Origin of the sequence: Wolbachia endosymbiont (group B) of Sphaerophoria taeniata (assembly GCF_947179355.1) — a bacterium.
In the GTDB taxonomy this organism is placed as follows: Bacteria; Pseudomonadota; Alphaproteobacteria; order Rickettsiales; family Anaplasmataceae; genus Wolbachia.
Genome location: NZ_CAMXAW010000002.1, coordinates 461,374 through 576,716, shown reverse-complemented (window position 1 = coordinate 576,716; position 115,343 = coordinate 461,374). Strand labels below are relative to the sequence as shown.

Annotated in this window: 84 protein-coding genes, 1 tRNA gene, 1 other RNA gene and 3 pseudogenes (2 of these 89 only partly in view); 50 read left to right on the top strand and 39 right to left on the bottom strand. The window is 34.4% G+C overall.

What is annotated here, in order from left to right; translation table 11 throughout:
* The 6 genes from ONG75_RS03780 to ONG75_RS03755 form a co-directional block, all read right to left on the bottom strand.
* Positions 1–3,068, bottom strand: the 5' portion of a protein-coding gene (locus tag ONG75_RS03780; RefSeq protein ID WP_264375817.1) for a TrbL/VirB6 family protein. Its footprint begins 427 nt before the window's first position; the window shows 3,068 of its 3,495 coding nt (coding positions 1–3,068); its start codon is at positions 3,066–3,068; the stop codon falls past the left edge of the window.
* 81 nt (positions 3,069–3,149) lie between these two features.
* The gene (locus ONG75_RS03775; protein WP_264375816.1) at positions 3,150–6,056 is read right to left on the bottom strand and encodes a TrbL/VirB6 family protein; all 2,907 of its coding nucleotides are present in this window, start codon (positions 6,054–6,056) and stop codon (positions 3,150–3,152) included.
* Positions 6,053–8,557, bottom strand: coding sequence for a TrbL/VirB6 family protein (locus ONG75_RS03770; protein WP_264375815.1), 2,505 nt, complete (start codon positions 8,555–8,557; stop codon positions 6,053–6,055). The genes ONG75_RS03775 and ONG75_RS03770 overlap by 4 nt, the downstream gene beginning before the upstream one ends.
* A 17-nt stretch (positions 8,558–8,574) precedes the next feature.
* Complete coding sequence (locus ONG75_RS03765) at positions 8,575–11,148, bottom strand: TrbL/VirB6 family protein (protein ID WP_264375814.1); 2,574 nt, start codon at positions 11,146–11,148, stop codon at positions 8,575–8,577.
* Positions 11,141–13,546: a VirB4 family type IV secretion/conjugal transfer ATPase gene (locus ONG75_RS03760; protein ID WP_010402460.1), complete on the bottom strand. Its 2,406-nt coding sequence runs from the start codon at positions 13,544–13,546 to the stop codon at positions 11,141–11,143. The genes ONG75_RS03765 and ONG75_RS03760 overlap by 8 nt, the downstream gene beginning before the upstream one ends.
* 9 nt (positions 13,547–13,555) lie before the next feature.
* The gene (locus tag ONG75_RS03755; protein ID WP_006015054.1) at positions 13,556–13,852 is read right to left on the bottom strand and encodes a type IV secretion system protein VirB3; all 297 of its coding nucleotides are present in this window, start codon (positions 13,850–13,852) and stop codon (positions 13,556–13,558) included.
* Positions 13,853–13,916: 64 nt separating this feature from the next.
* On the opposite strand from ONG75_RS03755, the gene ONG75_RS03750 reads away from it, so the two are divergent.
* Together ONG75_RS03750 and tnpC (ONG75_RS03745) are read left to right on the top strand one after the other, a co-directional pair.
* Positions 13,917–15,494 carry a lysine--tRNA ligase gene (locus ONG75_RS03750; RefSeq protein WP_264375813.1) on the top strand — a complete coding sequence of 526 codons (1,578 nt, stop codon included), beginning with the start codon at positions 13,917–13,919 and terminating at the stop codon, positions 15,492–15,494.
* Between the two features lie 448 nt (positions 15,495–15,942).
* On the top strand, positions 15,943–17,325 hold the full coding sequence (tnpC, locus tag ONG75_RS03745; protein ID WP_264375454.1) for an IS66 family transposase: 1,383 nt from the start codon (positions 15,943–15,945) through the stop codon (positions 17,323–17,325).
* A gap of 188 nt (positions 17,326–17,513) precedes the next feature.
* On the opposite strand, the gene ONG75_RS03740 is transcribed toward tnpC (ONG75_RS03745), so the two are convergent.
* The 4 genes from ONG75_RS03740 to ONG75_RS03725 form a co-directional block, all read right to left on the bottom strand.
* Complete coding sequence (locus ONG75_RS03740; protein WP_264375812.1) at positions 17,514–18,788, bottom strand: ankyrin repeat domain-containing protein; 1,275 nt, start codon at positions 18,786–18,788, stop codon at positions 17,514–17,516.
* Positions 18,789–18,957: 169 nt separating this feature from the next.
* Positions 18,958–19,536 (bottom strand): RlmE family RNA methyltransferase, encoded by a 579-nt coding sequence (locus tag ONG75_RS03735; protein WP_064085440.1) that lies wholly within the window; start codon positions 19,534–19,536, stop codon positions 18,958–18,960.
* A gap of 75 nt (positions 19,537–19,611) precedes the next feature.
* The gene (locus ONG75_RS03730) at positions 19,612–20,127 is read right to left on the bottom strand and encodes a PopZ family protein (RefSeq protein ID WP_010402496.1); all 516 of its coding nucleotides are present in this window, start codon (positions 20,125–20,127) and stop codon (positions 19,612–19,614) included.
* A gap of 10 nt (positions 20,128–20,137) precedes the next feature.
* Positions 20,138–21,361: a TolC family protein gene (locus tag ONG75_RS03725; protein WP_264375843.1), complete on the bottom strand. Its 1,224-nt coding sequence runs from the start codon at positions 21,359–21,361 to the stop codon at positions 20,138–20,140.
* 119 nt (positions 21,362–21,480) lie between these two features.
* Here ONG75_RS03725 and rplM point away from each other — a divergent pair, with 119 nt between their 5' ends.
* From rplM to ONG75_RS03710, 3 genes are all read left to right on the top strand, one after another.
* A complete protein-coding gene (gene rplM, locus ONG75_RS03720; RefSeq protein WP_006014941.1) occupies positions 21,481–21,939 on the top strand; it encodes a 50S ribosomal protein L13 in 459 nt (152 codons plus the stop codon).
* A complete protein-coding gene (gene rpsI / locus ONG75_RS03715) occupies positions 21,939–22,388 on the top strand; it encodes a 30S ribosomal protein S9 (RefSeq protein ID WP_264375811.1) in 450 nt (149 codons plus the stop codon). The genes rplM and rpsI overlap by 1 nt, the downstream gene beginning before the upstream one ends.
* A 145-nt stretch (positions 22,389–22,533) precedes the next feature.
* On the top strand, positions 22,534–22,836 hold the full coding sequence (locus ONG75_RS03710; RefSeq protein WP_019236673.1) for an HU family DNA-binding protein: 303 nt from the start codon (positions 22,534–22,536) through the stop codon (positions 22,834–22,836).
* 1 nt (position 22,837) lies between these two features.
* On the opposite strand, the gene ONG75_RS03705 is transcribed toward ONG75_RS03710, so the two are convergent.
* Positions 22,838–23,545, bottom strand: a complete 708-nt coding sequence (locus tag ONG75_RS03705; RefSeq protein ID WP_264375810.1) for a pyridoxine 5'-phosphate synthase — start codon at positions 23,543–23,545, stop codon at positions 22,838–22,840.
* A gap of 372 nt (positions 23,546–23,917) precedes the next feature.
* Here ONG75_RS03705 and ONG75_RS03700 point away from each other — a divergent pair, with 372 nt between their 5' ends.
* From ONG75_RS03700 to ONG75_RS03690, 3 genes are all read left to right on the top strand, one after another.
* Complete coding sequence (locus ONG75_RS03700) at positions 23,918–24,373, top strand: Hsp20/alpha crystallin family protein (protein WP_017532141.1); 456 nt, start codon at positions 23,918–23,920, stop codon at positions 24,371–24,373.
* A 624-nt stretch (positions 24,374–24,997) separates the two neighbouring features.
* On the top strand, positions 24,998–26,380 hold the full coding sequence (gene tnpC, locus ONG75_RS03695; protein WP_264375454.1) for an IS66 family transposase: 1,383 nt from the start codon (positions 24,998–25,000) through the stop codon (positions 26,378–26,380).
* 338 nt (positions 26,381–26,718) lie between these two features.
* The gene (locus ONG75_RS03690) at positions 26,719–27,828 is read left to right on the top strand and encodes a hypothetical protein (protein WP_264375557.1); all 1,110 of its coding nucleotides are present in this window, start codon (positions 26,719–26,721) and stop codon (positions 27,826–27,828) included.
* 12 nt (positions 27,829–27,840) lie between these two features.
* On the opposite strand, the gene ONG75_RS03685 is transcribed toward ONG75_RS03690, so the two are convergent.
* From ONG75_RS03685 to ONG75_RS03665, 5 genes are read right to left on the bottom strand one after another with little or no spacing between them, the layout of a single operon-like run.
* On the bottom strand, positions 27,841–29,856 hold the full coding sequence (locus ONG75_RS03685) for an AAA family ATPase (RefSeq protein WP_264375809.1): 2,016 nt from the start codon (positions 29,854–29,856) through the stop codon (positions 27,841–27,843).
* A gap of 23 nt (positions 29,857–29,879) precedes the next feature.
* Positions 29,880–31,094 (bottom strand): AAA family ATPase, encoded by a 1,215-nt coding sequence (locus ONG75_RS03680; protein WP_264375808.1) that lies wholly within the window; start codon positions 31,092–31,094, stop codon positions 29,880–29,882.
* Positions 31,091–31,579 carry a hypothetical protein gene (locus tag ONG75_RS03675; protein ID WP_264375552.1) on the bottom strand — a complete coding sequence of 163 codons (489 nt, stop codon included), beginning with the start codon at positions 31,577–31,579 and terminating at the stop codon, positions 31,091–31,093. The genes ONG75_RS03680 and ONG75_RS03675 overlap by 4 nt, the downstream gene beginning before the upstream one ends.
* 23 nt (positions 31,580–31,602) lie before the next feature.
* Entirely contained in the window at positions 31,603–32,400 is a 798-nt protein-coding gene (locus tag ONG75_RS03670; protein WP_264375551.1) for an ATP-binding protein, read from the bottom strand.
* A 51-nt stretch (positions 32,401–32,451) separates the two neighbouring features.
* The gene (locus tag ONG75_RS03665; protein ID WP_264375550.1) at positions 32,452–32,943 is read right to left on the bottom strand and encodes a sigma-70 family RNA polymerase sigma factor; all 492 of its coding nucleotides are present in this window, start codon (positions 32,941–32,943) and stop codon (positions 32,452–32,454) included.
* A gap of 870 nt (positions 32,944–33,813) precedes the next feature.
* Here ONG75_RS03665 and ONG75_RS03660 point away from each other — a divergent pair.
* The 4 genes and pseudogenes from ONG75_RS03660 to ONG75_RS03645 form a co-directional block, all read left to right on the top strand.
* A pseudogene (locus ONG75_RS03660) lies at positions 33,814–33,951 on the top strand (Holliday junction resolvase); the annotation flags it as partial.
* Between the two features lie 448 nt (positions 33,952–34,399).
* The gene (ltrA, locus tag ONG75_RS03655; protein ID WP_264375419.1) at positions 34,400–35,869 is read left to right on the top strand and encodes a group II intron reverse transcriptase/maturase; all 1,470 of its coding nucleotides are present in this window, start codon (positions 34,400–34,402) and stop codon (positions 35,867–35,869) included.
* 62 nt (positions 35,870–35,931) lie between these two features.
* Positions 35,932–36,711 (top strand): annotated as a pseudogene (locus ONG75_RS03650) (phage portal protein); the annotation flags it as partial.
* A 53-nt stretch (positions 36,712–36,764) separates the two neighbouring features.
* Positions 36,765–37,214 carry an ankyrin repeat domain-containing protein gene (locus tag ONG75_RS03645; protein ID WP_064085664.1) on the top strand — a complete coding sequence of 150 codons (450 nt, stop codon included), beginning with the start codon at positions 36,765–36,767 and terminating at the stop codon, positions 37,212–37,214.
* Positions 37,215–37,283: 69 nt separating this feature from the next.
* Here the strand turns inward: ONG75_RS03645 and ONG75_RS03640 are convergent, their stop codons facing one another.
* The gene (locus tag ONG75_RS03640) at positions 37,284–39,764 is read right to left on the bottom strand and encodes an AsmA-like C-terminal region-containing protein (protein WP_264375807.1); all 2,481 of its coding nucleotides are present in this window, start codon (positions 39,762–39,764) and stop codon (positions 37,284–37,286) included.
* Positions 39,765–40,160: 396 nt separating this feature from the next.
* Positions 40,161–41,657, bottom strand: a complete 1,497-nt coding sequence (murJ, locus tag ONG75_RS03635) for a murein biosynthesis integral membrane protein MurJ (protein WP_026092648.1) — start codon at positions 41,655–41,657, stop codon at positions 40,161–40,163.
* A 144-nt stretch (positions 41,658–41,801) separates the two neighbouring features.
* Between murJ and ONG75_RS03630 the strand changes: the two genes are divergently transcribed.
* From ONG75_RS03630 to tnpC (ONG75_RS03590), 9 genes are all read left to right on the top strand, one after another.
* Positions 41,802–41,877 (top strand) — tRNA-His (locus ONG75_RS03630).
* 147 nt (positions 41,878–42,024) lie between these two features.
* Positions 42,025–42,585, top strand: a complete 561-nt coding sequence (locus ONG75_RS03625) for a hypothetical protein (protein WP_264375806.1) — start codon at positions 42,025–42,027, stop codon at positions 42,583–42,585.
* 89 nt (positions 42,586–42,674) lie between these two features.
* Entirely contained in the window at positions 42,675–44,723 is a 2,049-nt protein-coding gene (gene mnmG / locus ONG75_RS03620; RefSeq protein WP_264375805.1) for a tRNA uridine-5-carboxymethylaminomethyl(34) synthesis enzyme MnmG, read from the top strand.
* 1 nt (position 44,724) lies between these two features.
* Positions 44,725–46,521, top strand: coding sequence for an aminopeptidase P family protein (locus tag ONG75_RS03615; protein WP_264375804.1), 1,797 nt, complete (start codon positions 44,725–44,727; stop codon positions 46,519–46,521).
* 94 nt (positions 46,522–46,615) lie between these two features.
* On the top strand, positions 46,616–46,996 hold the full coding sequence (locus tag ONG75_RS03610; protein WP_264375803.1) for a hypothetical protein: 381 nt from the start codon (positions 46,616–46,618) through the stop codon (positions 46,994–46,996).
* Positions 46,997–47,104: 108 nt separating this feature from the next.
* Positions 47,105–47,749, top strand: a complete 645-nt coding sequence (locus ONG75_RS03605; RefSeq protein WP_064085659.1) for an alpha/beta hydrolase — start codon at positions 47,105–47,107, stop codon at positions 47,747–47,749.
* Between the two features lie 5 nt (positions 47,750–47,754).
* Complete coding sequence (locus tag ONG75_RS03600) at positions 47,755–48,534, top strand: SDR family oxidoreductase (protein ID WP_007302062.1); 780 nt, start codon at positions 47,755–47,757, stop codon at positions 48,532–48,534.
* A 90-nt stretch (positions 48,535–48,624) separates the two neighbouring features.
* Complete coding sequence (locus ONG75_RS03595) at positions 48,625–49,653, top strand: ankyrin repeat domain-containing protein (RefSeq protein WP_264375802.1); 1,029 nt, start codon at positions 48,625–48,627, stop codon at positions 49,651–49,653.
* Positions 49,654–49,914: 261 nt separating this feature from the next.
* Entirely contained in the window at positions 49,915–51,297 is a 1,383-nt protein-coding gene (tnpC, locus tag ONG75_RS03590; RefSeq protein ID WP_264375454.1) for an IS66 family transposase, read from the top strand.
* Positions 51,298–51,436: 139 nt separating this feature from the next.
* On the opposite strand, the gene ONG75_RS03585 is transcribed toward tnpC (ONG75_RS03590), so the two are convergent.
* The 6 genes from ONG75_RS03585 to ONG75_RS03560 all read right to left on the bottom strand — a co-directional run bounded on the left by ONG75_RS03585 (position 51,437) and on the right by ONG75_RS03560 (position 60,294).
* On the bottom strand, positions 51,437–54,334 hold the full coding sequence (locus ONG75_RS03585; protein WP_264375801.1) for a hypothetical protein: 2,898 nt from the start codon (positions 54,332–54,334) through the stop codon (positions 51,437–51,439).
* On the bottom strand, positions 54,315–56,669 hold the full coding sequence (locus ONG75_RS03580) for a VirB4 family type IV secretion/conjugal transfer ATPase (RefSeq protein WP_264375800.1): 2,355 nt from the start codon (positions 56,667–56,669) through the stop codon (positions 54,315–54,317). The genes ONG75_RS03585 and ONG75_RS03580 overlap by 20 nt, the downstream gene beginning before the upstream one ends.
* Positions 56,670–56,723: 54 nt before the next feature.
* Positions 56,724–57,089, bottom strand: coding sequence for a hypothetical protein (locus ONG75_RS03575; protein WP_010402638.1), 366 nt, complete (start codon positions 57,087–57,089; stop codon positions 56,724–56,726).
* Positions 57,090–57,193: 104 nt separating this feature from the next.
* On the bottom strand, positions 57,194–58,639 hold the full coding sequence (locus ONG75_RS03570; RefSeq protein WP_264375799.1) for a DUF350 domain-containing protein: 1,446 nt from the start codon (positions 58,637–58,639) through the stop codon (positions 57,194–57,196).
* A gap of 132 nt (positions 58,640–58,771) precedes the next feature.
* Positions 58,772–59,767 (bottom strand): NAD(P)H-dependent flavin oxidoreductase, encoded by a 996-nt coding sequence (locus ONG75_RS03565; RefSeq protein ID WP_264375798.1) that lies wholly within the window; start codon positions 59,765–59,767, stop codon positions 58,772–58,774.
* 5 nt (positions 59,768–59,772) lie between these two features.
* On the bottom strand, positions 59,773–60,294 hold the full coding sequence (locus tag ONG75_RS03560; RefSeq protein WP_264375797.1) for a cytochrome b: 522 nt from the start codon (positions 60,292–60,294) through the stop codon (positions 59,773–59,775).
* A 265-nt stretch (positions 60,295–60,559) separates the two neighbouring features.
* Between ONG75_RS03560 and ONG75_RS03555 the strand changes: the two genes are divergently transcribed.
* Complete coding sequence (locus ONG75_RS03555) at positions 60,560–61,732, top strand: NADH-quinone oxidoreductase subunit D (protein WP_019236681.1); 1,173 nt, start codon at positions 60,560–60,562, stop codon at positions 61,730–61,732.
* A gap of 18 nt (positions 61,733–61,750) precedes the next feature.
* On the opposite strand, the gene recJ is transcribed toward ONG75_RS03555, so the two are convergent.
* Complete coding sequence (recJ, locus tag ONG75_RS03550; protein WP_064085866.1) at positions 61,751–63,490, bottom strand: single-stranded-DNA-specific exonuclease RecJ; 1,740 nt, start codon at positions 63,488–63,490, stop codon at positions 61,751–61,753.
* A gap of 666 nt (positions 63,491–64,156) precedes the next feature.
* On the opposite strand from recJ, the gene miaB reads away from it, so the two are divergent.
* From miaB to ONG75_RS03535, 3 genes are all read left to right on the top strand, one after another.
* On the top strand, positions 64,157–65,479 hold the full coding sequence (miaB, locus tag ONG75_RS03545) for a tRNA (N6-isopentenyl adenosine(37)-C2)-methylthiotransferase MiaB (RefSeq protein ID WP_264375796.1): 1,323 nt from the start codon (positions 64,157–64,159) through the stop codon (positions 65,477–65,479).
* A 436-nt stretch (positions 65,480–65,915) separates the two neighbouring features.
* Positions 65,916–69,086: an isoleucine--tRNA ligase gene (ileS, locus tag ONG75_RS03540; protein WP_264375795.1), complete on the top strand. Its 3,171-nt coding sequence runs from the start codon at positions 65,916–65,918 to the stop codon at positions 69,084–69,086.
* Between the two features lie 44 nt (positions 69,087–69,130).
* The gene (locus tag ONG75_RS03535; RefSeq protein WP_264375794.1) at positions 69,131–71,971 is read left to right on the top strand and encodes a hypothetical protein; all 2,841 of its coding nucleotides are present in this window, start codon (positions 69,131–69,133) and stop codon (positions 71,969–71,971) included.
* Here ONG75_RS03535 and pheT read toward each other — a convergent pair.
* Positions 71,968–74,307 carry a phenylalanine--tRNA ligase subunit beta gene (gene pheT / locus ONG75_RS03530; protein WP_264375793.1) on the bottom strand — a complete coding sequence of 780 codons (2,340 nt, stop codon included), beginning with the start codon at positions 74,305–74,307 and terminating at the stop codon, positions 71,968–71,970. The genes ONG75_RS03535 and pheT overlap by 4 nt on opposite strands.
* Positions 74,308–74,417: 110 nt before the next feature.
* Positions 74,418–74,687: a hypothetical protein gene (locus ONG75_RS03525; RefSeq protein ID WP_010402566.1), complete on the bottom strand. Its 270-nt coding sequence runs from the start codon at positions 74,685–74,687 to the stop codon at positions 74,418–74,420.
* Positions 74,688–74,903: 216 nt separating this feature from the next.
* On the opposite strand from ONG75_RS03525, the gene ONG75_RS03520 reads away from it, so the two are divergent.
* From ONG75_RS03520 to ONG75_RS03495, 6 genes are read left to right on the top strand one after another with little or no spacing between them, the layout of a single operon-like run.
* On the top strand, positions 74,904–75,629 hold the full coding sequence (locus tag ONG75_RS03520) for a F0F1 ATP synthase subunit A (RefSeq protein ID WP_007302047.1): 726 nt from the start codon (positions 74,904–74,906) through the stop codon (positions 75,627–75,629).
* 59 nt (positions 75,630–75,688) lie between these two features.
* Positions 75,689–75,916, top strand: coding sequence for a F0F1 ATP synthase subunit C (locus ONG75_RS03515; protein WP_006014985.1), 228 nt, complete (start codon positions 75,689–75,691; stop codon positions 75,914–75,916).
* A 3-nt stretch (positions 75,917–75,919) separates the two neighbouring features.
* A complete protein-coding gene (locus ONG75_RS03510; protein WP_007302046.1) occupies positions 75,920–76,399 on the top strand; it encodes a F0F1 ATP synthase subunit B family protein in 480 nt (159 codons plus the stop codon).
* 7 nt (positions 76,400–76,406) lie between these two features.
* Positions 76,407–76,883 (top strand): F0F1 ATP synthase subunit B family protein, encoded by a 477-nt coding sequence (locus ONG75_RS03505; protein WP_052264897.1) that lies wholly within the window; start codon positions 76,407–76,409, stop codon positions 76,881–76,883.
* Positions 76,884–76,888: 5 nt separating this feature from the next.
* Positions 76,889–78,478 (top strand): glycosyltransferase family 2 protein, encoded by a 1,590-nt coding sequence (locus tag ONG75_RS03500; RefSeq protein ID WP_264375792.1) that lies wholly within the window; start codon positions 76,889–76,891, stop codon positions 78,476–78,478.
* Positions 78,460–79,449: a COX15/CtaA family protein gene (locus ONG75_RS03495; protein WP_264375791.1), complete on the top strand. Its 990-nt coding sequence runs from the start codon at positions 78,460–78,462 to the stop codon at positions 79,447–79,449. The genes ONG75_RS03500 and ONG75_RS03495 overlap by 19 nt, the downstream gene beginning before the upstream one ends.
* Here the strand turns inward: ONG75_RS03495 and ONG75_RS03490 are convergent.
* The gene (locus ONG75_RS03490) at positions 79,432–81,411 is read right to left on the bottom strand and encodes an acetyl-CoA carboxylase biotin carboxylase subunit (RefSeq protein WP_264375790.1); all 1,980 of its coding nucleotides are present in this window, start codon (positions 81,409–81,411) and stop codon (positions 79,432–79,434) included. The genes ONG75_RS03495 and ONG75_RS03490 overlap by 18 nt on opposite strands.
* A gap of 61 nt (positions 81,412–81,472) precedes the next feature.
* A complete protein-coding gene (locus tag ONG75_RS03485) occupies positions 81,473–82,132 on the bottom strand; it encodes an ankyrin repeat domain-containing protein (protein WP_264375789.1) in 660 nt (219 codons plus the stop codon).
* A 151-nt stretch (positions 82,133–82,283) separates the two neighbouring features.
* Here ONG75_RS03485 and gltX point away from each other — a divergent pair, with 151 nt between their 5' ends.
* On the top strand, positions 82,284–83,636 hold the full coding sequence (gltX, locus tag ONG75_RS03480; RefSeq protein ID WP_264375788.1) for a glutamate--tRNA ligase: 1,353 nt from the start codon (positions 82,284–82,286) through the stop codon (positions 83,634–83,636).
* A 115-nt stretch (positions 83,637–83,751) separates the two neighbouring features.
* On the opposite strand, the gene tnpC (ONG75_RS03475) is transcribed toward gltX, so the two are convergent.
* Both tnpC (ONG75_RS03475) and ONG75_RS03470 read right to left on the bottom strand, forming a co-directional pair.
* Positions 83,752–85,134 (bottom strand): IS66 family transposase, encoded by a 1,383-nt coding sequence (gene tnpC / locus ONG75_RS03475; RefSeq protein ID WP_264375454.1) that lies wholly within the window; start codon positions 85,132–85,134, stop codon positions 83,752–83,754.
* A 31-nt stretch (positions 85,135–85,165) separates the two neighbouring features.
* Positions 85,166–86,065 carry a hypothetical protein gene (locus tag ONG75_RS03470; protein ID WP_264375787.1) on the bottom strand — a complete coding sequence of 300 codons (900 nt, stop codon included), beginning with the start codon at positions 86,063–86,065 and terminating at the stop codon, positions 85,166–85,168.
* A gap of 304 nt (positions 86,066–86,369) precedes the next feature.
* On the opposite strand from ONG75_RS03470, the gene ONG75_RS03465 reads away from it, so the two are divergent.
* From ONG75_RS03465 to ONG75_RS03430, 7 genes are all read left to right on the top strand, one after another.
* Positions 86,370–87,986 (top strand): recombinase family protein, encoded by a 1,617-nt coding sequence (locus ONG75_RS03465; RefSeq protein WP_264375786.1) that lies wholly within the window; start codon positions 86,370–86,372, stop codon positions 87,984–87,986.
* Positions 87,916–89,382 (top strand): YifB family Mg chelatase-like AAA ATPase, encoded by a 1,467-nt coding sequence (locus ONG75_RS03460; RefSeq protein WP_264375785.1) that lies wholly within the window; start codon positions 87,916–87,918, stop codon positions 89,380–89,382. Before ONG75_RS03465 ends, ONG75_RS03460 begins: the two co-directional genes overlap by 71 nt.
* A 76-nt stretch (positions 89,383–89,458) precedes the next feature.
* Positions 89,459–89,974: a hypothetical protein gene (locus ONG75_RS03455; RefSeq protein ID WP_264375784.1), complete on the top strand. Its 516-nt coding sequence runs from the start codon at positions 89,459–89,461 to the stop codon at positions 89,972–89,974.
* Positions 89,975–90,184: 210 nt separating this feature from the next.
* Positions 90,185–91,369: a cell division protein FtsZ gene (ftsZ, locus tag ONG75_RS03450; protein WP_264375783.1), complete on the top strand. Its 1,185-nt coding sequence runs from the start codon at positions 90,185–90,187 to the stop codon at positions 91,367–91,369.
* On the top strand, positions 91,369–91,767 hold the full coding sequence (locus ONG75_RS03445) for an EVE domain-containing protein (protein WP_064085650.1): 399 nt from the start codon (positions 91,369–91,371) through the stop codon (positions 91,765–91,767). Before ftsZ ends, ONG75_RS03445 begins: the two co-directional genes overlap by 1 nt.
* 339 nt (positions 91,768–92,106) lie before the next feature.
* A complete protein-coding gene (gene ybeY / locus ONG75_RS03435; RefSeq protein ID WP_015587883.1) occupies positions 92,107–92,565 on the top strand; it encodes an rRNA maturation RNase YbeY in 459 nt (152 codons plus the stop codon).
* A gap of 54 nt (positions 92,566–92,619) precedes the next feature.
* Positions 92,620–93,408 carry a succinate dehydrogenase iron-sulfur subunit gene (locus ONG75_RS03430; protein WP_064085649.1) on the top strand — a complete coding sequence of 263 codons (789 nt, stop codon included), beginning with the start codon at positions 92,620–92,622 and terminating at the stop codon, positions 93,406–93,408.
* Positions 93,409–93,411: 3 nt separating this feature from the next.
* On the opposite strand, the gene ONG75_RS03425 is transcribed toward ONG75_RS03430, so the two are convergent.
* Genes ONG75_RS03425 through ONG75_RS03410 form a run of 4 tightly spaced genes read right to left on the bottom strand, consistent with a single transcriptional unit; the run spans position 93,412 to position 96,844 of the window.
* Positions 93,412–94,548, bottom strand: coding sequence for a hypothetical protein (locus tag ONG75_RS03425; protein ID WP_019236658.1), 1,137 nt, complete (start codon positions 94,546–94,548; stop codon positions 93,412–93,414).
* 35 nt (positions 94,549–94,583) lie between these two features.
* Positions 94,584–95,375: a GNAT family N-acetyltransferase gene (locus tag ONG75_RS03420; RefSeq protein ID WP_264375782.1), complete on the bottom strand. Its 792-nt coding sequence runs from the start codon at positions 95,373–95,375 to the stop codon at positions 94,584–94,586.
* Positions 95,365–95,847: a phosphatidylglycerophosphatase A family protein gene (locus tag ONG75_RS03415; protein ID WP_029237689.1), complete on the bottom strand. Its 483-nt coding sequence runs from the start codon at positions 95,845–95,847 to the stop codon at positions 95,365–95,367. Before ONG75_RS03415 ends, ONG75_RS03420 begins: the two co-directional genes overlap by 11 nt.
* 19 nt (positions 95,848–95,866) lie before the next feature.
* Positions 95,867–96,844: an NAD(P)H-dependent glycerol-3-phosphate dehydrogenase gene (locus ONG75_RS03410; RefSeq protein WP_064085646.1), complete on the bottom strand. Its 978-nt coding sequence runs from the start codon at positions 96,842–96,844 to the stop codon at positions 95,867–95,869.
* A 323-nt stretch (positions 96,845–97,167) separates the two neighbouring features.
* Between ONG75_RS03410 and ONG75_RS03405 the strand changes: the two genes are divergently transcribed.
* Positions 97,168–97,938 (top strand): response regulator transcription factor, encoded by a 771-nt coding sequence (locus tag ONG75_RS03405; protein WP_010406882.1) that lies wholly within the window; start codon positions 97,168–97,170, stop codon positions 97,936–97,938.
* Positions 97,939–98,293: 355 nt separating this feature from the next.
* Here the strand turns inward: ONG75_RS03405 and rnpB are convergent.
* The 4 genes and pseudogenes from rnpB to ONG75_RS03385 form a co-directional block, all read right to left on the bottom strand.
* Positions 98,294–98,643: RNase P RNA component class A (rnpB, locus tag ONG75_RS03400), an RNA gene on the bottom strand.
* A gap of 157 nt (positions 98,644–98,800) precedes the next feature.
* Positions 98,801–100,123 (bottom strand): annotated as a pseudogene (locus tag ONG75_RS03395) (hypothetical protein); the annotation flags it as partial.
* A 6-nt stretch (positions 100,124–100,129) separates the two neighbouring features.
* Positions 100,130–100,922 (bottom strand): IS5 family transposase gene (locus ONG75_RS03390; RefSeq protein ID WP_264375461.1). Its coding sequence is split into 2 segments (ribosomal slippage): positions 100,130–100,657 and positions 100,659–100,922, totalling 792 coding nucleotides; the frame shifts between segments, so codons are not numbered across the junction.
* A 30-nt stretch (positions 100,923–100,952) separates the two neighbouring features.
* On the bottom strand, positions 100,953–101,906 hold the full coding sequence (locus tag ONG75_RS03385; protein ID WP_264375780.1) for a hypothetical protein: 954 nt from the start codon (positions 101,904–101,906) through the stop codon (positions 100,953–100,955).
* A gap of 589 nt (positions 101,907–102,495) precedes the next feature.
* Between ONG75_RS03385 and ONG75_RS03380 the strand changes: the two genes are divergently transcribed.
* The 10 genes from ONG75_RS03380 to ONG75_RS03335 all read left to right on the top strand — a co-directional run.
* Positions 102,496–103,353, top strand: a complete 858-nt coding sequence (locus ONG75_RS03380; protein ID WP_264375779.1) for an ankyrin repeat domain-containing protein — start codon at positions 102,496–102,498, stop codon at positions 103,351–103,353.
* Positions 103,337–104,560, top strand: a complete 1,224-nt coding sequence (locus ONG75_RS03375; RefSeq protein WP_264375778.1) for a hypothetical protein — start codon at positions 103,337–103,339, stop codon at positions 104,558–104,560. Before ONG75_RS03380 ends, ONG75_RS03375 begins: the two co-directional genes overlap by 17 nt.
* A 97-nt stretch (positions 104,561–104,657) precedes the next feature.
* Positions 104,658–105,158 carry an NADH-quinone oxidoreductase subunit NuoE gene (gene nuoE, locus ONG75_RS03370; RefSeq protein WP_064085503.1) on the top strand — a complete coding sequence of 167 codons (501 nt, stop codon included), beginning with the start codon at positions 104,658–104,660 and terminating at the stop codon, positions 105,156–105,158.
* The gene (gene tgt, locus ONG75_RS03365; RefSeq protein ID WP_254229541.1) at positions 105,159–106,370 is read left to right on the top strand and encodes a tRNA guanosine(34) transglycosylase Tgt; all 1,212 of its coding nucleotides are present in this window, start codon (positions 105,159–105,161) and stop codon (positions 106,368–106,370) included.
* A gap of 104 nt (positions 106,371–106,474) precedes the next feature.
* On the top strand, positions 106,475–106,819 hold the full coding sequence (locus tag ONG75_RS03360) for a WD_0736 family protein (protein ID WP_264375777.1): 345 nt from the start codon (positions 106,475–106,477) through the stop codon (positions 106,817–106,819).
* A gap of 31 nt (positions 106,820–106,850) precedes the next feature.
* Positions 106,851–108,233, top strand: a complete 1,383-nt coding sequence (gene tnpC / locus ONG75_RS03355) for an IS66 family transposase (protein WP_264375454.1) — start codon at positions 106,851–106,853, stop codon at positions 108,231–108,233.
* Between the two features lie 138 nt (positions 108,234–108,371).
* The gene (locus ONG75_RS03350; RefSeq protein WP_264375776.1) at positions 108,372–110,960 is read left to right on the top strand and encodes a hypothetical protein; all 2,589 of its coding nucleotides are present in this window, start codon (positions 108,372–108,374) and stop codon (positions 110,958–110,960) included.
* A 272-nt stretch (positions 110,961–111,232) separates the two neighbouring features.
* The gene (locus tag ONG75_RS03345; RefSeq protein WP_264375775.1) at positions 111,233–111,424 is read left to right on the top strand and encodes a hypothetical protein; all 192 of its coding nucleotides are present in this window, start codon (positions 111,233–111,235) and stop codon (positions 111,422–111,424) included.
* 704 nt (positions 111,425–112,128) lie between these two features.
* Positions 112,129–113,568 (top strand): hypothetical protein, encoded by a 1,440-nt coding sequence (locus ONG75_RS03340; RefSeq protein ID WP_264375774.1) that lies wholly within the window; start codon positions 112,129–112,131, stop codon positions 113,566–113,568.
* A gap of 148 nt (positions 113,569–113,716) precedes the next feature.
* Positions 113,717–115,343: the 5' portion of an ankyrin repeat domain-containing protein gene (locus ONG75_RS03335; protein WP_264375773.1), read on the top strand. Its footprint extends 332 nt past the window's final position; only the first 1,627 of its 1,959 coding nucleotides appear in the window; the start codon lies at positions 113,717–113,719; its stop codon lies beyond the right edge, outside the window.

The window sequence follows — 115,343 nt, the reverse complement described above, 5'->3', positions numbered from 1 at the left end:
TTGCGGCCAATAGTGTAGTCATGAAGCTTCTCAAGAAATTCCCGTCTATATGTTTTTGCTCTATAGAGTAGATTATGCTGGTAACCATCCTTTTCTCCTGTAGCAGGGTTAATTCCTATAGAGTCGAGACCATGTTCCCAAGTAAACTTCATAGCATCTTCTATTGTATAGCCCAAATGTGATCCTACATATCCTTTATAATATTCTAAATATTTATCAATTCTTCTATGTGCAATATCTTCTTTATCAATTCCAAACGCCCTGTAGATTTTTTCCTCAAGCTTATCAACATCATTTTTAGGTGATGTTGCAAATTTTGTTGCTTCAATAGTAGCACCTACAAGCTTACGTGGCACATTAATAGCATATTTCAGCACACCCCCAACTCCTGGTATTCTACCTAGCAAATTAGCTGTACCTCCAGCTAATCTGTCCGGTACATGAGTAGCCCAATTACCTAAAGACTCTAGCCCTCCACCAATTTTATCTTGCATCTGTTGTTTTAATCCCTGCATTAAACCAGTCACAGGTGATGCTTGATACATACTAGATATATTGTAAACACCAAACCCACCACCGGCAATGCTTGAGCCCATCTGTTGTACAAACTCCTTCAAAGAAAATATCAAAAACGAAAGCAAGAACAATACAAAGATCTCTCCTGCGTTGATTAAATAACCTCTCTGTATGTCTTGCACCCTTTGGTAATCACTATTTTCTTTATAATTTTTGCAATCCTCACAATCTTTACATTTCTGACAGTATTCACTGTTGGGATCCTTATATAAATCATGAAGTTTCAGTATTCTACAACCTTGTTTTTTTATCGCACTCCGCACTAAAGATCTTATTTCATTAATTATTTCCCTATAACTATTGCATTTATTTATATCTTGACAGTAGCGTTTTATTATTTCACTAACATCACCTATCCTTTTCTCTATATTGTTGATCAGTAATATAATGTCAGCCCTCTCTGATGCATGAGATAAACTATTTGTTAAGCGTACTAGATCTTTTGCACTACAGCCATTACTAACTATCATATCACTTTCCGCAATATAGTGGTCTGCTGGATTATCTTTAGTTCCAGGAATTGGATTAAAGAAAGGATAATCTATATAACGAAAACCTTTATTAATGTAATCTGGTGGAAGAGGGATATATCCAGCGCCACCAGTAAACTTTACTGTACCACCTATTCTGCTTAGTTTTTCTATACCTTCTATATTCTTATCTACGTTCAATGGAGAAGCCTCTCCAATAGCATAAGGTACAAAAATTTGCCCTGGAGTCCAGCTAAAGTATTCTTTATCAATTATACAAAAACCACCAAATACCCATTTTGGAGCACATAACTTTATTTCAAGCCATTTATTATAGCACACAGTAAAGCCTAACTGTTTATAAAAGGTATTCATTATCATCGCAGCAAGTAATGACAGCAGGGTAAATATCATAATTGATTGCAAACAGAAACTAATACAGAATTTTATCCAACCCTCAAATAGACTTTTCAGTGGTGAAAATAAAATAGAGATTAGGAATAGCGGCATTATAGCTACAAGAAAAGCTATACCCATAAAACCAGAAAGGAATATTATGTAAGCATACATACACAGCAGGAAATATAAGACAATCCCTACAAAAATTGCCGGTATCATAAGGAGACTTGCCCACATTTGATAATGTAAAAATGCTGCAAACTTTTTCCAAACAGAGTAAGCAAAAAACTTATTAAACATATCCTCCATGAAGCTAAACAATTTAGCTTCATTTCCTTGAGCAACGTTTGAATTACCTCCGGTGTTCATGTTGGGAGCAAAATTAGTAATTATGCTTATCAATTGTTCAAGACCTTTAACAAATAAAACAAGAAAATGATCATAGAAAAATCTAAAACTTCCAGGAGATATAAGCACTATTACTAGAGTGATTTTCATCATTCTGATGAGCATATCATGCTTAGTTTCTCTTATCATTCCAAAAAGATAAAGAAGCGATGAAATCACTATAAATAGAACAAGCAAGGAAAGAACAAAATTGTGAAAGCTCGTACTTTTTTCAGCTATATTTTGAAATATCGCTTGTGCAGCTGCAGGATCATTGCTATCAAAATGCTTTTTACAATTTTCGTTAATCAATAATACACATTTTAGATAGTTATAAACGTAATCAAAAAATCCAAAGTTACTTGGTTTCTGCACTCCGCTCAAAAATTCAAAAGAGTAGCCACCTGCATTATCTAGATAATATCTATCTAATATCTTTACATATATTTTCCATCCTTTTTCTAACCTCACCGTATTACAATTCCTGTCCTGTAATATGGTGTTATCTCTGTCTAAAGTAAAAAGACCGCTCCCATTTTCTGCCATGGAGTTGTAACCTAGATGTACAGTAGGATATTGAGGATCGCGCATTAACTTTAGATTTTCGTTAGGATCACCTTTCCCCGTTTTAAACAAAAGATAAGCACCATGACCGTTGGTAAACCAACATGGAGCACCACGTGATACTGTATTTGCGCTATCATCTTCATTAATGCACTTGCACTTTACAGTGCAACTTGCTTTAGGCTTACTTGAAAATTTTTGTATGCTAGATTTATAATCATTACAAACTAAGTGAAAGTCAGGCAGACTGTTGTCACCTTCCCCTCTTTCAAATTTGGTTGCATATTTTAACTGCTCCAAACTTTCCAAACTATAACTACTTTGAGATTTCTTCTTATTACTATTGCTCCAAGATGTCCATGCACCATTTACTCGTACTACTAAACTATCTCCATTGGTTTCAAATCCAGTATCTTTCCACTTCACCACTTGATTAGAGTGAAAACCATAATTAATTTCTCCAGTATTAGGATCAATAATTTCTCTATCTTCTGGAACAAAAGCATCATGATCTCTTGAAAAATGAGCACCAATTGCAATGGGTTCAGGACCAAAATAATCAGCAGATATACATCTTGGAAAAGGCATATCATTCTTACTACAACCTGTAACCAGAACACAGATTACCAAAATTAATAACCTAAACCAACATTTGCCTAAGCGTGATTGCATACCTAAACTTTTTCCAATACAGAATAAATTTCTAAAACCTTACTTCAAATATCTTTTTAATTAGTTACTCCATATATCTCATCAATCTTCCTTGACTTGTCCTTTTGTTTTATCAGAATCCTTTTGCTTATCTGGCTGGCTTAGTGTTTCAGATTTGCTCATTTCTCTGCCAGCACTCCCTTTCCCATCTGCTTGCTTTGGTGTATCAGGCAATTTAGCTTCAATTTTGCTACGATCTTTACTCATTCCCTGCTTGATGTTATGTATCATATTTTGGGTTCTATCATCAAGGCCAACAGTTGACAGCATAGCTTGTGATGCGCTCCTAGAAATATGACTAACACTTTGAGCAACTCCATAACCAGAGCTGAACAACGCCTGCGCCATAGTTTCTGATATAGAAACAAAAGCTTCCATTGCACTAGCAATGATGAGATATATAAATGCCTGGATTAGATCTATAGGTAATGCTGCAAAGTGCCCACCAGCCCTTTCTCCAGTACTGAACGCAACATCAACACTAGTACCAGGACTATACCCAAGAGGTAATATTGATTTCATAAGACACAGATCATACGATAAAAAATTTACACTAATTAAGCATTGATAGCATGCAGAAAAATTTGTGAGGTTGTATAGAACTGAATACATTAACTGGTTTAAAAGAGACAAGGATGAAAATAAAATGACTGGTTGCAATGAAACATGAGCCAGCGTTTTTATCCAATTATCAAATAATGTTTTAGTTTGTTGAAATAGAATAAATACGATAAATAAAGGTGCTAATGACAATAAAAATGCCACTAAAACAGTAGATATTACATACTTAAACGTAGCACTAATAATGCATCTTAAAAACACAAAAGTAGCATAAAGTATTGCCAAAAATGCAATAAAGCCAAAAGGTCCTGATAGCATTAAAGACAAAAATTTCAGCCATGTTTCTCCTGTAAATAATACTCCCGCTGTTAAATCTAAGAATGCAAATTTTTTACCTCCTTCTCCTATATAGCCAGAAAAACTATCAACTAAATAAATGCTACCATCAACAAAAAGCCCAGACAAAGTTGTACCAAAGAATTCCCAACTTCTATCACTAAAAGCAAAAGCTATAAATGCTATTTTGAATATTCTTATAATAAAATCGAATTTACTTAATTGTATTGTTCCAAGCATATAGCCAACAACAGTAAATATAACGTATAGAATAAGCAAAGCTCTTATTCCTTGTAGAAGCCCCTTTCTATATACTTCATATGGAATTTTAATTCCGTCTTCACCCCCGTCTGTTATGAAATCAAAAATCTTGTTTACAGTTGATGAAATAAAATCGTTTATTTTTCTTTTTAAAAATAAATTTACTGTGTATTTGTTATCTTCATAATATTTGCCTTCTTTGTCCGTAATATCATCTTTCTTTACGTTTTCTACATTAATACCAAAGTATATCTTTTTAGACTCTTTATCCTTTAAATGACTTCCATCTATTATGTAATAGTCTACATTATCCTCTGTTATTTTATCTAATTTCTTTACTTTTTTGAAATTATTAGTCTTTCGAGCAGATGGATCTTCTGGCGGGCTATCACCCAAGTACATATACAGTTTTTCACCACTATCGAAGTTACATGATCTAGTCACTGCAACATGATATCCACCTCTATGAAGAAAGTAATTGCCATTGCTTGCTATAGCAAGCATCACACTACTACCAGGTATTATATCTTTTTCATCTATTTTATAATCATGATTTAATTTCAAAGAAAAATGTTCAAAATTATCACCAATTTGCGAACACACATTATCCCCTTTTGCACCCTTTCTCTCTGGAAAACATTGAATACCTTTAGCAGTATTCTGATTATTAAGATCACCAACTTTTGCAACAAGAGCCTCAGCCCAAGAAATATCTTCTCTGTCCTCTTTGAAGTTTAATTTAGAATTTGATATTAAATTAATGTCAATCTGCTTAGAATCCCTCTTATTTTCTTCAATCTCTTTTAGTTCATCCTCAATACGTTTAAGGTGAGAATACATGTCACATGTATTTCTTTTATCATACTTCTCATACCTTATAGAAGAGACGCAATTCTCCCCTATACCTTTTGCGTTGTAACATATATTTTGATAGTAACAATTAAGCTCATAAGAGCTGTACTTGCTTATCTCATTAAAATCACATTTTTTCCCATTACATAATTTATCCAGTCCTATTTTAGTTCGTCGTAAATCTAACAATGCACCATTTATCCATGAATTTTGAATATAATCCTTATTAAAATGTACCTTATTATCATATGGAGTGTAGCCATTACCAACTAGCACTCTTCTTTCTTCTATGTTCTCTTTATTAATCTTAGGAAATTCTACTTTAGTCCTCTTACCACTTTCTCCACAAAAGAACGTTCCTCCATTGAGCATGTCTTTTATTGTAGCTTTGTCTTTTTTATCATTTTCTTCAGCTCTATAGCAATTGTCATCAAAGCTGATACCTTTCCCTTCCGGATTGTCATAATTAATCGTTATCTCTCTGGGAACTAAGCTAAAGCTTAACTTATCACCAAGATTTGCTTTAATTCCAGTATCTACATAACGTCTATTGCTATAGAATTCATTATTTCCAAAGCCTATATCCCCACATATTTCTCGTTCATCAAGACTAGCATTATCAATTAACTTATTACTGTAATTTGGTATTAAATCATTAGCACAAAATACAGCGGGCACAAGTACTCTCTTTGGATTTTTCCCTTCTTTAAGAGGACAAAAATTTACTGACCCACCAAGAGTAAATTTGATTTTCTCATCCTTGCTAATTACTTGACCAGAATCAACCCAATGAATTTTAACTCCTTCGCCAGCTTCACGAACTGGAACATCTATACTGACACTAGTATTTCTGCTCTGCAGCCCAGGTTCAACACAATCCATTGTGCAGCCAGTAATTACAAGACATAGTATCAATAATAATGATTTTCTGCTCATCATTGATTTCCTGTGTTTGTCGGTATTTTAGGTGCTGATCTTTGAGCTGATTGTGGTATTTGAGGTCTTCGACTTGGTGTACCAGATTGCTGACCTGCTCTTCTTTGGATACTTTGTTCATCTAAACCTACTGCTCCCATTAAGCTTTGCTGATATTGCCTTCCTGGTTCGCTTGCCACATAAACACCAAACAACGAATCAGATATTGTTGAAGATGCCTCAACTAAAGCTTTCATAGCATGTCCCAAAATCACAAAAGCCATCATAGCGGTGATATTAGGTGCATGTTTGGAAGCATAACCATAAATAATACAAGGATTAAAAATCTTTAAGTTAAGATTAAGTATACATGTAGGGCAGACCTCAAAATTAAAGACCGAATACACAATATAATCCATAACCTGGCTTATTAATGATATAAAAATTAAAAGCACTACCGGATGAATTGCAAATCTTGCTAAATTTTTGACCCAATTGTGAAACATCTGTCTAGTATATCCAAATAGAAGGCAAATAATAAAAAGAGGCGCCAAGGAAAGCAATAATGCAACTATTGCTATAGATGTGATAAAAGAAAATAAGGCGTTAAACATCGATAAGCTCACTGTTATCAAACCCCAAATCACCAAGCAAAACGATACAATACCCAAAGGACCAGAGAATATAAGAGATACTATTAGTAACACTGAGTGTGCTGATAAAAACCTATTGAGCGGTAAATCAAGAAATTCAAAAACATTTGATGTTGTACCTCTGAAATTTGCTATTTCTATTAACTGTTTTGGAGCATTAACAAAAATAGAAAATGCATTGTTATAAAAAAAACTCCAACTGTTATCGTTCAGCAATTGGGTAATAACTCCTATCTTTACACATATAATTAAAAATTCATATGTAGAAGCATGAGACAATCCAAAAAAGTAATAAAGGGTATATAAAGTTATATATAACACTAATAACGACACTATTGTGGATCTGATAGTCTTTGTTCTATTTGACGCTACAAAACTTTGATAAAGAGACTTCACGGGACTAGATTCAGAGTGATTCCATTCTGAATTTTTATAACTGGAACCAAAAAATGCAATTTTTACTTTTTCATCAAAAAAATTATATATCGCACTAAAAGTTCTTACAGGTGGCTCTTTAGTTGTGAGGTTAATGCTAAACTGACCTTCATTTTTGTAATCGCAACCATGGTCTCTTATTCCGTAATATATGGTGCCTATTTTGTCTTTTAGCTTTTCTTTTAAGCCTTCCATATATTGAGTATTATAAACTTTGCTAATGTCTATAGGTATATCTCCCTGAGTTTCACCAGGGTTATACTCAGGAGATTTACCAGAAACGCTTATATATAAGTTGTTTTTTAGACTATGGTTCTTCGTTACTCTTATATTGAAACCACCCTTGCCTTTAGTATTAAAGGTGAAAGTTAATTTCTCACCTTGGGGGTGATTTTTCTTTATTTCATAATCATAATTAGTACGTATATTGCCTCGCTCATGTTCAAGTTCTTCTTTCTCCATTGACACTACTAACGATGGAATATAAGTCTTTATCCTCTTCATTTTCTTTTTTCTTATATCATCCACAGCTCCCTTGGTATTTTTTTCTGTATTTACTTTATCCTTTTCACCATCTGAACTATCGCTGTGTCCTTTAGCTATGTTGCTATCATCTAACACTCCCATTATACCATCTACAGCCTTCTTGATAGCTTCTTCCTTACTTACTTTTCCAACAGCTAGTTCGTTGGCAAGATTTTTAGCTACATTACGTTTATTGCCATCTATAGTATTAGATTCAATTTGCACACAATCTTGACTGGCATAATAACATGTATTCTCACACGCAAGATTTAAAAGGTACGTATCTATCTCAACTTTCTGACTGCTTGAAAGCCTCCTGCAGTCTATATTTTCTCCTTGTTTTATAGAATTAATGATATTTTCAATCTCCTTTTCATCTTGATCAGATTTTACAAAACTTGGATTCCAGTATTCTTTTCCATTCAACCATTTTGCGTTACCTATGATATATTTATTAGGGCATATTTCACCTTGACAATTCTCTTGATTTAAAACATGTGCAAAATACTCCGTCTCTCCTTCACCGCAACTCTCGTCAATTTTTTTATAGGTGACCGTGCCATTATCGTTTTTACACATTTTACTTCCAACAACACTAAAGCTTATCGCATCGCCATCTTTAAGCGCAAACGGTAATGTAACGTTTCCTACTCCAGGTTCAATTGCAAAATCTTTATACTGCGAACAAAAATTAACCTTATTAGGTACTATATTAATCTCTGTTACTTTTATTTTATCCGAAATATAAACTCCAGAATCAACCCATTTCTGCTCTGTTGACACTATATCCAATTTCTCACGCAAGCCTGATGAATCTTCTGGCTTAATACACCCGCACCCAGATAATAAAAAGAGTATCACAAAACTTATGCATAGCTTAACCAAGTTTTGGTTGCTCAAATGTTCAAACATCTGTTACTCACCTGCGCTCACTCTCCACCTGGTTTTATAGATTCACTAGAAGAAGATCCCGATCCCTTATTATCATCTCCACCTCCTCCAATAGCCCCTCTTGCCTTATTTACAGCCGCAGCAGCAACTTGACCAGCACCTCCAGCAGCAGCTTTGGCAGCAGATAAAGCTTTATTCACCATTTGTGCAGGAGTGCTACCTGAACCAAGTGCTGCCCTGTGATTACCAGCAAGCTCAGCAGCCATGCCGGGAAGAACGTTTAAAAAGTGGTAAAAGAGGAATAATACTAAACACAATTTTAATAATTCTCCGATTAGAGAGCTGCCAAACTCCATGTATGTAAAGTCGAATAGACCAAGTATGCTGCTCTTTTTAAAGCTATAATTTTGCATCATACATGCGAGAGTAGTTTCATTTTTATCACATTCCCCATCTTTCAATTTAAACCACTGTTTTTTCTTACTATATGAGATTTCTGCTTGTTTCTTTTCATATGACTTGTCTGGTTGTTCATTTTTATATGACTCGTCCAGTTTAAAATTTAAATTTTTAAAATAGATTTTATCACATGCTATGAACATAAAGGATAAAAACGCAAAAAGGATAACCGGGTATAAGCTATAGGTAATCAACTCTTTCACCCAGCCGTCAAAATATCCTTTGGTGTGTTGGAATAAAACCATAGGAATAAACAAAGGTGATAGAATAACAATTACACTTAAAGCAACTAGAGATAAAATAAATACATAGCACATCCACAAAATAACCATCATCAGCAAAATGGCCATAAATATACAGACAAGAGCTACTAAAATTTGTCCACCAGCGAAAATAATACCAATCACCGAACCTGCAACTAACAAGACAGGAGCAGCGCCAAGCAAAACCGCTAACGTTGCAACACCTCCAGTACCAATTTTGCCACCAATTCCATCTAAAGGGGCACCTAAATAAAATAAAATTCTGCAATCAAGCCTATCCCAAGGTGCAAGATAACTGTAGGATACCTTCTGCCCTGCACGATCGTATTCATAATCTTTACCTGCCTCATAATTACATATATTTTTACTCTCAGATGAAGCTTTAAGCACTATTTCTGATAAGCCGTTCGAAAGTTTTGTTAATTCCCCGTAATAATGAGACATAGTGCTACCTGTCGTAAAGTAAATCACTAAAGCGAATTTAATGATCAACATGTACATTTCTTGTGGACTACGCATTCCACCAGACATGGCTTTTATAGAGAACAATATCAAAGCTAAAATTAAGATAGCAGTAACAGTGTTCTTCAGTCTTTTTTGTGCTACAGACAAAAAACTACCCTTAGCATGTCCATTTTTGTCTGTAAGTAAGTTACCACTTGAATCAATACCTGCCACTAAATTATCTAACGATTCCTTAATGCATTGCACTATCATAGAAGTTATAGGAATAGGAGATAATGACTTACTTCCCGCTTGATTGTAGCAAGCTTCAGAGACATACGAGCTAAAACAGCTTTTATTGTCATAACCTACAAAAATTTTTCCTTCTTTTTCTTTTTTCCTGATAAGAGTTTTATAATCGTCATCCCTGTTGATAAAACTCCTTTCTTCACCACCTGTACCATCTTTATTTTTGAATAATATCACAGATTGTTCACACATAGGAGCAATCGGATCAGGTGGTAATTCCGTGCATCCTATATCAATTCCTTGCGGCCAAGCAGTTCCAGCTGCCCTAACTTCAGCCAATTCCACACATAACCTACCCATTTTTCTCACTGCCCTGAACGTTGATCCATATATGTCTTCGCTCTGTCCTGCTTTGAGAACTTTACATTTCAGCTCACCATCGACCGTCGGGGACCATGACCCATCTACATATCCAGTATCTTTTTCCCTTACATCAAAGTCTATGTATCCAGGTTTTTCTCTGGAATCAAAGTCTTTCTTGTTAAAAAGATTACCAAAAGTTAAAGGATTTCGATGACATATTTCTATATATTCACTGTATTGCACACCGTTTTTTGGCCAGTAGTAGTGTTCCCTATCAACATTCACAACATCCCAATCAGTAAAGTTTAAAATATCTTTCTCTGTTTGTTTTCCATCTTTTCCTGATCTTTTCTGTAATGCAGAAAAATATTCATCTTCTGTTCGATAATTTTTATCTGTATCACCACTATAACCTGTATCTTTTAGTTTAAAATTTTTATATCTCCCATCATTATCGTATGCAACTGGATGCCTAACAAAACTATGCTGACAAACAATAAGTCCCCCAACTGCCTTCCAGACTCCAACAATTGCAGCTATCATTCCAACGATAACAAGAGCAGTAAATAAACCAGCAGAAGAGACAATCAAAACAATACCAGTAAATATTGCACCAATAGCAATTGCTATCCCAGCAACTGCTGCAGATGTTTCAAACGCCTTACAGTCAGGATTAGAGGCACGGCTAAAGCTACCAGTAGAATTAAATCTGCTAACAAATTCCGTTTTGTCAGTACCACTTACTGTATCTGCAAACACTGGATACGAGAGCAAAAAATCTATATTTAACAAAAATATCGCAACTAAAAGTAATGACAGTTTAGTTTTAAACATTTTTCACCTTTTGATAAAACACAGGCAACCACATCTTTGGATCATCTCCGACTTCTTTCAGTATATCATATAACAATAGAACACTTTCCGCACGTCCAGATAACACGTTGACCACATCATCCAAATCTTTCAGATCTATTCTAGCTACTACAGCATTAACTCCCTGCTTTACTAAAAAGAATCTAGTACTTGGATCTGTGTGTTTGATCAGTATGTACTCACGTTCAGTTAACATAAAAACATCTCGATAGACACTAGTAGCTTTCAGATTTGGCAAAAAAATTTGTGTTGCTGTCTGCTGTACAAGCGTATCACTAATAGCACTTTTACTTGCATCTTCAACACTCTGAGTAGCAAAAACTACAAAAGCATTTAACTTTCTCAGCACTTTCAACCAGTCTTTTATCTTAGGTGCAAAAACTGGATTATCTATTAACGCCCATGCTTCATCAAGAACAATAATAGATGGAGTGCCATCAAGCGATATACTAATCCTATGAAACAAATAAATCAAGACCGGCCCAAGAGCAACAGGATCTTTTAGCAAGCTAGCCATTTCAAAGCCAAACACTCTTGCTTTTGAAAAATCTAGCAAATCTTCTTTATTGTCAAATATTGCAGCATGAGAGCCATCATCATGCCACATAGATATTGCTCCAGCTAGAGTATCAGGGCCCGCAAGTCCTAAAAATGGTACAAGATTTCTCAAAAATCTGTCTTCTTTTTTTAATTTAAAATTTCCCTCAATTGCATCATTAATTCTAGCAATATCTTCTGAAGTGAATTTATCGTTGTACACTAAAATTAAAGATTTTATCCATTCCATCAAAAATGTTTTATTATCAGGAGTATCGTCAAGTTGCAGAGGATTAAAATTTGTCTTAGTTCTTGGTTCTATTATAGTATAGATACCACCAAGTGCTCTTAAAAAAATTTCTGCACCGCGATCTTTATCAAAAAAGAATATTCTTGGAGAAAATTTCATTGCTTGAGCACATAAAAAATTCATTAAAACAGTTTTGCCAGCACCTGTTGGCCCAATTATCATAGTATGTCCAACATCCCTTATATGAAAGTTGAAGAAAAATGGAGTGCCAGATGTTGTATCAAAAACTGTAACAGCATCTCCCCAGTGGTTATTGAATTTTTTACCAGTAGGATAATTATGTTGAGATGCAAAACCGGCCAAATTAAGACTACTTATTGTACCTTTTCTTACTATATAATCAAAATTACCAGGAATTTGCGCCCAAAATGCTGGTTCTAGATTAACCCTCTCACGAACAGGATAAACACCACAATTAGAAAGCTCCGATTCAACCAATGATAAAGCATTGTCCAATGATTTAGGGCTTTTTTCTATACATAAGATAGTTAAATGGTGTTCACCAAACGCAATTTTACCACTCATTGCATCATCAAGCGCATGAGAAATTTCTGCTATTTGAGAAATAGCTTTATCTGCAGATTGTATCATACGATTTTGCTGTATCTGCATTTTCGCAATTGCCATTTGCCTATTTGTAAATTGAAAAGACTGCGTGATAATAAATTCATAAGGAAGTTGTAAAAAAGAATCAAGCATTCCTGCGGAAGTATTATTTCCATATTCTTTGATACTAACTATTCCAGCATATTTACTTTCATTATGAGTCACAACCTGTATCATCTTATGGCCAAAAAATAACCTATGAACTGGTAAGTATCTTGATATTTCAGTTTTTAGTGGAAAAAGCGTATTTGTAACAAAGCCACAATTTACAATTCTAGACAGAAACTCCATTATTTCACAAAACAGCCCGTTTGGAGTTTCTTTTACTCCAAGGACTTTAGGCGAATAATTCCTAAGGCTTGTTACTATACGATTTGTCGTTTCCTCTAAATCTTCATAGGTATCACGCATATCACTTTCCCAAGCATGTTTTGAAGTTACATGCCCAAATTTTTTCAGTAGATGTGATAAAAATTCTACTCCCTTTGTATCTGCCCTACGAATAATCGTAATGTATAAATCATTAATAAAAGATTGCCTAGTTGCGTGTTTTTCTCTCCATTTTAGATTTACATGGTTAGCAAAAAAATTTGGTAAACTCTGGTTTGCAAATTCATCAGAAAAGATATTCTTCTTACGCCTGATGGTATGAAAGTACAAACTAAATGCTGGAGATGAAATGCTTCTTAGCATCTGATTTCTGATATTATTTTGTATCACCAAGTCTTCATCATCGGCCGTTTCAAACGCAAAGCCATTTAATTTTATAAATTTAACTAACCAATTCTGCTTTGTTATCAAGGTTGTACTATTCCAATAGCAAGAATAAGGTATAAATTCGGCAGCGTGAACCTCTCTACTTAGAATAGATTTATTCTTTGATTGAATAGCTCTAAATCTCAACATTGCATAACATCAAGTAATGTCATAAGAATTGGCTCCATGATAAAACCGATTTAAACATTTGGAACATTTTCCCAACTTTACCATAAATAACTCAATAAACAACGGTTCCTTTGCAGAAGCTATATAGCCAAGTCCATGTATACCTGGTAACATCAGGAGAATTACTCTAAGATCATTTGTATTAATGAAAATTAGCATGCAAATTAGAACGTTTAATATTGCAAACATATAACTCACACCAAAGAGCATTGCAGGTCTTGTAAGACCTTTAAATAATTGATTCGTTTGTATGCTGCCAGTAGACATATCTTTAACCTTCTAATAAGAGCTCTAACACTAATACTACATCATTAATTAAAAATCTATTGAAATGAATAGCACTTTAGGTAAGATAATTAATTTAAATTCAATGATTATAAGCTGGCCATTTCAAGAAGCAGAAAAAATACTACAAGAATTCCCTAATAAAAAAGAGATAATATTTGAGACTGGTTATGGTCCCTCGGGTTTACCACATATTGGTACTTTTGGGGAAGTTTTTCGTACCACAGTTATTGCAAACGCTCTAAAAAAAATAGCTCCTAGTATAAAAACCAAAATCATTGCAGTTTCCGACGATATGGATGGTTTGCGAAAAATACCAGATAATGTACCAAATCAGGAAATGCTAAGAGAGAATCTGAACAAGCCATTAACCATGATACCTGACCCATTTGGCACTCATGAGAGTTATGGTCATCACATGAATTCGTTGTTGTGTAAATTTCTTGATTTGTTTGGATTTGAATACGAATTTAGGAGTGCAACAGAGTGTTATAAATCTGGCGTTTACGATGAAAAACTTTTACTCCTGCTGAAAAATTATGATAAAGTGATGGAAGTAATGCTTCCATCATTTCGGGAAGAAAGGCAGCAGACTTACAGTCCATTCTTGCCGATATGCCCAAAAACTTCCCAAGTTTTACAAGTTCCAGTAATTGAAACAAATACAGATAAAGGAACAATCACGTATGAAGACCCAAACGGGGAAAAAATAGAAGTTCCAGTGACAAAAGGAAAATGTAAACTGCAATGGAAACCTGATTGGGGGATGAGGTGGGCTGCATTCGGAGTTAATTACGAAGCTCATGGAAAGGATTTGACTCCATCTGCTGTGCTTTCAAGTCAAATATGTAAAATACTTGGAGAAAAGCCACCGCTTTTGTTTTGCTATGAGTTATTTCTTGATAAAGAAGGAAAGAAGATATCAAAATCAAAAGGAAATGGTATTTCAATTGAGGAGTGGCTAACTTATGCACCCACAGAGAGTTTAGCGTTATACATCTTTCAGAGTCCTAAAAAAGCTAAACGTTTATATTTTGATGTGATACCAAAATCAACTGATGAATATTTGGAATTTGTTAAGCGTTATAATGAAAGTAAAGAAAAGGATGTAAACAGTCCTGTATGGCACATCCACCAGGGTAAAGTTCCAAACGTAGAAACTTCAGGCATAAATTTTTCGTTACTTTTAAACCTGGCAGCAGCTTGTAATGCTGAAAATAAAGAGATTCTTTGGGGTTTTATATCAACTTATGCACCAAACGTTACACCAGAAAGCAACAAAATGCTAGATAGGCTTTCGGATTTTGCAGTGAGGTATTATCACGACTTTATCAAGCCAACAAAAGCGTATAAAGCTTCAAACGAAAAAGAGAAAGAAGCGTTACTAGATTTAAAGAGCAACCTACATTCCCTGCCTATTACAGCCACTGCTGAAGAGATTCAATCTCAGGTTTTCTCCATCGGAAAAAAACATAATTACAATAACTTACGCGATTGGTTTCAGTTGCTATATGAAACGCTGCTTGGCCAAAAAACCGGTCCTAGAATGGGATCTTTTATCAAGCTTTATGGAATAGATAATACAATCTCTCTTATAGAAAGTGCTACTGAACGTACACTTTAGAGTTTACCTTCTTTCATTTGAGCCCTCTAGTTTTATTACTTGACAAACCTTCCCACTTTCCTTATTATACTGATAAAGGTATTTATCCTTGTTTTTGGGCTCAACGACAAAATTCAGTAAAAAACTCAGATATTTATTGGCAAATTACATAAAATTATAGCGGCTTTTTTTATTTTTTCTACATTCAGCCAAATCGCGCTTGTTAGCACATTATCAATTTACATTATTAAAACTAGCTATACGGGGATTCTTTTGTCTTTTTTTATTTAGTAAATTTCTTAATATTTGTAGCTAAAGTAATTTTAGAGAGCCAGCGCGTGACCAACCTGGTCAGTTTTCTGAATACCAGTACTGGAATAACAAGAAAGAGGTATCCGTTCAGCGGAGTGGCAGAATAAGGTAGACAAGGTGATCTAAAAAGATAATCATAGAGCAAAAGTGAGGTAATGTGGTAAACCTTTTAGAGCTTTGCAAAAATTTACAGCAAAAAATAGAAAAGTTAGAAGCAAAAATAGAAAAGCTGGAAAGGGAGAATGAAAGTTTAAAAGCAGAGAACAAGGCTTTAAAGATAGAGAACGCTGAATTAAAGGAAAGGCTTGGTTTAAACTCGAAAAATTCATCTCTACCAAGCTCTAGAGAGTTGTACAAAATAAAAAAGGACAAGCCAAAGAGCGACAGAAACGTTGGTGGTCAGGTTGGTCATAAAGGAAGTTTTCGCGCCAAAATGGATGCAGATGAGGTGATAAAAGTAAAGTTGTCATCTACTTGTGAATGCGGAGGAGGGATTGCAATATGCAATGGACCGTACATTCATCAAAAAGTTGATCTTCCGGAAATTAGGCCTTATGTAGTGGAATATCAGATGGAGCATGGTCGTTGCCGGAGATGCGGAAAAAGAAGAAGCAGTAAGTTACCAGAAGGTGTTACGTCAGATACATTTGGTCCAAGGGTTAAGTCAATAATTGCAGCGTTCAGCGGATTCTACAAAAATTCAAAACGCGAAATAGCGAGTGTCGTAAATGATATCTTCAATTTGAACATAAGCGTCGTTAGCATATCAAATAGTGAACATAGAGTTGCTTCAAAATGCAAAAAAATGTATGAGCAGATCGAACAAGAGATAAGTAGGAGTAAAGTTCTACATATTGATGAAACGAGCCATTATAACAAAGGTAAACTCGCTTGGTGTTGGATGTTTGCAAGCAATACGGCAAGTTTTGTGAAGTTGACAGAGTCAAGAGGAATGAAAGTTTTAAAAAATAACGCATGCTGCAATCATAATAGCTTAGTGGTAACCGACAGGTACGCAGTATACAATTACTTTGCTGATGAAAAAAGGCAAATCTGCTGGGCACACTTAGCAAGGGATTTTGAAAGATTAGCGCATAGTTGGAATATTGAAGTCAAAGTTCTTGGCTGTTACTTAAGAAATGTAGCTACTGAATTATTTGCACTAAAAAAGGCTTTGCTAAAAAATGAGATAGATGTTTTTAGATTTGCCAGACGTGCCAGAAAGTTGCGAAAACGTACAAGGTATTACTTGAAGGAAATATCCTACTTACCTGAAGCAATTGGAGCCTCTCGAGTTGCGAAAAATATTTTGAAATCTGAAAGAATGATGTGGAATTTTTTAGATGACCCAAAAAACATTCCGCTGACAAACAACCATGCTGAACAGCAGATACGGCATTATGTCGTTTACCGCAAAAATTCGTATTTTACACAATCAAAGCGGGGAAATGCATTCCTTGAACGGATAATTTCGTTATACTTAACATGGAAACAAAGGGGTCTCAATCCTTTCCAAAACCTCTTATCTATTGTTTCTTAAACCACTCTCCTGAACGGATACAGAAAGAGGGCGCTGGGATGACACCATTTGCTGTCTTCAAAATGAATGTTAATACACCTAGGATGTTTAAACCTTAATTCTGTTTTGGTGTTAAGCAAGGTATCTAGATACCTTGCTAAATAAAAAATTGGAAAAAAAAGGAAGAAGAGACTTCTTCCTTAAATAACTCAAAAACTTTTTACATTATTTATAAAACATTTTAATGGTGCCAGTAAGCTTGTTCCAGGATTTTCTAGACTACAATCAGGCTTACTATCGTCCACTGCACTATTCTGACTAAGCTTTGATATTTCTTTTGCAATAGCCTCCTTTAACTCATCACAAGGCTTCAACACTTCATATATAATACCACCAGCAACAAGTCCTGTGAGTACAGCAGCAGCCACAGCTATCCCAGCCATAGCACCTACTGATAATGACACACCAATAAAATATGCAGAAGTAACTATTATCGCAGCTACAACAGATGCAATAACAAATATACCAACACCCGAGATTATTGCTAGCATAATTGCTTTTTCAGTAAGTTCTTTATCTAGAGTTTTGTTATCACGATTACCTAATAAAGGATCAGCACCTGCTTTTAATAGAGCTCTTACTATCTTTTTATGATGTCCCCGAGCAGCAACGTACAAAGGAGTGCGTCCACATGTATCTGGCAAATCAATATTTTTAGGCCCCTTAGCTAATATAGCCTCTACTATCTCCATTTTGCCTTTCTCAGCAGCAAGATGTAAAGGAGTTCTTTCACTTTTATCTCGCAAATTAACATCTATACCTTCTACTGCTAATAGAGCGTTTACTATATTTTCATTACCTTTTCTAATAGCCAAATGTAAAGGAGTGCTTTCACTTTTATCTCGCAAATTAACATCAGCCCCCTTATTTAATAGAGCTTTTACTATATTTTCATTACCTTTTTCAATAGCCAAATGTAAAGGAGCTTTTTCATATTCACCTTGCAAATCAACACGAGCCCCCTTATTTAATAGAGCTTCTACTATTTTTTCATTACCTTTTTCAATAGCCAAATGTAAAGGAGCTTTTTCATCTACATCTTTCAAATTAATACTTATTCTGTCTACTGCTAATAGAGCTTTTACTATATTTTCGTCACCTTTTTCAATAGCCAAATGTAAAAGGGTTTTGTCAGATTGATATTGGAAATTAACATTTATTCCGTCTACTGCTAATAGAACTTTTACTACATTTTCTTGATTATCTATAAATGCTGCATGTAATAATGTTAATTCTTTTTTGTTATAATAATCATTATTACTAAATTCATAATTTATATTAAAATCTCTCTTCTCCCAATCTTGATAAGCAGGGAGGTCTCTTTTTTTTAGTTCCTCTTTTATTTTTTCAACTATGTTATTACCATTCAAATCATTTGCACGATTTACTATACTTAATATCTGTTTCAACAATTCTAAATACATATCAAACTCTCCTATATAATATACTTTAATTATTATATACTTAAGTAATAAAGTCAAGAATTTTATTAACTATCATAAACACTCAAGCAAGAAAAAGGGGCTTTTGTGCGAGCGTTATTAATCTTCAGTTTAATAGGATAAGATTCGTCAACTTTTCTGTAAGTCTCTTCTATATAGAAGAGTTGCTACCAATAAAGCCTAAGCTGACCAAATACATTTCTGTAGATTCAGATCTACTTGATTTTGGTTTGAAGTATCTTACTGTTTTAAACATTTTTTTTAGCTCATTGCAGAAATCTTTATCAGACTCTCCTTGAAAAATTTTTACTACGAACTTGCCATCATGATTCAAAAAATGCTTTGCAAAATTGAGCGCTGCTTCGCATAAAAGCATAATTCTGATATGATCTAACGATTTTAAACCGCAAGATTCTGGTGCCATATCAGATAAAATTACATCAAATTTGTGATCCTTGAATTTTTCTCTTAAAATTTCAAGTTCGCTGATAATATCACACTGTATACACTCTACTCCACTAATTGCGTTTATTGGTTTTATGTCAACAGCAATCACACTCGCTCCTTTCTTAGATGCAACTTGTGACCATCCACCAGGAAAAGCGCCAAGATCAATAATTTTTTGCCCTTGTTGGAGTAGTTTAAATTTATCGTCTATTTCTATTAACTTATATGCCGAGCGCGATCTATAACCGTCCTTATTGGTTTTTTGCACATACTGATCATTCAAATGGCGATGTAGCCATCTTGTTGAAGATAACTTTCTACCTCTAGCTGTTTTTACTCTGGTCTTTATACTAATAACCTACTTATTATTGATTATATCTTTGAGCTCTTTTTCAACTACTTCTTTTACCAATGCATGTAGATACTTATTCAGCCACTCTGAAAGCTGAGGTTTTAAAAGAGATACAACTAATTCTTCAACAGTAAGATCCGCTCTTTTTTGTTGTTTATGCCGTAGTTCGCTTTGCATCTTTTCAAGCAATGTTTTAATTTCCTCCATATTTTCTTTTAAAACTAAATGCTCGTTACTTTGTTCTTGATAGCTCACTTTGTTATTACTCATTTGGATATTATCATACAAATTTTTCTCTTCTGAGTTGTAACTATTAAATTGGTTATTCATTTTCTCACTTTGACAATCATTCTCTTCTTCACTATTTTCTTTTTCTTCGATGTCTTCTGGGTACTCCTCTTCAAGGCATAGTACATCATCATCTTCATCGATTACTTCTGCTTTATCAACACTTGCATTTTTACCCGATATAGCTTTTTTTATATCTTCTAGGATATCTTTTACAGATTGATTATCGCTCATACCATTAAATTTAAAGGTTTATACTATTTATCATAAAAAGCAAGTTGTAAACACTAATTACATAATTGCTTTTTGCTCCAACCAGATCGGAGCGTGCTTTAAATAATGCATCTTCAGTGTCCAAAAGGTCAGATGTACTCTTTAAACTTAAGTTTACCTCTTGCTTAACTCCTTCCAATGCTAAAGCTGCTGCTTTTTCCGCTTCTTGACTTGCTTTAATAATAGCTTTTGCTGTCAGCACGTTATTCCAAGCATTTACAACTGCTTCTTCTATATTTTTTACCGTTTCATAATAATCGTAGGTAGATTTTTTTGCATCCATTTTAGCTTTACTGACACCAAAAGCATTCGCTCCTTTTTTAAAGATTGGAACATCAAGAGTAAAAACTATATGAACATTTTCTAATAGCTTGTCTAATTTTACACCATCTTTCCCAAAATTTTTGTTTGCTCTTAGATTTAAAGAAGGAAGCCACTTGGAACTTTCAGCGATCACTTCCATTCCGGCTGCTCTTTTTTGATAAACTGCTGCTTTTAGAGATAAATTATTGGTTTTTGCTAATTGTAAACATTCATTTAGCTCTGGGACAGAAGGTAGTTTATCATTAGCTTCAGAAAGTTCATCAGCATCTTCGCCAATCAAATGATAATAAGCAATATTTGCCAATTTTAATTTACCTTCAGCATCAACTCTTTCGGATATAGAAGACGAAAATTTTGCTTTTGCTAGCAAAACTTCAGCATTAGTAACTTCTCCAAGGGAAAAGCGTTTTTTCATAGCTGACAAATGTTCTAAAGAAACGCGTTCTCTATGTTCTCTCAGTTTTAATATTTCTACCTTTTGTAAAACATTAACATATGCTTTCACAGCATTAAGTGCAAGCTCTTGTTTTGACTGCTGAAATTGCATTTTTGCTGCTTTGAGAAGATTACTTGATCGACTGAATGTAGCAAAGGTGCCACCACCATCTATTATTCTTTGACTTAATATTAGATGCTTTCCAGAGTTTTCCAGGCTAAAACTACTATCGAAATTATATTGTAAATTAATGTCAGGTAAAAATCCAGCTAACCCAGAAGATTTATAATATTTTTCTGCGCTTTTATATTGGTAAAATTGAGACTTTATTTTTGAGCTATTTTTGATAGCTTTGCTTATAGCCTCTTCCAAATCGATTGCATAGCAATCTATAGCACTAAAAGCGATTACAAATATAATAATCAATCGAAACATTTTGCTTTCTAGCATATTATTAAAGTTATTAGCATAAATTACTTTAATAATCAATAACTAATGTTGTTGACACTATCAAGCAACTTAGTATATCATAATCTACTGTTATGTATTGATATATGAAAACTTTTTTCTTAAAAGAGAAACAAGTCGATAAAAAATGGCTTGTTATAGATGCAGAAGGATTAGTAGTAGGAAGGCTTGCAGCGTTTGTAGCAGCGCTATTGCGTGGAAAGCATAAGCCTGAATACACACCTCATATGGATTGTGGAGATAATGTAATTATTGTTAATGCAGAAAAGGTACATTTTACCGGAAAGAAACTTAAAGATAAAATCTACTATAGGCATACAGGTTATTCTGGTGGTTTAAAGAAAACTACTCCAGATAATATTTTAAATGGCAAATTCCCTGAGCGTGTGATAAAAATGGCAGTAAAAAGAATGCTTGATGATGGTCCTATGGCACGTAGACGGTTTGAAAATTTGTATGTTTATTCTGGTTCAGAACATAAGCATCAAGGACAGCAACCTGAAAAAATAGATTTTGCCTCTTTAAATCGTAAAAATAAGAAATAATGGAGCAAAAAGTGAAAATAAATAATAATGATCAGCCAAAAAAGGCAATGATTGACTCACTTGGTCGTTCATATGCCACAGGTCGAAGGAAAGAATCTTTAGCAAGAGTATGGATAAAGCCAGGAAGTGGAAAATTTATTGTTAATAAAAAAGATGATTTAATTTCTTATTTTAAAAGAGAATCAGTGTGTCAAATGATTAAAGCGCCATTCATAGTAACTTCTATGTTAGATAGGTATGATGTGTTTGCAACTGTAAAAGGTGGAGGACTATCTGGCCAAGCAGGTGCCTTAGCTCATGGAATAAGCAGAGCTTTAAGTAGTATAAGTCAAGATCTACACTCTATATTACGTAAGGGTGGATTCCTAACTAGAGATTCACGTGTTGTTGAGCGTAAGAAATATGGTCAACATAAAGCTCGGAAAAAATGTCAGTTTTCTAAGAGATAATTGTTTCATAATGGTATTTTTTTGTAAATATTATACAAGTTCTTACAAGGGTTTATGACATTTTCTCTTTTTATGACGAATTTAGTTGACTATTGGCATTAGCATAATATGCTGTTTATGTAATTTTTCAATATTAAGGTAATTTATGAGTAAAGAAGATATAGTAAACCAACTGAGTCAAGAGTGCTCTAGTCAAGGTATAGATATAACAAAAGCTAGTTTGGGTAAGCTTCATGATATTTTTATGGAAACAATCAAGAACGATCTAAATCGTAAAGGTGAAATACGTTTGCATGGAATAGGGACATTCTCTACTGCTATAAGTAAGGAAAGACAATGCCGTAATCCTCAAAATGGTGAGATTATGACCGTTCCTGAAAAGAAAAGAGTAAGGTTTAAAGCAAGTCAAGCTCTTTCAAGTACTTTAAATACCAAAGAGAAAGTATAAGCTACTTAGATATTGTCATTTTCATCTTTTTAGTTACACTATGTAAGCCATGAAATATAGTCTCGCTGATTAAAGAATGGCCTATATTAAGAGCTGAGATGTGAGGTATCTCTTTTATTCTTTTAGCATGTTTATAATTTATGCCATGCCCTGCGTGGCATTCTATTCCTAGCTTATTAATGTATTCTGCAGAGTTAGTAATAAGTTTTAATTTTTCTTCTGATGGATTATCACAGTAATCCCCTGTGTGAATTTCTATTATGTCAGGCTTTCTTTCTAGCTTCTCAAGATATTTTAGTTGATTAATATTTGGATCGATAAACAGTGAGACTTTTATGTCAAAGCTATGCATTTCCTCTATTATACCAGAAAGTTTACTGTGCATATTCACGATATTCAGACCACCTTCGGTTGTTAATTCTTCTCTTTTTTCTGGTACTATACAAATCGAATAGGGTTTTACTTCTTTTGCTATTTTGAGCATTTCTTCCGTAGCTGCGATTTCAAGATTTAACTCAGTGCTAATGTTTTGTTTTAGATTGAATACATCCTCATCTCTGATATGCCTTCTGTCTTCTCGTAAGTGTACGGTGATAAAATCTGCTCCAGCATCAATAGCTATTTTTGCTGCTTTTAATGGATCTGGATAAGAAGCTCCACGTGCGTTGCGAAGGGTTGCAACGTGATCAATATTAACGCCCAATTTCACAATTTACCTCAAAAATTATTTATAAATTATACATATTATTAGATCTTATGCATGTCATTGTTTAATGCCATAGCTGAAAGACGGAGCTAGCAGTTATACCAATTCTCATTATTGGCAAGTCAAATAAGAAACATTCAAAATTGTTTGATTGTGGAAGTGGAAAGAGAAGTAATAAATTTACATACACTTGCCCTTTTTTACAGTTAATCTAGTTTATAGAACTACTCGTGGTAATCCAAACAAGATTTTTTCTCATAATCAAGTTATAGTAAACGGGGAAAATTTTTCGCATCTAAAAAATTTTAGATTTAGGATTGAAATTAATAAGTGGAGTGATTATGTAATGCATGTATTAGTAAAAGGAGGTACAACATGAGTAATATAGTTCATTTAAATAAAAACAATAATCGTGATAATTTTAGTGTAAGAGGGTTACAAAGAGCCGTTGATGACATATTTGATAGCTTTTTTACAGGATGGAACCCAGAGCTTTCCAAAAGAGGCAGTAGTCTACTACCAGTTTGTGATTTTTATGAAACAAAGGAAAGCTATTGCCTATCATTAGAGTTACCAGGTATTCCTAAAGAAAGCATAGACATTAGTATATCTGGCGATAACTTAATAGTGAAGGGTGAAAAAACATGTAATAATGAATCAAAAGATAAGCAGTTTTACCATAAAGAAAGGTACTATGGTTCTTTCTATAGATCTATTCAACTTCCAACAAATGTAGAGCAAGATAAGGTATCTGCCAACTTTTTAGATGGAGTATTGCATGTAACCATACCTAAATCAGAGAAACACATCAAGAAAATTGATGTAAAGTAACCAGTAAGTAATAGCAGGCTTCTGACCTTGAGGCTTGCTATTTTAATATCTGTTCAGCAGAGTGGCAAAATAAGGTAAACGAGAAAAGACAACTAAATGAGTGTCATGAAAGTAGCTGATGCTGGCTCCCTTATGAAGGTGTCATCTTAGCACCCAGACACTGATTTTTTAATTGAAAATGTTGTCTTGTTTGTGATAAATTTTGCTCGATGCCAGTGTCGAGCACTGGCATGACATTATAGAAGCTGGAATTACAGTGTCAGCTACTTGAATGACAATATTTGCTGTGTAATTTACCTTAAAAAATGAATATTCCTACAGCTACGTGTAAGCTACTTTCATGATACTCATTTACTTGTCTTTTTTGCCACTTTGCTGAACAGATATGTAAAATATGAAAAAAATACCAATAAAAAAAGGCCGTATTAACTTTAACAATTTAAAATGATTTAATGTGAAAACCATAGGCGCCAATTGTTTTTTTAACTTAAAAATAAAAGTCAAGTATCAGGAATTCTAGACATAAACCCTCCTATATGAATAAAGGTATCCGTTCAGCGGAGTGGCAGAATAAGGTAGACAAGGTGATCTAAAAAGATAATCATAGAGCAAAAGTGAGGTAATGTGGTAAACCTTTTAGAGCTTTGCAAAAATTTACAGCAAAAAATAGAAAAGTTAGAAGCAAAAATAGAAAAGCTGGAAAGGGAGAATGAAAGTTTAAAAGCAGAGAACAAGGCTTTAAAGATAGAGAACGCTGAATTAAAGGAAAGGCTTGGTTTAAACTCGAAAAATTCATCTCTACCAAGCTCTAGAGAGTTGTACAAAATAAAAAAGGACAAGCCAAAGAGCGACAGAAACGTTGGTGGTCAGGTTGGTCATAAAGGAAGTTTTCGCGCCAAAATGGATGCAGATGAGGTGATAAAAGTAAAGTTGTCATCTACTTGTGAATGCGGAGGAGGGATTGCAATATGCAATGGACCGTACATTCATCAAAAAGTTGATCTTCCGGAAATTAGGCCTTATGTAGTGGAATATCAGATGGAGCATGGTCGTTGCCGGAGATGCGGAAAAAGAAGAAGCAGTAAGTTACCAGAAGGTGTTACGTCAGATACATTTGGTCCAAGGGTTAAGTCAATAATTGCAGCGTTCAGCGGATTCTACAAAAATTCAAAACGCGAAATAGCGAGTGTCGTAAATGATATCTTCAATTTGAACATAAGCGTCGTTAGCATATCAAATAGTGAACATAGAGTTGCTTCAAAATGCAAAAAAATGTATGAGCAGATCGAACAAGAGATAAGTAGGAGTAAAGTTCTACATATTGATGAAACGAGCCATTATAACAAAGGTAAACTCGCTTGGTGTTGGATGTTTGCAAGCAATACGGCAAGTTTTGTGAAGTTGACAGAGTCAAGAGGAATGAAAGTTTTAAAAAATAACGCATGCTGCAATCATAATAGCTTAGTGGTAACCGACAGGTACGCAGTATACAATTACTTTGCTGATGAAAAAAGGCAAATCTGCTGGGCACACTTAGCAAGGGATTTTGAAAGATTAGCGCATAGTTGGAATATTGAAGTCAAAGTTCTTGGCTGTTACTTAAGAAATGTAGCTACTGAATTATTTGCACTAAAAAAGGCTTTGCTAAAAAATGAGATAGATGTTTTTAGATTTGCCAGACGTGCCAGAAAGTTGCGAAAACGTACAAGGTATTACTTGAAGGAAATATCCTACTTACCTGAAGCAATTGGAGCCTCTCGAGTTGCGAAAAATATTTTGAAATCTGAAAGAATGATGTGGAATTTTTTAGATGACCCAAAAAACATTCCGCTGACAAACAACCATGCTGAACAGCAGATACGGCATTATGTCGTTTACCGCAAAAATTCGTATTTTACACAATCAAAGCGGGGAAATGCATTCCTTGAACGGATAATTTCGTTATACTTAACATGGAAACAAAGGGGTCTCAATCCTTTCCAAAACCTCTTATCTATTGTTTCTTAAACCACTCTCCTGAACGGATACTAAATTTCTTCAAGCATGTATAGAGGGTTCTGATCCTAATATTTGTATATTTGAGTTAAATTTTAAGTCAGATTATTTTAAGAATAGTAATACATATCTTACTTTAAGTGTAAAGCCGTATGATTCTATTGCACCAGAGTTACATATTTTAAAGCCATCTATTGGCAATATACTACAATCTATTCAATCAGCTAAAGTAATGTTCCAAAACAAAAAGGTAACATTTTCTTTCAAAATAAGTGGGGAAGTTTATTATTCAGAGCATCCACTCAATAAAAAAGAAAGAGAGGACCTGAAGAAACATATGGAACAATCTTATGGTCTTAAAATTCTTTCACGAGCAAATTGCTGATCTTTTAAGTTCAAATAGTTCTTGGGTTAATCCAAGTCAAAATCACATTAAAGCAGCAAGATACTTATTTGATCTTGGATGGATACAAATGCAAGAAAGGTATTATATTGTTTGCTCTTGTGAAGAAGATTATCTTGATTGGCCAAATGTAATTGATCCAAGTTGTAGCAATGAGATTTTCATTGATCCAGACTTTGATGAAGCATGTGATGACGCTATTTGTGAAAACTGTTCTCGTCATATTTTGCCTAACACTTATCAAAAACAGAGATTTCATCTCTTATCCATATACTTAAATACAGAGAAAATCATAGACTGGTTTGAAACAAAGTTGAATGATTCAAGACTTATGTGGGAAAAAGTAGAAAAAGGAGTTTATTATGTTTGTAATCAAGGTCGTACTGTAAATCTAATAATCCTTGATTTTTGTACTGATGCAATATTTCTAACTATAGATAAACTTAGAGTCCATCCAACAGTTCTCATTACTCTAAAAAAAGATATACCGAATCTATTATTGAGCCTATATGTAGTGCGAATGGTAGAACTGTTTTGTCAGCTTAAGACTTTAACTGAGATATTTCAAGAAGCAGCTAAAAGAGGAGTACCAGAGGTAGTAGAAAATACTTCTTTGCAAGTTTTACCAGCTTCATATATTTCGCTTAAACGTGTTGAACCAATTATACCAACAAAGCTTTTGGAGTTACAGGTAGTTAAAGGTATGGTATATGTTAATAGCGTTGAAGTTATAAATAAAAAAGCTGTGTCATGTCTTAATATTTTTCGAATATTGTTCAAGCAATTTTTACATGACTGTGAAAAAGAATTACCACCTGAAAAACATACACTTCTCAATATTAATCAGTTAGAAAAACTCTTGGGACTTAGTTTAGAAGCAGATTTAGAACATCAAATCAGAAAACCATTAAATAAAATGCAAAGAACAATCAAAACTACACTTGCTGAGAGATTAGGATTAAGTATTGAACGTGATGATGTGATACAAACCCTTGGTTGGCAAAGATCATCACATGGTTATCGTATTAACCCTTTTACTTTGACTATAAAAAAATAGAATTTCCTGATTTTAAAAATTTTCAGCTCCATGAGTAAATTTTCCAACTCCACGTGCAAATGGTCCTGTTTTTACATCAAGCCATTTATCTTCTTTTGAACCATTAGCCATTCCTTTAACTATTTGCTTTGCTTGTAAAAGCTCTTGAACTATACGCTCTAGTCTATCCCTTCCCATACTATGAAAAACTTCAGGCAGTCTATGTCGTTGTTTATGTATTCCTGCACTTCCTGTGTGAGTAAATGGATGTCCTGAAATAGCAGCTCGCGCAATTGAATCAATAAGATATATTTTAAGATCCTTATCACTAGTATTTTGAGCTTTTAATTGTTCAGTGATGTCTTCTAATAGCCCTGTTTCTTCATTTCTCAGATAAGTACGTACAGTACGATCAGCCAGGCCATTTGCCTTAACAACAGCTCCATAAAATAAAGCATTTTGTCTTGGGATTTTTCCAATTGACCTAAAAATCATTGGTTTAGTCATATCTTCAACAGGCCAAAAAGCAAAAGAACACCTGACTCCATTTACGAGAGCAGAAGTGCCTCGAATAGCATCTCGTGCTTGCTCTACTGTTGATATAGGCTTTTCTCCCTTCAGCTTTCTCATATGATGTGCAGTAATTATTGAAGCTCCAGTGCTACATGCTAAATCAGATAATAAACACATGAGATAATCCCCTACTGCTGGATCAGCATTTAAATCTGCATGAATGAAAGAAGCAAGGGGATCAAATATAATGAGCTTTAAATCCTTTATCCTGCTCAGCTGCTTCATTACCAACTCAAATTCTGGAGATATTTCTACAACTTTACCGCGAACGTTCTTAAGTATGGTAAGAGATCCTCCGATGTTTGGTAATGGTACAATAAATAGCCTACCTTTATATTTCAATCTCTCGCATTTTGGATCAAGTCGTTCTAAGCGACGATGTATTTCATTTGTATCATCCTCCGCAGAAAATACCACCACAGATCCATGTTCAGTAACAAGTGGACCAAATCCGCATACCTGATCTATGCTACCTGCAACCTTGAGGGCTAGGTCAAGAAGTAGCATACCTTTGCCTGTATCTCCCATTGCAGCCAAAATGGAGGTTACACCCAAAGGAAATAATCCTTCAACCAAGAATCTTTGCTTTGGTACTGGGCCTACAAAACGCTCTACGCTCCAGCTAAAAATATCAAGTGGTGGTTTAATAATTATTTTTCTTGAGTTTTTTTCGATAAATTCTTCAATATTTATTCCCTCTAACACACAATCAGCAGCATCCCAACTCTTTGGTTTATTCGGTGGAATCTTAAGCGTAGCAAGTGATGCAACACCAAGTTCTAAAAGTCTCTTTTCAGCGTTTTTGGTATATTTATTACCTGCTTCATCGTTGTCTGGCCAAATAATAATATGCTTGCCCTTAAGCGGAGTCCAATCTGTTTTATCAATAGGCGCATTTGCTCCAAACATTGCTGTTGTTGCAGTTATTCCTTTCTCTATAAGTGCTTCTGCGCATTTTTCTCCTTCAACCAGAACAACCTTATCAGATTTTAAAATACCTGGAATGTTGTAGAGTGGCCTTATTTCTGGCTCTTTGAATCTTTGTTTTTTAACATCAAATGGTTTAAACTGTTTTTTCTCTAAAGGAGGATCATAACGGTAGACTATTACAATCAATTGGTTACTTTCATCGTAGTAGTTCCAACTACAAGTCAGGTATTGTTCTAGATTTCTAATATTATTTTTTTCTTTGATGCCAAGCCATTCACTTATTGAGAGCATTACTTCAGGAAACTCTGTTTTTGCATTCTTCCCGTGTACTGTTGCCCAAAGGTCAATAATGTCACCACCTTCTCCTGTTGCAAAATCTTTCCATAATCCAGCTCTTTCACCTGTTAACTCTATTACAGTGCTTTTGCCTTTGTTACCCTGTACATCACCTACATAAAACTTATCACCACGAAATGTCCCTCTTGGTAGTAGATGAAAAAGACAAGATCTGATATTTTGCAAAAGCTGAGTCTTTAGCTCTACCATAGTATCCGTTTTTTGCGGACAAGTTAAGCCGTAGCTATAATTTTAGAATTCTGCCAACGCCCATTTACCCTGCTAATGAATTTTGCTGGTATTGATTTACCGTTTCTTAGCTCATATACTACTTGCAAGACATTTGCACATTTATTTGGTTGAAACATTACCATACCAGATGTATAAAAACTTCTTAAAGCATTAGCACCAATTAAAGCTTGAAAAGGACTTTTTGCGAGTGTAGCTGTGGATACTTTTCTGGTATGACGTGTAATAATGATTCCAGCCATAGGATTAATTACAGAACGTAGTTTTTCTACTCTGCTTTGCAGGCCAGAAAACATATTTTCATAGTCAAGAGAATCCAAAACGATAAGATCTATCGTTTTAAATTTTTCTCCTATGATATCTTTTATTCTCTCTATACCTTCATCATTTAAAGTTAATCTCATCTTTGTAGTAACAATCAAGTTTTCCTCTGCTAGATTTGGCAGCCTTTGATTAGTTATGATTTGTTGTATGCGTTCCCTGATATAATTGTACTCCATCTCATTTTGCAGATAGACTATTTTTAGTGGCCTTGCTGACTTCATCTTAAGAAACGACACTCCTGCTGCAAGATGTGCAAGCAAAGAGAGAAGAAAATAACTTTTGCCAACCTTTGGAGTACCACCAATGACTAAAAGACCACCTGGAGTGAGAATTCGTGGAGCTATTATGTCCTCTGGTATTGGTGATTGATCACTCAAGTACTGCTTTACAGAAAATATTTTTTCTTCTCTTTTTTCTCCACTCTTTGATTTTTTATTGAGCCACTTTCTAGCAGAATATATATCACCCTTAATTAAAATCCAAAGATCAATAATATCACCACCAGTTCCTTCGGTAAAATTACGCCAATCACCAGCTTCCTTACCTACTATTTTAACTGTAATTGTATTTCCATTTAAGTCTCCAATATAAGTTTTTTCTCGGTAAAACTCACCATTTGGAAGTAGGTAAGAAACACACTCCTTGATATTATCAATTAATAATGCTTTTATCTTTTCTTGCTTTTTAGACATAAAATTCCCATACATATTTTTCATACGTGTAAAGTTGAGATTAGCTAGCTCACAAACAGTTTCAAAAGATTTTGAATTCAGCCAATGAATTGCTTCTTTTCTTAGCTTTGGGTTTTTTCCTACTGAATCCTGAATACCTCTAGTAACGACAGCAGACCAAAGCTTTTCCTCGTCGTACTTCAAAATGGAATCCTGTCAATCTCGTAATTTTTACGATATTCTGGAGTAATTACCGAGGCAATTTTGTTCTTCTCTCCATATTCATCAGTTATAACACCTACCTTTACTGTAAACTCCAACCCATTTAATTCTGCAATTGAATTTAGCTTACGAGCAAGGATTGCACTTTCTGAATTGTCATGTGGATGAATGTCGCGTGCCGATTCCAAGATACTGCGAAGCATAGAGCGACCCATTTCTCCCCAAGTATCTTCTGCTTTATTACTTTTAATACCAATTATTTGGTAAATCTTGTGCTTTTCATATAGACCTTCAATAACGGTAAATTCTGTATTTAAATAAATGCTACCGGTAGTGGGGCTTTTAGTAAACCAATGCTCATAACCTCCAGGCTTGATTGTCATTTTTACCTTTACTATTGTACCTTTTGGTATCAATCTACTTTGCGGTTTTACAGTGTTAAAATCAGTTAATAGGTTTTGTAACATATATCACTCTCCATGTTTAAATTTTAAAACTTGCTTTTAATCTTTGTAAGCAGCTTGCCTAAATGCGGTTCTTCAACCATACTCAGGCGTCCGCTGCGGTCTTTAGCTGGGTATCCCCAAGGGTTTAAAGTGTGGCAAACAAAAGAGCGCTTCTCCGTTCCATCATCTTTCTTGATTCCAACCATACTGATTACTTCGTCAACTATCCCAGGAATTTCACTGGCAGTTTTAGTTCCTTCGCATTGAGGTAGCCAAATTGGACGATTGAAATCATCGAGATATTGACCTAAAGTGCCAACTATGATGATGTCTTTGTCTCTGATGTGTTGAAATTGATTGAGCCAAGCCATCATTTCCTGAGCAAGTAATCCATATGCAGCTCTCATGTCCTGTTTTCCCGATCTCTCAGAAAAAGCCTCAGGTTGCATTTTTGCCCATAATAGACATAAACGTGAAGCAACGGTTATACTATCTACAAAGATGCATCGGTATTTAGAAAACTCAGGGAAAAGATCTTTGTACTTACCAGATACATGTTCATGGTGTCTTTGGCTATATGCTTGATCATACTTCAGCGCAGGATTAGGCCCCCCTATAAGACAAGCAATATCTCTAGCTTCATTCCAAGTGCGAAGACTAATTGAATCTCCTTGCCAATCTTGAACAGCAAGAAGCCCTGCTTCAAAATCAAGGCAAAGTGTTGGTTCATCTACGGTCTTTAGGAGACTTGTTTTACCAATACCATAAGGACCAAAGATGACCATTTTTACAGTTGATATTGTTTGCAATCTTTCATTATTATTCAAAATTTTAAGAACCATTATTTATCCATGCTACGATGTATATATATACAAGAAAGGCAAAAATTTTGTTCAATTTTTCTTTTTGCCTTCGTAGTAAATAGGAGAAAGTTTGGCACGTATCTTCTTGATAATATTGTTTAAAGTGGTTCTTGAAACGTTGTTCATTTTGGCAACTTCATGTAAGTTAAAAAATTTAAGTTGCTCACATATATTTTGCCATTCCTTTGGTAAAACCGAGATCATATAGTCTACATCAATGCGTTTTGTTATTTCATCCTCAAGTAGCTCTGTTACATCGATACTAATATAGTTATTGATATCGCGTTTTGCACATCGCTGTTTCTTTAACAGGTTAATAGCTTTATTTTCAGTTAATCTTGCTACAAAGGTGTTAAAGCTACTTTTATCTTCATCATACTGATCAAGGCATGGCCAAATTTCACAGAAGAGTTCTTGTTCAAGGTCTTCGTTATTCTCATCAATAAAGCACTTAGCAAGTTTTAGTCTATAGGCTTGGTATTTTACGTTTTTAACAATTATAGCTATATTTTTTAATTTCATGGTTTTCCCTAAAACAAATTAATGCTTTAAGGATGGAAGTTATTAATGCCCTTATGTAGGACAGGAGCAAAAATAAATAATACTGATGCAATTTTTAATCTATTGATATTCTATTGTTTTTTTTTGAGAATAATACTGATGCAATTTAAAATAATACAGTTCAGGTTTTTGGAACCTATTTTGAATGGATTTCAATATTTTTAAGAATGGGTAGCTCAGGCTTCCTAAAGTTATATTAAAAACATATAAGAATTTCATATTTTGAAATTCAATATCACCTAAAGAGCTAAAAATGTGGATTTCGCTATTAAAAGAATAGCTTAAATTTTTAAGAGGAAAATAGTTGAAAAGTATGCTCTCTATAACCTTAAGTTCCGTTCCTAATTACTGGCTTCCTAAATCAGGAATTAGGAATCAGGAATCTAGAACTAGCCTATATGGCGAGTTTTCACCATGCGTTCCTAAAACCGTTCCTAGGAACGGCATATCTGAAGTCCGCCAATATGGGGGATTCTAGCTTCCTGAAACCCTTATATATAATATATATATATAATACATATATAAAAATATACACATATATAAAAACATATAAAATATAAAAGTAGAATAATAAAAAAACCTCTAAAAGTAAAAAAATCATGTTTAGAAGGTTTTCAAATTCGAGAAAAATTTTTCAAAAATTGAAGATTTTTTGGACGAAAATTTTTCCAATCTTGTATATATATACGTAACCAACAATTGAAAGGCTTGGCAAGCAAACTGACTGTAAAAGAGTTTTCATATTAGTTGTTAAATTTCGAAAATTAAAGATTTTTTGGACGTAATTTTTTCAAATCTTGTATATATATGTACTCGGCAATTGAAAGGGGAATGCTTACACTAGATCTTGGTAAACAAACTGGTTGGACTATTTTACATGATGGAATAGTACAAAGTGGAAGTAAGAGTTTTCATGTTAGCAGGTTTAGTGGTGGTGGAATGCAGTTTTTAAATTTTCGTAATTGGCTGTGTGTCCAGAGAAGGCAAGTATGTTCAGTGGGAGGTAGACCCACCAGGATAAAAGTCGAAGTCCTGTAGCTAGGGTAGCAATGTGGAGGGAAAGCAAAATGTTGAAGCCTACCGACAACGTTATCATAGGATAATGGCGAATTACCAGGCCGTAGCGAAAGCAAACATATAGGTGGCCTCGAAAACGATAAGAACTGAAGGCTGAGCCAGCGGTCAATGGGCGAAAGCAGAATAGGCAGTTGAAAAACGACTGATACAATTGTTCTACTTCAGCGGGGTGGTAGTGATAGCATGGTAATGAGGACATACAAAGCAACTGGAGAAGCCCTCCTCATCCCAAGGAGAAATACCTTGGAGTGGTAGGTTCTATAACTGGAAAACAGGAAAAGAACCGAAGATGAGAGGGTGGCGGATGGGTGCGTAGTAGTAAAGAAGTGAGGTAACTCTCATGGAGCAAAGGCACCCTACTAGTAGAAATCTTTTAACAAAAAGGAAGGTAAAGGTAAAAATGATAAAAATGCCAATAAAATTACAAGACCTGAGAAGAAAGATATATACCAAAGCGAAAACAGAACCGGAATGGCGATTCTGGGGAATCTATGTTCACGTCTGCAAGATGGAGACACTAGAAGAAGCATATAAGCTGACAAAGAAGAGCAAAGGGGCACCAGGAATAGACGGGGTGACATTTGAATCGATAGAGGCAGAAGGCTTAGAAAAGTATCTTCAACAAATAAGACACGAACTAATAACCAAAACCTATAGCCCAAATAGGAACCGGAGGAAGGAAATACCAAAAGTTGGGGGAAAACTCAGAACGTTGAACATACCCTGCATCCGGGACAGAATAGTGCAAACAGCACTGAAGCTAATACTTGAACCAATATTTGAATCTGACTTTCAGGACGGATCATATGGATATAGACCTAGGAGAAAAGCGCATGAAGCAATTGATAAAGTATCGAAAGCAGCAATCAAAGGCAATACAAAAGTTATTGACATAGATCTGAAATCCTACTTCGACAATGTGCGACACCATATTCTTATGGAAAAGATTTCCAAAAGAGTAAATGATAAAGAAATCATGCACTTGATCAAGCTAATCCTCAAAGTAGGAGGGAAACGAGGAATAGCGCAAGGATCACCACTTTCACCACTAATAAGCAATATATACCTAAATGAGGTAGATAAAATGCTAGAGAAGGCAAAAGAGGTGACAAAAGAGGGAAAATATCGACATATAGAATACGCCAGATGGGCAGACGATTTAGTGATACTGATAGATGGGCACCAGAGATGGGAATGGCTAGAAAAATTAGTGTATAGAAGAGTACAAGAAGAATTAGCAAAACTAAAGGTAGAAGTAAATAAAGAAAAGACAAAAGTAATTAACCTAAAGGAAAGAGAGACATTCAGCTTTCTAGGATTTGATTTTCGAGAGAAGATCACAAAACAAGGAAAGTGGAGGGTACAAACAACACCACAGATGAAAGCGCGGACAAACTTACTTCAAAAATTGAAGGAGGTATTTCGCGACCACAAATCGCAACCAATATGGAAAGTGATAAATATCATTAATCCAATACTGAGAGGGTGGACAAACTACTTTAGGATAGGAAACTCAGGTCGAAACTTTAACTACGTGAAACTATGGGTAGAGAAGAAAGTAAGACGCAAATTAATGAAAGCTAGAAAAGCAAAAGGATTTGGCTGGGAGAGGTGGAGTAGCGAATGGATATACGAAACACTAGGTCTATATAAAGACTATAGATTAAGATATTACGTTCCGAAAGCAGCCCCAGTACAAGATGTTATAAACTTTGGTAAGAATCTGCTAGGAAAGCGTAGTGCGGGAAAACTGCATGCTGCGTTTGACGAGGCGGGAGCTGGAAACGTAAACATGGGAATTTTGGATTGAGGCCCAACATGAAAATAATGGATCAGCCACCAAGCCCTAAAGAGGCGCGCCAGTTCTCGACCCTACCGGGGAGAAGTAACGTTCCTTATGCCTATCGTTATACCGTAAATAACAACAGTTATGACTTTAAAGTTGATAAATTGACTGGGCGTTCAACAGTACTGCATCTTAAAACCTTTAACCCTTTGAATGATTGGTATGGACTTTCACCAATTGAGGCAGCTGCATATAGTATAGATCAGCATAATCAGGCTGGTGCTTGGAATCAGGCAATGCTGCAAAATGGAGCAAGACCAAGTGGTGCAATAGTTGTAAAATCAGAAAAGGATGGAAGTGGTGGAAACTTAAGTCAAGAGCAATATCAACGCTTAAAAGCACAGATAAACGATCATTATTCAGGTCCTGTTAACGCTGGAAGACCAATATTACTTGAAGGGGGCTTAGAGTGGAAGGAAATGAGCTTATCACCGAGAGATATGGATTTTATTGAGTCTAAACACAGCTCAGCTCGTGATATTGCACTGGCTTTTGGCGTTCCGCCGCAGTTGCTTGGCATACCAGGTGATAATACTTATAGCAATTTGATCGAAGCACGTCTTTCCCTTTGGGAACAGACGATTTTACCAACGCTAGAAAATATTATCTGTCACCTGAATTCTTGGCTAGTGCCCAAGTTTGGTAAAGATTTATGTTTGTCATATGATAAAGACGCGATAGAAATTCTAATGGAGAAAAGACAAAAGATGTGGAAATACGTGCAAAACGCAAGCTTCATGACGCTCAATGAAAAAAGAGAAGCTTTTGGCTTGCCACCGTTACCCGGTGGTGATAAGTTGAATTGATATTTATATAGTGTAGATATTTATACTAAGCTGTAATAAACTGGGGGTATTTTATGTATCAAGAACAAGGAAATTCAGTAAGTAATTCTCGATTTACTCTTCCTCATATAGAATTGTTATCGACATGCAAAGCGAATGTTAATGCAGCAGATCATAAGGGTGCTACTCCCTTACATTATGCTGCTTGCGGAAACCGCTTAGAGGAAATGAAATTATTGCTTAAAAACGGAGCGAGTGTTAATGCAGTAGATCATAATGACGCTACTCCCTTACATTATGCTGCTTGCGGAAACCGCTTAGAGGAAATGAAATTATTGCTTAAAAACGGAGCAAATGTTAATGCAGTGGACAATTCTGGTTTTACTCCTTTGCATTTGTCTGTTTGTGAAGGCTACACGGAGATAACACAGTTATTGCTTGGAGAGACAGAGAGTCCAAGCACAAGCTGCAGCGACGCAAGCATTGAGAATGTACAAACAATCAATCAGTCTTATCATTGGTGAGAGTAGAACATCTTTTACTAAGGTCTAACTTAAAGATAGATGGTCCCTTAAATCCTACATCTAAATGAGTTAACTATTTTTCTTGCTAACTAAGGTGTTGTAAATTTGGTCTACATCAAAACTCATCTTAGGGCACCAAATAGGGCCATCTAAGTGTGCCTCGATATAAAGAGGACTATTATGATTTGGTAGTATGAAAAAGAGTCTGAATATAGAAGTTAAGGAGAAATTAGATAAGATTAAATTAGAAGAGATAGAACCTGATGCTTGATCGATACTAAACTGTGAACTAGTTGAACATACACCACTGTTAATACTTACTTTTCCATTAATATTTTCAAAAAGCGTACTGCCATTATATATATCAACGTAAGCAAGCTTGGAAATTTCAGGTTTATTCTTACTGCTTAACAACTTAGTGATGAATGAATTAAAATCCACATTTGTAAACTCTATTTTCTGTGCTTGAAAGTTTACATTTCCTGATAAGTTACTAGCCCAATCATCAAAGCTTGTCCCTTGAGTTTTGATTTCACCACTTAAGCTTATCTTGCCATTTATGTTATTAACTCCTATAACTTCCTTGGTGTCCAAATTTGCAATAGAAAATTTTGTGTGAATTGAGCCTGCTTTTAGATAACCCTGAAAAAACATTTGTCCATGTTCTAGTATGTAACTTATCTGTTTGATAGTGATAGTGTTGTTTCTTATCACTGTATCCAAGTTAAAATCTTTTAAGACGTTTTGCCCAATTTTAAATTCTGTAGTTTTGATTTCCACGTTTGCATCAAAATCTCCTTTCTCATCTAAAAAATTAAGCTGCTTTGTTGACCATTGAATTTGATTTATTTCATTTCTTGAGTTTCTTTTTACCTCTAATAGTTTTGGTAATTTAAAGATATTTCCATTAAATTTATTACCTGTAAGGTTTACGTCTAATAAAGGCTTAGTGTATTTTTGATCCACTAATATTTTTACACTACCGGTAATGTCGAAATTTTCTCCGAATAACTTTATTTGATCTGCAACTAGCTTGTTCTCTTGTATTTTTAATGAAAAATCCAAATCTTCAATTTTTGTACCATTGAATATAGAATCTTTAACACTAGTTCTTATATTTACATCATATTTAAGATTTTTCAGCCATTGCACTTTGCTGAATAATGAATAATCATATTTATCTATATTAATGTTATGTATGCTAAATTTGCTATCGATCATATTGTGTTTTTTTGTGTGATTTACCTTAATTGATCCTTGCCAAGATTCTTTGTTATTTAGCAATCTGATATCTGAAAGAGATAATATTCTAGGTGCTAAATATAGTTTAGAACTTGCTGTAAATTGACTTTTCTCTCTTTCTTGCATCTTGATAGAAGGTAAAATATGTGAAATGAACGACTCACCCTTTATCAATATATCACCATTAAATTCAGACAAGTTGCCATTGTTTGAAACTCTTCCTGATAAGCGAGATATATTATTGGTTCCAGGAAATTGAAGAAGAGTATCAACGTTTATTTCGCCATTAGCAAATTTTAGCGTAGCATGAAATTTGTCTAATATCCTGTTTTGATATTGAATATTTGAAGCTTCCATATTAAAATCCAAGCTCAGGTTCTTTGGCACAACCTCTCTAAAAGATTCTAAAAGACCCTTCATATCTGTTGTTTTGTGTGAGCCGTTTTTTAGGTCGACTTTACTAAAACTAATATTGATGTTAGTATGATCACTTTTTCTATCATTTTGTATTATACCAGTGCCTTGAATGCTTTTGGACTCAATTTTTAAATCAGTTGCCGTAAACTCGCTTTCATTGAGATTGATATTGGATGATATCTCAATATTTTCGCTGGGAATCACATAAGAAAGGAAGCTAAGATTAATGATTTTTGCTAAATTGCTCACAGAACCGGAACTGTTATTGATTGTCAGTGTTAAATTACCCTGTTGATTTCTATTACCTTTAAATAGCAAATTTGCAAAATTTGAATCAACACTAATGTGTACATTATTTTTTGTGACATTAACCTTTCCAGAAAAATCGTAATTGTTGTCACCAATCTGTACTTCACCAAAAAACTGCTTATTTTTTTTTATAGCAACTTCCTTGATGTTAATAGTATCGGCGTTAAAACTTATTTGGCTGTCCTTTATTAATATATCAACTATATTATCATTGGCTTTCGTATTTATAATATTAAGTAAATTTTCTTTGTTGCTTTTCATGCCCAAAAATGAGATTGACTTTGGTTGCAATGAAAATGAAAACAACGATGGCCTTATTTCAATTTTTTTTGCACTAATTAAATCTGATAATTTTTGTTCCTTGTTTTTGTTATATTGTACATATACATTGTGAATAGTAAGTTTTGGAGTAATGAGCGAAACTTCAATTTTTCCTCCAACATGTACTTTAGCATCATACGTCTTCTCTAACTCTTTTACGATATATTCTCTGTAGCCACTCCAATCCTTAAAAGTTGCAGCAACGTGCATGAGAATTAATAGAAACAAGATTGATGATATGGCGTATAAAGAAAGTTTCATAATAGACCTCTCATTCCAGCATCCCTTCTCTTCTTGTCATCCCAGTCTGGGATCCAGGAAATTTGATTAGACATTAAGTTAATTAGCAAAAAAGTAGCTATTCTTATGTTAAAACACAGCATTTTTACATGAGAAGCTGGTCTGATGAGCACTGGGTTCCCAGTGGAAATTGCTCTCAAACCACAACACTCATACAGTTGTGTGTGTGACACTGTGATCCAGTGTGACTTAAATAAGGTTTTCCAGATTATATAATCAACAAAATTTCTGGATCCCAGTGTCAAGCACTGGGATGACAGGAATAGGTGCTGGGATGACAGGAATAGGTTATGGGATGAAAGGAGTGGATATTGGAATAGTAGCTGAAATGACATATAGCAATACAAAGGGTGTAATTTATACATATTTCAAATTATTCAAATTTCCTCTAAAAATTAGGTAAAGAGTGCTAGAATAAATAATAACACTCAAAGCTATTAAAGTTACTAAATAAACAATACGAGCTAGCCCTCTATCGAAAAACAACCCTGCTGATAAGTAATTAGAGAGATAAAGAACTATTGACATAACCAATGTTGCAGTGAGAATTTTTACAATATTTAGTAATAATGCTTGGCTAATCTTATACATCTTATTTATTGTTAAATAATTAATCAATAAAATAGAATTTATCCAAGTGGAAATGGAAGTAGCAATAGCAATTCCTATATGTTGGTATTTGTTCATTAATATGAGATTTAGTATTACATTAATTCCAAGGCAAGTTAATGAGAACATAGTTGGTATTTTTAGCTTTCCCCTAGCAAAGAATGTGGGTAGCAATACTTTATTTATAATAAATGCGGGTAAAGAAAGAGAAAATGCTACTAATGTAGGAACAGTTTGCTGCACTGCATAATAATCAAATCGGCCGTAAGAAAAAAGCGTAAGTAAAATTATGTCAGGAATAATGATAAAAGCAGCAGTTATTGGCATAATTAATATTAACCCTATATTAAGGGCCTTGTTCTGTATTTTGACTATATTCTCAGTATCATTTATTCGTTTTGAAATCAGAGGAAGAAGTACTGTACCAATTGCAGTGCCAATTACTCCTTGCGGTAGTTGATTTAGTCTATCGGCATAATATATATAAGAAACTGCATTTGGTATAAAACTCGCCATGATTGTGTCAATCCATACACTTATTTGTATTACACAATTGTTGATAATTGCAGGTATCACACGTTTAAAAAATAATTTTACTTCGTTACTTAATTCTAAACTAAAAGAAAAGAAAGCCTTTAATTTGTATGCACTAAATATTATTAAAAGTAGCTGCAAAATTCCTCCAATCAGGACGGCTATAGAAAGGTTATGAGCCGGTGTTTCAATGTAAGGTAAAAACAAACTGATGATTAAACAGAGGTTCAAAATGATTGGTGAAATAGCTGTTGAAGCAAAATGCTGTTTTACTTGCAACATTCCACCAATAAGTGATGCGATTGACACGAAGATTATGTAGGGCATCATAATTTTCGACAAAGTTACAGTAAAGGTAAATTTATTTTGGTCAAATCCAGGAGTGAAGATTTTGATCATGTAAGGGAAGAAGGTTTGTGTGATAAGGCAAAAAATTACTAGAATAATAAACGTAATGGATATTACACTACTTGCGAAATTAAATGCCTTTTTATTATCATATGACTCTGCAGAGTATAATGGTATGAATGAGGTAGTAAATGCTCCCTCTGCAAAAAACGATCGAAATAAATTAGCAAAGCGAAACGAGGAAAAGAATATATCTGCAAGAGAAGTTGCACCAATAACTGTAGCAATCAATACATCTCTTATTAGCCCTAAAATTCTTGAAATAGCTGTAAAAAAACTAAATGTGAAAATACTTTTAAACATATCACGATTTCAATACGATTAACTATAATGCTAAAAGCATAAATGAAAATGTTTATTCGCTAAACTTAAAACTCTATGCAAAAGTAGGTAGCTTAAATAATTAATTGACTATTTATGCTTGTGTGTTAGAAATTTTATACCTTGGCGGGCGTAGCTCAGTTGGTAGAGCGTCAGTTTGTGGTACTGAATGTCGCCAGTTCAATCCTGGTCGCTCGCCCCACTAAAAATTTCCACTTTACATAAATATAAACATTAGATATTTTTGCACGTCCGTTAGCATTCCTTGTTGCTTTAGTATTTAGATGGCGGAGGGGAAGTTTGCGATTTAGAGTAAAAATGATGCCTATTAATTAGTGAGAGGGATTGTATGTATATTTGTTTGTTAGCTTATAGTATAGTGTCAGCACTAGGAGTATTAGCTTGGTGGTTAAGTTTTGACACTTCATCACCTTTAGCCATAGGTGGAATTGCTGGTTGTATAGCTCCAGCATTGATTGCGATTTTTCACGTAGGATGTTTGCTATATAAGTTTTGCAAAAGAGATCCTATTGAGGAGGATCATGGAAAAGTAGCAAATTTTTTGAGTTTGATGATATCTACAAGCGCTGCAATTGGAGTTACACTTGCTGGAAGCATAGCTGCTATTTTTCCTAATCCAAAAATAGGATTTACATTAATAAGTGGAATGATAGGGCTGATAGCACCGATTTTAGGGCTTTTTGCAACTGTAGCTATAGTGCATTGTGTAGATGAAACAGCAATTAAATCTGCAGTAAGTGCAATTTCGATTACAGATTCTACATATGTCAAAATATCTCAGGAAGAAGAAGTAGATGAATGTATTACCTTTCCGGAAGAAGAAGTTAATAAAAGTATCATCTTTCCCAAAGTTGAAAAAGTTTTTTCTGCGAGAGAGACGGCAGTTTGAGCTAAGTTAGTGTGCAATGTTGTAATCTGTAAAATTTGACATCAATCACTGATAGTTGGAATATTATAGAGTAGGAATTACTCAAGAAGATGCATAAGTACGATGTAGTGGTAGTAGGTGGCGGTCATGCCGGGTGTGAAGCAGCTACAGCTGCAGCTCGCCTTGGTGCAAACACACTACTTATAACTCACAAAATTTCAACTATAGGAGAGATGTCTTGTAATCCAGCAATTGGAGGAGTTGCAAAGGGTGTTGTAGTTAGAGAAGTAGATGCCCTTGATGGAATAATGGGGAGAGCTATCGACCGAGCAAGCATACACTCGGTCGTTTTAAATGGCAGCAGAGGCGCAGCGGTATGGGGCCCACGTGCACAGGCAGACCGAAAATTATACAAAAAAGCAATACAGGAAATTATTCTAAATTATAACAACTTGACAGTAAAAGAAGAGTCAGTTGACGATTTTCTTATCGAAAGTGATAGCAATGGAGAATCTTATATAAAAGCTGTAATAACAGACTCAGGTGAACGTATACTGACAAGCAGAGTTGTTTTGACTACAGGGACTTTTTTACGTGGTGTGATTCATATAGGAGAGCAAACAACTCCTTCTGGAAGAATGGGGGATAAACCTGCAATAGAGCTTGCAAACACGCTAAAGAAGTATGATTTTAAACTGGGCAGATTACGTACCGGAACTCCACCGAGGCTTGATCGTGGCACTATAAACTGGTCGGTATTACAAGAACAAGTGGGTGACAATCCACCTACACCATTTTCTTATCTTACAGAGAAAATTAACCAGCCTCAGGTTTCATGTTTTATTACTCATACTAATGAACATACACACAAAGTAATTCGAGAGAATCTTCACAGATCAGCTTCTTCATATTTAGATAACGTTATTGCACCAAGATACTGCCCATCAATTGAAACTAAAGTTAAAAAATTTGCAGAAAAAAATAATCACCAAATATTTCTAGAACCAGAAGGGATTGATGATAACACTATATATCCAAATGGAATTTCAAATTCATTGCCCATCGAAGTGCAGTATGAAATGATAAAGAGTATAAAAGGGCTTGAAAATGCAGAAATATTAAGACCTGGATATGCAGTTGAATACGATTATATCGATCCACGAGAGCTATTTCATACTCTCGAAACTAAGAAAGTTAAAGGACTATATTTTGCTGGTCAAATTAATGGTACCACTGGATATGAAGAAGCAGCCGGGCAGGGAATTATTGCCGGAATCAATGCAGCATTCTCTTTATCTCAAAAAAGTTTTGTTCTTCATCGTACAGACTCATATATCGGTGTAATGATAGACGACTTGGTCACTAAGGGAATTGCTGAGCCTTACAGATTATTCACCTCGCGTGCAGAATATAGACTGGCAATCAGGTCAGATAATGCAGATAGAAGATTGACACAAAAAGGTTATGACATCTCTCTTGTGTCGCATGAGAGATACTCTGTTTTGCAGGGTAAACTTAAATCCATTAAGCAACTTAAGGAGAAATTAGAGAGCCTAACAATTACTCCTGAGCAGCTCAGGTCCTATGGCATTAAAATATCTTATGATGGAATAAGAAAAACAGCATTAGATTTGCTCGGTTATCCAAATATTGACTGGAATAAATTACGAGAAATATGGCCAGAGTTAAACATGGATTCCAGTGTCAGCTACTTGCATAACACCAAAGCACCTCTTCCTGTCATCCAAGTAGCTGACACTGGAATCCAGTACTTGAATGATGATAGAATGGATGCAGTTGACACTGAAAAAAATGTAGATTCCAGCGCCATGTGCTGTAATAACACTATAACTGATAGCATAGCCAAGAATGAAATATATGAAGCAGTTGCAATTGAAGCAAAATACAAGCCTTATTTAGTAAGACAAGAAGCAGATATGAAGTTTCTACAAGAGGAAGTTCATACTCAAATTCCAACTAATTTCAACTACTCACAGATTAAAGGCTTGTCAACTGAAGTGATAGAAAAGTTGCAGTCAATAAAGCCAGCAACAATTGGTATTGCGAAGCAAATACAAGGTATCACTCCAGCAGCGATAGTTAGCATATTAGTGTACCTTAGGAATAAGAAAACGAAAATAGCTGCTAATTCTGCGTAACATGTCAAAAATCGAAGAATTTCGCTCTTTTATGCACGAAATAAATGTTGATGCATTTATGTTACATACTAAAGACGAGTATTTAAATGAATATTCAAAAGAGTTAGCAGAGTTATGTGGCTTCACGGGAACAAATGGGCTACTTATCGTTACAAAGAGTAATAAGTGCCCATTTTTTACAGATGGACGCTATATCACACAAGCTCGCAGTCAGCTCGATCAGGGCAGTTTTCGAGTATATAATATACAAGAAGAGGATCCACACAAATGGGTAAAAGCAAACTTAACATTGACTACCTCACTGGGTTACTATCCGCAATATTTTACTATGAAGGACATAAGAAAATATGAAGGCATTTGTAAACTAGTACCATACTTAATTAAAAAAGATAGTAGTCATAAAGCACAAACAATAGTCTCACATGTATCTGGTGAGAGTAGTAAGGATAAATGTGAAAGAGTAGCTAAAAACATAGAGGCTGAAGCAGTGCTTCTGACTGATCCAAATTCAATTTCGTGGTTATTAAATTTAAGAAATGAAAGTTCTGAATATACTCCTTGTATATTGGGTCGTGCAATACTTTATAAAAACGGCAATGTTGATTTATTTATTCAAGATAAAGAACATTCAACTATAGAAGCAAATTTTGATAACCATATAAATGTTTTTGATATTAGTGAGCTAGAAAATTCACTACATAAGTTAAATTTGGTGGTGATAGATCCAAGCACGACTCCAATGAGCATTATGAATGCAATAGATCCCTTGTATAACCATTATTTAAATGAAAAATCAGCTTCGGTGTCATTCCAGTGCTTGACCAGAAATAAAAAAGCATGGATCCCAGTGTCAAGAACTGGGATGACAATAAGTAATGAAAGAGGTCTAATAGAAAATAAGCAGATAATTGAGAAGGAGGATCCTTGTTTGATTCACAAAGCAGTAAAAAATCAAACTGAAATAACTGGAGCTATAAGTGCGCACATCAAAGATGGAGTAGCAGTTATAAATTTTCTATATTGGCTTGAAAACAATATTGACAGTGAAATTACTGAGCTTGAAGCTGAAGAAAAAGTTTTAGAATACAGAAAAGAGCAGAATTTGTTTAAGCAATCGAGTTTTCCAACAATTTCAGCATTCAACGAGAATGGAGCAATCATTCATTACCGTGCAAGCAATAAGACAAATAAAGCTATTAAAAAAGATGGACTATATTTGATCGATTCTGGTGGTCAGTACCTTGATGGCACAACCGATGTTACAAGAACTATAGCAATTGGTAGTCCAACCAATGAGCAACGAGCTCACTACACAATAGTATTAAAAGCTCACATTGCGATAGCAAGTGCGGTCTTTCCTTCTGGCACTACTGGTGGAGAATTGGACATATTAGCGCGTATACATTTATGGAAATTTGGAATGGATTACATGCACGGTACAGGACATGGAGTAGGAAGTTACCTTTCGGTACACGAAGGACCGCAAGCAATATCAAGAGGAAATAAAGTGGAACTCATTCCAGGCATGATACTTTCTAACGAGCCTGGTTATTATATTCCAGGAAAGTATGGAATAAGAATTGAGAATCTGATGTATATTGAAAGGCGAGAAAACGTCTTTTTAAGCTTTAAACAATTGACCTCTGTTCCTTATGATAAAAAGCTAATAGATATACAAATGCTTACTGAAGATGAAGTTAAATGGATAAATAGCTATCACCAATTTGTTTATAAAAATATAGAAAATGGCATAAAAGATAAGGAATGGTTAAAGAGAGTATGTGAACCTTTAAAATAGTTAATTTGTCATTTAATCAAGTATTAATATAGTTGTTCTTGTATTGTTTTTAATTAAAAACAATATATAATATTAGTTTCAAATAGGTGTAATTATGACAGATAAAATGCAAGATGATGAATTTATGAAGCAGTACATGGATACTTGCAAAGAGCAAATAGAAAAATTGGCAAGCGACCCTAATTTGCTTCAACAGACCTTAAAGCCATTCATGCAAATGTCTCAGCAACTTATGGCTGGTGGTATGCTAGAAGGAAATATGCCTAGCATGATACCTGATATGGGTGGTATGGATATCAACAAGATGATTGCTCAAATGAAGGAAATGATTGACTACATAAAGGCTAATTATAGAGAGCTCATGAAAAAAGATAGCTCACAGATTCAAGAGCTTGATGAATCCAGTAAAAAGCTAAGAGGCTTAGTTAAAAAATTGATAGAAAAGATAGAAGAGGAAGGGAATAAAACTAAATAGTTTTATTTTAGTTGTTGCAAGTAGTATTTATTCATAGGTAAACATCTGGAGGCTGTAACAATAGTGAGGCTCAAATTTGGTATTACCATAAAATAAAGGGATGAAGAGATGATTGAACTACAAAGCCAAGAAATTTGTCCAAATGGAAATAAGAAAAATTTGATTATTTTTTTTCATGGTTGGGGTTCAAGTGGCGATAATTTCGCTCACCTTGCTAAAGTTATGAGCAAATTTTTACCCTATTCATGTTTTGTGGTACCGAATGCTCCGTTTGAGAGGGAAATAGGTGATGGTTATCAGTGGTTTAGTTTAGAGGATCGTAGTGAAGAAGCACTATATAATGGGGTGAAAAATGCTGCATCAATTGTAAATCATTTTATTGATACAAAATTAAAGGAGCTTAATTTAAAAGATACTCAGCTTTCTTTAGTTGGATTTTCTCAAGGGGCAATGCTTGCAATACATGTGGCTCTTACCCGGCTTCAGTCTTGTGCATCGGTTGTTGCGTATTCTGGTAGATTTCTTTCGCCTTCAAAAACTGCACCGGAGATCAAATCAAAACCTAACATATGTATTATTCATGGTGACGCTGATGATGTGGTACCTTTTTCTTCCCTTGATTTAGCGGTTAAAGCTCTGAAAGAAAATGGAGTAAACGCTCAAGGATACCCAATTCATGGATTAGGCCATATTATTAATGAAGAAGGAATAAGGTTAGGGGTTGAGTTTATCAAGAAGAATTTTGGAAATTAATTTCCATGCACTTGTTTTGCTTTGGTTACGGATATGTAGCTAAATTTCTATCGAAAAAATTGCTAAATTTAGGCTGGAAAGTTAACGGTACATCAAGAAATAAAGATATACAACTTTTTGATTATGAAAAGGTTGATCAAGATCTGCTTAAAAGCGTAACGCATGTTTTAGTTTCTATTCCTCCAGACGGCGATGATGTTATGGAGAGATACGGTCATTGTCTGGAGAATATTAAATGGCTTGGTTATCTGTCTGCAACTAATGTTTATGGTGACCACTGTGGTAATTGGGTGAATGAGGAATCTGAAACAAAGCCTATAGAAATTAGAGGAGAAAAGCGCCTTGAGTCTGAAAAGAAGTGGCTAAGTAGCAAATTGCCTGTACATATTTTTCGTTTGGCTGGGATATATGGTCCTGGTAGAAATGCGCTAATTGACCTGCAGCTTGGCAAAGCAAGAAATGTGAAAAAAATTTTTTCTCGTGTTCATGTTGAAGATATATCGAATATTTTATTTTCTTCCATGCAAAATATAAAGCCTTATGAGATATACAATTGTGCAGATGATTTACCTGCTACGCAATCTGAAGTGGTCACGTATGCAGCCGAGCTTCTCAATATTAGCCCTCCAGAGCCAGTTGAGATTTCTTCCGTACCAAATTACGCACGGGGTTTTTATTTAGGGTCAAAAAAAGTAAGCAATACTAAAATTAAAAAAGACCTTGGTGTCTCTCTAGTTTATCCTGATTACAAGGTGGGTTTAAAGAGTTTGTATATATTAGAATAGAGAAAATAGATTGCCAGATGCAAAAATTTTTCTTGAATGTTCCTTGTTTTGATGTAGTACCACTAGGCATACTATTATATAGAGGTAAATATGTTCAGCACTCAATCGCTCCCGGTTGAAAATATTCTATTACATCAAGCCGCTTATAATGGTAACATAAATGAAGTTAGGTTATTACTTAATGTAAAAACTGATATCAATATCAAGGATAAAAAAGGATTTACAGCCTTGCATTTTGCTGTTTATTCAGGACATTTAGACGTAGTAAAGTTACTAATCAGTAAAGAAGCTAATATTCATGCAAGAACTACTAAAGGCAGTACAGTTTTACACTTTGCTGTTGTAGCTAAAAGCAAAGCTATAGTAGAGGAGTTAATTAAAGCGGGAGCTGATCCCAATATAAAAGACTGTACTGATGGTAAGACACCTTTACATATTGCTGCTCAAAATGGACTTGTAGAAGTTGTAAAGGTGTTACTTAATACTCAAGAAATTGAGATTGATGCTAAAGACAATGAATTTGGTATAACAGCTCTGTACTTAGCCTCTCAGAACGGACATACTGAAATAGTTGAACTATTAATTAGCACAAAAAATGCTGATGTTAACATAGTAGATAAAAAAAATAATGTCACACCCTTGTATCTAGCTGCTCAGAATGGGCATGAAGCAGTAGTCAAGTTGCTTCTTGATAATGGTGCTAAGGTCAATGGCTGTAATGTCGATAGAGATCCTTTAAGTGTAGCTATCAAGAATGGCCATAAGAAAATAGTTGAGTTATTACTTAGTATAGAAGGAATAAATGTCAATATTGGCGATAAGATTGGCAATACACCTCTACATATAGCAGCTATAACAGGCCGCAAAGAAATAGCAAGATTACTATTAGCAAAAGGAGCTGATGCTAATATTAAAAACCATTCAGGAGATACTCCTTTACAAATAGCTGAGATAATTGAAAACTCTACAGTTTTTATGCTTGAAAAGGATACAAATTCAGTACTTCTTGTGAAAAAAGGAGTTAAGGAGCTTTTGTCACAACATGTGAAGAACAACAAACCTAGCTCATCAGTAGATAAAATTGACGTATCTGTTCAGCAGAGTAGCAAAATAAGATAGATGAGAAAACTAGTTTGTGACATTGGCGTCCAGTTAAATTTACATGGATTCCAGTGTCAAGCACTGGAATGACATTATGGAAGCTGTGATGACAAGGAAGGAAGCACTAGAAAGAAATGGGTGTCACGCACTGGGATGACATTATGGGAACTGAGATACAAGAAAAGAAACACTGGTTTGACAGTATCCGTTCAGCGGAGTGGCAGAATAAGGTAGACAAGGTGATCTAAAAAGATAATCATAGAGCAAAAGTGAGGTAATGTGGTAAACCTTTTAGAGCTTTGCAAAAATTTACAGCAAAAAATAGAAAAGTTAGAAGCAAAAATAGAAAAGCTGGAAAGGGAGAATGAAAGTTTAAAAGCAGAGAACAAGGCTTTAAAGATAGAGAACGCTGAATTAAAGGAAAGGCTTGGTTTAAACTCGAAAAATTCATCTCTACCAAGCTCTAGAGAGTTGTACAAAATAAAAAAGGACAAGCCAAAGAGCGACAGAAACGTTGGTGGTCAGGTTGGTCATAAAGGAAGTTTTCGCGCCAAAATGGATGCAGATGAGGTGATAAAAGTAAAGTTGTCATCTACTTGTGAATGCGGAGGAGGGATTGCAATATGCAATGGACCGTACATTCATCAAAAAGTTGATCTTCCGGAAATTAGGCCTTATGTAGTGGAATATCAGATGGAGCATGGTCGTTGCCGGAGATGCGGAAAAAGAAGAAGCAGTAAGTTACCAGAAGGTGTTACGTCAGATACATTTGGTCCAAGGGTTAAGTCAATAATTGCAGCGTTCAGCGGATTCTACAAAAATTCAAAACGCGAAATAGCGAGTGTCGTAAATGATATCTTCAATTTGAACATAAGCGTCGTTAGCATATCAAATAGTGAACATAGAGTTGCTTCAAAATGCAAAAAAATGTATGAGCAGATCGAACAAGAGATAAGTAGGAGTAAAGTTCTACATATTGATGAAACGAGCCATTATAACAAAGGTAAACTCGCTTGGTGTTGGATGTTTGCAAGCAATACGGCAAGTTTTGTGAAGTTGACAGAGTCAAGAGGAATGAAAGTTTTAAAAAATAACGCATGCTGCAATCATAATAGCTTAGTGGTAACCGACAGGTACGCAGTATACAATTACTTTGCTGATGAAAAAAGGCAAATCTGCTGGGCACACTTAGCAAGGGATTTTGAAAGATTAGCGCATAGTTGGAATATTGAAGTCAAAGTTCTTGGCTGTTACTTAAGAAATGTAGCTACTGAATTATTTGCACTAAAAAAGGCTTTGCTAAAAAATGAGATAGATGTTTTTAGATTTGCCAGACGTGCCAGAAAGTTGCGAAAACGTACAAGGTATTACTTGAAGGAAATATCCTACTTACCTGAAGCAATTGGAGCCTCTCGAGTTGCGAAAAATATTTTGAAATCTGAAAGAATGATGTGGAATTTTTTAGATGACCCAAAAAACATTCCGCTGACAAACAACCATGCTGAACAGCAGATACGGCATTATGTCGTTTACCGCAAAAATTCGTATTTTACACAATCAAAGCGGGGAAATGCATTCCTTGAACGGATAATTTCGTTATACTTAACATGGAAACAAAGGGGTCTCAATCCTTTCCAAAACCTCTTATCTATTGTTTCTTAAACCACTCTCCTGAACGGATACTTATCTATTGTTTCTTAAACCACTCTCCTGAACGGATACGTTTGACATGCACCTGAACAGATACTCTCAGTGATGTAAATTCAACTTTACCCCATTTGCAACCATCAGGGTTCTTTGACTATAGACCTAACAATTCTTTTCTAATTTCTTCTTTAATTGTATCAATAATCTTTTGATCAAGTTTATTTATTAAGGAATCATCAATACCTGTGATGTCATCTGGATTTTGTATCATTTTTTCAATAGCATCATCTATTTTTTTTACTCTTTCTTTATTAATTTCATCAAATATAGGTTTAATGTTTGCGTAACCAGGAGCGCCCTTGCTATAACTTTTGCTGCTTTCGTTGATACAACCACCAGCACCATATGTTTTATTCACGTAGTTTTTACTACATTTTGTTACATCTTTATACCCAATCTCACCATTTTCTATATATGCTATTTTATTATCTTTACTAGAGTTTAGCTTGTCCCCTTTCTTAATTTCTTCTTTTAATTTTAAACTTTGTTCATGAATTATTGTATCTTTGTAATTCTTTCCCCCATAGGTTCTGTATGTACCTCCGCCTGCAACAGTAATTAAATCTTTACAAATTGTTTCTGAAGAGTCTCTGCACATTTTTATTAAAGTTGGTCCCCCATCCTTGTTAGATTCATCATCTTCTTGTCCACCACCTCCTTCTGTCACTTTTACTTTAATATAGGGATAATTGGGGTTGATTTTTAGTTTAGCTTTAATGTAATCACCTGGCATTCCTAGTCTACTTACAGTAGACTGAGCTTTATCAGCTATATGACCAGCTTCACCACCTCCCCATGCTTCTATTTCAACGTAATCATACATTGACAGATCATCTGTATAGCCATCTCCAAGCTCATAAAGTTTTTGATCCCTGTTTTCAATAATCTGCTTCTTATGTTTCAATTGTGCTATTATTATTTCACGTAATCTCTTTTTTAAACCCTCTAAATCGAACCTACACAATTTATCAGCATAAAAGACTTCTGTTCTATTTGCTTTAATCGGTTGATTTTTTAATTGTGTGCACTTTTGTATTTCACCTTTCTCGTTTTTTACTGTTTTACCATCCTTATCCTTGCAATCCACTTCCTCATATCTTAAGTAAAATAGTTTATCATTCTTATCTACATACTGTGTTGAGCGACTACATACTCCATCAAAGCAGAGGCAACCATCATCACCGTGATTACAGTTTTTTTCTTCATACTTTCCATCTGTTAACTCATATACTATTTTGCATTTGTCACAATTTTGTTTTGTATCTACCTCTTTATCCTCTTTTGCCATGCAGTTATCTCTAGACTTATTTTCAGCAGGAATGGAAATATATCCTTTTTTATTAAATATTATTTCATTCAGTGCATCTTGTGGCTGTGCTAAAACCTCAATTGTTTCGTTACAGGGAAAATAATAAAGCTGATCAGACTCCTTTGAATAAACAGTATTGTATTTATTGTATCTTGCCCCCATTGATTTTAGCGATATTAGCTTACTTTCTTTTTCAAGAACAAACTCCTCTGGTTCTGGTTGCCACCCAGAAAGGCAGAGCATTTTACTTTTAGGATTTTCTTTATATTTTATTTCTACTTTTGGATATCCTGAGCCATCTAGTTTGCACTTACCATTCTGAAGCTCTTTACATTCTGCTTCGATATCGGGAACATACCCATATTTTTCTAGAACTTCAAATTGCGAATTATTTTTTAATATACCTTCTATTACGCTATCGATGTCGCTTTTACTGTTACTGCTATCAGTTGTTTTTGCCACTATTGCTGGCTTTACTACTTTTAAAGGTAGATGGCCAACATATGTAGGAGAATTTTTATTAACATAAAAAGTACAGATGCCATTACTGTGAGTTCCACGTGCGTCATAAGTACAAACGTTCTCACTCATCTTCATTTTTACTTTTAGCGTATTTTCGCCTTTACCCTCATTAGGCTTTGGTATGCTCACTTCTTCAATCTTTGGAGCAGGTGGCGCTGGGAAGCAGCGAGCAGGAAATTGTAATTTTCTTTCGGACTCTTCTTCCTCAGTACCATAGTATTCAGCGCAGAGCTGACCTTTTTTTCTATAGGTTTTGAGATAATGGATAGTATCTTTAATAGTAAATGGATAAATTGGAGTATTCTCACTATTTGAAAAACCGCGCGGAAAAGGTAGCTCCCTTCTTTCTTTCAGCTCACCAATAATGACTCCAACTCTTGGATGGAAATAATCATTTTCTTCATTTGTTATAGGAACAATTCTAACTTGTGGTGGTGACATCGCAAGTTGTTCACAAAATGGAGGTGGGCCAGGTGCAAGTGGTACAGGCACACATTGTACTTTGGTTTGATAGCAGGTATCGCAAACATTTTCCATATTCCCTGGACGGAAAATATTTTCCCCTGAAAAGATTCTAGAAAGACCTCCAAAAAAAGTGTCCATACAAGCCCCTTTCTGACTGCAAGCACATATTTTAGGGGCATTAGCAAATTTTACTTTTTCTTCATCAGTAACACCATCTGCCCATTCCCATTCAAGGCGTTTCGCAATTCCTTCTTTGATTTCTTTACTGTTATCTGTCTTAATTGTTCCATCAGCTAACATTCTATCTCCTTCCCAATCGATAAAAGCTGCTGCAGAAACTCCAGCACCTGTGGCTTGTGTGCCATATATTTTGTGGCAAGATGTTCCACTGGATAATATATAACAGTTGTCGTTCCCTTCGTAGTCGCAGACCTTAATCTTTGGATTAAAATAACCATCAATTCCTTGGTCTTTTACTTGTCTTACTGTAATATATTGGTATAGCTTTTCATCAACTTTAAAACTACCTTTAGTACCAAAAGTAAAAATTGCTAAAAAACCCTCCAAAGCTTTTTTGCCTCCAGCTTCAAGTGTAGTATTACTCTCTACAAGAGGCGGACAATCAGCATATCCTTGATAAGAAAGACAAAATATCAAGGAGAATATCAATAAAAAATTAAGCTTTACATTTTTCATAGAACGCCGGTAACCACTTACTCACTTTTTCGCCTTTTTCCTTTATTGCTTCATACATATACTTTATAGTCTCTTTATTAGCTGAAAGTACATGTATTTCTTTCATATTCTTCAAATCTAGATTTAAAGTTACTAAACCTTTGTATTGCTTTATCAAAAATAAACCTTCCTGTGTTGGTGTTTGCAAAATGACATTCAGTTCCTCTTTCGACAGAGAAAATGCTTTCATGTATAACCTGTTTGCATTTATGTTCGGCATCAGGATTCTCGTATCGACATGCTTATCTAAATATTGAGTAAACTTGCTAGCAAATGCTAGGTTTAAGTTTTCAGTACTTAGAATTACTACAACATTTAACTTTGTCATTCTTTGCATCCAGTCGTCAAACTCTCCCTCTGTAGGAAAAATATTACTTATCTCCCATGCTTCATCCAAAACAAGTATTGCAGGTGAGCCATCACATTTTGCTTCGAAAGAGTATAAGAAATAGTAAAGTATCACGGACATACATTCTTTTTGCTTAGTGAGATTTGCAGTATTGAGGGATATAGTTTTTGTTCCCCAGTCAATATCTGACTCATCACCATCTTGGAATAAGTAAGCAAATTCACCTTCACCACACCATTTACTTATTTTGCCTCCAAGAAGTAAAAGCACTTCAGAAATTTGAGAAATAGATCGCGATTCTCTTGGTATAGCAAATATAGAATCTACAATTTTTTTTGTCTTTTCTTCTACGTCTACCAAACTTGCATCTGCAACCATCCTTTTGATCAATTCAACAAGCATATTGCGATTAGAAGCACTATCTTCAATGTTCAGTGGGTTAAATTTTAGACTTTTATCTTTATATTTTGGATCAATTATGTAATATTGGCCGCTTACTGCTTTAGTAAATATTATTGATTTTCCAGTATTATCCAATATAACAATCCTAGGGTTAAATTTTCTTGATTCCGAAAGTAAGAAATTGATCAGTGAGGTTCTACCTGAATTTGGAGCTCCAAGTATTGTGGTATGACCATTATTTTTCTTTCCATGAAAGTTAAAAAAGTAAGGACTGCCTTTTTTTGAAAAAAAAACTGTTACTGCTTCTTTCCATCTTCCTCCTTTTAACGTACCTGATGTAAAATCATGCAACATAGCAAAGCTGCAAGCATATTTTTCTAATATATTTTTTGGTTGTGTAACAAAAGCAAAGTTTCCAGGAAGCTGTGCCCAAAAATGATTTTCCATGTGCAGATCAGTTCTAAACATCATCAACCCGATTAACGACATTACAGAGGATAAATCGCTGATATTTTTAGCTAACCTATTCTTATCATCTGCAAAGATTGTAACAATAATTTTCTGTTGACAAAAATCCATAGCAGAAATTTTTTCAAGCTCTATTATTTCATTTATTCCTGAGTTTTGAAGTAAGGTATTGTCCTCACTGATTTGCAGTATATTAATTTGTTTTTTAAATTCTTTTACTGCTTTATTATTACTAGTAAATATTATTATTTCTGTGATGATAAGCTCAGAGTCAAGTTGCAAACACCTATCTATATTTTCTAAGGGGATTTCTCGATATTCCTTTATGCAAAAAATAGAACCAAACTTCTGTTGACCTTCAAACGATGTTTGAAATTTATTGAAACCAAAAGCTACTTTTAAATTTTTAACATGCTGCGATAGATCCCTTTCACATATTGGATAATCTTTGTGCGTTAATGTAATAATGTAATGGAGAAATTCCATCATTTGAGAATATATTTTGCCTTCACTAGACCTAAGGCCCAGTTTTTTAGCTCCAAAAGGTTCTAAATCTTTTTGAATCAGGTCAGTTATTTTTTGTAATTCTTGATGATTTTTTTGTAAAAATAACTTGTGCCTATTCTTTATCCTGCCAAAAAAAAATGCATTATTAATATGTTTGCCAAAATCACTAAGTAACACCACAATGTATAACTCATTTATATACTGTAGTTTACTATCAACTAGTTTATTAAACCACGTTGAGTGTAGCTGATCGGAAAAGTCTGCAGTTTTATTCCACTGTAAGCTCAGTTTATTGCGCTTACGGACAGTGTGAATCCAAACTGTAAAATATAAACTCTGGATATTTTTTGATATACTTTTTCTAATTTCAGTTCTAAGATCACCATAGTTATCAACTGAAGAATAGTCTTCTAACTTGATTATTTTTAACAATTCCCCCTGTTTTGTTAGTATAGTTTCTTCATCGTAGTGGCAAGCATAAGGGATAAAATCTAAATTAATACTTTCTAGTAACGCTAAATTGTTCTTTTTTTCAGAATTAGAGCTAGTGGCCGGTACTTTTGGTTGCATACAACATTATGTGTATTCAATAAAAAGATAATTAAAAAACATAAAAATACTATCTTAATTTTTATCTTTTTTTTCGCTGTCGGGCTGTAATTTTATATCTTTTGCAAAGTTGAATTTTTCTTTCAAGTAATCTGTTGCTTTTTCTGTACTCCCAAACATCATGATCAGTACACCAAACAGTATCATGAAGAAAATTAGACCTCTGAACACTACTGCAAGTATCACTGTAGCTATACATAACCCTATAATTGTCGAAGGATTCATATTTTCCATAGTATCTTTAACTGAAAATGAAGAAATAAGTTCTTTCAACGTTCCTGGTATATTTTTCAATTCATCACTTGCTTTGCTAGAACATGACATGAAGATAAAACTTAACAGGGCTACAATAGCAAAAACTCTACCCAATTGAATACGCATCAGCTAAATACCTTTAAGATACTCCTTAACTGTAACAATTTTTACATCAATAGGCAAGAACCGAATTCACTTGCTCACCATAAGTAACTCATATTTAACTTTTATCACTGTGTTAGCCCTTTATTATCAACAAGAGGACTCACACTAATGGATATCAATTTACTTGACAGAATATTTGAACAAAATTCAGCAGCAGCAGCTGTAGCAAACACTGCAGCCACCACAAACAGTCCTGCTCCTACTAATCCTGATGTCATTGCTCCTGCAAAAATGCACCCTATTGCTAAGAGAGCAGAACTTGTTACAAGTGCGACGTGAAGGTTTTTGTTATTGAGTTGTTTAATTTTACTATTATTTTCATAATTATTGGATTGCATTGTATCTTTTACCTTACTGCCTGTCACTGAGATCACACAATGAGGACCTTCTTCAGTCTTCTTATAATGTTTAGAAGGGGATCTTCTTCCGCTTGGGCCTTTGGGCCTTGTTTTGTTCGGATGTACTAATTTTGTTTTTTCTTCATCTTCTAGTTGCAAACTATTATCTTCCTCAGCAGGGTTTAATTTTAAGTGTACACTTTCCTCAGATGAAATGCTTGTTACTGAAGTTAAGCTGTTCCTTCTGCTACTTGATGCCAAGCTAGATGAATTTATTCGACTATCTAAATCACTACTACTACTACTGAGTTTAGAAGTATTTGCACCACTTGGCACTTCTACAGCATTCACAGTTATATTAGGCTTTTCATTTTTTAAATCTTTACTATCAATCGAAAGATCAGATTGACTATTCAATTGTGATTGTGTGATCTTCTTTCTTGCTTGCGGTTGTTTTGATGTAAGAATTGTTGAAGCATCATAACTATCTAAACTTCTCAAGGAATTATATGTTCCAGAGATTCCTGTTCCACTTACACCCTTAGCTAAAGAATCCTTTTCCAGAGGATTAATACCTGAATTTTTGGGAATTTCAACTTTACCAGAAAGACTTTGTTTGTTAAATGTTTCCGCATTACCTTGTCTATCTTGTTGATTTTGGATAACGCTAGAATGATTTTTGTCACTGCCCTTATTAGTAATTTCTAAAATTATTCGTAATATTTCCCCTCTTATTGTTGGTGATCTTTGTGATGATTTTTCTTCATTGTTAAGTACTGAAGGTTTCATTAATTCCTCTGACTCTATCACTTCTTTTTCCAATGCTGGAAGAAATTTCTTGGTGTAATAATTATAATATTTTTCTTGCTCTCTCAGTAATTTTTCTAATTTAATTAATATGTTCGGATCAGCTCCTTTGTTGAACAACTCTATGCATTTTGCGATAGTTCCATCTCCCTTTTTTAGATTTTCATGATTATGTCTTTTTTTTGTGACCTTTTTGTGTATAATTTCGTGCAACTCTTTCGTTTTTGATGCTGAAGAATTCCCTGTTTTCTCCTTTCTCTTATCTGAGATTTGTGAACTTCTGATAGGATCGCTAGTAGATGAGTAAGTATTGTTTCCTACTGCGCTATCAAATAGCACTCTTTTCTCATATGATGAATCAAACATAACATTCCTCTCATATAAATAAAATGTATGAATACCTCTTTAGCGTTAATTTTACATTAAAACTGGGCAGTTATGCCTTATTGCGGATAATTATAGCAATTTGCTAACTATTTTTTTTGCTGATTACTGATTTTACATTTCAACATAATTGCTTGCCTGTTGAACTAACATATCTATCACTTCTTTTACAGGCTTTTCTCTATCAACCATGCCAACACTTTGACCGGCCATTAAAGATCCTGTTTCAACATCTCCATCAATTACTGCCCTTCTTAAGGCTCCAGCCCAGAACTTTTCTATTTCAAGCTGCCCATTTTCTTTTGAGATTTCTCCATTTTGATATTTATCAATAATGTCTCTTTGATGCTCCATAAAATCGTCACTTGCTTTGTTAACTATAGCCCTTACTGGAATTACAGGGAAATCAGCGCTAATCTGCACAGAAGATACAGCATTACGCGCAGCTGATTTGATGAATACTTCTTTAAAATTTTTGTGAGCGATTGACTCATTCGTGCAGACAAATAATGTACCTATTTGACAGCCACTTGCTCCCATTTCTAGGTAGTTCACTATCATTTCGCCTCTTCCTATTCCACCTGCAACAAACACCGGTGTTTTCTCATTTTTAAAATGAGGTAATATCTCTTGTGCGAGAACAGAAGTGCTAACAGGACCGATATGTCCTCCTGCTTCCATACCTTCTATTATTAACGCATCTACTCCCATTTTTACTAACCTTTTCGCGAGGCTTAATGCTGGTGCAAAACACATAACTTCAATGCCCGCACTCTTGATTTTTTCTATATTAGGCTTCGTTGGTAGTCCACCGGCAAGCACTATATGGCTTACTTTCGTTTCAATGCACACATCTATCAACTCACTCAACTTTGGGTGCATAGTAATTAGATTTACACCAAATGGTTTGTTAGTTAATTTCTGTGTCTCTATGATTTCTTTTTTCAGTAAGTCTGGAAACATTGCACCGCAAGCAATCACGCCAAATCCACCAGCATTTGAGATTGCTGAAACCAAATTTCTCTCTGAAACCCAGCTCATAGCGCCACCCATTATGGCAAACTCACTACCGAGAAAATTTGTTCCTTTTTTCCAGAGGCTATTTAACATATAACCTATATCATACGTTTAAAAATGTTTTGTTTATCTATAAATGTGTGTTTTAAAGCACCAATTATATGCAAGGCTATAAAGAGTATCATAAAATATGCAAGTATCGAGTGTAACTGATTAGCTGCACTAGCTAGACCTTCATTATGGTTAATTAATAAAGGGATATGGAAAAAATATTTGATCTCTTTGCTAGAAGCAGAAGACATGACATAACCAGATAGTGGCATTAGCACCATCAAAGAATACAAACCAAAGTGTATCGTTTTGCTCGCATTGATTACAAATCGAGAAAAATTGGCTGGTAATGGAGGAACATAAGTAAAGACGCGAAAAAATATACGTACTATAATTAATCCAAGAACGGTGATGCCACAAGCCTTATGAATAGCGTATATGCTGAATTTAATTTCACTGCTAATCGGCAAACTTTTCATGTACAGTCCAGAACAAAGCATACCAATAATAAGAGCAGACATTAACCAATGAATGATCCTTAAACCTAAACTATATTTATTGTCTTTCATTAATTTTGATTACTCTAAAGTAGAATTTATATAGTAGAAAAACTATTTCTCAATCAAAATTATCTATACATAATTTCGCTGCCTTGATCAACATAAGTGCAATAATTGTATGTGACACATAAACATTGTCTATCAGATCATGAAGAAGTGGTGAAGTTTTTGAGAGTTTTTCTATTGTAACGATGAGTTATAGCTTGTACAAGAAGCCTATTGACTTTAAGCACATTTTACCCTATACAATTCCAATACCTTAAGCTACCAAAGCATGCCTGATCTAAAGACAATGATGCTAAATTTTGGCCCTCAGCACCCAGCTGCACACGGGGTGTTACGTCTTGTTTTAGAGATGGATGGTGAAGTGATCGAGAGAGCAGACCCCCATATTGGGCTTTTGCACCGTGGCACTGAAAAATTGATAGAACATAAAACATATCTTCAAGCTCTGCCTTATTTTGACCGCCTTGATTATGTGTCGCCAATGTCACAAGAGCATGCATATTCGTTGTGTGTAGAGAAATTGTTGCAATGTGAAATTCCAATTAGAGCAAAATATTTGCGTGTTTTGTTTTGTGAGCTGACAAGAATACTAAATCATTTACTAAATATCTCTTCTCAAGCACTTGATGTTGGGGCGATGACTCCTCTTTTATGGCTCTTTGAAGAGAGAGAAAAAATACTCGAGTTCTATGAAAGGGCCTCAGGTGCAAGATTTCACGCAGCTTATATAAGGCCAGGTGGACTTGCAGCAGATATCCCAGAAGGTTTGATTGAAGATATTGCAAAATTTATAGAGCAATTTCCAAAGTATATAGATGATGTTGATGAGCTTCTAACAGAAAATAGGATATGGAAGCAACGCACTGTAGGAATTAGTGAAATATCAATAAAACAGGCGCTTGATTGGGGCTTTAGTGGACCAATGCTCCGTGCTGCTGGACTTGCTTGGGACTTGCGAAAAAGCCAGCCATATGAGATATATGATCAGTTAGATTTTGATATACCTATCGGCCAAAATGGTGACTGTTATGACCGTTATTTAGTAAGAATGGCAGAGATTAGGCAATCTATTAGCTTGGTGAAGCAATGCATAGAGAAAATTCCTAAAGGGCCAATAAAAACTGAAGATAGAAAAATTTCTCCACCGCCAAGAGCAGAAATGAAAGAATCTATGGAGGCTATGATTCATCATTTTAAGCTTTATTCAGAAGGATATCATGTGCCAGAAGGTGAGGCATATGTGGCTGTTGAAGCGCCAAAAGGTGAGTTTGGAGTATATATAGTTTCAGATGGTACCAATAGACCTTATAGATGTCGAATAAGAGCACCTGGCTTTGCGCATTTACAGGCCTTAGATTTCATGGCAAAAGGACACATGCTTGCTGACATTGCAGCAATTATCGGTTCACTCGACATAGTCTTTGGTGAGATTGATAGGTAATTATTTTAAAATAGTAACTTAACTAATGGTTAAGACATCTTCTATCATAAATTGTATAAATTCATTGCCATTCCAGTAATTCATAGAGATTTTACCCAAAATGGCTTTAACATTACCCTGCATAATAGCAGAGCCGAGCTCAGTATTTGCACAGCGAAACGCAATAGCTTTGACCATAACATTATCGTCAGCAATAAAACATTTTATATGGTCAACTCCTATAACTTCCGGCTTTCTTATCTTTGCCCCTTGAATGATGAATCTTGGTTCAGGATTGCCAGCTCCAAATGGCTCTAAGCGCTGCAGTTGATTCCAAAGGGATAAGTTTATTGCTTTAGCTGTTACTATACCATCAGCTTTTATAGTTTTATCGTTTGTGGAGTTTGCAAATCTTTCAGTAAAAAAATCATGTAGATCACTTATTTTATCTTCTTCAATCGAAAATCCTGCTGCCATACTGTGACCACCACCTTCAATGATTAGGTTGGTAAATTTTGCAGAAAGAACCGCAGCACCAATATCTACTCCAGAAATTGACCTACAGCTTGCTTTTCCTATTCCATTGTTTAAAGATATCACTATCGTTGGTAAGTGAAACTGCTCTTTTAGTCTTGATGCAATGATACCAATTATTCCCTGGTGCCAATTACCACTTACCATTATAAAATTTACACCTAAGTGGGCAAAATTTTCCGCTTGTGTTGTGGCTTCCAAAATAGCCTCATTTTCTAGCATTTTTCTTGCATTATTCAAATCTATTAGTTTTAGCGCGATTGAATGTGCATCATCATCATCATCGGTGGAAAGCAACCTTGCACCGAGCGATGCTTCTCCAATTCTTCCTCCGGCATTTATACATGGCCCAATACTAAACCCTAATCGTGAAACACTTGGTTTTTCAAGGATTCCCAAAGCGTCAAACAAAACACGTAAGCCAACATTTTTTCTTGCTGACATAACTTTTAATCCTTGTAAAACAAAAGCCCTATTTAGGCCTGTAATCTGCATAACATCGCAAACAGTTCCAAGAGCAACCAAATCCAGTAGATCAAATAAATCTGGTTCTTTTTTGTTGGTAAAAAATCCTTGCTCACGTAGGATTCTGTTAAGAGCAACAATTAGCAGAAATGACACTCCAACTGCTGCTAAGTTATTATAAGGAGAGCTCTCATCAAGGCGGTTGGGATTAACAACTGCTACAGCACTTGGTAATTTTTCTGTTCCAAGGTGATGGTCGACAACTATAATATCAAGTCCAAAGACTTTTGCATCTTCTATTGGTTGATATGCAAGCGTACCGCAATCAACAGAAATACATAAATCAATACCATTCTTTTTAAGTTGTAATAAAGCATCTGTGTTCAATCCATAGCCCTCATCAACACGATCTGGAATATAGATTATAGAGTGTGTCCCAATCGCTCTTAGGTACCTATTAATCAATGCTGATGACGTTGCACCATCAACATCGTAATCACCAAATATTGCAATATTCTCATTATTGTTTATTGCTTTTATTATGTGAGAAACAGCTTTATCCATATCAAGGAGGTGAAAGGGATCTGGTAATAGCGATCTGATTAGTGGGTGTAAGAAGTCATGTGCATTTTCTATGTTAACACCACGAGCAACTAATATTCTTGCTAATATTTCTGGCAACTCAAATCTCTGTATAAGAGTAAAAATCTCCCTTTGATCTGCTTCTTGTAACTTCCACAGTGCATTTGTTATGCTGCGTTTTTCAATATCAAGTAGCATATTTTTTGTAAATAAAACTACTTTACCAGAACTTTTACGCTTGTTCTATAATTGTGTTAGACTTCTGTATAACCTAAAGAAAGATATAGGAGAGTGTCACTCGAAAGGAATCACATTTATTTTGACAAAGAGCATCTGTAAAATCTGATACTTCTTCTTGCATAACATGCTCTTTAATTAGTATTATATCTATATTAGCATATAAGTGTGAATATTATATTAGTGTAATTACTTTTTGGTATACATGACAAATTTATGCCTGGAAACAGTTTTTGGTTACTCAAACCTTTTCTACCTTTATTTCATATTCTTTAAAGTATTTTTTGCACTTTCTTTATAAAAACCATAGGTACCAATCGGTTTTTAGCTTAAGAATAAAGGTTAAGTATCTGGAATTCTGGACATAAAATCCTCCTGAAAGATTAGAAAGAAAATGCAGCGCACATACAACAGAATTTGAACACGTGCTGAAGAAGATACACTACGTTTTTTGTTGAAAAATTGACTGAAAAGTCTGCAGACGAAGATAGATTTTTGAGCTCTTAAAATACCTCTACTGTTAGAGTAAGGAAAGCGAGAAGGTTTGTCAAGCAATCTTTATTGGCTGTTGTACTAGAATTCAGTTTTTCGTATAATTTGCTAGAATTTGTGTGAAGAATTTTAAATATGAAAGGCCTATATATTAAAACTTACGGCTGTCAGATGAACGTTTATGACTCCATTTTAATGGAGAATATAGTTAAGCCTTTAGGGTTCAACGTTGTTAGTGATGCAGAACAAGCTGATTTGGTGATATTAAATACTTGTCATATTAGAGAAAAGGCAGCAGAAAAGCTTTACTCAGAGCTTGGAAGAATCCATTCATCACAAAAAAATAAGGAAATGACCATAGTGGTGGCTGGATGTGTAGCGCAAGCAGAGGGAGAAGAAGTGTTCAGAAGGGCTCCTTTTGTTGATATTGTTGTTGGTCCGCAGAGTATTTCTGCTTTACCGGAGTTAATAGTCAAAGCAAGCAGAAGTAAAGGTCATGTAATAAATACTGATTTTCCAGAAGTTGCGAAGTTTGATAAATTGCCAGATGAATGCTATGGCAATAGCCAGGGGTCTTCTGCGTTTCTTGCCATACAAGAAGGTTGTGATAAATTTTGTACGTTTTGTGTGGTACCATATACACGCGGGGCTGAGTATTCACGACCAGTAAATGAAATATTCCGTGAAACATTGAAGTTAGTTGCAAATGGGGCAAGGGAAATCAATTTGCTCGGTCAAAATGTTAATGCTTATCATGGAGAGTGCGAAGGAGAGGTGTGGGATTTAGGAAAATTAATTAGTCACATTGCTAAAATTGAAAAGCTAGAAAGAATCCGCTACACAACTTCTCATCCAAGAGATATGCACGAATCTCTCTACTTGGTACATGCGGAGGAATCAAAACTCATGCCGTTTGTTCACCTACCTGTGCAGTCAGGTTCGAATAAAATATTGCATGCAATGAATAGAAAACACACGGCAGAGGAATATTTGGGAATAATAGACAGATTGCGCAAATTGAAACCTGAAATCGAATTTTCTTCTGATTTTATTGTTGGTTTTCCTGGAGAAACTGAAAAAGATTTTGAGGAAACTATGAAGTTAGTAGAAAAAGTAAAGTACGCTCAGGCTTATAGTTTTAAATATAGCCCAAGGCCAGGAACGCCAGGGGCGGAAAGAAAAGATCAAGTACCAGAAGAGGTTAAAACAGAGCGTCTTCTTCGTTTACAGGAATTAATTAGCAAGCAACAACTTGAATTTAATCAGAGTATGATAGGAAAAACTATTCCTGTTCTATTCAGTGATAAAAAAGGTAAACACCAAAATCAAATTATTGGTAAAAGCCCATACATGCAATCAGTATGCGTTGATGATCCTGACGATAAATACAAAGATAAAATAGTAAATATAAGGATATTGGAAGCTCGGCAAAATAGTTTGTTGGGATGCGCTGCCTAATTAGAGAAAAGTGCTCCCATGGTCTCATGTAGAAGCACTTTGTGTGTTTTTATAAGTTTATAAGCTATCTAGATTTAATCCTTAAGGGACTACAACTCTCTGTTACGCAATCATATGAGACTTGATATAATAGATTTGCGGGATTTTTTTTCTTTTCCCACTGATAGTGTACTTTTTCAACCTTTCCAGAATTATTATATTCATAAGAAAGCGATCTCCAAATAACGCTGCTTTTACTATTATTTTTGTTAGCATCGTGAAATTTCTGATAAGGCCAACTGTTATTGTCTTTATTCATCTTTAACTTAAGTAAATAAGTCTGATTTATTAATATGCTGTATAATAATGTCAACACCTATCAATGTTTATAGAAACAGAGTTTTTGGATTTGTAATTTTCTGGAAAGCTCTATATTCTTTGATTTTATCCAGTTAAAATGAATATGAAGTATTATCCTGATACAAGCAGCAGTCCTGATTTTTCATTGCTAGAAAAGGAAATCATAAAATTTTGGCAGGAAAATAAAATTTTTGAGCAGTCAGTCGAGAAACGTTCCAAGGATCATTGTTTTGTATTTTATGATGGGCCTCCGTTTGCAAATGGACTTCCGCATTACGGACACTTGCTTACTGGTTTTATAAAAGATGCATTTGCAAGATATCAAACTATGCTGCAAAAAAGGGTTGAACGCAGATTTGGTTGGGATTGCCATGGGCTACCGGCTGAGATGGGCGCGGAAAAGGAACTTAGAATATCTGGTAGAACTGAGATAGAGAAATTTGGCATTGAAAAATTCAATAATCATTGCCGTACTTCTGTGATGAAATTTTCATCAGAATGGGAGAAGTATGTAAATAGACAAGCAAGATGGGTAGATTTTCACAATGACTATAAGACTATGGATAAGTCATTCATGGAGTCGGTCATGTGGGCATTTAAGCAGCTTTATGATAAAGGTCTGGTGTATGAATCAATACGCGTTGTTCCCTATAGCTGGGCGTGCGAAACTCCACTCTCTAATTTTGAAACAAGGCTTGATAATGCATATAGAGAAAAAATTAGCAAAGCTGTAACTGTTGCTTTTGAACTTTTAGAAAATCCAAAGCAATTTAAACAAAAATGTAGATTACTTGCTTGGACTACAACGCCTTGGACGTTGCCGAGCAATCTTGCACTGGCAGTAGGGGAGGATATTGAGTATTGTATGGTGTTAGTAAATGGTGAAGTCTGCATCTTTGCTGAAAGTTATTTAGAGAAATTTGTCAGCCACTGTGAACAAAGCAATATTCAATATGAAAACTGTAATACAAAACTTAAAGCGAGTGATCTTGCAGGTCTTTCCTATAAACCACTGTTTGATTACTTTAAAGATACAAAGAATGCGTTCCGTGTTTTCATTGCTGATTATGTTACAGGAGAAGATGGTACTGGTGTTGTGCACACTGCTCCTGGATTTGGTGAAGAAGATTTTTACCTTTGCCAAAGCCATGATATTCGAGCTGTTTGTCCAGTTGATAACGCTGGAAAATTTACTACTGAAGTTTCAGATTTGGCAGGAGTTCATGTTTTTGATGCCAATGATACAGTAATCAAGAAATTAAAAAGGCAGGGGAGCTGGTTTAAAACTGAGCAATATATTCACAATTATCCACACTGCTGGAGAACTGACACTCCTTTAATCTACCGCACTATGCCTTCTTGGTATGTTGCTGTGACAAAGTTTAAGGGAAGAATGACAGAGCTAAATAAGAGAGTTAATTGGATGCCAAATCATATAAGAGATGGTCAATTTGGAAAATGGCTTGAAGGAGCGCACGACTGGTCTATTTCACGCAATCGATTCTGGGGTACTCCAATTCCTGTGTGGAAATCAGACGATGCAAAATATCCAAGAGTGGATGTGTATGGCTCAATAGCAGAACTAGAGCGAGACTTTAATGTTAAGATAGATGACTTGCACAGACCGTTTATCGATACTTTGACGAGACCAAATCCTGATGATCCAACAGGAAAATCAGTTATGCGTCGTGTGCCTGATGTGTTTGATTGTTGGTTTGAGTCTGGCTCGATGCCGTTCGCGCAAGTTCACTATCCGTTTGAAAATAAAGAATGGTTCGAGAAAAATTTCCCTGCGGATTTTATCACTGAATATATAGCACAAACAAGAGGATGGTTCTATACGCTTTTTGTGCTTTCCACTGCTTTATTTGACAGTGAGCCATTTAAGAATTGCATATGCCACGGTGTGGTTCTTGATGTGAAAGGGCAGAAATTATCCAAACGTCTGAATAATTATGCGGACCCAATGGAAGTGTTTGACAAATATGGTTCTGATGCGCTGCGTTTTCTTATGCTGTCTGGTTCCATTGTCTGCGGTGGTAATTTACTACTCGACAAAGAAGGAAATTTAGTGCGTGATGTTCTGAAAAACGTAATAAAACCTATTTGGAACAGTTATCACTTTTTTACTATGTATGCAAATGCAGATGGAATTAAAGCTGAGATTTGTAGGGATTATCAGAATACTATTGATTGCTACATGATTTCAAAATGTTTTGAAGCTGTGGAAGGTATGCGAGCTTCTATGAACAACTATAACTCTCAGGAAGCTTGCAAAATCTTGACAGATTTTTTTGAAGTGCTAAATAATTGGTATATTCGTCGCAGTCGCGAGCGTTTTTGGAAAAGTGACTTAGATCAAGATAAAACCGACGCTTATAATGTTCTATACACAGTTTTTTATTACATACTACGGGCTGCAGCTCCTTTGTTGCCACTTATAACAGAGACTATATGGCAGGGGCTGAAGTATAAGGAAACATCTGTTCATTTGGCTGATTTTCCACAATTAGATAGATATAATAGTGAACTCATTGCCAAGATGGATTTGGTAAGAGAAATATGTAATGCTGCACTCTCTATTAGAAACATGTTTAACATACGTATAAGGCAGCCACTTGGTAGCATGACTATTTATCATAAGTCTTCCTGCAATTTTCTTGAAGATGAATATCAAGAGATGGTAAGAGATGAGGTGAATGTAAAAGCACTAGAAATAGTAAGTGAATTGAAAGAGGTTGCATCACTAGAGTTAAAATTAAATTTTCCTGTGCTTGGAAGAAAAGTTCCAGACAAAATCAAGAAACTAGTTCAATACGTTAAGGAAGGAAAGTGGAAGCAAGTTGAAAACGAACAGATATTTTTGGGAGATGAAACAGAGAGCTATACTATGGAAAAAGGTGAATATGAACTATTATTAAAAGCAAACAGTGAATATTCTGCTGTGTTTGATAATAACAAAGGAGTTGTTATTCTAAATACTGAATTAAATAATGAACTAATTCTAGAAGGGCTGGCAAGAGATATTGTGAGGCTTATTCAAGAAACTAGAAAACAGGCTGATTTTTATATATCAGATAGAATCAGAGTAATAATCAAAGCAGAAGATGAGAAAATTAAGGAAGCAATAAATACATGGGTTGAATATATAAAAGATCAGACCCTTGCCTTATCTTTGGACACTAATAAAGAGATCGAGGCCGATTTCTATTCTAAGGAATACCAAGGTTTGACAGTTGGTATTAAGTTAATAAAGTTGCAAAGTTAGTAATGTTTATGCTATACTTAAATTGCTTTAAGTAGGGTGGTGATATGAATCAAGTTGTTGCAGATGATCATAGAGAAGTTATTGATTTAAATAACAATAGTGATGGTTTAGGTAAAGTAGAATCTATTTCCAATGTTGCTTTGGAAGAGGAAGAAGAGTTTTTTGATGCTATGGAAGATGTTTCTAATGTAGAAGAAGGGAATGATTTAGGTCTTGCTAATTCAGAAGAGGAAGAAGAGTTTTTTGATGCTGTAAGTAAGCAGGATTGGTTAATTAAACAAATAGCTGCTTTTAATGTTCCGCTCAGTATATTCCATTATAAGGATTATGACTCTGACTTTTTTACCTCTTGGTATAATATGTCAAGCGAAATATTGAAAGAGATAAACAGAGCTTGCCCAGAGAAGAAAGTATTAAATTTAGCTCTGTCAGTTTTAATGCTCCCTTATATTGCTTTTACTGCACTGGGGTTAGTCATATACAGTAGATTTAAAGCAAATAGCAAGACACAAGAAGGTGTAGTGGAAGATAAGACAAAAAAGAGTGAAACAGGTGTGCCAAAAAGATTGGCATATGGCGCTCTTGCTGCAATGGCAATTTTTGTTAATGTGACTGTGCTTGTAGCCTTAATCGTTCCTGCAACAGTTGCTTTGGCTACTTTTTATCTTTTAAATAGAGATTTATCTCACTCTTTAGTTACTGCTCTTAAAATAACTATGGGGCAGTATTCTAATAAGCACCAAAATATTGAGATATCTTTTCATGAAACGGAGTTTCCTGAACCAAACATTACATGGGATATGGAAATAAAATTTCCACCGCAATTTAAACAACTGCTTAGAGATTTATGTGAAAATGGAAATGATAAATGGTTTAGTGTGAAGCGGGGTTTAGAGCATAATATCATACTGAAATTATCAGCTAGTATCAATTTAAACAATGGTCTTAAGCCCTTGCACAATGAAATTAAGAATGTGATTGCAACTTCAATTCAAGAATTCGCAAAAACTATGGAAGAGCTGGTGAAGCTAGAAAAAGAAGAGATTACACGTGATAAATTGAAGGAATTATTGAACGAATTCAGGCTGAAAGTTGTAGATAGTATAGGCCATCAATTGACAACTCATTTGATAGAAAATGCTTATCAAGTTGCCTTCATACAAGCAATTAAGTTTCAGCAAAATAGACGGGGAGAAGATTTTTCACTGGAGGATGAGCTAAAAAATACTTTAGTGAAACAGAAATTAGAAAGTCAAGGTAAGGAATTACCAAATGAGAAAGAGATGATAATAGGAGATATAAAAAAACTGAAAAATAAAGAGGCACTTGATTTAGCTGATGAAGATGATCGATTAGAAGCATTGGGAAAAGTAGGTGGGATAACAAGAGATATAAGTGATGATGCACTTCCTGTATTTAAAGCAGAGTGGGAACGACTTAAAGAAGAAGGGAAAATAGCTAAGAGTACAATCATTGATGTTTATAAGGATATATATCCTCAAGAAACGAAGAAAGCTCTAGATAACACTAAAAGAGAGATTGAGTGTTTAAAAAAAGAAGGACAGGAAAGATATATTAGGATACATGAAAAATTGAAAGCAATATATGATGAAGGAAAAAATAACTTAACAGACAATGATTTAAAAAGGAAATTAGAAGGTCTTTTTAAGTTCGAGTATGGTGATCAAGAAGTTGAGCGAAGGCTAGTAAAATCAGTAATGAGAAAAGCAAAGGGTGAGTTAAGCCTGTTAGGAATACTAAGCTTAATAGACCAGTTTCGAGATTTAGAAGAGGAGATAAAAGGTCCTTTGAATGGGGAAAGTTTAGAAGAAGCTTCAGGTAAAGTGAATGATTTTATAGCAAAGATGTATTTAGAAATAACGAAACGTAAAACGCAAGATTTGTTTAAAAGTCAAGCAAAGGGTATAGAGAATTCATGTAAGCTGTTAGAGGAAAAGGAGCCGGATTTAGTACAGAGGATTAATGTGCACCGAGTGAAAATTGCAGAATGCTTAGATCAACCTATATCGTTAAGAGAAGTAATAGAAGTAATAGAAGTAATAGAAGAAAGTGAGGATTTAAATAAGTACTTAGAAGATGAGCGAAAGAGAAAAGGAGAAAAGCATCCAAATACAAAGCTAATACAGAAGCACTTAGAAAATAACAAAGAAATTCTAAAAGCATTAGAACAGTTAAAATTAGAAAAAGAAGGATTATTGATAAATGAAGAAACAAAAAATGATTATAGAGAAGAACTGGAATCTCGCGAAAAAATAAAGTTTGCAATAATAGAAGATGATTTACTTAAAGCATTCGAGCATGAAATTTTTGATGAAGAAGCAATTAAGAAGTTACTAGAGAGAGCAGAACTTGAGTACTATTTGGCAGAAAAGTGCATAAAAAGTCCTGTGATTAAGACAAAAGACAATATCAAACATTTTTGTCAAGATTTATTGTCTCCTTTAATAAATAGGTTGGTGGAAAATATAGTAAATAATGTACCAAAAAGTGATAAGAGTTCATGGCTGCAGCCTATAAAAGCTATTAGGACAGGCTTGGGATATATTCAAACAGGTCTTGCCGTTGCAATGCGTGGGGATAAGAGCACAGAAGGAAAAGCGTTGAGTGTGGCACATGATACTCATAAGGAAGTAGAAACATTTCTTCAACATTTTCAATCAAGTTATGAGGAAGTAGGAGTTTTTTTGGGTAATTTATTTTCTGATGATGGAACGACATTTAAAAATGATGTATGGCCTAAAGTAGAAGAGCATTTGCATGGAATGTGGGATAGGTTTTTCAAGGATATTGAATTCAAGATAGGGAATAAATTGGATGAAGTAAACGTGACACAGCAAAATCAGGAAACGGCGATTACGGCTTAATAATGAGCTCTCAAAGTTCCTTCAGTATTTTTACACACTAAGTTTACTATCATATTTGATTCTTTTTGGATTTCCTCTTCAGTTAAAGTGTGAGTTGGAGAGCAGAAAGTAACTGAAAATGCTATAGACATCTTATTCGATTCTATATTGTTTCCATGATATACATCAAATATCAAAACTTCTGTGATGAGCTCTGAGCTTTTTTTCACCATATTGATTATACTGCCTGCTGCTACATCTTTATTTACAATAAATGCAAAGTCGCGTTTTACACTTTGATATTTATAATCGATAAATTTTTTTCTACTTATAGGTAAATTTTCGATATTTTCTAATATCAACTCAAAGCCTACAATTTTTTGTTTAATGTTAAAAAAATCCAATATACTCGGATGCAATTCTCCAAAATAACCAACTATTTTACTTCTAAAAGATAAGGAGCCTGATTTTCCTGGGTGATAATATTCTTTTTCTGCTCTCTCTATTGCTAAATTATCACAATTGACATTAAAAAGTTCCAAAGCTGTTATGAGGTCAGCCTTTGCGTCAAAAATATCTATTTTCCTATCAGTGTTATAGTGGTTTTTCGGCGAATTATTTCCTGATCTAATTCCACTTAAAACGTACTTAGACTGAGCCTCACCATTATAAATTGGTCCAATTTCAAAAATTGCGAGATCAGATATCCCGTGAGCAATATTATCTGCAGTAACTTGCAACAAATTTGGTATGACACTTGGCCTCATTATATTGAAGTTATTATTAAATGGATTATCGATAATGAATAACTTATTCAAGTAACCAAACTTTTCAGCTGTTGATTCACTCATAAAAGACCAAGTTATCACTTCATGAAACCCTCTGCTTGTCATTAAAATGCGCAAATCATCTTGTGTCTCTTCTTCTACTGTAACGTCTTCTGCTAGTTGCTCTTCCTTTATTTTATCATAGCCGTATATTCTTACTACCTCTTCAACTAGGTCAGCAGGTATGGTTATGTCTGGTCTCCAGCTTGGTACTTGTATATTCCAATTACCTTCGGTTTTTTTATCGATACTAAACCCTAGCTTTGTTAAAATATCGAATACCTCATTAGGTGATGCAGATACACTTCCAAGTTTGTTTGCATTCTGATAATCAAAATTTATCTTGGTATAAGCCTTATTCAAATTGCCAGCAGACACTATGCTTGACACTTCTCCGCCACATAAATCCAAAATCATTTTGGCTGCAAGATTGAGTCCATCAAGGGTAAATTCAGGGTCAATTGAACGTGCAAATCTGTAACTTGAGTCTGTGGAGATGCCTAGCTGCCTTGAAGATTTAGTGATGGAGATGGGGTCAAACCAAGCAGACTCTAAAAAGATATCAGTAGTTTCAAGAGTGCATTCACTGTACTTACTGCCCATAATTCCAGCAATTGCCTGAACGTTTTTATCATCAGAAATAACGCTTATGTCTTTGTTCAATGAGTATTCTTTATCATTTAAACCAATAAATTTTTCTCCATCGTTTGCTTTACGTACTGTGAGCTCTCCTTCTATTTTTTTTGCATTATATGTATGCATTGGGCGATTAAAGGATATCATGATGTAATTAGTAATATCAACTATTGCAGAAATGGAGCGCATTCCTATCGATTCCAGACTATCTTTTAGCCATTTTGGACTCTCTTTATTTTTTACATTAGTGATATATACTCCACTAATAAAACTCTCCCCATCGATGACTTTGACGTTTATTAGTGAGTTCATAGAAGCGGTAAGTTGTGGAATGATTAAAGTCTTTAACGTTCCAATTCCAGTTGCTGCTAGATCACGTGCTATTCCATAAACACCTAAGCAATCTCCACGGTTTGGAGTGATGTTTATGTCAATTACAGGATCGCAATTGAAAAATTTATCTCCTGTTTTATAATCATCAGAAAGCTCGATTATTCCTTCACTTTCATCTTGAGTCAGCGAAAGCTCAGAGGCAGAGCAGAGCATCCCTTCACTTAGCACTCCTCTTATTTTTGTAGGCTTAATTGTAAAGTTGCTTTCTGGCAATGTGCTACCAAGAGATGCAAGTACAGTCTTCATGCCTTCTTTAACATTTTTTGCTCCGCAGACTATCTGCAGAACTTTACTTCCATCATTTACTCTACATAATTTTAATTTATCAGCATTTGGATGAGGTGCGACTTCTAATACTTCTGCAACAACAAACCCGGCCAATCTGGAATTGTCGATCACATTCTCTACTTCCAACCCTATGTGAGTTAATTTATCAGTAATTTCCTCTAAACTAGCATTGGTTTCTAAGTACTCTAATAACCAAGATAATGTGAACTTCATTTATCTAACAAGAAACAAGAATTCATTGTAATGTAAAATGTGATGTTTTTAAAGTTTGTTGTAATAAGTGCCTTCTATATTGCAAGAAACAACAGAGAAGCCTACTCTTTCTACAAAGAAAGAATTTTCTTTATATCACCTTTGCAGTCCATTTCCATGCAGAGTTGAATGTTCATATTGTGATCATCTATATGGAAATTATAAATGTAAGCATCACCAGTGAAATTTCCTATAACATCATGGCTTTCATTTAGCATTTCACCTGCCATGTGGAAAAGACCAGTGTCTGAGTTAGAAGAATAATCTGTAAACTTGATGTACCCGTTACCACATTCCTGTTCTAAATTTAAAGGTGGATTAGTAAAATCTATTTCGTTCATAATTGCCTCATATTAAAATTAAATTATAGTTAAAATAAGATATTAAGTCAAGAATTTAGAATAAGATTGGTAGCTGACTATAATTTGCATTTTAATTGTATATTTTGTTAATATGTTAATGCTATAATAATACAGAGCTCCTTATATTAATTCTTGACTTTATTCTATAAAATTTATACTTTATTTACTGCTGCAGTTTAAGTATACAGGGTCAAAATGGCGTTAAATCCGCTAGAACAATTTAAAGTATATACAATAATAGAACTACCAAAATTATTTGGGTATGACATAAACTTTACCAACTCATCTCTTTTTATGATGATCTCGGTGATATTAATGGTACTGTTTTTGCTCCTTGGAATAAGAAAAGGTGCAGTAATACCAGGATATTTGCAAGCTGCAGTTGAATATGTATATGATTTTGTTGTTTCAATAATAGAAAGTAACACTGGAAGCAAAGGTTTGGAGCACATTCCTTTGATATTTACAGTATTTATTTTCATTTTATCGTGTAATTTAGTTGGTGTTCTTCCTTATAGTTTCACAGTTACAAGTCATGTGATAGTTACCTTCGCTTTATCAATGGTGGTTTTTACTTATATAACGATTGTTGGGTTTAAAGAAAGAGGAGTAGAATTTTTACGCATATTGCTACCAAAAGGAACTCCTTCGTGGCTTGCACCTATAATCATCATTATTAAATTATTTGCTTATTTAGTAAGACCGATTAGTTTATCAATAAGGCTTGCAGCAAATATGATTGCGGGTCATACAATCATCAAAGTGATAGCAGGATTCGTCATAAATATGAACATATTTTTTACACCTGCACCTTTTTTGTTTATAATTGCACTAATAGGATTTGAAGTATTTGTTGCAGTTTTGCAAGCTTATATATTTACTATATTAACATGTGTATATTTGTCAGATGCAGTAAAGTAATTGACTTCCTTGCAGAATATTTTACAATTATATTATAAAGAAATAGTTAAAGGTAATATATGGATTTAGTGGCTTTAAAATTTATAGCAATTGGTTTGGCTGTATTTGGAATGCTCGGTGCTGGTTTAGGTATAGCTAATATCTTCTCTGCTATGTTAAATGGGATTGCGAGAAATCCTGAGTCAGAAGGTAAAATGAAAAGTTACGTTTATATTGGTGCTGCCATGGTTGAAATCATGGGGTTGCTTGCGTTTGTACTTGCAATGTTATTAATATTTGCTGCTTAACAGATGCCACAGCTTGATGTTTCAACTTTCTCTTCTCAAATTTTTTGGTTTTTAATTTTTTTCTCTTCACTTTTTTTTGTAGTGAGTTGTTTGTTTTTACCGAAGTTAGATGAAATAATAAGCACTAGAAGTAAAGAAGTGTTAGATTCATTTAATAGTTCTATTCACCTTTTAAGACTTACAGAAGAGCAAATTGCCAAGTATAATGCAGCTTTAAATCAAGCTAGAGTACGGGCAAAAAAAATCATAGATGATGCATTTGCTCAAGTAGAAGAAATGAGAGCGAATGTTAAGGATATATTGGAAGAGGAAGACAAGAAGATGATTAAACTTGTTGAAGAAAAGGTAGTACAATTTAAATCTAAGTATATTAGTGAATTAAAACAAATGGCTACTAGTATTGCTTTGATTTACTATACTAAGTTAACTAATTCTGAGATTGAAGAGGAATTTGTTGCTGACTTGGTGTCAAAAGAATTTTAGGGTTTTTATGTCTACATTACTAGTTATAAGCCTTGCTTTTTTAGTAGGTTTTATCCTCTCATATAAATTGCTAAGGAAGGTAATAAAAAACGCGCTTAACAATAAACGTAACAAAAGCAAGTTTTCAAGTGAAGAAACTGAAAAATTCAGAAAAGATATGTTGGAGTATTACAAAAAATCTTCTGAAAAATACAAAAAATTAGATGCAGAAGTTAACAAAATGATGAATGAAGCACTTGATAAGGCTAATAGTATTATTAAGCATAATAGACAGCAACTCGATCAAACGTTAGATGAAAATGCCCATTCTAATTTGAAGAAAGTTACTGACCAAGTTGAAAAAGCTCTTGGGGATTTACAAGCTAACACAGCGAGTATAGCTGCTGATGCTGTAAAAAAAATAATGCATGAACGTAAAGATGATAAGCGTAGTAGTGAGGTTATATCTTCGTTTTCACGTGACTTGAGCAAAAAGTTGCATTAAGTTTAATGCCTGTACTTCAAACTGATAATGTAGAAAAAATTAAATTTGATTCTAGTTTATGCAAAGAACAAGAGAAACTTTTCTACTATAGGTTTAATATAATTCCTTGGCAAAAATTAAATGATACTACTTTTTTTATGGTTGAAGACATAAGCCAAGATATCAACCTTTGGGTCGAATCTCATTACGGTATTGAATATGTATTGATAAAAGTAGATAGCAAACAGATTTTAAATCTTCTTAACTCACACTTTGGTATTTCAGAATTCGCAAGTAACTACTTATATTATAAGAATCCTAATTTTTCAGCTAAAAGCATTAGGCTCAGTTCAATCTTTTTTTCCTCTTTCTTTGTTATGATTTCGACTTTAACACTGACAAAAAAATATGCATATTTTGCTTTGGTGTTGATATTTATAATCGGATGTTCTAGTTCTTTATTCAAATTTGTAACTAAAATTTTTGGCTTGCGTAAAATTTCTAACCAAAAAGCAGATTATGATAAGATGAATGAACCTATATATACTATTTTATTGCCTGCTTTTAAAGAGAATGCGGTTATAAAGCAATTGATTAAGAGCATTGAAAGTTTGGATTATCCAAAATCAAAATTAGATGTAAAGCTTGTGATAGAGAGCGATGATCAAGAAATGTTGGCAGCTATAGAAAAATGCACTTTACCACAGTATTTTGAAGTAATAAAAGCGCCTCATTCTCTGCCTAGAACAAAAGCTAAGTCATGCAATTATGCTATGAGCTTTGCTAGAGGAAAGTATGTGGTAATATATGATGCAGATGACAAGCCAGATCCGTTGCAGTTAAAAAAAGCACTAATTGAATTTAATAAGGGCGACGAAAAGTTGGCTTGTGTACAGGCGAAATTAAATTACTATAACTTTGGTTGCAATTTTCTTACAAAATTCTTTTCTCTCGAGTATATGAACTGGTTTCAATATTTTTTGCCTGGATTTCAAAAAATGAACATGCCAATACCTTTGGGTGGTAGCAGTAACCATTTTTCAGTGGAAATTTTAAAGAAAGTGCTTTTTTGGGATGCTTACAATGTCACTGAAGACGCTGACCTTGGTTTGAGACTTGCGCAAATGGGATATAAAACCAGGATTATTGATTCAGAAACATTGGAAGAATCACCAACTACTGTGTTTGCTTGGATCAAACAAAGAGCACGCTGGATTAAAGGTTATATGCAAACTTATATCGTTCATTTAAAAAATATAAAATTACTTTTTAAGCACACTGGGCTTAAGGGAGTTTTGCTATTAAACCTTTTTGTTGGTTCCTCAGCTTTTATATTTTTCACGACTCCTTTTTTGTTACTTTCATTGGTGCTGACTCAAATTTTGAATGAATTATTCTTATATTATTTTATAATAGTATACGGTATTAACTTGATTTTTTTGATAATAGCTATCAGACAACAAAAAATGCCTTTTTATTTTTATATAGTATCAATATTTTTTCCCGTCTATAGTCTACTACATAGCGTTGCAGCTTTTCTCGCTTTGTGGGAATTTGTTATTCACCCTCAGCAATGGAATAAAACTCAGCATGGATTATGGAAGCAAAACCTGTAGCTATTTGGCTTTTTCTCTGCTCTCTCATGGTGATTTGCATGGTGGGAATTGGTGGATTTACCAGACTTTCAAAAGCAGGATTGTCAATCACGGAATGGAAACCAATTACCGGAACATTGCCACCGCTGAGTGAACAAGACTGGCTAAAAGAAAAATCAAAATATGAAGCTACACCTGAATATAAAGCATTTAATTATGGTATGAGTATGGAAGAGTTTCGCACCATATACTTAATAGAATATGTGCACAGGTTAATTGCAAGGCTGACAGGTTTAGTTTTTATCTTACCATTTATATACTTTACACTAAAAAAAAGAATACCTAAAAATGCAGTAATAAGGTTATCTACAGCACTATTATTTGGAATTTTACAAGCTTTTGCTGGTTGGTATATGGTAAAAAGCGGTTTGGTATCTAATCCTCATGTTAGTCACTATAAGCTTGCACTTCACTTACTGCTTGCATTGGTTATTTTTGCATTATTGTCGTATCAATTTTTTGATTACCAAATCAAACCAAGGCAAACTAAACTTAAGGTTAGTACATGTTACATATGGATAATTTTAATCCTAGTGACAGTACAAATAATCTTCGGTGCATTTGTTGCAGGGCTAAATGCTGGTTTAATTTACAATACCTTTCCACTAATGGATGGACAAATTGTTCCGGAAGATTTATTTTTCTTACAGCCTACATGGCTCAATATCTTTGAAAATAGAGTAACAGTGCAATTCATACACCGGGCATTGGCATTGCTGATATTAGTTCTGACAGCAATACTCACAATAAAAAATGCCAGTGTAAAACCAGTATATATTATGCTACTCTCCGTCATTATTCAGGTAATTTTAGGAGTAGTCACTTTGTTGCTGCATATACCAATGGCCATTGCCATAGCCCATCAAATGTTTTCATTTATCTTATTTGGGTCAGGTTTATATTTCTTGTGTTATTTAAGAAAGCAGATCTAATACCAAATCACCAGCCTGTACATTTTTCCCCTCTGTAACAGGGATATTTTTTATCACCATTTCTGATTCAGCACATATGATATTTTCCATTTTCATTGCCTCCACAACAAAGAGAGGTTGTCCTATTTCTACCTGATCTCCAGCATTTACGTGTAATTTAACTAATAAACCAGATATTGGAGATTTCACAGTGTCTACTGAAATCCCTTCTGTTTTGTTGTTTAGCATTAATTTGCTTAGTTTAGCTACATGAGGTTTCAATACACAACATTTAGCTTTCATACCTGCGTGTCTTATAAAGTATTTGCTGCCTTGCCTTTCTATTTTAAGTGCTATATTGGTATCATCATTAATTGTTATATATAACAACCTGTAACTTGGTTTCCACTTACCTACCACGGAGTATTTATTGTGGTTATATACTGTTGTTAATGTGTTATCTTGATATTTTGCATTTACGGAGTACTCATTATCGTCTATTTTCACTATGAATGCTTCATCTATTGACTTACTGTAATACTTTCCCTCATTTTCTAAGTGAACATACAGTGCAGCAAAAATAAATATTTTAATATATTCCTCTGTGATAAAATCGCCTTGAAACCCACTGGGATAATGGTCTGGAATGAATCTTGTGTGGAGTTTTGCTGCAATAAAATTTGGATTATGGAAGATGGATTCTAGAAATTCTATGTTGTTTATTACTTCCCCTATATAGCACTCAGACAAAGCTTTTTGCATTCTGCTGATCGCCTCTATTCTATCTTTTCCATAGGTTATAATTTTTGCAATCATTGAATCGTAGAACATGCTGATTTCTGAACCGCTAGCTACTCCATCATCTATTCTTACATGACCATTTTCATCTGGTTTGTCGTAATATTTGATTCTTCCGCTGGAAGGAAAAAATTTCTTTGATGGGTCTTCAGCACAAATTCTACTTTCTATTGCAGAACCAGTAAGTTTAATATCATCCTGATTGAATCTCAATTTTTCTCCACAGGAAGTTCTAATCATTTCTTCTACTATGTCTATTCCAGTTATAAATTCTGTTACTGGATGCTCAACTTGTAATCTCGTATTTACCTCAAGAAAATAGAAGTTTTGGTCTTTATCTACAACAAACTCGACAGTACCTGCTGAAAAATAACCAACTTGCTTTGCCAAAGAAACACATTGGGCATACATTTTTTGTCTTACTTCTTCACTAATAAATGGACTTGGAGTTTCTTCCATTATTTTCTGGTTATTCCTTTGTATCGAGCATTCCCTCTCTCCAAGACACACTATATTGCCATATTTATCTGCTATGATTTGTATTTCAATGTGTCTTGGCAGCTCTATATATTTCTCTATAAAAATACTGCCATCTTTAAAACTTTTCTCTGCTTCATTTGTTGCTGATGTAAATGCTAGTTCAATTTCTTTTTTGGAATATACAATTCGCATTCCTTTGCCACCACCACCTGATGCAGCTTTGAGCATAACGGGAAAACCAATCTCTTCAGCAACGATGGCTGCGTGGGCAGCATCTTCGATCTTACCCATATATCCTGGCACTACATTTACTCCAGCTTTTCTTGCCTCTTCTTTTGCCGTTATTTTATTGGCTGTAACTTCTATTGTTTCTGCACTTGGACCAATGAAATCTATGTTATGTTTTTCCAGAGCACGGGGAAAATCTGGATTTTCTGCTAAAAACCCATAGCCAGGATGAACCGCTTCAGCACCTGTTTCAACTGCCACCTCGCATATTTTTTCAATATTTAAATAACTCAGGCAAGAAGGTGAAGGACCAATGTACTTCGACTCATCTGCTTGCCTTACATGCACAGAATTTACATCTGCATCTGAATATACGCATACACAAGATATACCCATCTTGCGCGCAGTTTTGATTATCCTGCAAGCAATCTCTCCTCTATTTGCTATTAAAATTTTACTATACTTCTTTCTTATCATCTTATCAGTATACTTTCTTAAGTTAAGAAAGTAAATTTCTATATTATTCCTTGCAAGTACTTCATGTTGGGGCTAAACCACCCTCTAAAAGTTGCATAACATTAGGATCTGTCACTATAGTACTTTCGTTATAGAGGCCATATACCTCGTTACATGCCTTAAATAACAGATATGAAGACCCTCCAGAAGCTATTGTCGCTATTGAAGCCAATGCAAGAGATTGAGAAGCCGAAAATAGAAGATACAAAGATACACACATAGCGGTAGCACACACTATAGCTCCTACTATATATAAGCATATATGAAACTTCTTATTACATATAAAGCCACATTTTATATCTGCAATTTGCTTAACTTCCTTCTGCTCTGAAGGATCCAAGAAGTAAAGAGGTGATACTGCCTTATTATCCTTAATATAGCTTTTATCGAGGAGTGCTTCCTTAATATATTTCTTGTTATTCTTAAATTCCTTTTCTAATCTTTTTACTTTTTCCCAATCTTTAGCTTCTTTTGCTTTCTTGACTTTGCTCTCAGTATCTTTTTCTAAATACTTTATGATCCCCTGTAACGCAGATAATAGAAACCCTTTACTTGCTGCTATATGAAATGGGTTTCCATTTTCATCAATTCTATGCTTAGCTACACAAGCAACTCTTTCCTTGCAAGAATCGACAAATTTATCCACATTCCCTTTTCTTGCAATTTCAAATAAATTATCCATATATACACCTCACTGCATTCACTAATATTAAATTATACAATGCAGTTTGTTAAAAATAAATGTAAATTGATCTTTCAAATTTACTATAGTTCCACGTTGTTGCAAGTGCAAATTTTAGTTATCATCGGTTACGTTATCACAATAGACAAATATGCCAGGTATAGTCACTAGATTCGCTCCATCACCAACAGGATTTTTACATATTGGAGGAGCTCGTACTGCGTTATTTAATTGGCTCTATGCAAAGCGTCATGGTGGGGAGTTTTTGCTAAGGATTGAAGACACTGACAGAAAACGTTCAACACAAGAAGCAATTGATGCAATAATGGATGGGCTAAAATGGCTTGGAATAAACTATGATGGAGAAATAATATACCAATCGAGAAGAATAGCTAGACATATTGAAGTTGCAAATCTTTTAGTTGAAAAGGGTAGGGCGTATCACTGTTACTGCCCTGAAGATGAAGTTGCAGAAAAGAAGGCAAGAGCAAGAGAAGAAGGAAAAATATATAAGCATAAGTGTACTCATTCGACATCAAGCGCAAACCCTGTTGTCCGTTTCAAAGTGCCAGACTCAGAAGATATTGTTGTTGACGATAAAATATACGGCCAAGTTACAATAAGTAGCGATCAGCTTGATGACATAGTAATCTTGCGCTCTGACAATACTCCAACATATATTTTTGCTGTAGTGGTTGATGATCATGATGCTGGAATAACCGATATTATACGTGGCTCTGATCATCTCACTAATACCTTCAAGCAATTACTAATATACCAAGCTCTTGATTTTGATGTTCCACGCTTTGCACATGTACCGCTAATTCATGGAGAAGACGGGAATAAGCTATCTAAAAGGCATGGGGCTACAAGTGTTTGCGATTATGAAAAGATGGGAATATTGCCACAGGCAATGCGTAATTACTTGCTAAGACTTGGCTGGAGTCATGGCAACGATGAGATTATTAGCGATGAGCAAGCAATAGAGTGGTTTAATTTAGAAAGCATCGGTTGCTCACCTGCACGGCTCGATTTCAAAAAACTGGAGCATTTGAATAACCACTATATTAGTAATATGAGCAATGAAGATATTCTGACTCTAATGCTTAGAGAAAATACTCTAACTGACAAAAAAAAGGGCTATTTACTGCAGGGACTGACAGAGCTGAAAAAAAGAGCAAACTATCTGACCGAATTATTGGATTTAGCAAAATTTTATATTCAAGTTGATTTTAGTGAAGAAGCTCAACAAATTATCAAATCTAACCTCGATATAATTAAGTTACTTGTATCATTTCTTTCGAGTGTAGGTAGTGAAGATTGGAATAAGAATTTTTTATCTGCTAAAATCAAGGAATTTTCGAAGTTATATAATATGAAAATGAGCGATGTATACCACTCATTACGCGCCCCAATAACTGGAATAATGGATGCGCCTGGAATCATCGATATCATGGTAATTCTTGGTAAAGATGAGTGTATAAAAAGATTGCAACAAATTTAAATAAAAAATTACTTGACAGACTCTGGTGGCTTCATTATAGTGGAAAATGAAGGTTTTTTAGGATCCAAAATCTATCTTCACCTGCAGGTTTTTTGTATCCGTTCAGGAGAGTGGTTTAAGAAACAATAGATAAGAGGTTTTGGAAAGGATTGAGACCCCTTTGTTTCCATGTTAAGTATAACGAAATTATCCGTTCAAGGAATGCATTTCCCCGCTTTGATTGTGTAAAATACGAATTTTTGCGGTAAACGACATAATGCCGTATCTGCTGTTCAGCATGGTTGTTTGTCAGCGGAATGTTTTTTGGGTCATCTAAAAAATTCCACATCATTCTTTCAGATTTCAAAATATTTTTCGCAACTCGAGAGGCTCCAATTGCTTCAGGTAAGTAGGATATTTCCTTCAAGTAATACCTTGTACGTTTTCGCAACTTTCTGGCACGTCTGGCAAATCTAAAAACATCTATCTCATTTTTTAGCAAAGCCTTTTTTAGTGCAAATAATTCAGTAGCTACATTTCTTAAGTAACAGCCAAGAACTTTGACTTCAATATTCCAACTATGCGCTAATCTTTCAAAATCCCTTGCTAAGTGTGCCCAGCAGATTTGCCTTTTTTCATCAGCAAAGTAATTGTATACTGCGTACCTGTCGGTTACCACTAAGCTATTATGATTGCAGCATGCGTTATTTTTTAAAACTTTCATTCCTCTTGACTCTGTCAACTTCACAAAACTTGCCGTATTGCTTGCAAACATCCAACACCAAGCGAGTTTACCTTTGTTATAATGGCTCGTTTCATCAATATGTAGAACTTTACTCCTACTTATCTCTTGTTCGATCTGCTCATACATTTTTTTGCATTTTGAAGCAACTCTATGTTCACTATTTGATATGCTAACGACGCTTATGTTCAAATTGAAGATATCATTTACGACACTCGCTATTTCGCGTTTTGAATTTTTGTAGAATCCGCTGAACGCTGCAATTATTGACTTAACCCTTGGACCAAATGTATCTGACGTAACACCTTCTGGTAACTTACTGCTTCTTCTTTTTCCGCATCTCCGGCAACGACCATGCTCCATCTGATATTCCACTACATAAGGCCTAATTTCCGGAAGATCAACTTTTTGATGAATGTACGGTCCATTGCATATTGCAATCCCTCCTCCGCATTCACAAGTAGATGACAACTTTACTTTTATCACCTCATCTGCATCCATTTTGGCGCGAAAACTTCCTTTATGACCAACCTGACCACCAACGTTTCTGTCGCTCTTTGGCTTGTCCTTTTTTATTTTGTACAACTCTCTAGAGCTTGGTAGAGATGAATTTTTCGAGTTTAAACCAAGCCTTTCCTTTAATTCAGCGTTCTCTATCTTTAAAGCCTTGTTCTCTGCTTTTAAACTTTCATTCTCCCTTTCCAGCTTTTCTATTTTTGCTTCTAACTTTTCTATTTTTTGCTGTAAATTTTTGCAAAGCTCTAAAAGGTTTACCACATTACCTCACTTTTGCTCTATGATTATCTTTTTAGATCACCTTGTCTACCTTATTCTGCCACTCCGCTGAACGGATACGAAATTTATGCACTTGTAGTGGAAAGTTCTTATCTTGTATATTTACAAAAGTACATTCGCAGTCGAAATAGCAACTTACAATGCTATTTGCTATTTCGACAGCCTTGTTAGTATTTTTAGCACAGAGATTAACCTGTGTACCATCAAGAGAAAAGTCTAAAATCATCCACTCAGGTTTATGACCATGAACAACTTTATTTGAGTTAAGCAGTAAATCCATGTCACTTCCTCGACGTACAAACATATATATCCGATCTTGATGATGGAAAAAACCCTGCAATTGGTTTTCGAACTTTAGTATCTGCTCTACGGCTTCTCGTGACATAAATTCCTTGAATGAAGTATTTATTTGTCTTGGTGATTTCTGTAGAGCAAATGATACGAAACCTCTCTTTTGTACTTTATCAAAGTGATAGACAGATTTTAGAAGTTCACAATTTATGTGAAACAGTAAAAATAACAAGGATCTTTTATCATACTTAGTATTATTTTTTATCAGGTACGATCTCATTAACTCTTGAGTGAGGGCAAATCTTGCTACTTCACTGACTGTAGCTTCAAGTTTCGTACGATCAAAGTGGCTAATGAGATAATAGTTAAAAAGAGAGTCAGAGTAACTGGCAAGTATCTTACGTTTTTGTTGAGTGGATCTATCATCGTAGTCTCCGTCTTGAAAAAGTTGTCCATTTAAATGATTTTTAAAGCAATGCTGAAAAATAATGCTCAGTTGTTTACCAGAAAGGGAATCTAACCAAGACTGACGTATATTAGAATCCTGAAAACGATCTAATAAAAGGTTAACAGGAACTTCTAAGTCGCTCTCCCAGAATTTATGACTTGGATAAATCTCCATAACATATTAAATAAGCCATATTATACGTAATATGATGATTTAGGCAAAGATTTTTTGGACATAATTTCTTCAAATCTTGTATATTTATTAGGGAGAATTTGTGTGAACTAGATAGCTTTCTTAAATAAGGTGTTTAGTTTAATAGAAGTCTCCTAACCTTATAAAAAAACTCACAGGAAGAAAAACATGCAAAAAGGGGATTTAACTATTTATTGCCGTTATGAACCTCACAGATTGGCGAGTACATATTTGGCAAATGCTTATGAACAATTATTGAAATGTAAAACAAAGGAGGTAGAAGAAAATGACAACGGTAATCTTGTATGCAAGAGTTTCATCAAGACAACAGGCACAGGAGAATACAATAGAGAGTCAGATTGTAGAATTGGAGCGTCGCATTAGTAGTGATGGACATGAATTGTTAGATGAGCATAGGTTCATCGATAATGGTTACAGTGGATCAAATTTAGAACGTCCTGGCTTAGAGAGTTTACGTGATAGAGTAGCAGAAGGTAAGATTGATAAGATATACATTCATTCACCTGATCGGCTATCACGTAAATTTTCATATCAAATGATCTTACTCGAAGAGTTTAAAAAGGCTGGATCTGAAATAGTATTTTTGAATCATAAGTTTGATGATAATCCGGATTCCCATTTATTTCTACAGATTCAGGGAGCAATAGCAGAGTATGAACGTGCAAAGATTATGGAACGAAACCGTAGAGGTAAACTTCATGCGGCCAAAGCTGGGTGTATAAGTGTGATGGGTAGGGCGCCTTACGGTTATCGCTACATAGCAAAACATGTAGGTGAAGGAAGTGCTCAATTTGAGGTTGATGAAGAAGAGGCAAATATAGTGCGTAAAATATTTAGTCGGGTTGGCCAAGAAAGAGCAAGTATAGGAGAAGTTGTACATGAACTGAATAAGATACCGGTAATAACACGAACAGGAAAAAGGTATTGGAAAAGGAGCACTATTTGGAACATGTTAAAAAATCCTGCTTATATAGGACAAGCAGCTTATGGTAAAACTAGGACATGCTCAAAACCACAAGTAAAAAAATCAAAAAAAGGAACTTGTGGTAAACTTAAAAGTGGTCGCTTTAATAGTGATAAAGAGAATTGGACTTATATTCCAGTACCAAAAATAATCAATGAGCATTTATTTGATTCAGTGCAGGCACAACTAACTGAAAATAGGCAAAGAGCAAGAGTACGACAAAGAAGAGAAACATATTTATTGCAAGGTTTAATGGTATGTCAACGTTGCCAATATACTTATTGTGGTGCATATAGTAGAAATAAGCGGTATTCTTACTACCGTTGCTCTGGCTGCAGGTTTAATGGTAACAGAGTATGTGACAATAAAGCAATACGTACTGATGTACTTGATACAGTTATATGGGAAGAAGTTAAGAGTATATTAAAAGAGCCAGATAGGATTGCAAATGAATATCAACGTAGATTGTCAGAGAACAAAAAACCTTTGCATAATCAAACACGTGAAAAGCAAGAAAGTAAGCTAAGATTAAGTATCAAAAAATTTATTGATAGCTATTCTAAAGGGTTTATAAGCCAAGAAGAATTTGAACCAAGAATTACAACAATGAAACAGAATTTGAAAGAAATTGAGGAGGAAAAAGAAAAAGTACTTGATCAAAAGAAATTACAACAAGAATTGAGCCTTGTTACAGATAGCTTGAAAAACTTTTCCTCAAGTGTTGAATCAAAACTTGATCTGGTAGATTGGCAGACTAAACAAAATATTATTAGAATGTTAATTCATCAAATTGAAATCAATCACAATCACTTGTATATAGTATTTCGCATAAAAAGTCTTGCAAATTTTGATCAAAATAGCCATAATAGAATTATGCAATGTTGTACTAGCAGTCAATATTGTTGGACTGCCGGATAAAACTGTTGCAGAATCCAGAGAGCGTATCAGAGCAGCGTTAAATTCAATCAATCTTCTGTTACCTCCAAAAAGGATTACGGTTAATCTTTCCCCTGCGGATTTGCTCAAAGAAGGTAGTCATTATGACTTAGCTATTGCTGTTGGATTACTTGTTGTAATGAATGTGATACCAGTTGAAAAAGTTCAGTCTTATATAATTATGGGCGAGCTTGCACTAGACAGCAGAGTCATACCAATCTCAGGAGTACTTCCAACAGCAATCAGTGCAAAACAGGCAAATAAAGGAGTAATTTGCCCAAGGGGAAATGGAGTAGAAGCTTCATGGGTAAAGAATGTTTCTATTCTAGCTATAGAGAAATTAACCGATATTATCAGACATTTTAAGGGTGAGCAGTTAATTCAGCCGGTAACTTTTAACTATAGCGCTGCACCCAAAGAAAAAAATTCAGTTCCAGATATAAAGGATATTAAAGGTCAAGTTGTTGCAAAAAGAGCAGCTGAAATTGCAGCAGCAGGTGGACACAATATGCTCCTTGTTGGACCTCCTGGTACTGGAAAGTCAATGCTTGCTAAGCGATTTATAGGGCTATTACCCGATTTGACTGAACAAGAGATGATTGATGTTAATATCATCTCTAGCATAACAAAAGCCGGTAACGAAACATTTAAAGTAACTCGTCCCTTTCGTGAACCTCATCACTCATGCTCGATGTCAGCGATGATAGGGGGAGGGAAAAATGCAAAGCCTGGGGAAATCACCATGGCTCACAATGGTGTGTTATTTCTTGATGAGCTACCTGAATTTCCAAGGCTTGTGCTTGATTCTCTACGCCAACCACTTGAAGATAGAAAGGTAACTATTGCACGTGCAAATGCTCACATTACTTATCCAGCTAATTTTCAACTTATAGCTGCAATGAATCCCTGCAGGTGCGGTTACTTAGGTGATGCAAGTAGATCGTGCAACAAAGCTCCAAAATGCGGCACAGATTATAGAAATAAAATATCAGGACCATTGCTTGATAGAATAGACATATGCATCGAAATGCCAAACGTTAGCATACTTTCTCCTGAAATCTCTGTGGAGGGAGAAAGTACCGAGGTTATAAGAGGAAGGGTGATAGCAGCGAGAAAAATTCAAACTGAGCGTTATAGTAAATTTAATATTCGTTGCAATGCAGAAGTCAGTGGTGAAGCATTAAATAAATTCACTGAACCAGATCAGGAAGGGTTAGAATTGCTAAAATACGTACTGAAAGAAAATTATATTTCCAATCGAGGTTACGCGCGCATATTAAGAGTTGCAAGAACCATTGCAGATCTTGCGAAAAGTGAGGAAATAAAAAGAGCACACATTGCAGAAGCGCTGAATTACAGAATAAGAATGTATAAATAAATTAATCTGCTTGACAGAAAACTTTTTTTGCCATATACTGCCATTAGTGAAATTTTAATATTTTTGGAGTAAAGTTATGAAAACAATTGGAGAAATAAAAAATAAATACAGAAGTGAAGGGCTTTGGTCAGCAGCTAAAGAAGTTCCTATGCAAGGTTGGAATCTTGTAAAAGAAGATCCGCGTAAAACAGTTTTTACTTTTGTAGCAATTGCAGCAGTAGCTTCACTTACAGCTGCTTATTTTTTAAGTCCAGCTTATGCAACCTTTGTTGGTACAGTTGGAACAAAAGCTGCAACACTTGTTAATCCTGCGATTACTGCAATGTCTAATTTTGCATTTGCTCATCCACTTGTTGCTAGTTTGGTAGTTCTTGCTGCAGTAGCAGCTTTAATAACTGCACCTGTGTATGCATATATGAACAGTAGTAAGGCAGGGCAACTTGCTAAGCTTGAGAAAAATTTCAAGGATGGTTGCGAAGTAGATAGTGATAGTGAGAGTAATGGTTGGAAATTTAAAGCAGGTACTACACCATTAACGCTCTTGAGTGATATTACCAGTATTAATCTTCCAAAAACAATCGGTCAAGCGTAACAAAACAAAAAGGGATAGAAACCTATCCCTTTTTTCTATTGGTTAAAATTCGAAAATCACTACGTCTATTGATTAGTGATATTTCTAGTGTTAAGAATAAGTAAATCTTGTTTACTATTTGCATATATCAAAATGAAAAATGTTTGCATATTGTTAAAAAAGCAGTAACTTGTTATCAAGTGAATTCACTAATATTTGAGTAAAATTTAAATGTCAATTGACCTTAGTTTACCAGAATTACCCATATTGCACCCAAGGATTACCGTTGTGGGAGTGGGTGGTGCTGGTGGAAATGCTGTGAACAACATGATTCAATCCAATTTACAAGGGGTAAATTTTGTCGTAGCAAATACCGATGCTCAAGCGTTAGAGAAGTCATTATGTGATAAAAAAATTCAGCTTGGTATTAACTTAACTAAGGGCCTTGGTGCTGGTGCTTTGCCTGATGTTGGTAAAGGTGCAGCAGAAGAATCAATTGATGAAATTATGGAGCATATAAAAGATAGCCATATGCTCTTTATCACAGCAGGGATGGGTGGTGGTACTGGAACAGGTGCTGCACCGGTAATTGCAAAAGCAGCCAGAGAAGCAAGAGCGGTAGTTAAAGATAAAGGAGCAAAAGAAAAAAAGATACTGACTGTTGGAGTTGTAACTAAGCCGTTCGGTTTTGAAGGTGTGCGACGTATGCGCATTGCAGAGCTTGGACTTGAAGAGTTGCAAAAATACGTAGATACACTTATTGTCATTCCCAATCAAAATTTATTTAGAATTGCTAACGAGAAAACTACATTTGCTGACGCATTTCAACTCGCCGATAATGTTCTGCATATTGGCATAAGAGGAGTAACTGATTTGATGATCATGCCAGGACTGATTAATCTTGATTTTGCTGATATAGAAACAGTAATGAGTGAGATGGGTAAAGCAATGATTGGTACTGGAGAGGCAGAAGGAGAAGATAGGGCAATTAGTGCTGCAGAGGCTGCAATATCTAATCCATTACTTGATAATGTATCAATGAAAGGTGCACAAGGAATATTGATTAATATTACTGGTGGTGGAGATATGACTTTATTTGAAGTTGATGCTGCAGCCAATAGAGTACGTGAAGAAGTGGATGAAAATGCAAATATAATATTTGGTGCCACTTTTGATCAGGCGATGGAGGGAAGAGTTAGAGTTTCTGTTCTTGCAACTGGCATTGATAGCTGTAACAACAATTCATCTGTTAATCAAAACAAGATCCCAGCAGAGGAAAAAAATTTTAAATGGCCTTATAATCAAATTCCAATATTAGAAACAAAAGAATATGCTTCAACTGAGCAAACAAACGAAAGAGTTAAGTGGGGTAGCAATGTTTATGATATACCAGCTTATTTAAGAAGAAAAAAATAATGCAATTTTGGCTACTCAAGTCAGAGCCAAGTGAATACTCGTGGCAAAAAATGGGAAAGGAGCAGGTGACGCAGTGGAATGGTGTATGCAATTATCAAGCTCAAAATTACATGAGAGCTATGAAATTAGGCGATCTTGCATTTTTTTATCATACAGGTAAAGAGAGAGTTATACTTGGAATAGTTGAAGTATTAAAGGAGTATTATCATGTTTATAATTCCAAATTTGGACTAGTGAATGTAAAATTTTTGAAACCTTTAAGTAACCAAGTGACGTTAAACAGTATAAAACAAAACCCACTTTTGAAAAATATGGTTATATTAAAACAATCACGTTTATCAGTTTCTCCAGTTTTAGAGACTGAGTGGAATGAAATAATAAGGATGAGTGATGTGTAATACCTGTTGCCAAACAATATTACCTCAGCACACAACATACAGCTGTATGAGTGTTTGTTTCGAAGTAGCCGATTTTTCATCAAACACAAAGCAGTGCTTGACACTGGAATCCAGCTGTAATGCAACCACATTAAAAATGTTGTGTTTTAATATAGCTTTTATATTCACTCACCTAATGTCTAATCAGAATTCCTGGATCCCAGTGTCGGAGCACTGGGATGACATACTTCTAGTGTACAATATTCGTATAGTTGTGTGTATGATACGATGGTCTATAATTCTTCTTTTTTGGGTTCCAATGTCAAGTGATGGGATAATGTCCTTTCTGGTGCTTTATTCATGTTAGAAGTAAATATTCTTGATAAGAGGTGGCATAGTATTACGAAGGACCCACAGAGTTTTGTATTAAATATTATTAACGCTTCTCTAAAAGAATTAAAAATAGATCATTATAAACCAAATATATCAATAGCTCTCGCTGATGATAACTTGCTACATCAACTTAATCTTAAGTTTAGAGAAATAGATAAGCCAACTAATGTACTATCATTTCCATGCGAACAGTTATCTAGTGAATGTGATCTAGGAGACATAGCAATTGCAGTAGATACAATAGAAAGAGAGTCTCATGAGTACTGTATATCTATCCTCACTCACACTGCACACATGTTAGTTCATGGATTGCTGCATTTACTTGGCTATGATCATCAAAAAGAAGATGAAGAAATTATAATGAAAAGTTTAGAGAGCAAGATTTTAGCTTTGCTTGAATTTGAAAAGGAAAAGTATGGTAGATAATACCAAAATATGTTATTTACAAAAAAGGGGTTTTAGCTGTAAAAGGTAAGCAATATGGTTCAGTTTTCTTTACCAAAAAATTCTAAAGTTAATAAAAAGGGCAAGATTTATCCTACTCCTACTGGAGCAAAAAATATTAGAAGATTTCAAATTTATCGTTGGTCTGCTGATGATGATAAAAATCCAAGAATAGACACATTTTTTATCGATATGGATAATTGTGGCCCTATGGTACTTGATGTATTAATAAAAATAAAGGATGAAATAGATTCAACCTTAACTTTTAGACGCTCTTGCAGAGAAGGAATATGCGGATCTTGTGCAATGAATATTGATGGTACCAACACTCTTGCATGCACTAAATCTATACATGATATAAAAGGTGAAGTAAAAATATATCCACTACCTCATATGTATATAGTAAAGGATCTAGTTCCAGATCTAAGCCAATTTTATGAGCAATACAAATCGATTAAACCTTGGTTACAAACAGATAAATCTGCCTTACAAAATAAAGAATACTTTCAATCTCCTGAAGATAGAAAAAAATTGGATGGTCTGTCTGATTGTATACTATGTGCTTGCTGTTCGACTGGTTGCCCAAGCTATTGGTGGAATGGTGATAAATTTTTAGGGCCAGCGGTATTACTGCAAGCTTATAGATGGATTGCTGACAGTCGTGATAATAAGAAAGAAGAAAGACTTGCTTCTTTAAACGACCCATTTAAGTTGTATCGTTGTCATACAATAATGAATTGTACAAAAACCTGCCCGAAAGGGCTTAACCCAGCAAAAGCGATAGCGAAAGTAAAACAGCTTATGGTAGAGAGAGAAGGAATTTGAGTGTTATTTCTGGCACTCTTCGTAAGAAAATAGTAGACCCTCTGAAGCATAGGGTATTGTTAATACTCTAAACGTTCTTCCGTTCATGAAATGTATTGTTTCACCATATGATTCCAGTAATCTTTTAAACAACTCATGTCTTTGATTATTAATAGTTTGAAAATCCTTTTTTCCTAAAAGCTTTTTAGATTCAAATAGGTGAAGCATAATCTCGTGATAAGTTGGATAAGACTCCAAAAATTTTGGATCAAACTGAAAAGTTTTTATAAAAGCATTATTATAAAATTTTAGCTTTTGATTCTTACTATATATCGCTACAGCAATCGATAGCTTCTCAAGCAAACTTTCTTGTGCAGCTAAACAATTGCTTAGCTCAGTATGTAATTTTTTTTCATCACTAATATCTTTTCCATACATTACTATGCTATTAGAATTTTGCACTGGAACTTCAACAAAATTAAAAACCTTAGGTTCGTTCTTGTAAGTTATTACACACTCTCCTGGTTTTACGTTATAGGAGCCACTTGCAACAGTAAATTTTTTAGAGCTGCCTATATATTTATCATAGAATAAGTTATAAAACCTTACTTTTTTATTCTTATTGTGCTTCAGTATTGGAAATGGTAAAGAGTCAAAAATTTTTTTATAGTTCTCCAATTCTCGCATAAGCTTACTATTTTCTAACTCAAGTTCATTAGCTTTTATCTTATAATCGGAGATATTCCTTATCCATAACAACACACCAATCACATTATTAGAATAATCTATTATGCTTTTACCATAACATGTGCAATAAACCTCACTGTCTTTTGACTTTAAATCTAGAGTAAAAGATTTATTTATTTCCTTTGCCTCAGCAAAACTTTTAATTAAGCTTTCTGATTGCTCAAAAAAATTTACAAACTCATTAAATGAATAAAAAACAGTATTAAGCAAAATTAGTAAATTGGGAGAAAATTTTTCTATACGTTTTTTTGCGTCCCAAATATAAAATCCATCATTCACAGTATCTATTAAATTATTTATGATAACATTTTGATGTTGTAAGTCCTTAATTTTATTACTAATTTTTAATTTAGAATATGAGAAAAAGAAGAATACTAGAATTAGTAGTAAAACTATTTCATACAAAAAAAACATAGTATTCTAAAACAAATATAAAAATTTGTAACCTCTCAGCAAAGAGATTGTACTGAAGAGGTATATAAGTGAAGATTGCCCAATACCCTAAAGCCTAATCTCTTATAAAGGTTTACAGAAGGTTTCATGCAATGTGCTACTATGTATTTGCACTCAAATTGCCTAGCTATCTTTATTCTTTCTAGAACCATTTGAGTTCCTATTCCACGACCCCTGTAAATTGGTAAAACTCCATCGCTATAAAAACCAGCTATGCTGTCTTGAATATAAAGACCGCATGTTCCAACAATTTCGTTATTTAGCATTACAAGAAAAAATCTTAACCTTGAGCTCTTATCATCATAATTCGATAATTGGCGAAAAAATGTGCTAACAATACTAATTCTATGATAAAAAATTTTAGAAGTGTGTAAATCTAATTGCTCTAAGAGCTCACTACTATTTACAACATTGAACTTCAAATTTGGAACAGCATCATCAGGCAAAAAATAATCTTTTATATTGAGTAAAACTTTTTTTGGTGTGCTAACGTGTTTTATTTCGCATTTTTCTAAAATACCCCCTATTTTTATACGTGGACTTATTATCCATGTTGCTTCTATATTTCGTGCTTTGAGATAATCTAGAGTTCTGCATATGGAAAGCTCAGTACATTGATCTTCACAAAACACAAAATTAAATAACGATTCTCTGGTACCATTTACTGTAAATACAACATTATCAAATTCGTCATGTATTTCCCACTTGGACAAATTCGTTGCATAAAGTATATAATCCTTTAGGTTCTGAATAATTAAGCTTGAATAACAAATTTTTTTATTCTGCATAAACCAACAATAAACAATAAAAGGCTCCTATAAAAACAAAGGCTAAAATTGCAGCTACAACATCATCTAGCATAATACCTAAAGGACCTTTTGTATTTTTATCAATCAAATTTATAGGCCACACTTTTATTATATCAAAAAACCTAAAGGAGAAAAAGCACACCAACAATACAGAGCTATTCATTTCTTGTTCTAATAATATTGAAACTAGAAGTACTGTCAGCAATTGACCAACTACTTCATCAATTACTACCTCTTTTGGATCATGCGGAGCTTTGTAATGTTGTATATAATTGCCTGTAGACCATAATCCAACTAAGAATAAAAAAAAAATAATTGCTGTACCTAAAATTCTGTCATTGAGTAATATAGGAACAATTGGGTAAGCAGCCAAGCTGCCTATAGTACCTGGCATGTGTTTTACCGTGCCAGATAGCCACCATGTTGATATTAATTTATATAAAAATTTCACAATATACCGAAATATAAAACTAATTTACAAGAACAGAAATAGTATCTTCTATAGAAGTATTTTCATATAGCAATCTATAGATCGCTTCACATATGGGCATTTTTATCTTTAGCTTTTCTGCTAAATCAAATGCAGACTTAGCAGTGTTAAAACCTTCAATTACCGACTTACCTTCTGATAAAATCTGCTGAGCACTAGAACCATTACTATTAGCTACTTTAGATCCAAAAGATAGATTTCTTGAATTTAATGATGTGCATGTCACAACCAAATCGCCTAAGCATGCTGGTCCAAGTAGTGTATTTATATCTACATTGCCGTCACCAACTTTTGCTGAGTATAAAGCCTTAATTTCACTCATACTTTTCGTAATTAATGCTGCATGAGCATTAAACCCAAACCTACCTAGAACAACCCCACATGCTATAGCAAAAACATTCTTTAACGCTGCACAAACCTGTATTCCTATAACATCGCTACTAAGGTACAATTTAATATTTTCTTGCTGTAGCTCTGATACTAATTTTAAACCTAATACTTCATTTTGACATGCAAGAACCATCGAATATGGTAATTTTCTTGCAACTTCTATAGCAAAGCTAGGACCAGAAAAAACAGCAAGAGGATTATTAGGTAAAACTTCATTGACTACTTCACTAGGTAATTTTAATGTAGATTTTTCTATTCCCTTACAAGCCAAAATTATTGCCACATTTTTTTTTAGGTTACAATCATTCAATTGATGACATATCTCCCTTAGAGACTGAGTAGGAACAGCTAGAATTATTACTGAAGCATTAACTGCATCTTCAATAGCTAATTTTACTGATACATTATCAGAAATTGGACAATCAGGTAGCTTGTCACTTTCTCTTTTCTCTTTAATTGATTCAAATATGGCCTTATTGCGAGTCCACAAAATTACATTTTTCTTACTACTTAATGAAATCGCAATTGCTGTACCCCATGCGCCAGCACCTAAAACTGATATTACCACTCAATATTCCTGAAAGTATTACTTATAATTTAAAACTGTAGAATAAGTAAATTAAAAATATAACATAAAAGTATAAAATAGTTTAAATATCTATTAACCTAAGTATTCTTTTAATAAAAATAGCTTCTATTCAATATTTACTAAAAATAGTGTTATTATAGTATATCTATTGTATTTTAGATCTATTTGTATAATTTTGGAACGACACATTAACTATTAATTAATAAGTGTAATTTCTATTATTCATTAATAAAAATTTGATTTGTTACTTTCCTTGGTTATATATATTACTAAAATTATAAATTATTTATGGGGTGTAAAATATGCGTATATTATTAATTGAAGATGATCAAGTAAGTGCAAGGACTGTAGTTAATGCCTTAACTTCTGATGGACATTTTTGCGACGTTGTTACTTCTGCACAAGATTATAACAATAATATGGTTTCCTCGGGTGGAGACTGTTACGATCTAGTTATTCTAGATATACACCTGCCTGGTGATATTGATGGATATGATATACTGTTAAGATTAAGAAGTGCAAAAATCAAAGTTCCTGTTTTAATACTTTCGTGTATCTCCGCTGCCAACCATAAAGCTAAAGGACTTGGGTATGGTGCCGACGATTACTTAACCAAGCCATTTCACAAGAGCGAATTATTAGCTCGAATTAAGGCCATAGTCCGACGTACTAAAGGCCATCCCGAATCAGTGATAAAGATTGGTAATATGAATATCAATTTTGATCACAGGATTGTTGAGGTAAAAGGCAAAACAGTTCACCTTACTAACAAAGAGTATTCCATGATAGAATTGCTGGCATTGCGTAAAGGAGCAGTATTGACAAAAGAAATGTTTTTAAACCATCTTTACAATGGCTTGGACGAACCTTCAGACAACAAAATAGTTGATGTTTTTATGTGTAAATTACGTAAAAAACTTGAAAGTGCAAATGATGGAATAAGCCACATAGAAACCGTTTGGGGTAGAGGATATGTTCTAAAAGAGTATGTTGACGATGAAGAATACTCTAGTGTTAATATAAGCGAAAGCAGTAGTGACTATCAAGCAGAACAAGTGAAGGACAACGCATGAAATGCTTTATTCACCCATTCATTGAAGCAACAAAATAGGTAGATGAAATAAGATAAAAACCAATCGTAAAAGTGAGGTAACATGGTTAGTCTTTTAGAACTTTACAAAGACTTGCAGCAAAAAATAGAAAAGTTGGAAGCTAAGCTAAAAAGTTATAGGTAAGAAAATAAGGTTTTAGAGATAGAGAATGACGAGTTAAAGGAAAAGCTCGGTTAAAATTCAAGCTTTGTTAAGTTCAAAAGGAAATAAAAAAAGAGATAAGCCAAGAAGTAAAAGGAATATAGGTGGTCAAATTGAGCGTACAGGATATGTGAAATGTTTGATACATTTACATAGTATGGCTGACATTCATGCATTGCCTAGGTGAAATATAAGCCGAGTTCTGTTTATGTAGCTATTTATCTGGAGTAAATGTTACCATTTACTTCATGCGATTTACCCGAGTAGATATGAGAAAAACATAAAATCTACTTCTATTTAATCTTGCTCCTAGTGTTGGTTACTTGACTACCAATGTTGCCATTGTTATGGTGCGCTCTTACCACACCTTTTCACCCTTACCTAATAATATTTTAGGCGGTAATTTTCTGTAGCCCTATAACTGGAGTTACCTCCGGCGGGCGTTACCCGTCACTACCTTTTCTTGGAGCTCGGACTTTCCTCTGCTGTGTTTATCACACAACAGCAGCTACTTATTTCACCTAGAAATTATACTTTAACATTAAAATCACAAAAGCAAAAGAAAATTTCCTAACAGTCTACATACTAAAAACATTCAGACAAATAGCTAAAGGTGATATTCCGGTACATCATCGCTATCCCAAGATAAGCTTTTTTCACTTTTAGACTCTAGCTCAGTCAGTCAAGATCCTGGTCCACCGCTTGAAGACGATGAGCTACTTCTTGACCGACTACTACTCTCCACCGATATACTGTTTAGCACTGTTTCAGATTGATCCATAGTTCGCATAGATATATGTCTCATTCTGTTATTAGCGATAAAAATTTCTTCATCGCTATTGCCACTTGAAGATGATCGCCTTCTATCATTGAAATTAGTTAGTTCTAACACAGGAGCAGCATTACGACCCTTAACATATTTGTATGCTATGAATCCTATAATTCCAGCAATACTTATTATCGCTCCAACCAAAGACCCACCTATCATTCCTGCCCTATTAGACTCTATAGCAAGCTGAGTGGGCTGTGTTGAAAGAGTAGTTTGAGGAAGTAAAGTTGTAGTGAACAAAGGAGTTGTTACCTTTGTTCCAGTATTTGATATAGTGGACACTGTTTGTATAGTTGCCTCTGAGTTTGTTGTTGGCACATTAGTTGGCATTATAGTGATCATAGTCGATTGTGAGGTTGTAATAGTTTCAGCTACTGTTGTTGATTCTGATGCCGTACTTATTTTAGTTGTTAATTCTGTTAAAGGCCTACTCATCGTAGTACTGCTTGCTGTAAAAGTTGACTCAACAGTCGCTGCTGTAGATTTTACAGTACTTGTCTCAGTTTCTGAAGTTACTATCGGTGCACTAGTTGACGTTGTAGCAACTGTGGTCGCTTGTGGAGTAGTAGTTGTTTTTGCTACTGTTGTTGGCCCCACTGTTACTGTACTTGTTTGAATTGTTGACTCTGTTGAAGGCCTACTCGTTGTAGAAGTAGGTGCAGTGGTAGTTGATGCTACTGTTGTTGACTCCACTGTTACTGTACTTGCCTGAGTTGTTGACTCTGTTGAAGATTTACTCATTGTGGAAGTTGGTACAATGATAGTTGATGCTTCTGTTGTTAATTTGGTAGTCTTTACAGTGTCGGTTTCTGTTGTGCTAGTAATTGCAGCAGTCATCGTTTTCTTAGAAGTCACAACCGTCTCTGTAATAGTTATAGGAGCCACAGTACTGCTGGAAATAATACTAGGCATCAATTGGCCGTTAATGATATTAACAAAATCACTGAGAGCTTTGATACTGCTTGTCGGTATTATCGTTGCTTCAGAAGATTTTCCAGAGCTCTCTCTATTAAAAGTTATGATACTTTCTCCACTTATCGCAGTGACGATAAAACCCCCCTGGCCATTGTCTTTAACATACAATTGTTCTATAGAATCCTCACATTCAAAAATAGAAAAGTTCGATTTTGATCTACTATTAACAAGACTTGCTAAATGTAACTTTTGCATGTTAGAGCCTGTTCATAATCTTTTGAGGAGTAAAGCAGTAAAGGCTAGAACAACCATTTGCAGGCTAGTATTGAGTTTCCGCTCGCAATTTTTCCACAATCGCCTACATTTTTCCAACCAAGCAAAAGATCTCTCAACAACCCATCTTTTCGGCAATACAGCAAAGATGTGTAATTCGCTGCGCTTTATCACTTCAACAGTTGCTCCAATAATATCTTTTATTTGAGTTGCAAATTTTTCTCCCGTATAACCCGCATCAACTAGTATATTTTGGACTTCAGAGAGGTTTTCTCTTGCATTTTTGATCATTTTTACAGCACTGCTACGGTCAGTTATTTCTGCTGTTGTGATATAAATTGCGTGTGGTAGACCTTGAGTATCAACTGCAATATGGCGTTTTATTCCTGAAATCTTTTTACCAGCATCATAGCCTTTTTCTTCAGCAGTATCTGCATTTTTTACGCTTTGTGCATCAATTATGCAGAAGCTGGTTTTTTCTTTCCGACCATTGTTTTGTCGAACTACGCCAACTATTTTTTTTTAATACCAGCTCCAGAACACTTTCTTTATTTGCATCTGCTTTTTCACTCCACTTCTTAAAATAGTCGTAACAATTCCGCCATTTTGGAAACTCTTTTGGTAACATTCTCCACTGGCATCCACTTTTTAGGACGTATAATACTCCACAAAATACATCATATAAATCAAGTGTTCTCGGCTTTGTTCTCTTCCTGCAAGACTCCAGATCTGCTACAATAATCTCAAACTTTTCTCGACTTATATCACTTGGATATAAATTTCGCATATCCTACTTTATATACTTTATCCTCTCATTCTATCCCTTTTTTGAGATCACGTACAGGTTCTTAGAAGATTGATCATTTTCAAGAAAAGCAATCTGATCATCGCCTTCAGTTCGTTTTACGTACTGTAGAAAATTTATTTCACCTGGATTAAAGGCAATAGATGAAGTTATATTTATTTGACCATTTTTATTGCTGAGCAAAAAGTCATTAGCTCCCTTTCTATCTTTCAGATTCTGAACTACTTCAGCCACATCAAATTTAAAAATGTTTGTTCTTACTTCTTGATTTTTAGTAATCTTTCTCATCTGTGCATAAAGCATCGTATTTTCATCTAGTACTAATTGCCCTGGATTATCAAATTTGAATAATTTCCTTTCTGTGATGCCGCTTTTTCCAGGTAAAGCCCTAAACTTTCCATCTCCTTTTGATTCTAAGTACCAAGAAACTAAAATTTGATCCTTTAAGTTATGAGCGATTACAATGACATTACCTTTACCAACTTTTACTGCTTTTGGTTGAAAGTAACTATTGTCTTCATTTGCAAGATTATGTATATCAATGTTCTTGTATAATTTTACTTTTCCTACGTATTCAACTAAGGGAATATTAGTTGAATGCTTGATTTCGTAGGTGTTGAATGTTAAGCCTTTGATACACTTTTCTTTTTTGTTAATTTCTTCTGTAGGAAAGATAATTCCAACTTTATCTACTTCAGCTGAATTTTCTATTAGTGTGGGAGATAATTGGCCCTTGAATTCATTTGCTACGTTGACACATGTATCACACTCGTATGTTTTCGATTGATATAATGGACTAATAAGTAACTTTACTCTACTGCTCCCATTGCCGTTATCTTGATAGCTGAGTCCATAAGTAACTCCATTTCCTTCAATCAACCCTACGTTTACTGGGTTAAAACCTATCGCTTCTTTAACTTTCAGTGTAGTTGTATTAACTCTAAATAATCTACTTAATATAGACATAATTATATTTAAAATTTTAATAAAACGCTATTATGATTATTTCTATATGTAACGTCAATAAAATTTTAACTAAAATTAAGAAATTAATTTTTAAGTACTCTAAGATAATACGCTAATAAACCCAGATTTCCCATAGACAATATGTTTCCTTTGAAACCATATAATAAATTTAGCAGCTTGTTGACAACAGAAATTCCTTTACAAATCCCCCAAATACCCTTACCATGACATAAAGGGTATTTATGACTCAAAACTTGTTTTTGATCTGCAGGCTCAATGACAAAATTCAGTAAAAAACTCAGGGTATTTATTGGCGAATTACATAAAATTATAGCGGCTTTTTTTATTTTTTCTACATTCAGCCAAAATCCGCTTAAAATAAGCGTTAGAACATTATTACAATGCCAATTTACATTATAAAACTCACTACTAGGGGATTCTTTTGCCTTTTTTCCATCTAGTTAATTTCTTAATGTTTATAATCCCGCTACGTGTTAGTGATATAACTATACAAGAAGTAGTAGAAAGCTAGCTTGCATTAGCTTTATTTGTTATAATTACATTCGGTTTTATAAAGTGAGGAGTAAATATGCCAGAAGTTACTGGGGAAGATTCTAATAAGGAAAGTAGAATAGAAAACGAGCTACAACAGGATTATGAATATGAATTGATTAAAAGTTTATTCATGTTTCCTGATAGGCGTCATTTGGTAGATATTGCTGAAGCTACAAAAGGCTCGTTTGATAATTTAATGTGTGCGTGGCTTGTTACAACTGAGTTGACAGACAGTCAAGAAGAGTTAGATGAGGAATTGCTATCTATTTTTAGTGCAATGAGATCTTTGAGTGCAGGAGATAGTTACCGACAACTTCAAAAGTTTTTATTAAATAATAAAGATAATCAAAATCTAAAAACCGTTCTTAATTGTGAAAGGGGAGAGTCTAGTTTGACGATATTGCACATAATATCAAGTATGGCTTGGGCAAGAAAACAATATGATTGTGCCGTAAGTTTGCTTTTAGAAGCAGGAGCTGACCCTAATATCAAGAATGATAAAGGAAGGACACCATTACACTATGCTACTGGACCTTATAGTATAGCTGCTCTCTTAGAAAAGGGAGCTGACCTTAATGCAGAAGATAATGAAAAAAAAACGCCTTTGCATCATGTTGCTAGTGTTGGTTGTTCTGAAGGCGTAGTTTTACTCTTAGAGAAAGGAGCTATTTCTGATCAAGGTGATAAACAAGGAAAAACTCCTCTGCAAGTTGCACGTGATAATCATCATGAACATATTGAAAAGTACTTTGTGACTTATAAGCGAGAGAAGTTGAGTGATAAGTTACGCTCTATAATGGAAACAAAAGACTGGTTCGAAGATGGTTCAGGTTACGTTTTAACTAAGAGACAGGGGGGGCTTGAGAAGAAAGTTGTTGGATATAGTAAATAACTCAGAAGGTGATTCAGTTGTTGAAGATCTACAAGAATTCTTAGATGATTTTGGGAATGATCAAGATCTAAGAATGGTTTTGAATCTTCGAAGTAATGAAGGAGAGTTGCAGGTGCATCAACATGCTAAAAATCTTGATTCTTTTGCTCGTTCAGGTACTGATGAAAGAGCAAATAAATTTGAAGTAAAAAGATTACTTTTGAAAGCAGATGCAATCAATTTACAATGGTCAAGTTATGATGAGAAGGAGTATTATTCTAGGGATTTATGGAGTAATTTACCGCCGAATCGACAGATAAAGCTAAAAGAATTTTTAGATAAAGTTTCTAAAGCTCAAAATATGGATGAACTAGAAGGAGTTGTAAATGAGGCTATTCTCTCAGGAGGAAGGATTAATAGACGATTTTCTCAAGATAAGAAGCGTAATTTTACAGATTGTGTTATGGAAAGGATTGGTGAGTTAGGAAAGAATCCTGAAGTTGCAAGCAAGATAGTATGCAAGTTGGTATCAATAGGGGCAGTGTTATATAATAAAGATAATATGAAAGTAATTGATACACTAGAATCTGAATTTAAAGAGCACAAAGAAAATATGATAGAAGCTTATCTAGATTATCTAGAGAGTACCCTAGATTTTATGGAAGTTATAAAAGGAGCAGTTATTAATGGTATGGTAAAGAATGCAAAAATAGATAACACTACTTTATACTCGGAATATTCCGAAGATAGTATAATAAATGTTGCAAGGCTCACAGAAAAAGCTAGTGAGTTAAGGCGAGCTCAGGGAAACATAGACTATGAAAGAGATATAATAAAGATTGGTAAAAGTGAGGTAGCAATTATAACAAAGAATGGTATAAGGAATTACACCAATCTTGCGGACGATAGTGATATAGTGTTGACTTTCCCTACCACTAAGGGAGAGTTAGACGTTAGGTTATATCCTGATAAGCAAAATAAAGACTGGATAAAGGTAGAAGTAAGAGATCAAGAGAGGTTGAAAGAATTAAAAGATTGTGGAGAAGAAATAGGAAAAAATTGCTTATTTGGTGGTTACTCAGTTTACAATGCTATTGAACGTGGGTACTTTGAAAGGCCTGCAGGAATTTTCCAGGGAGAAAGATTACAAAGTGGTGAAAAAGTTTCTCATGTAGATCAATTACAAAGTAAAAAAAATAATAAGGTACGTCAAATTGGATTATACTAAGCTTGGTTTACAGTAGGTCTTAGATTATGCAAGAAGTCTAATTGCAATTGTTAACTCTTCAAGTATAATTTGTTGAGATTTACATGAACCTTATTAGATGAAAGAGAAAGAAGAGCAGTTTAGTTTTACACCAGACAATCTTAGCAAAGCAAAAAAGTCTATAGAGATGTATCCTAAAGGTAGAGAAGGAAGCGCTGTTATGCCTTTACTGTATCTAGTACAAGAACAATGCGGATGGGTTTCTGAATCTGCCATGCGCTACGTTGCTGACATGCTTCATATTCCACATATTCGCGTATATGAAGTGGCAAATTTTTACACCATGTATAATTTAAAGCCAGTAGGTAAATATCTAATACAAGTTTGTAGAACAACTCCTTGCTGGTTATGTAATAGCGAAGAAGTGTTAAATACCTTTAAAAAGAAACTAGGAATCAATATCGGTGAAACCACTAAAGATAATCTATTTACTTTAAAGGAAGTTGAATGTCTTGGTGCATGTGTTAATGCCCCTGTTGTACAGATCAATAACGATTTTTATGAAAACCTCACTCCTGAAAAAGTGGAAAATATCATAGCAGAACTTTCAAGTAAATAGATGGAAAAGTTCTCGTTTAGGATAACCAAGCAATCAGGTTCTGCAAGAGTTGGAACGATCAAAACTCCAAATGGAAGTATAGAAACACCAGCATTTATATTTTGTGCAACCAAAGCTGCTATTAAAGCTGCAGATATCGAGAGAATCAGAGAAGCAGGTACTCAGATAATACTTTCCAACACCTATCACCTAATGCTCCAACCGGGAGAGGATACTGTGGCAAAGCTTGGTGGCTTGCACAAGATGATGGGATGGAGTGGGCCAATGCTCACTGATTCTGGTGGATACCAGATATTTAGTTTAGGACACGGATCAGTTTCAGAAGAGATAAAGGGAGTAAGACAGAAACAAAAAACTCTGATCAAAATTAACGAGGATGGGGCAATTTTTCGTTCTTACATAAATGGTAAAACTTATTGTCTAACTCCTGAAAAGTCGATACAAATTCAACAAAAATTAGGTGCAGATTTAATCTTAGTTTTAGATGAATGTACTCCATTTCACGTCAGCAAGGAGTACACAAGGAAATCGATGCTCATGAGCCATAGATGGGCTGAACGTTCTTTAAATGAATTTGAAAAAAATAATAATGGCAAACAGGTGCTTTATGGAATTAGTCAAGGCGGAGTGTATCAAGATTTGCGTAGAGAAAGTTGTGATTTTATCAACGATTTGCCATTTTTTGGTCAAGCAATAGGTGGATCACTTGGTCAAAGTAAAGAGCAGATGTATGATGTAGTTTCCTTTACTATGGAACATTTAAAAAAAGATAGGCCTACTCATTTGCTTGGTATTGGTGGAATTGTAGACATTTTTCGTGGAGTAGAGCTTGGAGTTGATACATTTGATTGCGTGCATCCAACTCGCCTCGCAAGACATGGTGGCGCGCTTGTTAAAGTAAAAAATAGAGATTCTATTTCTTCAAAGTGCAAAGAGCATATTAATTTGCGAAATCAACGATTCGAACTAGATGATAACCCAATTGAGAGTGATTGTTTGTGCTTTACCTGCAGAAAACATTCAAGAGCTTATATACACCATCTACTGAAAGCTAAAGAGTTGCTGGCTTATACACTCGTTACCATTCACAATGTTTTCTTCATGAATAAGTTGATGGAATCAATAAGACAAGCAATATTGAATGATAGGCTAGATCAGGAAAAAAATAATTGGATTAGTGAAATACCGCTGCATTGTGAATTATATACCTAGTTCATATTTTGCACATGTGCGTTGCATTTTTTAATCTTCTTTAAAAACTTGACAGTACATTATATATACGGATATACTAGAAATGTAATTTTTGTGAGGCATTTATGGTTAAAAATAAAGAAAAACATCAAATAGCGTTTTGCGTTTCAGCCTTTACACTCTTAGCTGGTTTATCATTAATCGCAACTGGAATTGCAGTGGGTACCGTACCTGCTATAGCTTCTTGTTTAGTGATAGGAGGAATTTTAACTGCCTTGTCTATTGTGCAATCAGTAGAAAGCTATTTATTTTTACAAAACAGCGAAAAAACTTTCAATAAAATGATTAGTGGTATATGCGATGAACCAGAAAGCAAACTTTTTATAGAAAGGATTTTGCAACCATTCATTGAACTTTTTAGTGGTATCCGTTCAGCGGAGTGGCAGAATAAGGTAGACAAGGTGATCTAAAAAGATAATCATAGAGCAAAAGTGAGGTAATGTGGTAAACCTTTTAGAGCTTTGCAAAAATTTACAGCAAAAAATAGAAAAGTTAGAAGCAAAAATAGAAAAGCTGGAAAGGGAGAATGAAAGTTTAAAAGCAGAGAACAAGGCTTTAAAGATAGAGAACGCTGAATTAAAGGAAAGGCTTGGTTTAAACTCGAAAAATTCATCTCTACCAAGCTCTAGAGAGTTGTACAAAATAAAAAAGGACAAGCCAAAGAGCGACAGAAACGTTGGTGGTCAGGTTGGTCATAAAGGAAGTTTTCGCGCCAAAATGGATGCAGATGAGGTGATAAAAGTAAAGTTGTCATCTACTTGTGAATGCGGAGGAGGGATTGCAATATGCAATGGACCGTACATTCATCAAAAAGTTGATCTTCCGGAAATTAGGCCTTATGTAGTGGAATATCAGATGGAGCATGGTCGTTGCCGGAGATGCGGAAAAAGAAGAAGCAGTAAGTTACCAGAAGGTGTTACGTCAGATACATTTGGTCCAAGGGTTAAGTCAATAATTGCAGCGTTCAGCGGATTCTACAAAAATTCAAAACGCGAAATAGCGAGTGTCGTAAATGATATCTTCAATTTGAACATAAGCGTCGTTAGCATATCAAATAGTGAACATAGAGTTGCTTCAAAATGCAAAAAAATGTATGAGCAGATCGAACAAGAGATAAGTAGGAGTAAAGTTCTACATATTGATGAAACGAGCCATTATAACAAAGGTAAACTCGCTTGGTGTTGGATGTTTGCAAGCAATACGGCAAGTTTTGTGAAGTTGACAGAGTCAAGAGGAATGAAAGTTTTAAAAAATAACGCATGCTGCAATCATAATAGCTTAGTGGTAACCGACAGGTACGCAGTATACAATTACTTTGCTGATGAAAAAAGGCAAATCTGCTGGGCACACTTAGCAAGGGATTTTGAAAGATTAGCGCATAGTTGGAATATTGAAGTCAAAGTTCTTGGCTGTTACTTAAGAAATGTAGCTACTGAATTATTTGCACTAAAAAAGGCTTTGCTAAAAAATGAGATAGATGTTTTTAGATTTGCCAGACGTGCCAGAAAGTTGCGAAAACGTACAAGGTATTACTTGAAGGAAATATCCTACTTACCTGAAGCAATTGGAGCCTCTCGAGTTGCGAAAAATATTTTGAAATCTGAAAGAATGATGTGGAATTTTTTAGATGACCCAAAAAACATTCCGCTGACAAACAACCATGCTGAACAGCAGATACGGCATTATGTCGTTTACCGCAAAAATTCGTATTTTACACAATCAAAGCGGGGAAATGCATTCCTTGAACGGATAATTTCGTTATACTTAACATGGAAACAAAGGGGTCTCAATCCTTTCCAAAACCTCTTATCTATTGTTTCTTAAACCACTCTCCTGAACGGATACAAACAAAATTCCAGAGGAAGTGATGAGCCTCTTAATGATCTTAAAAAAGATATTGAAGGTTACCTTGGCGAGTCTTTCCATTTTGCCAATATCTTTGCAGACAGTAAAGGAATTTATTTGGGTTATTCTAATAATCAAAATGGCACTAAAGAAGAACGTTTAAAGTTTGCTGTTCTCACTAATGAAAAAGATTCACAGGATCAACAGATTGTAAGATGCTACACTATTTCTCGTACGGAAAACATTTCTGGCTCAAGATTCAGTGAAGGGGAGAGGGTATTGATGAAAAACGCACTACCCAGCGGCCAATCATTCGCATTTAAAGAGCATAAAATGTTCATAAGAAAAGATGGAGGATTAGTCTGTAAACCGTTTTCTAAAAAACAAGAATTTCCTAAAAATGTGAAAGGTCCATGTAATAGATTTGAGGCATTAAATGTTCCTTTTTCTCCTCCACATACTTCTACACCAATTACCCGAAGAAATATACCTAGAGGACATGATAAGGCTTACGCGTATAAGTTTTTAGAAGATCTGCTTAAAATAGAGATGAGCCCTGATGTGCTAGTAGATATTATAGTTGATAGTAAAGATGATACTAAAATCGCTGTAGTAGGACGTCCAAAGGTATTGGGAAGTTCTACAAAACAAATGCGTCATGTTATACCATATTCTTCGATAAAGAGTGCTATTGAAAGTGCGGTGAAAGTAAAAGAAAAAGGTGGCTACATATTACATGTGAAAAACATGGTAGAACAAGTTATGACTCCACTAATAATAAGCAGAGAAGGTTTGTGTTTGACAGAAGGACAGTATGATCAACTTCGACAAAATAATATTATTTCTTCTGATGAACATAATAAATTTAAACTCACGACTAAAACTAAAAAAGGACAACGCAATAGATATCACTTAATATACGATAAAGAGATTATCGAAACCATTAACAAAGAAAAAATTTTTACAGAAGAAGAAATAAAAGAAGCTCGCACTGGTTTTAATGCAAGACTTAGACAATACATAAGTCATGGAATTGATTATCTAACTGATGGATTAGCTGCAGAAGATATAAACACTGTTACAATAATGTGTGAGGGAGTTGCCAGAATAATATTAACTATGTTTAATCAAGACATACATGCTGCTTTTCCTGAAGAAGGTAATACTCTATCAGAAGAAATTCGTTTATATGAGAGCCAAAACGATGCAAAAGAACCTAAAGCAAAGGTGTTTAGTGTATTGCTACATGACGAAATCACTCAAGAGATAGTCGAAGATTATAATCTTCGTATTAGAATTGTGAATAATGAAGGATATATAGTAAAGAGAACAGCATGTGTGTTGAGTGTTTTAAATTCTTTACTAAAAACTACTTCATATAATATCAATGAAAAAGAAAGTAAGAAATATTTGGATGATTATAATGAAAAGTGTAATTCTACTATTAGAACACATAGTCAAGATTTAGGTAATTATAATGGGAAGATTAATAAAAATAATCTAAATGATGTTCTTTATAATCATGTAGCAAAACATTTGTATGAAGTATTTGATTTTAAACCGTTGGAAAAAAGAGTATTAGCGCCAAGAAGAGAGGCAGGGGATGCTATCAAAGTATATCCTTCTGCTGGTGGTATAAGAGAAGCAGAATATTTACTACAAGAAGGAGATGAATATAGAAGGTTAAAAATAAATGAAGCAAAAGGTTATAATGATAAAGCAATATTTCGTTCAGGAATGGCTAATAAATTAATAGGAAAAATACTATCTAGTAAAATTGTTTCTCATGTTATTATTCATCTAGTGCCATACAGGTACTTGAAGGATGGTTTTATGGAAAGTGCAGTGGAAGAAGGATTAGGAAATGGAATGCAAGAGGTACTAAATTCTTTTATAAATTTAGTACAGCAAGACTATATTAATGCGCCATTTCACGAAAGAATTGGAGAAGTACTAAATGATGATTGGGTAAATCGAACACTTGAAAAATATCAAGAACAAAATCAGTCTTTTTCTGAAGCAAGCAGTATCATTGTAGATGAAAGTCACACTAAAAAACTGCCAGGAGAAGGTGGTATCGATGGAAGTGATATTACAGAACTACCAAAAGAAGGAGTTGTCACTAATATTGAGCAACTCTTAAAAGGAGAAGGCGTTAAGGAACATATACATATAGGAGGTTATATGAAAAAACGTAAAAGTAATTTACAGATGGCATTTGAAGAAGCACACTCAGATTTCTTATGTGATGCAGTGAATAATAATAACCCTGACTTGATTACACAATGGGTGGAAAATAACCTAATGAAAGGTGACGACCAAATAAGAGGTGGTAAAACATCAAGAACTGCTTTTTATGAGGCAGAAAAATCATTAATGAGAGAGTATATTCTTGAAGGTAAATTTGATAATATTGTCACTCTTCTTGATGCAATTCATAATGAAAAGTTCAAAAGTAGGGATAGCTATAAAGAATTAAAAATAAAAGAATGTGAAGTACTGACAGGTGCAATAGTAATGGCACGAGGGTCTTTGGAAAGAGATGACACTATGCACAAGAATCTGAATGATTTGTTAAAAGATAAACAAGAGAAATTAAAAAAAATGGAAGATATAGATCTTGAAAAAGATGGAGTATCTACTAAAATAACAGAAGCCCTTGATATAGTTCGGGTTAATTCTGCAGGTAGTTCTAAGGGTAAGTAGTAAAATTCAATGTTTTGTTAAGGCCTTATAAGTGTGTGGTAGGGAGTACTATACTAATTTCATTTTCCTACCATATCACTAGTAATGGGTTTGTAAATTCTATATAGTTTTGCAGCGGTTTTATGTTGAGTGGTCATATAGTACCATAGTTGATGTTGCTCCAACAAATAACGATCCCTTGACTATAAAAAATCTCAAATTGCTTGCTCTATGACAGATGTATCTTCTTTAAGTCGGCTAGTTTAAGATGGTATGATTGTGTTCCATTCAAAATGTCTTTCTTAACTTTTGGGGTGTCAGATAATTTAAACGTAAGATGCGCTGTATATGTCCAATATTTACTGCAGAACGTAGTTACCTTAGCCAGAAAAAGTTATAGGGAAGTTTGGAATATTTCTATACAAGTGTTAATAAAAAGAATTGCATTCTATACATTTGCAAGTGGAGTAATGTTGATTTATTAATGTGTTTTACTAAGAACTTAAATAAAATAACCATTTCCAGCAACCAAAACCAAGGGCGGTGAGAAGAGTTTGTTTTGGGATGAGTTGGACTACCATGTGTACCATACGAACTTTTTAATATAGTGATTTCATTATACGCTAAAACTATCCATATTAGCGCATTTCATCCATATCTATATACGAACTATTTTGCCTAAGCTTATGAAAATAATTTAAATCTTCTATTTTTATAACCTTATTTTTACACGGCTTGTTCTCACAAATATACGACCTTTTTTGCAATCTTAGGAAGAGTCAATAATTCAATTCTTTAGCTAGCATGGTATCTTCACTAAAATATTTTTTGAAAAAGTTAGTTGACTTATAAATAATTCTCTACTAATACTGGCATGTGTTTGTTTATTCTGCTGAAGTGGCTCCGCAGGTTACTGTATAAGCTTCAGCAGTTTCCGTACTCCTTTAAAGTATAATTCATCATGCTCTTATAGTAGTGATATCAAGTATAGGTCTTAACTATTTTAATCTATAGTAAAATTAGCTCAAATTTGCAGTCATAAGCAACTTTTAACCTATCTACATACTCCATTGTTACTCACCATAAAAACTTAACAAAAATATGAGTAGTAAAAAGATTATGTTGAAATTAGCTTGACCAATATTATATATTGTACATAATATATTCTATATCTAGGCTAGGAGGTAGTATGGTTACAGAGTCAGTAAAATATGTTGTAGAATCTATCAGTGAACAAAAGCTAGGAGAGGAATTAAATACTGAGCCATGGCATTCAAAAATTGAGCGTAATAGCAATGAGGGACCAACTCCTGAAAATGACGTAGCAGATTTAGGTGATTATAGTTTGTTTTTCCAAGGAATAAGTAATCGTTCGGAATGTTATGACCTTGATCAGAGACATGAAACTAGGGAGGCTGTTGACACATGTGTAAAACATACATTGTCGTATCAGAGTAAAACTGATGATATTGATTTATATTGGAAAAATTACCCTATTAGTCCAAGAGACTCTGCTTTAATTAAGCTAGATCTACCACTGACTGAAAGTGAGAGAAGTCTAATTGATGAATTTCGTAAAGAGTTAAAAGATGTAGTAGCAAAAAATGATCAAGGTTATAGGGATAAGCATGAAAATTTTACAAACACTGCTTTAGAGCGTATAGAGTGCATAACAAATAAATATTTGCAAAAAGGGATAAGACTCAATTCAAAATATAACGATGATAAGTATACTATAACAAGTTTAATTTTTAAGGAAATAAGAAATATCCCTGATAGAATACGACAGCATAAGGGATTACCACCTTATGAGAGTTTATCAGACGATAGTGAGACTATAACAAGTTTAGTTTCTAAGGGAATAAGAGATATTCCTGCCTACGAGGGTGTATCAGATGATAAAAATATAGGTATTATACGCAATATCATGAGTAATTTACTATTAAAAGGTGGAAGAGTAAAATGCAGTTCCTTTTATGATGATAAGTTATTGTATGCAACTTATGGGTTCAGTTATGAGATTTTTGCAGAACGTGAAGAAATCGATAACAAGCTAAAAAGTGTAGCAGATGAAGGTATTATAAACAGTAGTGCCCAAGGCAAAGCTTTACACGTAGAAATGGATAATGGATATTTTTATGTAAAATATTCGCAAGATAGCACTGTTGAGGTTGCAAAAGTTATAAATAATCCAAAAGTGAAAGATTTAAGTTTTAGACATCATATATTTCATGTTGGAAAGAGTATAGTAAGAGTTGAAAATGTAGGAGGAAAAAGAAATTATACAGACGTTTTAGAAGGTGGCATTGAAATGTCTTTTACTACTGAAGTAGGAAAGATTAGTATTCATCTACGTTCTAGTGATAAAGACAACAATAAAATTGAAGTAAAGATAAGTGACGATGACAAGAAGAAACTTGATCAATTAAAAGATAAGGAAGAAATAGGAGAAAATTGCTTACTTGGTGGATATTCAGTACATGATGCGATTAAACGAGGATATTTTGAAAAACATGAAACACTACGTCAATCTTCTGAAAAAATTACCTTATCTAATGAAAAGAAAAAAAATAGTTGGTGTGAGATAGTAACAAATTCAAAACAGACAACAAGCCGTACTGTAGGGTAAATGCTAAACTGCTTGATTGTCTAAAGATCTTATATTACTCACCATAAAAACTTAACAAACGACATAAGTAGTAAAAAGATTATGGTTATTGACTTAATGTTACATATCGCATACAATGTATCATATATCTTAGCTTAGAGGGATAAGTATGGGTGAGTCTACTGGGATAGTAAAATCTATTATCAATCTACTAAAACCAAAATCCAAACCAGAGCCATCTGATTTTGAATATGAATCAATTATAGAACATCTATCATCTAAAGAGCATTTATTAAATGAACTGATGAATGATATGTGGTACTCAGGAGATTTACCATCAGTTAGAAACTATAATGAACCATCATCTTTGATAGATAGCAAACTTGGATTAAGTGAACAGATTTGTGTTTGGTTTGCTCTAGATCATGATCTTACACCAAGTCAAAAAAATTTAAACAAAAAGTTACTTAGTGCTCTAAAATGTTTAGCTTCTAACTGTGGTTCATTTGATAATACTGAGCCCCTTGAAGAATTCTTACATGATAATAAAAACAATAAAGATTTAAAAGTAATTCTTAACCTCAGAAGAGGAGAATCTCAATCAACAGTATTGCATGCAATTGCAGGAGCAAAGATTGGTGGATTTCGTCGCACAGGAAATCAGGCTATAGATTTACTCTTAGAAGCAGGCGCAGATCCTAACATACAAGATAATAAAGGAAAAACACCACTATACCTTGCTGCTGCCACAGGTCATTACGATAATGCAAACTCTCTTCTCTTGAAAGGAGCTAACCCTAATATAACAAGTAGAAAGGGCAAAACTCCACAACAAATAGCAACTAATAAACTCTGCTATAATATAGAAGAATTATTTTTAACTGATAAACAGAAAAAGTTGAATAAGGAATTGTATGACTTACTTGTGTGTGATTCAGACTGCACTAAAAATTTAAAGGAGTTTTTAAGTAAGCATAAAAGAGACTTAGACCTAAAAGTAGTGCTAAATATTCGGCAAGGAATGGGTGAATCAAAAGTGTTTTCGTATGTTGATCGTTTTGCTTGGGATAATGAAGATCTTGCTCAAGAGTTAAGAAAAATATTTCTAAAAGCAGGAGCATTAGATTATCGTATAAATATCAATTATTCTCACCAAAAGAAACGACAGGTCAGTAAATTACTCGTTAATTTAACCTCAAATCAAAAGGAAAAGTTAAATGAGTTTTCTGATAAGGTGTTTCATGCTCAAAATATGGCTGAACTTGAAAAGATTGTAAACGATGCTATAAAGTCTGGTGTACGATTAAACTATTCTCTTTCGCAAGATTTCTTTTCAGGTAATGAGTACACTTTTACCGATTATGTGATGAAAAAAATCAGTGAATTAGAAAAAAATCCTAAAGTTGCTAGTAATATAATATGTCAATTAGTATCAAAAGGGGCAGTGTTTGGTAATACAGTTGATGCTAACACACTGACATCAGAATTTAAAGAGCATAAAACTAACCTAAAAAAAGCTTATAGAGATTATATTAGCAATTCTCATAAGTTTATTGAAATCGCAAAAAGTGCAACCAATAGCGAGCTAAAAGATGCAAGAGTAGACAACTCCGTTTTTTACTTAGAATATTCTAAAGATAGTAAAATAGACATTATAAAGATAACAGATGGGGCAAGGGATTTAGGTCTAACAGATGGAGATGTAAAGTGTGGAAGAAATATAGTAAAGATCGGTAATAGTGAAGTAGAAATTAAAATTGAAGATGGCATAAGGAATTACACAGATCTTACAGAAG

What these genes read in the sequence shown, in the direction of transcription:
- ONG75_RS03775 (WP_264375816.1), bottom strand. Translation starts at nt 6,056, where the DNA reads ATGATGAGCAGAAAATCATTATTATTGATACTATGTCTTGTAATTACT.
- ONG75_RS03770 (WP_264375815.1), bottom strand. Translation starts at nt 8,557, where the DNA reads ATGTTTGAACATTTGAGCAACCAAAACTTGGTTAAGCTATGCATAAGT.
- ONG75_RS03765 (WP_264375814.1), bottom strand. Translation starts at nt 11,148, where the DNA reads ATGTTTAAAACTAAACTGTCATTACTTTTAGTTGCGATATTTTTGTTA.
- ONG75_RS03760 (WP_010402460.1), bottom strand. Translation starts at nt 13,546, where the DNA reads ATGTTGAGATTTAGAGCTATTCAATCAAAGAATAAATCTATTCTAAGT.
- ONG75_RS03755 (WP_006015054.1), bottom strand. Translation starts at nt 13,852, where the DNA reads ATGTCTACTGGCAGCATACAAACGAATCAATTATTTAAAGGTCTTACA.
- ONG75_RS03750 (WP_264375813.1), top strand. Translation starts at nt 13,917, where the DNA reads ATGAATAGCACTTTAGGTAAGATAATTAATTTAAATTCAATGATTATA.
- ONG75_RS03740 (WP_264375812.1), bottom strand. Translation starts at nt 18,788, where the DNA reads ATGTATTTAGAATTGTTGAAACAGATATTAAGTATAGTAAATCGTGCA.
- ONG75_RS03730 (WP_010402496.1), bottom strand. Translation starts at nt 20,127, where the DNA reads ATGAGCGATAATCAATCTGTAAAAGATATCCTAGAAGATATAAAAAAA.
- ONG75_RS03725 (WP_264375843.1), bottom strand. Translation starts at nt 21,361, where the DNA reads ATGTTTCGATTGATTATTATATTTGTAATCGCTTTTAGTGCTATAGAT.
- rplM (WP_006014941.1), top strand. Translation starts at nt 21,481, where the DNA reads ATGAAAACTTTTTTCTTAAAAGAGAAACAAGTCGATAAAAAATGGCTT.
- rpsI (WP_264375811.1), top strand. Translation starts at nt 21,939, where the DNA reads ATGGAGCAAAAAGTGAAAATAAATAATAATGATCAGCCAAAAAAGGCA.
- ONG75_RS03710 (WP_019236673.1), top strand. Translation starts at nt 22,534, where the DNA reads ATGAGTAAAGAAGATATAGTAAACCAACTGAGTCAAGAGTGCTCTAGT.
- ONG75_RS03700 (WP_017532141.1), top strand. Translation starts at nt 23,918, where the DNA reads ATGAGTAATATAGTTCATTTAAATAAAAACAATAATCGTGATAATTTT.
- ONG75_RS03690 (WP_264375557.1), top strand. Translation starts at nt 26,719, where the DNA reads ATGGTCTTAAAATTCTTTCACGAGCAAATTGCTGATCTTTTAAGTTCA.
- ONG75_RS03685 (WP_264375809.1), bottom strand. Translation starts at nt 29,856, where the DNA reads ATGGTAGAGCTAAAGACTCAGCTTTTGCAAAATATCAGATCTTGTCTT.
- ONG75_RS03675 (WP_264375552.1), bottom strand. Translation starts at nt 31,579, where the DNA reads ATGTTACAAAACCTATTAACTGATTTTAACACTGTAAAACCGCAAAGT.
- ONG75_RS03670 (WP_264375551.1), bottom strand. Translation starts at nt 32,400, where the DNA reads ATGGTTCTTAAAATTTTGAATAATAATGAAAGATTGCAAACAATATCA.
- ONG75_RS03665 (WP_264375550.1), bottom strand. Translation starts at nt 32,943, where the DNA reads ATGAAATTAAAAAATATAGCTATAATTGTTAAAAACGTAAAATACCAA.
- ltrA (WP_264375419.1), top strand. Translation starts at nt 34,400, where the DNA reads ATGGAGCAAAGGCACCCTACTAGTAGAAATCTTTTAACAAAAAGGAAG.
- ONG75_RS03645 (WP_064085664.1), top strand. Translation starts at nt 36,765, where the DNA reads ATGTATCAAGAACAAGGAAATTCAGTAAGTAATTCTCGATTTACTCTT.
- ONG75_RS03640 (WP_264375807.1), bottom strand. Translation starts at nt 39,764, where the DNA reads ATGAAACTTTCTTTATACGCCATATCATCAATCTTGTTTCTATTAATT.
- murJ (WP_026092648.1), bottom strand. Translation starts at nt 41,657, where the DNA reads ATGTTTAAAAGTATTTTCACATTTAGTTTTTTTACAGCTATTTCAAGA.
- ONG75_RS03625 (WP_264375806.1), top strand. Translation starts at nt 42,025, where the DNA reads ATGTATATTTGTTTGTTAGCTTATAGTATAGTGTCAGCACTAGGAGTA.
- mnmG (WP_264375805.1), top strand. Translation starts at nt 42,675, where the DNA reads ATGCATAAGTACGATGTAGTGGTAGTAGGTGGCGGTCATGCCGGGTGT.
- ONG75_RS03615 (WP_264375804.1), top strand. Translation starts at nt 44,725, where the DNA reads ATGTCAAAAATCGAAGAATTTCGCTCTTTTATGCACGAAATAAATGTT.
- ONG75_RS03610 (WP_264375803.1), top strand. Translation starts at nt 46,616, where the DNA reads ATGACAGATAAAATGCAAGATGATGAATTTATGAAGCAGTACATGGAT.
- ONG75_RS03605 (WP_064085659.1), top strand. Translation starts at nt 47,105, where the DNA reads ATGATTGAACTACAAAGCCAAGAAATTTGTCCAAATGGAAATAAGAAA.
- ONG75_RS03600 (WP_007302062.1), top strand. Translation starts at nt 47,755, where the DNA reads ATGCACTTGTTTTGCTTTGGTTACGGATATGTAGCTAAATTTCTATCG.
- ONG75_RS03595 (WP_264375802.1), top strand. Translation starts at nt 48,625, where the DNA reads ATGTTCAGCACTCAATCGCTCCCGGTTGAAAATATTCTATTACATCAA.
- ONG75_RS03585 (WP_264375801.1), bottom strand. Translation starts at nt 54,334, where the DNA reads ATGAAAAATGTAAAGCTTAATTTTTTATTGATATTCTCCTTGATATTT.
- ONG75_RS03580 (WP_264375800.1), bottom strand. Translation starts at nt 56,669, where the DNA reads ATGCAACCAAAAGTACCGGCCACTAGCTCTAATTCTGAAAAAAAGAAC.
- ONG75_RS03575 (WP_010402638.1), bottom strand. Translation starts at nt 57,089, where the DNA reads ATGCGTATTCAATTGGGTAGAGTTTTTGCTATTGTAGCCCTGTTAAGT.
- ONG75_RS03570 (WP_264375799.1), bottom strand. Translation starts at nt 58,639, where the DNA reads ATGTTTGATTCATCATATGAGAAAAGAGTGCTATTTGATAGCGCAGTA.
- ONG75_RS03565 (WP_264375798.1), bottom strand. Translation starts at nt 59,767, where the DNA reads ATGTTAAATAGCCTCTGGAAAAAAGGAACAAATTTTCTCGGTAGTGAG.
- ONG75_RS03560 (WP_264375797.1), bottom strand. Translation starts at nt 60,294, where the DNA reads ATGAAAGACAATAAATATAGTTTAGGTTTAAGGATCATTCATTGGTTA.
- ONG75_RS03555 (WP_019236681.1), top strand. Translation starts at nt 60,560, where the DNA reads ATGCCTGATCTAAAGACAATGATGCTAAATTTTGGCCCTCAGCACCCA.
- recJ (WP_064085866.1), bottom strand. Translation starts at nt 63,490, where the DNA reads ATGCTACTTGATATTGAAAAACGCAGCATAACAAATGCACTGTGGAAG.
- miaB (WP_264375796.1), top strand. Translation starts at nt 64,157, where the DNA reads ATGAAAGGCCTATATATTAAAACTTACGGCTGTCAGATGAACGTTTAT.
- ileS (WP_264375795.1), top strand. Translation starts at nt 65,916, where the DNA reads ATGAATATGAAGTATTATCCTGATACAAGCAGCAGTCCTGATTTTTCA.
- ONG75_RS03535 (WP_264375794.1), top strand. Translation starts at nt 69,131, where the DNA reads ATGAATCAAGTTGTTGCAGATGATCATAGAGAAGTTATTGATTTAAAT.
- pheT (WP_264375793.1), bottom strand. Translation starts at nt 74,307, where the DNA reads ATGAAGTTCACATTATCTTGGTTATTAGAGTACTTAGAAACCAATGCT.
- ONG75_RS03525 (WP_010402566.1), bottom strand. Translation starts at nt 74,687, where the DNA reads ATGAACGAAATAGATTTTACTAATCCACCTTTAAATTTAGAACAGGAA.
- ONG75_RS03520 (WP_007302047.1), top strand. Translation starts at nt 74,904, where the DNA reads ATGGCGTTAAATCCGCTAGAACAATTTAAAGTATATACAATAATAGAA.
- ONG75_RS03515 (WP_006014985.1), top strand. Translation starts at nt 75,689, where the DNA reads ATGGATTTAGTGGCTTTAAAATTTATAGCAATTGGTTTGGCTGTATTT.
- ONG75_RS03510 (WP_007302046.1), top strand. Translation starts at nt 75,920, where the DNA reads ATGCCACAGCTTGATGTTTCAACTTTCTCTTCTCAAATTTTTTGGTTT.
- ONG75_RS03505 (WP_052264897.1), top strand. Translation starts at nt 76,407, where the DNA reads ATGTCTACATTACTAGTTATAAGCCTTGCTTTTTTAGTAGGTTTTATC.
- ONG75_RS03500 (WP_264375792.1), top strand. Translation starts at nt 76,889, where the DNA reads ATGCCTGTACTTCAAACTGATAATGTAGAAAAAATTAAATTTGATTCT.
- ONG75_RS03495 (WP_264375791.1), top strand. Translation starts at nt 78,460, where the DNA reads ATGGAAGCAAAACCTGTAGCTATTTGGCTTTTTCTCTGCTCTCTCATG.
- ONG75_RS03490 (WP_264375790.1), bottom strand. Translation starts at nt 81,411, where the DNA reads ATGATAAGAAAGAAGTATAGTAAAATTTTAATAGCAAATAGAGGAGAG.
- ONG75_RS03485 (WP_264375789.1), bottom strand. Translation starts at nt 82,132, where the DNA reads ATGGATAATTTATTTGAAATTGCAAGAAAAGGGAATGTGGATAAATTT.
- gltX (WP_264375788.1), top strand. Translation starts at nt 82,284, where the DNA reads ATGCCAGGTATAGTCACTAGATTCGCTCCATCACCAACAGGATTTTTA.
- ONG75_RS03470 (WP_264375787.1), bottom strand. Translation starts at nt 86,065, where the DNA reads ATGGAGATTTATCCAAGTCATAAATTCTGGGAGAGCGACTTAGAAGTT.
- ONG75_RS03465 (WP_264375786.1), top strand. Translation starts at nt 86,370, where the DNA reads ATGACAACGGTAATCTTGTATGCAAGAGTTTCATCAAGACAACAGGCA.
- ONG75_RS03455 (WP_264375784.1), top strand. Translation starts at nt 89,459, where the DNA reads ATGAAAACAATTGGAGAAATAAAAAATAAATACAGAAGTGAAGGGCTT.
- ftsZ (WP_264375783.1), top strand. Translation starts at nt 90,185, where the DNA reads ATGTCAATTGACCTTAGTTTACCAGAATTACCCATATTGCACCCAAGG.
- ONG75_RS03445 (WP_064085650.1), top strand. Translation starts at nt 91,369, where the DNA reads ATGCAATTTTGGCTACTCAAGTCAGAGCCAAGTGAATACTCGTGGCAA.
- ybeY (WP_015587883.1), top strand. Translation starts at nt 92,107, where the DNA reads ATGTTAGAAGTAAATATTCTTGATAAGAGGTGGCATAGTATTACGAAG.
- ONG75_RS03430 (WP_064085649.1), top strand. Translation starts at nt 92,620, where the DNA reads ATGGTTCAGTTTTCTTTACCAAAAAATTCTAAAGTTAATAAAAAGGGC.
- ONG75_RS03425 (WP_019236658.1), bottom strand. Translation starts at nt 94,548, where the DNA reads ATGTTTTTTTTGTATGAAATAGTTTTACTACTAATTCTAGTATTCTTC.
- ONG75_RS03420 (WP_264375782.1), bottom strand. Translation starts at nt 95,375, where the DNA reads ATGCAGAATAAAAAAATTTGTTATTCAAGCTTAATTATTCAGAACCTA.
- ONG75_RS03405 (WP_010406882.1), top strand. Translation starts at nt 97,168, where the DNA reads ATGCGTATATTATTAATTGAAGATGATCAAGTAAGTGCAAGGACTGTA.
- ONG75_RS03385 (WP_264375780.1), bottom strand. Translation starts at nt 101,906, where the DNA reads ATGTCTATATTAAGTAGATTATTTAGAGTTAATACAACTACACTGAAA.
- ONG75_RS03380 (WP_264375779.1), top strand. Translation starts at nt 102,496, where the DNA reads ATGCCAGAAGTTACTGGGGAAGATTCTAATAAGGAAAGTAGAATAGAA.
- nuoE (WP_064085503.1), top strand. Translation starts at nt 104,658, where the DNA reads ATGAAAGAGAAAGAAGAGCAGTTTAGTTTTACACCAGACAATCTTAGC.
- tgt (WP_254229541.1), top strand. Translation starts at nt 105,159, where the DNA reads ATGGAAAAGTTCTCGTTTAGGATAACCAAGCAATCAGGTTCTGCAAGA.
- ONG75_RS03360 (WP_264375777.1), top strand. Translation starts at nt 106,475, where the DNA reads ATGGTTAAAAATAAAGAAAAACATCAAATAGCGTTTTGCGTTTCAGCC.
- ONG75_RS03345 (WP_264375775.1), top strand. Translation starts at nt 111,233, where the DNA reads ATGTCTTTCTTAACTTTTGGGGTGTCAGATAATTTAAACGTAAGATGC.
- ONG75_RS03340 (WP_264375774.1), top strand. Translation starts at nt 112,129, where the DNA reads ATGGTTACAGAGTCAGTAAAATATGTTGTAGAATCTATCAGTGAACAA.